The following is an 87,601-nucleotide window of genomic DNA, read 5'->3' as shown; positions in this document are numbered from 1 at the left end:
CTCCTCGGACCAGCGCAATTCCGTGCTGACCCAATGGCTGCACCACTACAACTGGCACCGCCCTCACATGGGGATCGGTGGCCAGCCACCTATTTCCAGAGTCCTGCTGAACAACGTGGTGGGTTTACACAGTTAGTCGACCGGCTTCATGGGCTTGGCCGGGCGGGTGGGCTGCGCGCGGGACGCTGCAAGTACGTCCCTGTAAGCTTGGCCGCCGCATCCATGCGGCGGACACCCCCGCGCAGCCCACCCGCCCGGCCCCTGGCAGTTTCCTGCGCGGCCCGCCACGGAATGGAAGAAGAAAAGCAAAAGCAACAGCGGGTCGCGCGCTGCGCTTGCTCGTGCCAAAACAAAAGAGGGACGCGGCGAAGCCGCGTCCCTCTTTCAAATTCCGTCCCGACAACCCCACGCTCTTCGATCCGTCACCGGAAATCTGTCAGAGGTGGGGCGGGAGGGGCCAGCGGGACCGTTGGCGCCATGGATGGCGCCATCGAGCCCCCATGGATGGGTTCACGGCGTGTCCCGCTGGCCCCTCCCGCCCCGCCCCGCCCGCAGCAACCCAGAGCCTGGATCGCTGTTGCTGTTGCTGTTGCCTGCCGCAGGCAGCGCCCGCGGCCGCCGCCGCAAAGGAAACCCCTTAAATCTTCTTCGCCAGCGACTCGGCCAGGCCGGTGTAGCTGCCCGGGGTCATCTCCAGCAGGCGCTGCTTCGCATCCGCCGGCAACTCGAGCCCCTGCACGAACGCACGCATCGACTCGGCCGTGATGCCCTGGCCGCGGGTCAGCGCCTTCAGCTGCTCATACGGGTTCGGCAGGCCGTGGCGGCGCATCACCGTCTGCACGGCCTCGGCCAGCACTTCCCAGGCCGCGTCCAGGTCGGCATCCAGGCGCTGCGGGTTCACTTCCAGCTTGCCCAGGCCCTTGGCCAGCGAATCCAGCGCCACCTGGCTGTGGCCGAACGCGGTGCCCAGTGCGCGCAGCACGGTGGAATCGGTCAGGTCACGCTGCCAGCGGCTGATCGGCAGCTTCGCGCTGAAGTGCTCGAACAGCGCGTTGGCGATACCGAAGTTGCCTTCCGCATTCTCGAAATCGATCGGATTGACCTTGTGCGGCATCGTCGACGAGCCGACTTCGCCTTCCTTCAGCCGCTGCTTGAAGTAGCCCAGCGAGATGTAGCCCCAGATGTCGCGGGCCAGGTCGATCAGGATGATGTTGGCGCGGCGCGCAGCATCGCCGATCTCGGCAACATTGTCGTGCGGCTCGATCTGCGTGGTGTACGGGTTGAACACCAGGCCCAGGCCGGTCACGAAGCGCTCGGCGAAGGCCGGCCAGTCCACGTCCGGGTAGCTGGCCACGTGGGCGTTGTAGTTGCCGACCGCGCCGTTGATCTTGCCGGTCAGCTCGACCGCAGCGATCTGCCGGCGCTGGCGCTCCAGGCGGGCGACCACATTGGCCAGTTCCTTGCCCAGGGTGGTCGGCGAGGCGGTCTGGCCGTGGGTGCGCGACAGCATCGGCTGGCCGGCCTGGGCGTGGGCGAGGTTGCGCAGCGTGGTGGCGATGCCGTCCAGGGTCGGCAGCAGCACCTCGCGGCGGGCCTGTTCCAGCATCAGGCCGTAGCTGAGGTTGTTGATGTCTTCGCTGGTGCAGGCGAAATGCACGAATTCCAGCGCCGGAGCCAGCTCGGCGTCGTCCTTCAGCTGTTCCTTGATGAAGTACTCCACCGCCTTGACGTCATGGTTGGTGGTGCGCTCGATCTCCTTCACGCGCGCGGCCTGGGCCGGGCTGAAGCGGGCGGCCAACCCGCGCAGGCGGGCGACGGCGGCGTCGGAGAACGGCGCCAGTTCGACGATGCCCGGTTCGGCGGCCAGCGCCAGCAGCCATTCCACCTCGACCACGATGCGGGCCTTGATCAGGCCGTATTCGGAGAAGATCGGGCGCAGGGCGTCGACCTTGCCGGCGTAGCGGCCATCGAGCGGGGACAGGGCGAGCAGGGCGGAATCGGACATGTCGGCAGGGCTGGGACGAGCGGCGGGGGCCATATTCTACGACGTGCCGGTCAGGTAGTGCCGGCCGCTGGCCGGCAACCACGCCCGGCCCTCGATTGCATGGATTGCCGGCCAGCGGCCGGCACTACCCTTGCGCGCGCAGAACGGCCGTGCAGGTGGAACGATCTGGCCCGCCCTCGTCATCCCACGCTGCGGGCAAGGGAGTATTGTGGCCGCAGCCGCCAGCCCGGGAAGCGACACCCTGCCAGCCGCCGCTTCCCTTTCCCCAACTGAAGTAGTGCGGAGTTGATGCAATGAGCAAAGCTGCAAGCAAGGGTTTCAGAATCGAACACGACAGCATGGGCGAGCTGCAGGTGCCTGCCGATGCCCTGTGGGGCGCGCAGACCCAGCGCGCCGTGCAGAATTTCCCGGTGTCGGGCCAGCGCATGCCGCGCGGTTTCATCCGCGCGCTGGGCCTGGTCAAGGGCGCGGCCGCCGGCGTCAACGCGGAGCTGGGCCACCTGCCGAAGACCGTGGCCAAGGCCATCCAGACCGCTGCCGCCGAAGTGGCCGCCGGCAACTGGGACGCGCAGTTCCCGATCGATGTCTACCAGACGGGTTCGGGCACGTCGTCGAACATGAATGCCAACGAGGTCATCGCCACCCTGGCCAACCGTGCCGGCAAGGCGGGCAAGACCACCGTGCATCCCAATGACCACGTCAACCAGGGGCAGAGCTCCAACGACGTGATTCCGACTGCGCTGCGGGTGTCGGCAGTGCTGGCGGCGCACGAGCAGCTGCTGCCGGCGCTGGTGCACCTGCGCAAGACCCTGGACAAGAAGGGCCGCAGCCTGCGCAAGGTGGTCAAGACCGGCCGTACCCACCTGATGGACGCGATGCCGCTCACCTTCGAGCAGGAATTCGGTGCGTGGTCGGCGCAGCTGGCCTCGGCGCAGGAGCGCATCGAAGACAGCCTCAAGCGCGTGCGCCGGTTGCCGCTGGGCGGCACCGCCATCGGTACCGGCATCAACGCCGACCCGCGCTTCGGCGCGCAGGTGGCCAAGGCGCTGAAGCAGCAGACCGGTTTCAAGTTCGACAGCGCCGAGAACAAGTTCGAAGGCCTGGCCGCGCAGGACGATGCGGTGGAACTGTCCGGCCAGCTCAATGCGCTGGCCGTGGCACTGATCAAGATCGCCAATGACCTGCGCTGGATGAATGCCGGTCCGCTGGCCGGGCTGGGCGAGATCGAACTGCCGGCACTGCAGCCGGGCAGCTCGATCATGCCGGGCAAGGTCAACCCGGTCATTCCGGAAGCCACGGTGATGGCCTGCGCGCAGGTGATCGGCCACCACACCGCGATCACCGTGGCCGGGCAGACCGGCAACTTCCAGCTCAACGTCACCCTGCCGTTGATCGCGGTGAACCTGCTCGATGGCATCGGCCTGCTGGCCAATGTGTCCAGGCTGCTGGCCGACAGCGCGATCGCCGGGCTGAAGGTGCGCGAGGACCGCGTGGCCGAGGCGCTGGCGCGCAACCCGATCCTGGTCACCGCGCTGAACCCGATCATCGGCTACGAGAAGGCAGCGGCGATTGCCAAGCGTGCCTACAAGGAACAGCGCCCGGTGCTGGACGTGGCGCTGGAAGACAGCGGGCTTGACGAGGCCGAGCTGCGTCGCCTGCTGGACCCGACTGCGCTGACTGCTGGTGGCATCCAGGCTGGCGGTGGTGGCGCCGGGGGGTGATCTGCCGGTTGCAGAGTCGAGCCACGCTCGACGGTTGTTCCGGAGTCGGGCATGGCTCGACTCTACGGAAACGAAGAACGCCGCCCTCGGGCGGCGTTTTTCTTCAGCGACGGTCGGCGACGATGTTGCCGAAGGTGTCGGTGTAATCCTTGAACTCGGGGATGCGCTGGATCAGGTCGGCCGGGATCACCTCCATGCCCTCCGGCGGCTGGATCTTCACCGGCTGCATGTTCGGATCGGCCGGTGCGGCCACCAGCGTGTTCTGGCGCAGCACCTGCAGCTTGCCGAACATCGTCTGCAGCATCTGCTTCTGCCCGTCGTCCAGCGGAATCTGGATCTCGTCCACCTTCATCGTGCCGTCGCCGAGGATGATGATGTTCGGTGCCGGCGGGCGGCGCACGGTCACCATGCCTTCGCTGACGGAAATCTTGGGCTTGCCGCGCTCGGCGCGGTGATTGCGGTAATCCTTGTCGCAGCCGACCAGACCCAGGCAGAGCAGGGTGGCCAGCAGCAGGAACAACTTCTTCATGGCGTTCGGTTCGGGGGCATCCGGGGCCCCCATTGTAAGCCCGCCGACAGTGCCCGACCGGCAACGGAAGGCCGCAGCCGGTCGGGTGCGTCGATTTGTCTCAGTTGGAGAACGTGACCGAGTTGTCCTTGCCGCAGTCGTCCACGTCGCTCTGGTCCATCGTCGCGTAGGGCTTGAACGCCGGCAGCTCGCGCGCCAGTGCCTGCTGGCTGGCCAGCATCGCCGGCAGGCGATCGCAGATGCGCTTGGCCTGGGCCTCGATCTTGGCGGCTTCGGCGTTGATGCGCTTCTCCACCCCTTCGCTGTCGCCGCTGAAGATGCCCTTCAGCGCTTCACCGGCGGCGTTGGCGCCGAGCTTGGCGCCGGCCAGCCCGACATCCATGCCCGCCATCGCAACGGCGACCACGTGACCGCGGTACTCCTGCAGGTGGCGGCGCTGGACGTCGTTGGCGGCGACCTCCTTGCCGGCGATCAGCAGGCGGCCATCCGGCGTGATCTCCGCACGCGGCTGCTTGTCGGCCGAGATCTTGATGTTGCCCTGGGCGATGTCCTTGCGGGCATCGTCCATGGCTTCCTTGACGGTCTGGCCGACGCCGCTGGTGGCTTCGGCGACGCTCTTGCCGACGCTCTTGTCGGGGGCGGAGGACGTGCCACCACAGGCGATCAGCGGCAGGCACAGCAGGGTGGCGGGCAGCAGGCGCAACAGGTTCATGATGTTCCCCTGGACGTGTGTGGAAGAGGATTACTTGCTGCGCGGCAGGGTGACCCGGCCGCTGACGTTGCGGTGTTCGATATCGCCGCTGCCGCTGTGATCGATGGTCAGGCTGCCGCGTACGCCGTCCACCTGGATGTCGCCCGAGCCGTGGCTGCGCACATGCACGTTGCCGCCGATATCGGCCAGATCGATGCCACCGGAGCCGACCACGCCGACTTCGACGCTGCCCTGCACGCGCTTGAACTCGATGTCGCCGGAGCCGACCGTATCCAGGCGTGTGTTGCCACGCACATCGGTGATCTTCAGGTCACCCGAACCGACAGTGCCGGTGATGGCATCGCCGCCGATGTTGCGGGCATTGACGTCGCCCGAACCCAGCGACAGCAGATTCAGCGAACTGCCGCCATCGATGTTGAGGTCGCCGGAACCCACTGCAGCGTGGATGCTGCCACGGGTACCGCGGGCCACCGCGTCACCGGAGCCGACGTCCACGCTGAGCGACTGTGCGTTTTCCACGCTGGCGTCACCCGAGCCGACCTTGAACTGCAGCGGCAGGTTGTCCGGCACGCTGCCACGGATATCCAGCCAGGCGTAGCTGTTGCCCAGGCTGATGCCGCTTTGGCGGCCGTCGCGGCGCAGGCTCACCACCAGCTTGTCGCCCACCTTGCGCTGGTCCAGTACCAGCTGGTCCAGCCATTCCTGGCTGGACGCGCAGGCGCGGCCGTCCAGCTGGCCGCCGCCAGCGCTGGCGACCACCTTCAGGTCATGCTGGTTGACCTCGAACACCACCGTCTTGGCACCGGCCACGTCCAGCTTCAGTGCCGGGCGGCAGTGAACTTGCAATTCGGAGCATCGGCGGCCAGCGCCGACAACGGCAACAGCAACAACGCAGAACAGGCGAGCAAAGAACGCATGGGTGGTGCCTCCGGGTGGATGGAATCAGATCTCGCCGGCGCGCTTGCGCAGGCGGATGGCGAGGAAGATGAACAGTGCCCCGACGGCCGCACCGATCCACAGCTCCGGCATCGCCAGCGACTTCAGCTGCGAGGCGGGGGACATCAGGCTGACCACCGAATCCAGGTCGCGGCGCGAACCTTCACCTGCGCCGAGGCGGTACAGCAGGTCCATGCCGGGCACGCCGCCCAGCAGCAGGCGGCCGACGATGTTCTGCCAGAACCAGCCGGTGGTCAGGCCGAACAGCGGCATGATCTTGGTGGTGCTGACGATGACGCCGGCAAACAGTGGCAGCATCACCGCCCACAGGAACGGCTTGCTCTTGGCCCAGGCCGAGCACAGCAGCAGCCACCCTGCAGTGGGCAGGGCCCAAAGCGCGTAGACCGGAATCCAGCTCAGGTGGCCAGCGGCCAGGGTCAACGGGCTGGCGGGCCCCCAGATCAGCGCCATCGGGCTGCCACCGTGCATCAGCGCGACGATGCTGATGATCAGCATGAAGCCGAACATGGTGATGATGCCGGCAATCACCGCGATCAGCGGTGCCACGATCAGTGCGCTGATGACCTTGGACAGCACGGTCTGGGTATCGGACAGCGGCAAAGACTTCCAGAACAGGATGCTGCGGTCGCGGCGGTCGTCGTACAGGGCGCCGAGGCAATAGAAGAACACCACGAAGGCCAGCACCAGGAACGGCCATGCCGAGCTGAGCACCAGAGTCAGGTCAAGGCCGTTACCGAGGTCGGCAAGGTCCTTGCCGTCGATGTTGCGGGTGAGCAGCGCCAGGTCCAGGCCATTGACGTTCACGCTCTCGCCATCGACATGCAGCGCACCGTTGCGCGCCGCGCGGTTCAGCGCGAACAGGCCGAAGGCGATGCCGACGGTGCTCATCACCAGCGAGATCAGGCCGGCGATCAGCGGGGCATACAGGAAACCGCCGCGGTTTTCCCAGTACTCGCGCTTGAGCAGCCAGCGCAGCGTGCCGAGGGGGCTGACGGGATGGTTGACGGCATTCATGCGTAGGTCCCCTTCATGACGGCGACGAACAGGTCGGCCAGGCCCGGGCTGCGGGTCTCGCCAAGGGTGGAAAGCTGGGCGCGCGGTACGCCGTCGAACAGCATCACGGTCTTGCCGAACGCCAGGCTGCGTTCGTCGATCGGCTTCAGGGCGCGCGCGGTCTCCAGCTGGTCGGCGTTGACCAGCAGTTCGGTGTAACGCTGGCCGACCTCGTCCATTTCCGCATCGAGCACGATGCGGCCATCACGGATGAACATGACGTCGCTGAGGATGTGCTCGATCTCTTCCACCTGGTGGGTGGTGACGATGATGGTCTTCTGCTCGTCGAAATAGTCTTCCAGCAGGCGCTGGTAGAACTCCTTGCGGTACAGGATGTCCAGGCCCAGGGTGGGCTCGTCCAGTACCAGGATGCGGGCATCGATGGCCATCACCAGTGCCAGGTGCAGCTGCACGATCATGCCCTTGGACAGCTCGCGCACGCGCTGCTTCGGCTGCAGCTTGGTGTTGGCCAGGAAGCGCTCGCAGCGGGCGCGGTCGAAGCGCGGATGCACGCCGGCGACGAAATCGATGGCTTCGCGCACCTTCAGCCAGCGCGGCAGCACGGCGACGTCGGCGATGAAGCAGATGTCGTTCATCAGTTCGTCGCGGTGCAGCCGCGGGTCGCGCCCGAGCACGCTCAACTCACCTTCCACCGAGGTGAGGCCAAGAATGGCCTTCAGCGCGGTGGTCTTGCCGGCGCCATTGGGACCGATCAGGCCGACGATGCGCCCGCTCGGAATGCTGAAGCTGGCACTGTCGAGGGCAACGGTGGACTTGTAGGCCTTGCGCAGGCCGCGGGCGGTGATGACCGGTTCGCTTGCGGTGCTATTCATCAGACTTTCCCCTGGGGCAGCAATTCGTCGAGGCTCAGGCCCAGGCGCTGGATGCGCTCCAGCACGGCCGGCCATTCTTCATTGAGGAAGCGCTCGCGCTCGCTGCTGCGCAGCTGCGTGGCGGCCTGCTCGGTCATGAACATGCCCAGCCCGCGGCGCTTTTCGACCAGACCTTCGTCGGCCAGTTCCTGGTAAGCGCGCGAAACGGTGATGGGGTTCAGTTGGTAATCGGCGGCCACCTGGCGCACCGAAGGCAGGGCATCGCCCGGCTTGAGGATTCCGTCGAGCATCATGGCGATCACGCGCTCCTTCAACTGACGGTAGATGGGAGCGCCGTCGCTCCACTGGATGTCGCTCATATTCAGCTCCGTGGGGTCAGCGGCTGGGCGAACGAGAAATACGGCATGGACAGGGAGCTGTGCAGCCGACGCGGGGGAGGGGGGGAGGAATCGGCGTTCCCGGCCGGTGTAGCGATTGCATCCTGCGCACTGTCGGACGAGGCGGGGGCGGTGGGCGTGGCCAGCCAGGCCAGCACGATCAGGGTCGAAACAGCAGCGGCCGCGGGTGCGGTGAGGTTGCGACGGATCCGGGCGTTCATGGCTTCCCCCTGTCTCAGGTGACTGGTGTTGTATGCAACTATAACACCGGCACGCCTACGTGCAACCCCTTGCCGTCCCCAACTGATGGCAGGGGTGGTCAAATCGCTGAAATATCCGTTTATCCGATTGATTCGGAAGGGAAATCCGGTTCTGGCGCGGGCCGACCCAGGCCCGCCTTCCATTCAGCGTTGTCCATGCTATGTCATTACTGCGCCGTTGCTGGCGGGTCGTGCAGGAAAGCGCCACGCCGCGCAAAGCCACAGGCGCCCCTTGCAGCAAGGGGGAAGGGGGCCCGGTGCTATAGTTCGGCCGACTCCGGCCGCTACCGGCCGGCCCTGTGAATGGCCACCGCGGACTGCTCTCGATGCCTTTGCCGACCGTTATGCCGCGCCGCCTGCGCGGCCTGTCCCTGCTGACCCTGCTGGTAGCCGGCCTGGCCGGTTCCACCCACGTGCTGGCGGCCGATCTTCTCGACCTCGACTACCGCCCGCTGGCCAGCAAGCAGCAGGTCAACCTGCAGCAGCGCTACCACGGACAGGTGCTGCTGGTGGTCAATACCGCAAGCAAGTGCGGCTATACCCCTCAGTACGAAGGCTTGGAGGCGCTGCAGAAGCGCTATGCCGGCCGAGGTTTTGCCGTGCTCGGCTTCCCGTCCAACGATTTCAAGGGCCAGGAGCCCGGTGACGAGAAGCAGATCCAGGATTTCTGCACGCTCACCTACGGGGTCAAGTTCCCGATGTTCGAGAAGGTGCACGTGGTCGGTGCGGAGGCGACGCCGCTCTATCAACGGTTGACCGCGGCCACCGGCGTGGCCCCGGGCTGGAATTTCCACAAGTACCTGGTCGGCCGCGATGGCAAGGTCATCGCCCAGTTCGCCAGCAAGGTGACGCCGGATGATCCGCAGCTGACTGCGGCCATCGACAAGGCGCTGGCCGCAGCGGCCGCACATTGATATCCGGCACGGATGCCTCGACATCGACGGCATGCGTGCGACAATGCTTCTTTTCGCGCCGACGTCGGCGCCCAGACACTTCCAGGAATGCAGCGAATGAAGATGGGAATGCGCGGCGCCGCGGCGTCGGTTCTGATTCTGGCGATGGGCACTTCAGGTGTCGCTCTGTCGCAACAATCGGCTGCCCCCGCAGCCGCCAAGGAGACCGCAACCTTGAATTCCCCCAAGCAGAAGCTCGGCTACGCCATCGGCCTGGACGTGGCCAAGTCGTTCACCCCGATCGCCGATGAGATCGACGTGGCCGCGCTGCGCACCGCCGTGGAGCGTTCGTTCGAAGGCCTGCAGCCGCAGATCACCCAGGAACAGGCCAAGGCCACCGACGCGGCCCTGCGCCAGGTCGTGATGGCCCGCAGCGGCCAGCAGGTGCCGGGCATGGCGCCGGGTTCGCAGCCGCCGAAGGTCGACCGCGTCAAGGTGTCGCAGATGATCGGTTCCTACTCTGTGGGCCCGTCGCTGGCGCAGCTGAAGGACGACATCGATGTTGCCTCGCTGTTTGACGCGATCAGCACCGGCCTGACCAAGGGCCAGCCGAAGATGACGGAAGCTGACGCGACCGCCACCATCCAGGCCTTCATGGGCAGCAAGCAGGCTGAAATGCAGGCCAAGGCTGCCGCTGCTGCGCAGACCAACCGCGAAGAAGGCAATGCCTTCCTGGCCAAGAACAAGACCCAGCCGGGCGTCGTGACGACGGCCTCGGGCCTGCAGTACCAGGTCATCCGCCCGGGTAGCGGCGAGCGCCCGCTGCCGAGCAGCAAGGTGCGCGTGAACTATGAAGGCAAGCTGCTCAACGGCACCGTGTTCGACAGCTCCTATGGTCGTCAGCCGGCCGAGTTCGGCCTGGACCAGGTGATCAAGGGCTGGACCGAGGGCGTTGCGCTGATGCCGGTCGGTTCGAAGTACCGCTTCTGGATCCCGGGCAATCTGGCTTATGGCGAGAACGGTACGCCGGGTGGCCCGATCGGCCCGAACGCGACTCTGACGTTCGACGTCGAGCTGCTGGGCGTCCTGCCGTAAGCCACCACGGAGCCTGCACGGACATGCGCGTTGCGATTTTCGGTACCGGTTATGTAGGTCTGGTGACCGGTACCTGCCTGGCCGATGTCGGTCATCAGGTGGTCTGCGTCGATATCGACCAGGCCAAGGTGGATGGCCTCAACCAGGGCATCATCCCGATCTATGAGCCCGGCCTGGAGCCGATGGTGAAGGCCAACCACGCCGCGTCGCGGCTGGCATTCACCACCGATGCCGCGTCCGCGATCGCGCATGGCCAGGTGGTGTTCATCGCCGTCGGCACGCCGCCGGACGAGGACGGCAGCGCTGACCTGCAGTACGTACTGGCCGTGGCCCGTACCATTGGCCGGCACATGAGCGTGCCGACCGTGGTGGTCAACAAGTCGACGGTGCCGGTCGGCACCGCCGACAAGGTGCGTGCGGCCATTGCTGAAGAACTTGCCGCGCGTGGCGCGGACATCACCTTTGACGTGGTGTCCAACCCGGAATTCCTGAAGGAAGGCGACGCGGTCGCCGACTGCATGCGCCCGGACCGCATCATCATTGGTGCGACCAGCGAGGAGTCGGTCGCGGTGATGCGTCGTCTGTATGCGCCGTTCAACCGCAACCACGACCGCGTGGTGGAAATGGACGTGCGCTCGGCCGAGCTGACCAAGTACGCGGCGAACGCGATGCTGGCGACCAAGATTTCGTTCATGAACGAAATCGCAAACATCGCCGAGCGCGTCGGTGCCGACGTCGAGCAGGTCCGCCAGGGTATCGGCTCGGACCCGCGCATCGGCTGGCACTTCATCTACCCGGGCGCCGGCTACGGTGGCTCCTGCTTCCCCAAGGACGTGCAGGCGCTGGCCCGCACCGCCCAGCAGCATGGTCTTGAGCCGAAGCTGCTGAACGCGGTGGAAGCGGTCAACGATGCGCAGAAGGGCCACCTGTTCGCCCTCATCCAGCGTCATTACGACAAGGGCGAGGACGAAGGCGTGCGTGGCAGGACCTTTGCCGTGTGGGGCCTGGCCTTCAAGCCGAATACCGACGACATGCGTGAAGCCTCCAGCCGTCGCCTGCTGGCGCAGCTGTGGGAAGGCGGTGCCACGGTGCGTGCCTATGATCCGGAAGCGATGCATGAATCGCAGCGCATCTTCGGCGAGCGCGATGACCTGGTGTTCTGCAGCAGTGCTGATGAGGCCCTCGAAGGGGCCGACGCGCTGGTGGTGGTCACCGAGTGGAAGCAGTTCCGCAGCCCCGACTTCCAGAAGCTGCGCGAGCAGCTGAAGGACGCGGCGGTGTTCGATGGGCGCAATCTGTACGATCCTGCCGAAGTGGAAGCTGCTGGCCTGGCGTACTACGGCATTGGCCGGGGGCGTTCGCTGCATGTCTGACCTGCTGCCGACCGAACGGGAGCAGGCGCTGGAAGCGCGCCTGGTCGAACTGGAAATGCGCGTGTCCTTCCAGGAACAGGCGCTTGCCGAATTGAGCGATGCGCTGGCCGATGCCCGCATGCAGGGCATGCGCAATGCCGACGTGTTGCGTGTGCTGCTGGAGGACCTGGGCAAGGTCCGCAACGCACTGAATTCTTCCGATCCGGCGAGCGAACCGCCGCCGCCGCACTACTGATCCGAATCCTATGAGCGATACCCTCCGCGACCAGCTGATGGGCCTGGGCTTCAAGCCCGCGCCCAAGCCCGAGCGCAAGAATGATGGCCCCCGCCGTGATGGCCGCCCGCAGGGCAAGGGTGGCAACGGCAATGGAAAGCCGCAGGGCGCTGGCAAGGGCGAGCACAAGCCCGGTGAGCGTCGCGGGCATGGCCACGGTGGCCCGGGCAGGCCCGGCCAGTCGCGTGGCCCGGGCCAGCAGGGCCCGCGCAAGCCGCGCAGCGCCGAAGAGATGGATCTAGCCAAGGCCTATGCCATCCGTGCGCAGCGTGAGAAGGAAGAGCGCATCGAGACCGAGCGCCTGAAGCAGGAAGAAGCACGCGTGCGCCGCGAGGCGAAGGCCAAGCTGGAAGAACTGCTGAAGGACAAGGGCCTGAACTCCGAGGCGGCTGATATCGCTCGCCACTTCCCGTATGGCGGCAAGATCAAGCGCATCTACGTGACCGCCGAACAGCTGACCGCGCTCAATGCCGGTGAGCTGGGCGTGGTCCAGCTCAATGGCCGTTACCTGCTGGTGACCGCCGAAGTGCTGGCACAGTCCGAAGCGGTGTTTGCCGCATCGGTGGCACTGAAGGTCGACCCGAACGCGCCGGCCGAGGAAGATCCCTACGCGGACCCGCAGTACCAGGTACCGGACGACCTGGTCTGGTAACTGCACCTGCTGCACGATGAAAACGCCGGGCATTGCCCGGCGTTTTCGTTACCGGACGCGCGCAGTGCTGTGGCGTGCACGGATCAACGGCAGGCTCAGCGCGAAGAAGCACAGCAGTGCGCCGACCAGAGCGAATCCGCTACCTGCGAGGAAGGCCGTGCGTCCCTCGTCGATCTTCCACAATTGGCCGGCGATGAGCGCGCCCAGCACGCCGCCGACACCGGACGAGAAACCGTACAGCAGGCCCTGGCCATGGCCATTGAGGCGTCCGGGGAAGTAGATCGCCAGCATCTGCATCGCCGCGGCGAAGAACGCGGCAAAGCCCAGCGCGTGCGCGGTCTGCGCCAGCAGCATCACCGGCAGGTTTTCCGGGAACAGCGCGGTCACCGCCCAGCGCAGGCAGGAGCTGACCAGGGCGATCAGCAGCATCCAGCTGGCGTCATAGCGGCGGAAGAAACGGCCGATGGTGAAGAACACGCCCACTTCGAACACCACGCCGATGGTCCAGAGCAGGCCGAGCGTGGATGTGCGATAGCCGTGGTGGTCCATGTAGACCGAGAAGAAGGTGTAGTACGGGCCGAACGAGAGCTGCTCCATGAAAGCGGCCAGGAAGAACGCCAGCACCGGCGGGCGGCGCACGATCTGCCAGAAGCCGCTGGCATCGCCGCCGGTCCTGCCGATGTCGCGTGCGTAGTGGTTGCTGAAGGCCGAGGCGACCAGCAGGACGAACAGCGGCAGCATCATCCAGGGCAGCAGCCCGGCGCGGCCGGCGGTGCCGTCACCTTCGATCAGCCAGCCGAACAGGGTGACGATGGCGATGAACCCAAGCGAACCCCAGACCCGGATCAGGCCGTAGCGGTGGCTGTCGCTGCCGAGATGGGTGAGGGTGATCGACTCGAACTGCGGCATCACCGCGTTGTAGAAGAAGCAGAACACGATCATCGCCGGATACATCCATGGCTGCGGCAGAGGCAGCAGGAATGCGGCGAAGCTGATCAGGGTCAGTACGCAGCCGATGCGCAACAGTCGGATCGGCCGCGGTGAGGTGGCTGCCAGCGAGGTCCAGGCACTGGGTGCAACCACGCGTGTGGCATACCACAGCCCCATCATCACGCTGATGGCGGTCACGCTCATCCCGCGTGCAGTGAGGAACAGGCTCCAGTACGGAGTGAACGCGCCCAGCGCCGCGTAATAGAACAGGTAGAAGCTGGAAAGACGGGCAACGGGAACGGTCATCGCGGAATGATGAAGCAAAAAGGGGACGGAGGGGATCAAGTCATTTGTGCCACAAGCGACTTGATCCCCTCCGTCCCCATTCTGTGTCATTCGGGATCGTAGTCGAGGTTGGAGGCCAGCCAGCGCTCGGCCTGGGCGCGCTCCACGCCCTTGCGCCGGGCGTAGTCGGTGACCTGCTCGCGGCTGAGGCGCCCGACCACGAAGTACTGGCTTTGCGGATGACTGAAGTAGTAGCCCGACACTGCGGCGGTCGGAAGCATCGCAAAGCTCTCGGTCAGTTCCATGCCGGCGTTGGCCTCGGCCCGCAGCAGATCGAACAGGCGCCGCTTCTCGCTGTGCTCGGGGCACGCCGGATAGCCGGGGGCGGGGCGGATGCCACGGTACTGCTCATCGATCAGGGCGTCGTTGTCCAGCGTCTCGGCCTGGTCATAACCCCAGAATTCCGTGCGTACGCGCTGATGCAGGCGCTCGGCCAGGGCTTCGGCGAAGCGGTCGGCCAGCGCCTTCAGCAGGATCGCGTTGTAGTCGTCATGCTCGGCTTCGAAGCGCGCCACGTGGGCATCGATGCCGATGCCGGCGGTGACCGCGAACGCGCCGATCCAGTCCTGCCTGCCGCTGTCGGTCGGGGCGATGAAATCGGCCAGGCAGAAATCCGGGCGCTCGGCCGGCTTGTCCACCTGCTGGCGCAGGAAGTGCAGGGTGGTCTCGCCCTGTGGGTGCTGCACGCGCACGTCGTCGCCGACGCTGTTGGCCGGCCACAGGCCGAACACGGCCTTGGCGGTCAGCCACTTCTCGCCGACGATGCGGTCGAGCATCGCGCGGGCATCGCGGTAAAGCTCGCTGGCCTGGCTGCCGACGATCTCGTCGGTGAGGATCGCCGGGAACTTGCCGGCAAGCTCCCAGGCCTGGAAGAACGGCGTCCAGTCGATGTACTCGACCAGCTCGGCCAGCGGATAGTCATCGAAGACGTGCAGGCCCGGCTGCTTCGGTGCGGGCGGCGTGTAGTTCCCCCAGTCGCCCTGGAACTTCTGCCCGCGTGCATGTTCCAGCGACACCAGGCGCTTGGCATCGCCACGATTGCGGTGCCGTGCCCGGATCTCGGCATAGTCGGCCTCGTTGGCGGCAACGAAGGCTTCGCGCAGGTCGCGCGAGATCAGCGACTGGGCCACGCCGACCGCGCGCGAGGCGTCCTTCACCCACACCGTAGGCGCTTTGTAGTGCGGGTCGATCTTCAACGCGGTGTGCGCGCGCGAGGTGGTGGCGCCGCCGATCAGCAGCGGCAGATTGAAACCCTGGCGCTCCATCTCGCGGGCGACGTGGCTCATCTCCTCCAGCGAGGGAGTGATCAGACCGGACAGGCCGATCAGGTCGGCGTTGTGCTCGCGCGCGGCATCGAGGATCTTCTGCGCCGGCACCATCACGCCAAGGTCGACCACCTCGAAGTTGTTGCAGGCCAGGACCACGCCGACGATGTTCTTGCCGATGTCATGCACATCGCCCTTCACCGTGGCCATGATGATCTTGCCGTTGCTCTTGGCAGTGTCGCCGCTGCGCGCCTTCTCCGCCTCGATGTACGGCAGCAGGTAGGCCACGGCCTTCTTCATCACACGCGCGGATTTCACCACCTGCGGCAGGAACATCTTGCCGGCGCCGAACAGGTCACCGACGATGTTCATGCCGTCCATCAGCGGGCCTTCGATCACGTCCAGCGGGCGGCTGGAGGCCTGCCGGGCCAGCTCGGTGTCTTCCTCGACAAAGGCATCCAGGCCGTGCACCAGTGCATGCGCCAGGCGCTGCGCCACCGGCTTGTCGCGCCAGGCCAGGTCTTCGGTCTTCGCCGCACCCTTCCTGCCCTTGTAGCGCTCGGCGATCTCCAGCAGGCGTTCGGTGGCATCGCTGCGGCGGTTGAGGATCACATCCTCCACGCGCTCACGCAGCTCCGGCTCCAGCTCATCGTAGATCGGCATGGCACCGGCATTGACGATGCCCATGTCCATGCCGGCGGCGATGGCGTGGTACAGGAACACCGAATGGATGGCCTGGCGCACCGTTTCGTTGCCGCGGAACGAGAACGAGACGTTGGAGACACCACCGGAGACGTGGCAGTGCGGCAGCGTCTGCTTGATGATGCGGGTGGCTTCGATGAAGTCCACCGCATAGTTGTCATGTTCTTCGATGCCGGTGGCGACGGCGAAGATGTTCGGATCGAAGATGATGTCCTGCGGCGGGAAGCCGATCTCGTCGACCAGGATGCGGTAGGCGCGGGTGCAGATCTCGACCTTGCGCGCGCAGGTATCGGCCTGCCCGCTTTCATCGAAGGCCATCACCACCGCGGCAGCACCGTAGCGCAGGACCTTGCGCGCGTGCTCGCGGAACAGTGCCTCGCCTTCCTTCAGCGAGATCGAGTTGACCACGCTCTTGCCCTGCAGGCACTTCAGGCCGGCCTCGATCACGCTCCACTTGGAGGAGTCGACCATCACCGGGATGCGGGCGATGTCCGGCTCGGACATGATCAGGTTGAGGTAGCGGGTCATCGCCGCTTCCGAATCGATCAGGCCCTCGTCCATGTTGACGTCGAGGATCTGCGCGCCGCTTGCCACCTGCTGGCGGGCCACGTCCACCGCTTCTTCGTAGCGGCCTTCCTTGATCAGCTTGCGGAACTGCGCGCTGCCGGTCACGTTGGCGCGTTCGCCGACGTTGATGAACAGCAGGTCCGGGGTGATGACCAGGGGTTCCAGGCCGGACAGGCGGGTAGGGCGGACAGGCGTCATGGCAGGCGTCGGCTCAGCAGCAATAGGGCGGGAAGTGCGGAACGGTGGCGGCGACATTCATGCGGCCTGCTCCCGGGTGCCGGGCAGTGCGCGCGGCGGCAGCCCGGTCACAGCCGCGGCAATGGCGCGGATATGGTCGGGCGTGGAGCCGCAGCAGCCGCCGACCAGGTTCAGCAGGCCATCTTCGGCGAAGCCTCGCAGGGTGCTGGCCATGTCCTCCGGCGTCTCGTCATACTCGCCGAAGGCATTGGGCAGACCGGCATTGGGGTGTGCGCTGACGTAGCAGTCGGCGACCTGCGCAAGGGTTTCCACGTGCGGTCGCATCGCATCGGCGCCCAGCGCGCAGTTCAGCCCGATCGACAGCGGCCGAGCATGCGCCAGCGAGGCATGGAAGGCTTCCGCAGTCTGCCCGGACAGGGTGCGTCCGGACGCGTCGGTGATGGTGCCGGAGATCATCACCGGCAAGCGCGCGCCACGCGCATCAAAAGCCTCTTCCAGCGCATACAGCGCCGCCTTGGCGTTGAGCGTGTCGAAGATGGTCTCGACCATGAGGGTGTCGGCACCGCCGTCGATCAGGCCCTCGATCGCTTCGCGGTAGGTGTCGCGCAGCTCGTCGAAGCTGGTGTTGCGGAAGCCCGGATCATTGACGTCGGGACTGATCGAGGCGGTGCGGCTGGTGGGGCCGATCACCCCGATCACGAAGCGGGGCTTGCCCGGCGTGGTCGCAGCCACTGCATCACAGCAGGTTCGCGCAACTGCGGCACCGGCCTTGTTCAATTCGTACACCAGGTGTTCGAGGTGGTAGTCGGCCTGGCTGACCGACGTGGCGTTGAAGGTGTTGGTCTCGACCAGATCCGCGCCCGCTTCCAGGTAGGCGGTGTGGATGTCGGCGATGATCTGCGGCCGGGTCAGCAGCAGCAGGTCGTTGTTGCCCTTCAGGTCATGGCCTTCCGGTGTTGCGTGATCGCAGCCGGGGCCATGCAGATGGTCGTAGCCATCGGCGAAGCGCTCGCCACGGTAATCGTCTTCCTGCAGGCCATGGCGCTGGATCATCGTACCCATCGCGCCGTCGATGATCAGGATCCGCTCGCGCAGGGCGTCGAGCAGGGCGTTGGCACGATCAGGATGCAACCAGGGCAGGGCAGGCATGGCGGTCTCGGCTCAGGGCTTGTGGGCGATCAGTGAAATCACTTCAAAGTGCGGCGGACGCTTTTCGCGGGTAACCGTCTCCAGGCTGGACACCTGCAGGCCGGCCTTGTCGACGAACCTGCGCAGTTCCTTGTCACTGAAACCGAGGTTGACGTGGCCGTAAGCCTCCACTGCTGCCTTGTGCTCGTGGCGGGCGAGGCTGCACAGCAGCAGGCGGCCACCGGGGCGCAGCACGCGCGCGCCTTCGGTCACCGCCTGCGCCGGCTTGCTGGCGTAGGTCAGCGCGTGCATCAGCACTACCAGATCGAAACTGTTGTCCTTGAAGGGCAGCGCATGCATGTCGCCCTCGCGCACTTCCACGTTGGGCAGACGGCGTAGGCGCTCGCTGGCGGCGGCGACCACGCGCGCGCTGGTGTCGATGCAGATGTAGCGCTTGGCATGCGGGGCCACCAGTTCGGCCAGCACGCCGTCACCAGAGGCGATGTCCAGCACGTCGCCGGTCTCCAGCAGCGGCAGCGCGGTGCGGGCGAGGGCTTCCCAGGTGCGCCCCGGGGAGTAGTGGCGTTCCATGTCGCCGGCCACGCTGTCGGCCCAGTTCTGGTCGGAGGCGCGATGGGCCAGCACGGCAGCGACGCGTTCAGCGTCCTGGCGCAGCAGCGGGTCATCGCTTCCGTTGCTCAAGGCATGCCACAATGCACGCTGCGCCGGGTCCAGCTGGGCCTCGTCGAAGCGGTAATAGGCCGATACGCCCGCACGGCGGTCGCGGACCAGGCCGGCTTCCTTCAGGCGCGCCAGGTGGGTGGACACGCGTGGCTGTGCCAGCCGGGTGATCGCCGACAGTTCGGCCACGGTCAGTTCCTCCTGCTCCAGCAGCGCCAGCAGGCGCACGCGGGTCGCATCGGCGAACACCTTCAGGCGGGTCGACCAGTCTTCAAGATCCATAAATATCTACCTATCGCGATATAGAGATATATTCGCTGAAAGGGCCCGTCGCGGTCAAGTCGCCAGCGTACGGAAACAGCCGGGCCCCGGTACAATCGGGGCACCTGGGCGCGCCGTATGTAGCCCATAACTTCATGTACCCGGGAGGGTGTTGTGGATTTCAGCTTTACCGAAGAGCAGTTGATGCTGCAGGACGTTGCGCGGCGCATCGCGCAGGAGAAGATCGCCCCGAGCGCGGAGCACCATGACCGTACCGGCGAGTTCCCGCTCGACAACATCCGCCTGCTGGGCGAGAACGGCCTGATGGGCATCGAAGTGCCGACCGAATACGGTGGCGCGGGCATGGACCCGGTTGCGTACGTGCTGGCGATGGTGGAGGTCGCCGCCGCCGACGCAGCCCATTCGACCATCATGTCGGTCAACAACTCGCTGTTCTGCAACGGCATCCTCACCCACGGTACCGAGCAGCAGAAGCAGACCTACGTGCGTGCCATCGCCGAGGGCGAGGCCATTGGCGCGTTCGCGCTGACCGAGCCGCAGTCCGGCTCCGATGCCACCGCCATGCGCTGCCGCGCGGTGAAGCAGGCCGACGGCACCTTCGTCATCAACGGCAAGAAGAGCTGGATCACCTCCGGCCCGGTGGCCAGGTACATCGTGCTGTTCGCGATGAGCGAGCCGGACAAGGGCGCGCGCGGCATCACCGCCTTCCTCATCGATACCGACAAGGCGGGCTTCGGTCGCGGCAAGACCGAGCCGAAGCTGGGCATCCGCGCTTCGGCCACCTGCGAGATCGAGTTCAGCGATTACGTGGCGCAGGCCGAAGACGTGCTGGGCCAGGAAGGCGAGGGCTTCAAGATCGCCATGAGCGTGCTCGATGCTGGCCGCATCGGCATCGCCTCGCAGGCCATCGGCATCGCCCGCGCCGCCTATGAGGCGACCCTGGAATACGTGAAGGAGCGCAAGGCCTTCGGCGCGGCCATCGGCACCTTCCAGATGACCCAGGCCAAGATCGCCGACATGAAGTGCAAGCTGGACGCAGCGCTGCTGCTGACCCTGCGTGCCGCGTGGGTGAAGGGTCAGGGCAAGCGTTTCAGCACCGAAGCAGCGGTGGCCAAACTGACCGCTTCGGAAGCAGCGATGTGGATCACGCACCAGGCGGTGCAGATCCACGGCGGCATGGGGTACTCGAAGGAGATGCCGCTGGAGCGTTACTTCCGTGATGCCAAGATCACCGAGATCTACGAGGGCACCTCGGAGATCCAGCGCCTGGTGATCGCGCGCAACGAGACCGGGTTGCGCTGATGGACGCGACGGGGCGGCGATTGCCGCCCCGTTTCCTTTGTGCGATCAACGTGGCAATCGGCAAACGATATCCGTTCCGTTCCATTCACAGACGATCTGCAGCGACTCAGGTGGAGCACCGGGGAACATGTTCACCCCATAGAGGCGACCGGAGTCGATCCATCGATCCAGATCGTCCCGGCTGTTGAAGTTGTAGGTGCCGGCGAAGTGTTGGGCCAGGCCGGGGCTGGTTGCCGCGCCGTCGGGAATCATGTTGCCATTGGCGTCCTTGCTCTGGCCTTGCACGTATCTGGCGGTGTCCACTGACGAAGAGACGATGGCCAGCGTAGTCTTCGAGCCATCGCGCCAGGTGATCCTGTAGATTGCACCGTCGATTCCGAGGGCCTTGCTGACGAAGCTCAGGCCGATCGAGGACAGGAATGTCGCCATGCTGTTCCAAGCCCTCGACGATGTCGTGGCGCCTGTGAATGCCTTGCCCATGGCGCTCTCCAGCCTGAATCGCTCGGTTGCCATCTGCACGACATCGTAGGCGTTGAGGTTCTTGTGCTCTTCCGGGAAGCCTATGCCGTTGGCGTATTGCGGGTCATCAGGATGAACCTCGTACTGGACTCCTCTTCCGGCCCACTGCCGCGGCGCGAACTGTACGGTTGGCACGTTGTTGTCGAGCATCCCCATGATCCGATTGAAGGATGCGTTGATTGGCTCGGGAATCTGCGCCCTGGTGGCGCGATACCGACGCAGCTCGCGATCGTATTCCACATCGAAGCCATGGAGCCGGCGCTGCTGGAAGTCGACGACGATGGTGGGCCCCGTGCCCGAGTAAAGCGCCAGTGCGCGTGGATCGCGACAGTTGTCGCAGACGAGGACGCCTGCCGCATGTGCGTCCTGGACGCTGCTGGCCGCGAAGAGCGCGCCAAGCAGAAGGGCGGGGCGGCTGAAGCGTCGTAGTGGTGCTCTTTCCATGAACTGTCTCCTGGGCGGCATCGGATCGATTGCCGTGGAGGCATCTGGATAGCAACGATCCGGGCGTGCCGCACTTCTGCGCGCCCAGGAATCCAAAGCGGGGGCCTTATGCGAAACCGGTAGACGCCTTGAGCGCCTCGTTGTCGGCGCAGCAGTGGAAGGGACTTTTCAGTACAGGCCGTATGCGACCGGTCTCCGGGCAGGCGACATGCCAACGATCCATTGGCATTCCCGCTCCTTGGTCGCAGAATGCTCCACCGTTCATGGACGCCACCACATGCTCATCTATCGAGGCGCAGGGCTGCTGACCCTGCTCACACCGATCGCTGCCGTGCTGCTCATCCTCATCCTGTTCCCGGATCCAGCGGTGGGTCGCGGCAATACTTCACTCAGCCAGGTCCTGCTGGCGTTCGGCCTTGGCTCGGCAATCAACACGGTGCTGGGTTTCGTGCTCAATCGAAAGCCGCGTGCACCTGGGCAGCATGCTCCGCATCACTTCTTCTTCCTGCCGATGCAATGGCCTGCGCTGGCGATTGTGGCGGCATGCGTGGTGATTGCAGTGTTGCGCTGAGACGCTGCCCGGACAGCGCCCACCAAGGTTGGCGACTACCGGGTATGCGTCGCTCCGGTAGATGCCGACCTGGGGCGGCATGGGTCCAGAAGCGGCAACAAAAAAGGCCCCGGATCGCACCGGGGCCTTTCTCGTTTCAGTTCACCGCTGGATCAACGATCCGGACGGTGTGCTGCATCCGCGTCGCGCTGGCGTTCCATGAACTCCTTGGACGGTTCATCCAGCTTGTCGCCCAGCATGCGGCGCACGACCACGAAGAACACCGGGATCATCAACAGGCCGAGCAGGGTGGCGAACAGCATGCCGCCGATCACGCCGGTACCGATGGCGTGGCGGGAATTGGCGCCCGCGCCGGTGGAGATCGCCATCGGGATCACGCCCATGATGAACGCGAACGAGGTCATCAGGATCGGGCGGAAACGCAGGCGGGCCGCTTCGATGGTGGCATCGCGCAGGTTCTTGCCGGCGGCGCGCTGCTCCACCGCGAACTCCACGATCAGGATCGCGTTCTTCGCCGCCAGGCCGATCACGGTGATCAGGCCGATCTTGAAGAACAGATCGTTGGGCAGGCCGCGCAGCATCGACAGGCCGAGGGCACCGAGCACACCCAGCGGCACCACCAGCAGCACCGCCACCGGGATCGACCAGCTCTCATACAGCGCGGCCAGGCACAGGAACACCACTACGATCGACAGCACCAGCAGCAGCGTCGCCGCGTTGCCAGCCAGGATTTCCTGGTAGGACATGCCCGACCAGTCGTAGCCGAAGCCGGCCGGCAGGTCGTCGTTGACGATGCTCTCCATGGTCTGCATCGCCTCGCCCGAGCTGGTACCCGGGGCCTGCGAGCCGACGATGTTGATCGCCGAGTAGCCGTTGTAGCGGCTCAGCGACGGCGGTGCCGACACCCACTCGGACTTGACCACCGTGTTCAGCGGGATCATCGAATTGGTGCCATCGGCGTTCTTGGTCAGGCTGGACGGGCTGTAGAAGCTCTTCAGCGACTCCTGGCCGGTGCGGTACGGACCATCGGCCTGCATGGTCACGCGCTTGATGCGGCCTTCGTAGAAGAAGTCGTTGACGTACACCGGGGCCAGCATCAGCTGGATGGTGCTGTACACGTCCGACACCGACATGCCCATCGACTGCGCCTGCACGCGGTCTACATGCAGCTGCAGCTGCGGCGCGTTTTCCAGGCCGTTCGGGCGCACGCCGACCAGGTGGTCCGGCTTCTGCGCGGCCTGGCCGAGCAGGATGTTGCGGGCCTGCGTCAGCTGCTCGTAACCGGCACCGCTGCGGTCCTGCAGCCACATGTCGAAGCCGCCGAACTGGCCAAGGCCCTGCACGGTGGGTAGGTTGACCACGAAGATCTGCGCTTCCTTGATGCCGTAGAACGCGCCGTTCATGTTCTGGATGAACTCGGGCGCGGTGAACTTGCGTTCCTCCCACGGCTTCAGGCGGATGAAGCCCATGCCGACGTTCTCGCCGGAACCGACGAAGCTGAAGCCGGCCACCTGCAGCATGCCTTCATAGCCATCCTGCTTTTCCAGGATGCCACGCATCTGCGCGAACACTTCGTTGGTCTGGCCCTTGGTCGAGCCCGGCGGCAGCTGCACGATCGCCAGCGCATAGCCCTGGTCTTCTTCCGGCAGGAAGCTGCCCGGCATGCGGGTGAACAGGAAGCCGCACAGTGCGGTGAGCACCACGAACAGGATCATCCAGCGCGGCGCATGGCGCACCGCCGAGGTGATGTGGCCGACATAGGTGTGGCTGATCTTGTCGTAGTACTTGTTGAAGGTGCGGTAGACGATGTTCGGATTGTCGTTGTGCGTCGGCTTCAGGAAGGTCGCGCACAGCGCCGGGGTGAAGCCCAGCGCCAGGAACGCCGAGAACGCCATCGAAATGGCGATGGTCAGGGCGAACTGCTTGTAGATCTCACCGGCGGCGCCGCCCTGCAGGGCGGACGGGATGAACACCGCAGCCAGCACGACGGTGATCGCCACCACCGCGCCGGTGATCTGGGTCATCGCCTTCTGCGTGGCCGGCTTCGGCGCCAGGCCTTCCTCGGTCATGATGCGTTCGACGTTCTCGATCACCACGATCGCGTCATCGACCACGATGCCGATTGCCAGCACCATCGCGAACAGGGTCAGCTGGTTGATCGTGAAGCCGATCATCCACATGCCCAGGAAGGTACCGAGCAGCGCCACCGGGATGACCAGGGTCGGGATCAGCGTGGCGCGGAAGTTCTGCAGGAAGATCAGCATCACCAGGAACACCAGGAACACTGCTTCAAACAGCGTCTTGACCACTTCCTGGATCGAGATCTTGACGAAGGTGGTGCTGTCGTACGGCGAGAACCAGGTCACCCCGGACGGGAAGCTGGGCTGCAGCTCGTCCATCTTGGCGCGCACCGCCTCGGCCACGTTCAGGGCGTTGGCGCCCGGCAGCAGCTGGATGGCGAAGGCACCGGTCGGCTTGCCGTTGTACTGGGTGTCGAAACCGTAGTTGTTGGCACCGAAGGCAACGCGGGCGATGTCCTTCAACAGCACCCGCGAGCCGTCAGCGTTGGCGCGCAGGATGATGTTCTCGAACTCCTGCGGCGAACTGAAGCGGCCTTCGGCCGAGACCGTGGCGGTGAAGTGCTGGCCTTCCGGCGACGGATCCGAGCCAAGCGCACCGGCGGCGAACTGCACGTTCTGCGCGCGCACCGCAGCCAGCACCTGGCTGGCCGACAGGCCATAACCCTGCATCTTTTCCGGGTTCAGCCAGATGTTCATCGCGTACTCGGAACCGAACTGCTGGGTGCTGCCGACGCCGGGGATACGCGAGACCTGGTCGAGCACGCGCGAACCAACGATGTCGTTCAGCGCATCACGGTTGATGGTCGGGGTATCGGACTGCAGCGCCACCACCATCAGGAAGCCGGCGTTGGCCTTGGCCACCACCACGCCCTGCTGGGTCACTTCCGAAGGCAGTCGTGGCGTGGCCAGCGAGACCTTGTTCTGCACCTGCACCTGGGCGATGTCCGGATCGGTACCCGTCTCGAAGGTCAGGGTGATCTGCGCACGGCCGTTGGACGACGAGGAAGAGCTGAAGTACAGCAGGTGATCGATACCGGTCAGCTGCTGCTCGATCACCTGGGTGACCGATTTTTCCGTGGTGTCGGCACTGGCGCCCGGGTAGGTGGCCGAGACGGTGACCTGCGGTGGGGCGATGTTGGGATAGGACTCCACGCCCAGGTTGAGGATCGCGATCACGCCGCTGAGCGAGATCAGGATCGCCACCACCCAGGCGAAGACTGGATGTTCGATGAAAAATTTAGGCATGACGGAAGGTTCCCGTTACTGCTTGTTCGAATCGGTGGCGGCCGGCTTGGCCGCATCGGCCTGCTCGGGCTTGGCCGCGTCGGCCGGTGCCTTGCCAGCAGCCGGTGCGGTGCCCGCCGGAGCGGCGCCGCCTGCGGCCGGCTTGCCGTTGGCGTCCTGCCCCGGGGTCCACGGCTTGGCCACCGCCGGTGCACCTTCCTTGACCTTCTGCACGCCGGCCACGATCACCTTGTCGCCGGCGGCCAGGCCGTCGCTGACCAGCCAGTTGCCGTTCTGCGCGCCATCGGTCTTCACGTTCTTGCGCGCGACCTTGCCGTCGGCGCCGACCACCATCACGTAGCCGCCCGTGGTGTCGCGCAGCAGGGCCTGCTGCGGTACCAGGAAGGCATTGTTGCGTTCGCCCAGGTTGGCCTGGAAGCTGACGAAGGCGCCCGGCAGCAGGATCTGCTGCGGGTTCGGCAGCAACGCACGCAACGACACCGCACCGGTGGCCGGGTCGACCGTGGTCGAGGAGAAGTCCAGGGTGCCCGGCTCGCTGTAGGTGCTGCCATCGGCCAGCTTGACGTTCACCGTGGCCTTGCCGTCGCCCGACAGCGCCAGCGCGCCCTTGGCCTGTTGCGCGCGCAGCTGGGTCAGCTCGTCCACGCTCAGCGAGAAGTTCACGTACAGCGGGTCGAGCTGGTCGACGGTGGTCAGCAGGGTCACATCGCCCTGGCCGACCAGCGCGCCTTCGGTGACCTGCTGCTTGTTGGCCACGCCGCTGATCGGTGCGGTTACTTCGGTGTAGCCCAGGCTGATGCGCGAGGAAGTCACCGCTGCTTCGGCCTGCTTGACCGCCGCCAGCGCGGTACGCTCGGCCGATTCAGCGTTGTCCAGGTCGGACTTGGAGACGAACTGCTGCGGCGCCAGCGAACGTGCACGGTCGGCGGCCACCTTGGCGTTGGCGTAGGTCGCGCGGGCCGAGGCCAGCTGTGCTTCGGAGGCGTTGAGCGAGGCACGCAGCGGCGCCGGGTCGATCAGGAACAGGGGCTGGCCCTGCTTGACCTGCGAGCCTTCCTGGTAGACGCGCTTGAGCAGCACGCCCGGCACGCGCGCACGCACGTCGGCGCTGCGGAACGGCGACAGGCGACCGACCAGCTCGCGCTGCAGCGGCAGGGTCTGCGGCTTGGCGTCGATCACGCCCACCTCCGGCGGCGGGGGCGTCTGCTGTTCCGGCTTCTTGCAGGCAGCCAGCGCGACAGCAACGGCGCACGTCAAGGCAAGGGTGCGGAGTGGGGCGGTCATCAGGAGGAACTCCGGGGTTGGTTTGAAGACGGGGCCGGCGACGGCTGAGGCGCGAAGGCGCGCAGGAAGCTGTCGACGGAGAACTCTGCCCAGCGCCGACGCAGCCGCGCGTCATCACGATGGGGGGTATGGAAACGCTGTTTGTCGAAATCCTGACCGGCAATCATGCTCAGCAGCAGTTCGGCCATGAAGTGCGGGTCGTCATGCCGGAGCTGGCCACGCATGCAAACGGTTTCAATCCATTCAGCAAGATGAAGCGTCAGTGCGCCGGCTCCGTGCCGGTACAGCGTACGCGCCTCTTCGGGAAACTGGGCCGCGTCGGCGGCGATCAGCCGGCAAGCCTGGCCCACGTGCGGTTGGTTGAAGTGCTCCAGGAAGTCGGTGGCGAACTGGAGCAGGCTGGCACGCAGGTCGTCAGTGCGGAGTGCACGAACCATGGCGCCGGTAGCGTGGCCGACGTGGCGCTGCATCACCCGGCGCAGCAGTTCCTGCTTGCTGCCGTAGCGCGAGTACAGGGTCTGCTTGGAGCAGCCGGCGTGCTGGGCCACCGCCTCCATGCTCATCTGCATGCCCTGCTGGGCCAGCAGTTCGCGTACGGCGTCGAACACACGCTCATCGCGTGCATCGAGGGCAACGGGGAGGTAGGCCGGGTTCACGCGGTGGACTATACCGTCCAGTTCAGGATTGTGGAATCGCATCGGCGTCGCCGCGTGTGTCTTCCCGTAACACGTTTTGCCGATCCTGTCGGCAGTGCTGAAACAGGCGCCAGCACCATACCGGTGCGAACTGAATAGGCGTTTGAACCGCAGCAAACCCGAATCTGCTTATTCCGTCCTGCAGCAAGGCCTTTTCGCGCGGTAGGGCTACAATTTCATTTTCCCAACTGAGCAAGCGCATCGCTCTGCCATGAAACCGCAAAAAACCGCAGCCAAGACCGTGAAGAACAAGACGAAACCAGCAGAGTCGGAGGTCGCAGTGACCGCTGGTTTCTCCCTGGAGCCGGTGTACACGGCCTTGCGCAAGCGCTACCCCGCGGCCGCACAGGCCGAAGCAGTGGCCTTTGCCACTGACTTCTACAAGCGCATGGAATCGGACGAGTTCCCGCACCACAGCGCTGAAGAGTGGGCCGCTCTCGCGGCTGAGACGCTGGAATTCGCGCGTGCCCGCAAGGCCGGCAAGGCCAACGTCCGCGTGTTCAATCCGACCGCGAAGGCCAACGGTTGGGAATCGCCGCACACCGTGCTGCAGATCGTCAACGATGACATGCCGTTCCTCGTCGATACGGTCACCATGTCGCTGGCCGAGCAGGGCGTGGGCGTCCACGTGCTGGGCCACCCGGTGCTGCGCTTCACCCGCGACAAGGCCGGCAAGCTGGTCAAGGTCGGCGAGGGTGATGCCGAGTCGGTGATGCTGCTGGAGATCGACCGCCAGCCGGCCGAAGCCATGGCCGCCATCGAACAGGCCATCAACAAGGCGCTGGACGAAGTACGCGCGATCGTGCGCGACTGGCAGCCGATGAAGGACAAGGCACTGGCACTGGCCGACGACCTGGGCAAGCGCCAGCTGCCGGTCGACGATGCATCGCGCAAGGAAGCACAGGAGTTCCTGCGCTGGGCCGCCGACAACCACTTCACCTTCTTCGGCTACCGCGAGTACCGCGTCGAGAAGCAGGGCAAGGAAGACGTACTGGCGCCGCTGAACGACACCGGCCTGGGCCTGATGCGCGGCAAGGACAAGTCCGCGGCCCGCCCGGTCAAGACCCTGGCCGCGCAGGGCCTGAACGCCACGTCCGGCCTGAAGGACGCGCTGATCCTGACCAAGACCAATGCCCGTTCGCGCGTGCACCGCGCCGGCTACATGGACTACATCGGCGTGCTGGAATTCGACGCCAAGGGCAAGATCATCGGCGAGCAGCGCTTCCTCGGCCTGTTCACCTCCAGCGCCTACAACCGCCGCCCATGGGAGATCCCGCTGGTGCGCCAGCGCCACGAGCACGTGATGAAGCAGTCCGGCCTGGCCCCGGCCAGCCACAGTGGCAAGGCCCTGCGCCACATCTTGGAAACCCTGCCGCGCGAAGAACTGTTCCAGTCCAGCGAGGACGAACTGTTCCGCACCGCGATGGGCGTGCTGGGCCTGCAGGAACGCGTGCGCAGCCGCCTGTTCCTGCGCCGCGACAAGTACAGCCGTTTCATTTCCGCGCTGGTCTACCTGCCGCGCGAGCGCTTCAACACCGACGTGCGCCTGCGCATCGAGGCGATGCTGAAGGACGCGCTGCACGGTGAGTACGTCGACAGCTCGGTGGTGCTGGGCGAATCGCCGCTGGCCCAGGTGCACCTGATCGTGCGCCCGAAGCCGGGTGAAATGCTCGACGTTGATACCGCCGAACTGGAGCAGAAGCTGGCCCAGGTGCTGCGCAACTGGCAGGACGACCTGCGCGAAGCGCTGGTGGCCCGCCACGGCGAGACCGAAGGCCTGCGCATCGCCGCGCGTATCGGCAAGGCGCTGCCGGCCGGCTACATCGAAGACAACAGCACCGCGGTTGCAGCCAACGATGTCAGCCAGCTTGATGCCCTGACCGGCCCGGACGACCTGCGCCTGAGCCTGCAGGCCGTGCCGCGCGAAAGCGGTGATGGCCTGCGCCTGAAGCTGTATCGCCAGCTGGACGACATCCCGCTGTCGGACGCGCTGCCGATGATGGAAAACATGGGCCTGCGCGTGATCGCCGAGCGTCCGTACCGCCTGTCGGTCGACAACGCCCCGGTGTACGTGCAGGACTTCGAGGTCGAATCGACCGCCGGCGCGATCGATGCCGCCAGCGTCGATGAAGCCTTCGGCGAGACCTTTGCCCGCGTCTGGCACGGCGATGCCGAGAACGACGGCTTCAACCGCCTGGTGCTGGCTGCCGGCCTGCACTGGCGCCAGGTCGCCATGCTGCGTGGCTACTGCAAGTACCTGCTGCAGACCGGCGTGCCGTTCTCGCAGGCCTACGTGGAAGGCACCTTCGCGCGCTACCCGCTGCTGGCCCGACTGCTGGTCGAGCTGTTCGAAGCGCGCTTCGATCCGGCTACCGGCCACGAGAGCAAGGATGACATCGCCGCCGGCCAGGCCCAGCTGAAGGCCCACTTCGATGTGCTGGCTGCTGGCGACGACGCCACCCTGAAGGTGCTCAAGACCGTGGTCGACGCCCGCAAGGGTGACCGCGACGCGCAGATGCAGGCCGCGCGCGATGCGCTGCTGAAGCTGATGGACCGTGTGTCCAGCCTGGACGAGGACCGCATCCTGCGCTCGTTCATGGGCGTGATCGACGCGACCCTGCGCACCAGCTACTACCAGACCGATGCCAACGGCCAGCACGGCCATGTCATCAGCTTCAAGTTTGATTCGGCGCTGGTGCCGGACCTGCCGAAGCCGCGCCCGTACCGCGAGATCTTCGTCTACGGCCCGCGCGTGGAAGGTACCCACCTGCGCTTCGGCGCGGTCGCCCGTGGCGGCCTGCGCTGGTCGGACCGTCGCGAAGACTTCCGTACCGAAGTGCTGGGCCTGGTCAAGGCACAGATGGTCAAGAACACCGTGATCGTGCCGGTCGGCGCGAAGGGCGGCTTCTTCGCCAAGACCCCGCCGGTGAACGGCGACCGCGACGCGATCTTCGCCAACGGCGTGGCCTGCTACAAGCTGTTCATCCAGGGCCTGCTGGACATCACCGACAACATCGTCAACAACAAGATCGTGCCGCCGGTGGATGTCGTGCGCCACGACATGGACGATCCGTACCTGGTGGTGGCCGCCGACAAGGGCACCGCGACCTTCTCCGACATCGCCAACGGCCTGGCCATCGCGCACGGCTTCTGGATGGGCGATGCGTTCGCCTCCGGTGGTTCGGTTGGCTATGACCACAAGGGCATGGGCATCACCGCACGCGGTGCGTGGGAATCGGTCAAGCGCCACTTCCGTGCTCTGGGCCGTGACAGCCAGACCCAGGACTTCACTGCGGTCGGCGTCGGCGACATGTCCGGCGACGTGTTCGGCAACGGCATGCTGCTGTCGCGCCACATCCGCCTGGTCGCTGCCTTCGACCACCGCCACATCTTCCTGGACCCGAACCCGGATGCGGCCACCACGTTCGTCGAACGTGAGCGCCTGTTTACCGTGCCGCGTTCGAGCTGGGCGGACTACGACGCCAAGCTGATCAGCAAGGGCGGCGGCGTGTACCCGCGCAGCCTGAAGTCGATCGAGATCACCCCGCAGGTGCGTGAAGCGCTGGGCCTGGATGACAACGTCAAGGCGCTGTCGCCGAACGATCTGATGAGCGCGATCCTGAAGGCACCGGTCGACCTGCTGTGGAACGGCGGCATCGGTACCTACGTGAAGGCTGCCAGCGAGCAGCACAGCGATGTCGGCGACCGCGCCAACAACGCCCTGCGCGTGAACGGTGGCGAGCTGCGCTGCAAGGTGGTGGGCGAGGGCGGCAACCTGGGCCTGACCCAGCTGGGCCGCATCGAAGCCGCCCAGGCCGGCGTGCTGCTCAACACCGACTTCATCGACAACTCGGCCGGTGTGGACACCTCCGACCACGAAGTCAACATCAAGATCCTGCTCAACGATGTGGTGCGGGCCAAGAAGCTGACCGTCGAGCAGCGCAACAAGCTGCTGGCCTCGATGACCGATGAAGTCGCCGAGCTGGTGCTCAATGACAACTACCGCCAGAACCAGGCGCTGAGCCTGATGGAGCGGATGGCGGTCAAGCGCCTGGGTTCCAAGCAGCACTTCATCCGTACCCTGGAACAGCAGGGCCTGCTGGATCGCCAGATCGAGTTCCTGCCGTCCGACGCCGAGCTGTCCCAGCGCAAGGCACGCGGCCAGGGCCTGACCCGCCCGGAACTGTCGGTGCTGCTGTCCTACTCGAAGCTGGTGGCGTTCGCCCAGCTACTGGAATCGGACATCCCGGAAGATCCGTACCTGTCCAAGGAACTGCAGCGTTACTTCCCGACCCCGCTGCAGAAGAAGTACGCCGACGCGATGGAGCGTCACCGCCTGAAGCGCGAAATCATCGCCACGGCCGTGACCAACCAGACCATCAACCGCATGGGCGCCACCTTCCTGATGCGCATGCAGGAAGACACCGGCCGTTCCATCGCCGAGGTCGCCAAGGCCTACACCATCAGCCGCGAAACGCTGGATGCGCGCGCGCTGTGGGCGCAGATCGATGCACTCGACGGCAAGGTGCCGGAGTCGGTGCAGATCGACGCACTGGAAGTGATCTGGAAGCTGCAGCGTTCGTTCGTGCGTTGGCTGCTGTCGCGCCCGGGCGCGATGCCGGGCATCACTGAAGCGGTCAACCGCTACCAGGGTCCGTTCAACGACATCCGCGTTGCCTCGGGTGTGCTGCCGGATTCGCAGCGTCCGACCTACGAAGCCCTGGTGGCCGAGTGGAAGGAAAAGGGCCTGCCGTCCGCGCTGGCGCAGCAGCTGGCCGAACTGCACTTCCTGGAGCCGGCGTTCGACATCATCGAACTGGCCCGCACCCGCAAGCTGAAGCCGGTGGACGTGTCCAAGGTCCACTTCCGCCTGGGCGATGCCCTGCAGCTGCCGTGGCTGTTCGAGCAGGTCGATGCGCTGGAGGTCAACGGTCGTTGGCACGCCGTGGCACGTGGCGTGCTGCGTGACGAGCTGGCCGCCAACCACCGCAACCTGGCCGGCCAGGTGCTGGGCACCAAGGGCAGCAGCGCGGAGGCCAAGGTCGCAGCCTGGATGGGCCGCGACGACAACAGCCTGCGCTTCACCCTGGCGATGCTGGCCGAACTGGCCGAGCAGAAGACCCTGGACTACCCGACCGTTTCGGTCGCGGTGCAGCGCCTGGGCCAGCTGGCGGCACACGGCGCGTAAGTGAAGTAGTGCCAGGCCATGCCTGGCATGCGTGAACCGGAACGGCCCCGCGAAAGCGGGGCCGTTTTGTTTCTGCCCTTGACCTTTGCGACCATCTGACCCGACGCCGGCCGTGAACCTGCCAGGTGGATGACCGGCCCGTCCGCCGGGACCGTGAGCGCCATGGATGGCGCGACCGAGCCCCCATGGATGGGTTTACGGCGTGTCCCGGCGGACGGGCCGGTCATCCGCCCAGCGGGGTCCAACCCCCGGCGCTCGGTTATGCTCTTCCTCATGCCTTCCCCCCGGATCCACCGATGAGCGACACCCCCCGCATCGCTTTCCTGGCCAGCACCGCCGAGCCCGCGCAGATGGCCCGCGCGGCGATGATCTCGCGTTATGGCGATCACGCGCCGGAGCAGGCCGACGTGCTGTGCCCGCTGGGGGGCGACGGCTTCATGCTGCAGACCCTGCATCGGCATGGGCACCTGGGCAAGCCGGTGTTCGGCATGAAGCTGGGCACGGTCGGCTTCCTGATGAACCAGTACCGTGGAGACGACGACGTGCAGGCCCGCATCGCACGCGCAGAACCGGCCAACCTGCGCCCGCTGGAAATGGTGGCGCTGACCGAGTCCGGCACCAGTACCGGCTCGCTGGCCTACAACGACGTTTCGCTCCTGCGCCAGACCCGGCAGGCCGCGCATATTGGCATCGACCTCAACGGCCAGGAGCGCGTGGCCGAACTGATCGGCGACGGCGTGCTGGTGGCCACCCCGGCCGGCAGTACCGCCTACAACTATTCCGCGCATGGTCCGGTGCTGCCGCTGGGCTCGCACACCATCGCGCTGACGCCGTTGGCCCCGTACCGGCCGCGGCGCTGGCGCGGCGCGATCCTGAAGGCCGATACCGAAGTGCGCTTCCGCGTGCTCGATCCGTACAAGCGCCCGGTCAGCGTGACTGCCGATTCGCACGAGACCCGCGACGTGGTCGAGGTGACCATCCGTGAGTCGAAGGACCGCCGCGTGACCCTGCTGTTCGACCCGGAGCACAACCTGGAAGACCGGATCCTGAGCGAACAGTTCGTTTTTTGAGGACAATGGGCAGCCGGCCGTGCCGACCGCTTGAAGGACCCCCACCGATGGGCGACAACTCCCCCCGTTTGCTGACCGTCGCGGTGACCTCGCGCGCGCTGTTCGACCTCGAGGAAAGCCACGCGCTGTTCGAGAGCGATGGCGTGGCGGCCTATGCCGAATTCCAGCGCCAGCACGAGGACGATATCCTCGGCCCCGGCGTGGCGTTTCCGGTGGTACGCAAGCTGCTGGCTTTGAACCAGGGGGCCAGCCCGGAGAATCCTCGCGTCGAGGTGATCCTGCTGTCGCGCAACTCGGCCGATACCGGCCTGCGCATCTTCAATTCGATCCAGCACTACGGCCTGGGCATCATCCGTGCAACGTTCACCGCCGGCGAGCCGACCTGGCCGTACGTGAAGCCGTTCGGCACCGACCTGTTCCTGTCGGCGAACCCGGAATCGGTGCGCAGCGCGCTGCGCCACGGCATCGCCGCGGCGACCATCCTGCCCAAGCCGCCCGGCGAAACCGCCGCCGCGGCGGCCGACCAGATCGATACCGGTCGCCCGGCCGGCCAGTTGCGCATCGCCTTCGACGGTGACGCGGTGATCTTCGGTGACGAGAGCGAGCGCATCTCACGCGAGCAGGGCGTGGAGGCGTTTGGCCGGCACGAGCGTGAACGGGCCCGCGAACCCCTCAGCGGCGGCCCGTTCCGCGGTTTCCTGTCGGCCCTGCATACGCTGCAGGAAGTGTTCCCGGCCGGCGAGAGCGCGCCGATCCGCACTGCGCTGGTGACCGCACGCTCGGCACCGGCGCATGAGCGCGTAATCCGCACCCTGCGCGAGTGGGGAGTGCGCCTCGACGAAGCGCTGTTCCTCGGCGGCCGCCACAAGGGGCCCTTCCTGCAGGCGTTCGGTGCCGACATCTTCTTCGATGATTCGCAGCACAACATCGACAGTGCGCGCGAACACGTGGCCGCCGGCCACGTACCGCACGGTGTCGCCAACGAGGGGTGAGACCATGCCGGGTGGGTGCCAACCGTTGGTTGGCACAGCCATGCATCGGCGCCCACCAAGCTGGGCATCTACCAGAGCGCTGTACCGCGGTAGTCGCCAACCTTGGTTGGCGCCATCCTGGGTCCATGCCCACCAAGGTGGGCACCTACCGAAAGCAGCACCGTCGAAGGGCATGACCCGTCACGGGGTGGCCGACATCCCCAACCGCAGATCCACCACCTTCCAGCACATGCCTTGCGGTTCCAGCACCACTTTCATCGGCGGCTGGTCGGGGCCGCGATCGACGTCGATCACGAAGCGGTCCAGCGCTTCGAAGTGATGCTCGGCGTTCTTCAATGGCCGTGCCGGCTCGGTCGCGCCGAAGGCATCACCGCCCTGCAGTTCATTGCGGCCGCGCTTCCACAGCACGTGGCCCTGCAGCATTGCGCCGATCCCGGTCGGGGTCACCATGGTCTCCACCGCTGCACCGCCGAGCTGGTCGCCGAGGCCGTAGAGCAGGGCGCCGAACGGGCTGGCCGCTACATCCGGGCCGGCCTGGCGTACCAGATAGTCGTTGAGCTGGGCGCGCAGGCTGCTGCGCACGCGAGGGAAATCGACATAGCGTTCCAGTCGCGCCGTGTCGCGTTCTTCGATGGCCTTGGACAGGCCATGCACGGCCATGTACGGGCCGCCGAACCACCACGCAGCCAAGGCCAGGACCAGCAGCACAGCCAGTGCAGTGAGCTTCTTCATGCTGTCCAGACTGCCGCAAGTGAGGCAGCCAGTGGTGAACGGCAGGTGATGCGGCTCAGAACTCCAGGTCCAGAGCCGCGCACAGGTAGTCAACGAACGGGCCGAGCCCAGCCAGGTCCTTGCCCAGCGTGGACAGCAGGCGCGGGCCGGTCATGGTGGCATCGTCCAGCGAGCGCCACATCACCCAGTTGCGGTGCTTGAGGTCGTCGATGAACTCGAAGTCGGCCGGGAAGCCACGCGGGGGCCGCACCAGCTTTTCGCTCTCCTCGAAATCGAAGCGTTTGCGCAGGGCCGGTGCATGCGCGGCGGCCTTCCAGCTGCCCGGATTGTCGAGGATGAAGTGGCGTACGCGGCGCTGGGTTTCCGGTTCCGGATGCCACAGGCCGGCGCCGACGAAGCTCTCGCCCGGCTGCAGGTGCACGTAGAACGAGGGCGCGGCCACTTCGCGGCGGCGCTCATGGAACAGGCGTGCACCCTGCCAGGTCTTGTACGGCGACTTGTCGTTGGAAAAACGCGCGTCACGATGGATGCGGAACAGCGAGCCACCGACGCCACGGGTATCGGCGCGGAAGTGCTCGCTGACCTCGGCCAGCGCCGGCTGCAGGTCGCCCAGCAGGCGCAGGAACGGCTGCCGCACGTGGTCTTCGTACTGCTGGCGGTGATCGTTGAACCAGGCCTTGTCGTTGTGCCGCGCAAGGCTGCGCAGGAACTTGAAGCTGGCGTCCGAGAAATAAGTGCTCACAGCGTCTCCTGCAGGTGCTGGCCCCAGTCGCGCAGCGATTGCAGCAGGGCCTGGCGCCGGGTGTCATCGGGCGCTTCGGCCGCCAGTGCATCCAGCTGCTGCTGGTACTGGGGCAGGTTGAGTTCGCCCAGGCCGCCGTCTCCGAGCAGGCGCTGGCGGCGGTAATCCTGCCAGCGCTGGCGTTCAGGCGGCGCGAGGCTGTCGGGATGATTGCGCGCGCGGTAGCGGAACAGCAGCTCCGGCAGGCGCGGGTCGCGGAAGCGACCTTCCAGCGCGGCCAGCTGCTCGGGCGCGGTGGTGCGTGCAAGCGCAAGCAGCGGCTTGTCACCGTTGCCGAGGAAGCCGTCGTACAGCGAGGCATCGACGTCGGCCACGGTGGCGGCGCGGGGCTGGTTGTAGACCTGCCGGGCCTTCTCGGCCAGCTGCGGGGCGAACGCGCGCAGGCGTTCCACCTTGGCTTCGATCGCAGCCACATCCAGGCCGAGGCGCGCGTGGTCATCGGCGCGCAGGTGGTTCCAGGCGATCAGCGCCGGCACCTTGTTCAGATGCACTTCCTTCAGCGGTACCCGTGCCGCGCCTTCGGGCAGCTCGCTGGCGCGCATGTACAGGCGCTGTGCGATCACCTCGGCCGGCAGTTCCAGCAGGTCGTCGATCTCGCCTTCCAGGTCGAACACGATCACCCGGTTGTTGATGGTCGGGTGCACGGCCAACGGCAGCACCGGTGCCGCGCACAGGCGGCTGGCCGGGTAGCGCATGGAAATGTGCAGCACCGGCTTCATCGCGGCCACGTCCAGCAGGCCGCCGACGAAGCGCTTGTCGCGCAGCTTCAGGGCGTAGTCCCACAGGCGTGGTTGCGACTGCTTGAACAGCCGCGCCATGCCGATGGTGGCGCGCACGTCGGACAGTGCTTCGTGTGCATCGCCTTCGCGCACGTGGTTGGCTTCGGCCAGATGTTCGAGCTTGAACGAGGTGGCGCCATCCTCGCGCAGCGGCCACTGTATGCCGTCCGGGCGCATCGCGCGCATCAGCCGCAGCATGTCCAGCAGGTCCCAGCGCGAATTACCGTTGCGCCACTCGCGTTCGTACGGATCGTGGAAGTTGCGGAACAGCCCGTAGCGGACGAACTCATCGTCGAAGCGCAGCGTGTTGTAGCCCAGCGCGCAGGTGCCGGGGCGCGACAGCTGCTCGTTGATGCGGTCGAAGGCCTCGGCCTCGCTGATGCCCTCGGCCAGTGCCTGCTGAGGGGTGATGCCGGTAACCAGGGTGGCCATCGGCGAGGGCAGCAGGTCATCGGCCGGGCGCACGAAGAAGCTGACCGGGGTGTCGATTTCGTTGAGATCGGCGTCGGTGCGGATGGCGGCGAACTGCGAGATGCGCGTGCGCCGCGGGTCCTGGCCGAAGGTTTCCAGATCGTAGAACAGGAAGCTGTCAGCCATCAGTGCGCGCCCTCCAGGACCGGCAGCTGCGCATGGATCTGCGCTTCCAGCGCGGCCCAGTCGATGTTGTCCAGTGAATCATGGCCGGTGGTGGCGGCCACCAGCATGTCGCGTTGCAGTTCGGTGCGGCGTAGCGCCTCGGCGTACGGCGTGTGCAGGAAGGTGACCATGGTGTAGTGCGGCACGAAGCGGGTCGGCCAGCGCCGCTGCAGTTCCTGTTCCAGTTCGCGCTGCAGCAGGAATGCAGGGTCGGCGACGCGATCGCGCATTTCCAGGTAGTTCTCCAGCGCCATCTGCTGGATGGCACGTGCATTCGGCTTGCGCTCGGCTTCGAACGCGGCGAACGCACCTTCCAGATCATCGGCCTCCATCAGGTGGCGGGCCAGCGCAACGCAGTCCTCGAACGCGCAGTTCATGCCCTGGCCGTGGAACGGCACCATCGCATGCGCGGCGTCGCCGATCAGCACGGCACGGCCCTGCTGGTGCCAGCGATCGAGCGTCAGCGTGCCAAGCAGGCCCGGCGGGTGCTGTTCCCAATCTGCGCGCAGGTTCGGGATCAGCGGCAGGGTGTCGGCGAACTCGCGCGCGAACAGCGCCTCGGCCTGCGCGCCGGTATTGATCGTGGCGAAGCTGGGATCGCCCTGGTTGGGCAGGAACAAAGTGACGGTGAAGGTGCCTTCGTGATTGGGCAGGGCGATGCACATGTAATGGCCGCGCGGCCAGATATGCAGCGCGTTGCGCTCGATGCGGAAGCTGCCATCGTCGGCCGGCGGAATTTCCAGCTCCTTGTAGGAGTGATCGAGGAACGCGATGTCCTCGCCCAGCGGCGCCCGCCGGTTCATCGCCGCGCGCAGGGCCGAGCCTGCACCATCGGCACCGATCAGGGTGTCGAAGCGGATGTCATGCGGGCTGTCGTCGCGGTCGTCGATGAAGCGTGCGTAGCCGGCGTCGAAATCGACGGTATGCAGGCGGCGATGGAAGTGCACGGTGGCGCCGGCCTGTTCGGCCAGTTCCAGCAGCGTGGTGTTGAGGTCGCTGCGATGGATCGACCAGATCACTTCGCTGTCGTCGCGGCCATAGCGCTGCAGCTGCGGTTCGCCTTCGCGCGGATGCACCATGCGTCCGCGCATCATCACCGCGCGCGCCATGACCTCGTCTTCCACACCGGCCTGGCGCAGCGCATTGCGCCCACGCTCGGCCAGCGCCAGGTTGATCGAGCGGCCGCTCTCATAGTCGGCCACGCGTGGATCGCCACGGCGTTCGTACAGGGTGATGCGCCAGCCCTGGCGTGACAGCAGGATGGCCAGCAGCGACCCGGCGAGGCCGGCACCGATAATGCTCAACGAGCGGGAAGCATGTGCGATCAACGAACTGTCCAGCAGTAGGGGAGGGACCGGCTCAGAGGCCGGCCCAGGCTTCCACTTCCTCGACGAAGTGGTGCACGTCCAGGTAGCGGTTGTAGAGCGGGGTGGGCGAGATGCGGATCACGTCCGGCTCGCGCCAGTCGCCGAGCACGCCGATGCCGCGCAGGTGCTCGAACAGCGCACGGCCGCGCTCGCGCCCACCGATCACGCGCAATGACAGCTGGCAGCCACGGCGCTGTGGCTCGGCCGGGGTGATGATGTCGAGCACGCCGGAAAGGCGTGCACGTACAAGCGCTTCGAGCATGCCGGTCAACGCCAGTGACTTGTTGCGCAGTGCCTCCATGCCGGCGCGCTCGAACAGGTCCAGCGACGCGCGCAGCGGCGCCAGGCCGAGGATCGGCGGATTGCTGAGCTGCCAGCCTTCGGCACCGATGGCGGGGGTGAACTGCGGTGCCATCTGGAAGCGGGTGGCTTCCTCATGGCCCCACCAGCCGGCAAAGCGCGGCAGCGTGGTGTCGCGGTGATGGCGCTCGTGCACGAACGCGCCGGCCACCGCACCCGGGCCGCTGTTGAGGTATTTGTAGTGGCACCACACGGCGAAATCGGGTGCGACGTCATGCAGGCGCAGCGGCAGGTTGCCGACCGAGTGCGCCAGGTCGAAGCCGATGCGCGCGCCCTGCAGGCGGGCAGCACGGGTGATTGCATCGAGGTCGAAGGCCTGGCCGGTGCGGTACTGCACGCCGGGCCACAGCACCAGTGCAAGGCGCGGACCGTGTTCGGCGATGGCGCGCTCGATCGCGGTGAGCGAGATCGTTCCGTTGGCTTCGTCCGGTTGCACTTCCACCAGGCACTCGGCCGGGTCGAACCCGTGGAAACGGATCTGCGCTTCGACCGCGTGTCGGTCGGTCGGGAACGCACCGGCTTCCATCAGGATCACCGGGCGCTGCGCGGTCGGTCGGTAGAAGCTGACCATCATCAGGTGCAGGTTCACGCTCAGCGTGTTCATCGCCACCACTTCGCTGGGCAGTGCACCGACCACGCGGGCCAGCTGCGCGCTCACCAGGCGGTGGTAGGACAGCCACTGCGTCGGGCCGGTGAAGTGGCCTTCCACCGCCAGCTCGCCCCATTGCTTCATCACTTCCTGCACCGCGGCCTGGGCGCCACGCGGCTGCAGGCCCAGCGAGTTGCCGACGAAGTAGGTCTGCTCGCCACCGCCATGGCGCGGAATCAGGAATTCGTTACGCAGCGGGCGCAGCGGATCGGCGGCGTCCAGGGCAATGGCGTGGGTGCGGCTGAGCAGGTCGGACATGGTCGGGCAACAGGCTGCAACGGGACCGCCAGTGTAGCGCCTGGGGCATGGCCCGGTAGACGCGGCCACGCTTCGAGCGCCGCGTTTTCTGGTAGTGGCCAACCTTGGCTGGCGCGCGTGGATCCATGCGCCCACCAGGGTGGGCGCCTACCGGTGTGGGCGTCAGCCCGCCGCCGGCACCGGCAGCGGATCCACGTGCCCGCACTGGCTGCAGGTACGCAGCTCCAGGCTGGCGTGATAGCGCGCAAACACCTTGGGCAGGTCGGTCTCGATGTTCTGCAGCGGGAAGAACTCTTCGTGCAGCTTGTGGTTGCAGCGTTCGCAGTGCCAGATCACGCCGTCCTTCTCGTGCGGCAGGCGCTTGCGCTCGACCACCAGGCCGATGCCGCCGGGCGGGCGCCGCGGCGAGTGCGGCACCCTGGCCGGCAGCAGGAAGATCTCGCCGGCGCGGATCGGGATGTCGCGCACCGCGCCGTCCTCCTGCACCTTCAGCACCATCTCGCCCTCGAGCTGGTAGAACCACTCCGGGCCTTCGTCGTAGTGATAGTCGGTGCGCGAATTCGGCCCGCCCACGACCATCACGATGAAGTCGCCGTTGTCGATCATCTTGTTGCCCACCGGCGGCTTCAGCAGGTGGCGGTTTTCTTCGATCCAGGCGTGCAGGTTGATCGGCGAGGCGAGCATGGTCGTGGTCCGTAGTGAGGTCAGTCGCGCCGGCCCTGGCGGGGCACGTAGGACAGTGCCTTTTCATAGGCTGGCTTCAGCTCTTCCGGTCCACCGACATCGATGCCCATTTCGCTGACCCGGCCGTTCTTCAGACTGTAGACCCAGCCGTGCACCATCAGCTTCTGCCCGCGCGCCCAGGCGTCCTCGACGATGGTCGAACGGCACAGGTTGGCGACCTGCTCGATCACGTTCAGTTCGCACAGGCGCGCGTGCTTCAGCTCGTCATCCTCGATCGCATCGAGGATGCCCTGGTGCTTCTGCACCACGTCGCCGACATGGCGCAGCCAGTTGTCGGCCAGGCCGACGCGGGTATTGTGCAGGCAGGCGTGCACGCCGCCGCAGCCGTAGTGGCCGACAATCAGGATGTGCTTCACCTTCAACTGGTCCACCGCGTACTGCACCACGCTCAGGCAGTTCAGGTCGGTGTGCGCGACCACGTTGGCGACGTTGCGGTGCACGAACACTTCACCCGGGGCCATGCCGATGATCTGGTTGGCCGGCACCCGCGAGTCGGAGCAGCCGATCCACAGGTATTCCGGATGCTGCTGCTTGGACAGCTGCTGGAAGAACTCAGGGTCTTCCTTGGCGATGCGGTCGGCCCAGTCGCGGTTGTTCTGCAGCAGGCGGTGGATGTCTTTCATGTGCGGTATCCCTGGCGTCGGGTGGGGGCAAGGCGCGGCCGTTCTGGTCGCGCCGTCGCGGGAAGCTGGGGTGATCAGCCGCTGGAGGCGGACTGTTCACGGTGCCAGCGCATCCACTGCGCCAGCTCATGGGAGGACGGGGAGGCGAGCGCTTCCAGTGCGGCGATCACGGCCTGCTGGTTGGCGTCGGGATGGTTCTGGCTGAGTTTCAGCTTCAGCTGCACGTGTTCCACCAGGAAGCGGAAGCCGACGATGGCGCGCAGCTCCGGGCCGTGTTCGGCGCGCGCGGGATCGAACTGCCAGGCCTGGCCGACACTGGCTTCGAAGCGGTCGCTGATCGCGCCGACCAGTTCGGCCAGGGCATCAGCCTCGTCGAAGGTCTGCAGCTGGCCACGCAGCTCGGCAGCGGCGTAGTTCCAAGTGGGTACCCGCGCGGCGGGCTCCTTGTCCGGATACCAGCTGGCCGAGACGTAGCCGTGTGGGCCATCGACCAGTACCTTGGCCGCGCCGCTGTGGCGCGACTGCGGGTTGGCGCGGGCCCAGTGGCCGCGCAGTTCGATCTGGTCGCCGTCACGCCGGTACAGCACCGGCATCCGGGTCAGCTCCGGCAGGCCATCGCTGCCGGGGGTGAGCACGGTGACGAACGGGTCGCGCGCCAGCAGGCGGTCCAGCCAGAGCAGGTCGGTCTCGGCGAAGGCGCGCGGGGTGAACATGCAGGGGTCAGGCGCGCCCGCCCAGCGACTGGACCATGCGGCCACGCAGACCCTCGTCGCTGTCGGCCTGCGGCGGCTGCACTTCGTGCAGGCTGAAGCCGCGCACCAGTGCGTCCTCCTCGTCCAGTCCGTCGTACTCGACGAACTCGGCGTCGAACAACTGCGAACGGGCGGTGTCTTCGCTGTCGTAGCTCAGCGTGTTGCCATCGCTGTCGAGCACTTCGGCGGTGCCGGCCGGGCGAACGCGCAGGCGCGCCCAGATCAGGGTGTTGCCGAGGCTGGCCAGCCACCAGCTGTCGCGCGAGGCGGTGATGTCATTCATGGGTGTGTTACCAGAGCGAGGCCAGCCAGAGCAGGGCGGCCATGCCCAGTCCGGCCAGCAGGGTCAGCAGCGATACCCAGGCCGGTGTCGCCAGCCCGGACAGCGAGCGGTCCGGTTGCTGCCGATAGTCGCGGCGCAGCAGCCAGGCCAGGGCATCGGGCTTGAGGAAGGCGCCGCTGCCGAAGCGCGCGGCGAGCGCCGGATGGCGGTCGCGCACGTGCACCAGGGTCAGCGGCCAGAAGATCACGAAGGCACTGAACCCGGCCACTGCAACGCCGACGAAACAGAGGGCGAAGAACAGGGTCATGGGGGCAGTACCTCCGTGGTCGTATGGGGCTTAGAAGTCCGCGCTGCCCGGGGCGCGCGGGTAGGGGATCGCATCGCGGATGTTGGACAGCCCGCAGACGTAAACCACCAGGCGCTCGAAGCCCAGGCCGAAGCCGGCGTGCGGCACCGAGCCATAGCGGCGGAAATCGCGGTACCAGCTGTAGTGTTCGCGATCCAGGCCGAACTGGGCCATGCGCGCGTCCAGCACGTCCAGGCGCTCTTCGCGCTGGCTGCCGCCGATGATCTCGCCGATGCCCGGGGCCAGCACGTCCATCGCGGCAACGGTCTTGCCGTCGTCGTTCAGGCGCATGTAGAAGGCCTTGATGTGCTCCGGATAGTTGGTCACCACCACCGGGCGGCCGACGTGTTCCTCGGTCAGCCAGCGCTCGTGCTCGGTCTGCAGGTCCAGGCCCCATTCGACCGGGAAGTCGAACTTCCTGCCGGACTTCTGCAGCAGGCTGACCGCGTCGGTGTAGTCGATGCGCTCGAACGGTGCGTTGATGAAGTCTTCCAGCTTGGTGATCGCGTTCTTGTCCACGCGCTCGGCGATGAAGGCCAGGTCGTCGCTGCGCTCGTTCAGCACCGCACGGAACAGGTACTTCAGGAACTCTTCGGCCAGGCGTGCGTCTTCGGCCAGGTCGGCGAAGGCGATTTCCGGCTCGATCATCCAGAACTCCGCCAGGTGGCGGGTGGTGTGGCTATTCTCGGCGCGGAAGGTCGGGCCGAAGGTGTAGACCTTGCTCAGCGCCAGGCAGTAGGCCTCGACGTTCAGCTGGCCGGACACGGTCAGGAAGGTTTCCTTGCCGAAGAAGTCGCGGCTGAAATCGATCGCGCCCTTCTCATCGCGCGGCAGGTTCACCATGTCCAGGGTGGACACGCGGAACATCTGGCCGGCGCCTTCGGCGTCGGAGGTGGTGATGATCGGGGTGCTGATCCAGTTGAAGCCGTTCTCGTGGAAGAAACGGTGCACGGCCTGGGCCAGGCAGTTGCGGATGCGGGTGACCGCGCCGAACAGGTTGGTGCGCGGGCGCAGGTGCGCCACTTCGCGCAGGAACTCCGGCGACATCGGCTTGGGCTGGATCGGGTAGGTGAGCGGGTCTTCGACCCAGCCGACCACTTCCACTGCACTGGCCTGGATCTCGAACGACTGGCCCTTGCCCTGCGACTTCACCAGGGTGCCGGTGGCGATGACCGAGCAGCCGCTGGTCAGACGCTTGATCTCGTCGAAGTTGGCCAGGCTGTCGCCGGCCACGACCTGGATCGGGGCGAAGCAGGAGCCGTCGCTCACATTCACGAAGGCCAGATTCGCTGAACCGCGCACCGTGCGCACCCATCCGCGTACCGTGACTTCGCCGCCTTCCGGGATCTTCCCGGCAAGCGCATGTTCAACGCTGACCACCGTCATGACTTGAATCCTCTGCTGATCGACTCGATCTGTGAACACGGGAGTTTACCGGTTGCAGCGTTCTGCTTGCGAGGCATTTTTCGCGGCAACGGCTCCTTATAATGTCCCCGTACCTCTGGAGTAGCCCCATGGCCGTCAGCCTGACCCCCATTGCCTTCGAGCGCGTGCAGCGCTTTGTCGCCCAGACCCCCGGTGCGCTGGGCCTGCGTTTCGGCGTGACCAAGACCGGTTGCTCCGGTTGGGGCCACATCACCGACCTGGCACGCGACGAGCGCGAGGGCGATACCGTGTTCGAGCAGGATGGCGTGAAGATCTATGTCGACGCCAAGAGCCTGGCGCTGGTGGACGGCACCGTGATCGACTTCGGCAAGCACGGCCTGAGCGAGACCTTCACGTTCAGCAACCCCAATGCCACCGCCGAGTGTGGCTGCGGCGAGAGCTTCACCACCGACGCCGACAAGGCCTGACGGCCCGGCGCGTCCCGGTAGCTGCCGACCTTGGTCGGCACGCGGGGCGCGGCAGGGACCCCACGGATGGAACGACCGGCTTTTACCTATCACCCCAACGCCTACGCCCTCTCCTTCGAAGAGGTCGACGGAATCTGTGACTGCTGCGGCCAGCCGCGCACACTGCGCTACCGCGGGCCGTTCTACACCCGTCTGCGTCCGGATTACCTTTGCCCCTGGTGTATCGCCGACGGCAGGGCGGTGGCCAGCTACGAGGGTGAATTCACCGGCTGGAGTGATATCGAAGGGGTCTCGCCAGACCCGGCCGACCCGCCGCCGAGCATCGCCCGTGAGCTGCTGCTGGAGATCTGCGAGCGCACCCCGGGCTACCCGTCCTGGCAGCAATCGGTCTGGCTGAGCCATTGTGAACGGCCCTGCGCCTTCCTCGGTTTCGCCGGCAGCGACGATCTGCTGCCCATCCTCGACCAGGTCCGGCCCGATGTGGCGGAGGTCAATCCACGCGACGCCGACTGGGTGCTGGCGCACCTGAGCCGGGACGGGATGATGGTCGGCTGCCTGTTCCAGTGCCTGGAATGCGGCCAGCATCGCCTTCACGTCGACCTGGGGTGAATCCAGGCGGATTCTTGGGCTGTGCGGGGCTCCGGTAGCGGCCAGCCTGGGTCGGCATGGGGGCTGCGCCCCCGGTTCAGGTTGCCCTGTGACCCGCCGGTTGCCCGGCACCCCCATCTGCGCCATAATGCGCGGCTTCCTGCCTCCCGGCGGGAATCCTTGCCCCACCGCGGTCTCAACGGCGGGGGGCTGTCCGGCCGCAAGGCCACATCCGAAAGGTAGAAAAAAACATGAGTCGTCATTACGAAATCGTGTTCATGGTCCACCCGGACCAGAGCGAGCAGGTCCCGGCCATGATCGAGCGCTACAAGTCGCTGGTCGAGAACGGCAACGGCACCATCCACCGTCTGGAAGACTGGGGCCGCCGCCAGCTGGCGTACCCGATCCAGAACCTGGTGAAGGCCCACTACGTGCTGATGAACATCGAAGCCGACCAGGCCGTTCTGAACGAACTGACCGAGAGCTTCCGCTTCAACGACGCCGTGCTGCGCAACCTGGTCATCAAGCGTGACGAGGCTGACACCGAGCAGTCGCTGATCATGAAGAGCAAGGACGAGAAGGGTGACAAGCCGGAGCGCGGTGAGCGCCGTCGTCGTGACGACGAAGAAGGCGAGTCCAACAACACCGCTGACAACGAAGCCGGCGACGACGCCGCTTCCGCCGCCTAAGGAGCCTTCCCATGTCCAAGTTCTTCCGTCGCCGCAAGTTCTGCAAGTTCACTGCTGAAGGTGTGAAGGAGATCGACTACAAGGATCTCAACACCCTGCGCCAGTACCTGACCGAGAACGGCAAGATCGTGCCGAGCCGCGTCACCGGTACCAAGTCGAAGTACCAGCGCCAGCTGGCGACCGCCGTCAAGCGCGCTCGCTTCCTGGCCCTGATCCCGTACACCGACAACCACGACGTCTGATGCCAGCGGGGCGGCCCGGCGCCGCCCCCGCTGTGCCAGCTATTCGGACAGCCTTTGTTGCGGGGCATCGCCTCGCTAACGAATAACTTATCTGGAGCAATACCATGCAGCTGATCCTCCTGCAGAAAGTCACCAACCTCGGCAACCTGGGCGACCTGGTCGACGTGAAGCCGGGCTACGGCCGTAACTTCCTCGTGCCGCAGGGCAAGGCCGTGCCGGCCACCGAGAGCAACAAGGCCGAGTTCGAAGCCAAGCGCGCCGAATACGAAGCCAAGGCCCAGGCCATCCACGCTGACGCCGAAGGCCGCAAGGCCAAGCTGGAAGGCGCGAGCGTGACCATCGCCGCCAACGCTTCGACCGAAGGCAAGCTGTACGGCTCGGTTGGCCCGCGCGACATCGCCGAGGCCTTCACCGCCGCCGGCCTGCCGCTGGAAAAGAGCGAAGTCATCCTGGGCGAAGGCGCCTTCCGCAACATCGGCGAATACGACGTGCTGGTTCACCTGCACGCCGACGTCGAGACCACCGTCAAGGTCGTCGTCGTCGCCGAAGCCTGATCCCACGCCGCAAGGCCTGGCATCACCGCAGAACGGGCGCCCGCAAGGGTGCCCGTTTTGTTTTGTGGGAACGTTGGACATGTGGAGTCGAGCCATGCTCGACTGGCTGCTCAGGTCGTCTGGATGACGAATCGACCGCAATCCATCGAAGGTGAGGAAATGTTGCGATCAAGCAACAGATAGCCCATTCCGCCGACCAGGATTCCTCGATGCGTCGGTGCGGCCCGGTTCAATCGGGAACCGTTGATCTGGAGGATGAATTCCCGTCCATCAGTGCAATCGTCCTGAAGCCAAGCGGGAATTCCGCCAATCTTGGCGATTCCGTTCTCGACGTCATCCGGGATGGAGGCTGTGGCAGTGGTGATCAGGCGTGGGTCAAAAGGGGGCGCTGCGCTGTCTGCGCCGGGTTCGTGGGGCGCGTAAGCGATGACACGTCCGCCAGTCAGTAGAGCGGTTTCGATGTAGGCATCATCAAGAACGTCATAAGGCGTGAAGATCGACACGCAGAGGTGAGCTCTGATTGCGATCTTCGGGTTGTGCGTTTGAATAAAGGGAGCAGGTAGGCTCGCAAGATGAAGCATTGGCTTCCCCTTGGCGTCGCAAGGCCAAGGAGTATCGGGGGGCAGGTATGGGGCGCCTCCCAAGAAAGCGCATCCCGGAGCTTGGCCATGATTTTCGAATACAAGTTCTCTATACATGGATGAGTCCGATGGCGTTGAGGGCCGAGCCAGCGATGACCTGTTCTTGTCCGGTCTGATGAGTCATGGCCGGCCGAGGTCGAGCAACTGACTTGGCCTGTCTCTCAAGTGGTTTGGATGACAAATCGACCGCAGTCCATCGAAGGTGAAGGAATGTTGCGATCAAGCAACAGATAGCCCATCCCACCGATCAGGATTCCTTGATGTGTCGGGGCTGCCCTATCAAGATCGAAGTCGTCGAACTGAAGAACGAACACCTGGTCTTCCGATTCGTCATCCTGCAGCCAGTAAGGCCGTCCACCAATTTTCGAAGTTCCGTGAGGTGTTTCGCCCTCACTCAGCGCCATCCCGGCACAAATGCGGAGTCGCCCAATCGGCGCGCAGGGAGAGTCTCTTGGTTCATGCCCAGACCAGTGAACGACCACGCGACCGCCCTGGTCCATGGCTTCTTCGAATCTCTGCTCGCCCGAGGTGATGTATGGCGTGAAGACCGAAATGCTCAGCCCAGGCGCGATGTACAGTCCGGCGACGTGGCTTCGAATGAATGCGGCTGGAAAACTGGCCAGGTGCAGCAGTGCGTGTCCATGGATGCTGGTTGGCCAAGGGGTACGGGCATCCAGCCAAGCGGTCCCGCCGAGCACGGGAGCGGTCATCGCGTCGTCGGCGGGGGTAAATAAAAGCGGTCGATGCATCCCCCCATCCTGCACGGCTTCTGATGTGCAGGGCTGTGACTCGGTCCAACAATCAATAAATATCAATGACTTGGGATTTGATCGGTGGCTTGGAAATCCGTCGCCCCAGGCGCAAAGCGACATCTGGACCCATTTCAAGCGCGCTCCGAGCCGGTCATCCCGCCCGTGGAACATTCGCGCCGTTATACTCATTCCATTGTGTCACCCTTGGCTTCATTGAATTCTTTTGAAATCAATGGCTTGAGGTGCTGGCTGACCTGACATCCACAATGCGGGCGCCCCCAGGGCGCCTGTTGGAACCCAATCACGCCATGCGTCTTTCCACGATCAAGCTCTCCGGCTTCAAGTCGTTCGTCGATCCGACCACCCTGCACCTGCCGACCAACATGACCGGCGTGGTGGGGCCCAATGGCTGCGGCAAGTCGAACATCATCGACGCCGTGCGCTGGGTCATGGGCGAGAGTTCGGCCAGCCGCCTGCGTGGCGACTCGCTGACCGACGTGATCTTCTCCGGGTCCAATGCCCGCAAGCCGGTGTCGCAGGCCACGGTCGAGCTGATCTTCGACAACTCCGACCACACGATTTCCGGCGAGTACGCCTCGTTCAACGAGATCTCGGTCAAGCGCACGGTCAGCCGCGACGGCACCAGCAACTATTACCTCAACGGCACCAAGTGCCGTCGCCGCGACATCACCGATCTGTTCCTCGGCACCGGTCTGGGCCCGCGCAGCTACTCGATCATCGAGCAGGGCATGATCAGCCAGATCATCGAGGCGCGCCCGGAAGACCTGCGCGTATACCTGGAAGAGGCAGCCGGCATCTCCAAGTACAAGGAGCGCCGCAAGGAGACCGAGACCCGCATCCGCCACACCCGTGAGAACCTGGACCGGCTGGGTGACCTGCGCGACGAGATCAGCAAGCAGCTCGAACACCTCAAGCGCCAGGCCAAGCAGGCCGAGCAGTACCAGGCCCTGCAGGAAGAGCGCCGGATCAAGGATGCCGAGTGGAAGGCGCTGGAATTCCGTGGCCTCGATGGGCGCCTGTCGAAGCTGCGCGAAGGCCTCTCGCAGGAAGAGACCAAGCTGCAGCAGCTGATCGCCGATCAGCGCGACGCAGAGGCCCGCATCGAAACCTCGCGAGTGCGTCGCGAAGAGGCCGCCGATGCGCTCAACACCGCGCAGGCGGCGGTCTATCAGGTCGGCAGCACCCTGGCCCGCCTGGAGCAGCAGATCCAGCACCAGCGCGAGCTGTCGCAGCGCCTGCACAAGGCGCGCGACGAAACCCAGCAGGCCCTGGCCGAACTGGGGCAGCACATCAGTGGCGACGAGGCCAAGCTGAGGGTGCTGCGGGAGGCGGTAGAGGCCGCCACCCCGCAGCTGGAAGAACTGCAGGAAGAAAACGAGATAAAGCAGGAAAGCCTGCGCGAGGCTGAAGACCGGCTGGCCAGCTGGCAGCAGCGTTGGGAACAGCACACCTCGCAGAGTTCGGAAGCCTCGCGCGCCGGCGACGTCGAGCGCACGCGCGTGGACTACCTGGACAAACAGATCCTCGATGCCGACCGGCGTCGTGAAGCCCTGGCCGCCGAGCGCGCCGGGCTGGACGTGGATGCGCTGGAAGAAGCCTTCGAGCAGCTGCACCTGCAGCACGACACGCAGAAGACCGCGCTGGATGAACTGAGCGAAGACGTCGAGCTGCGCAAGCAGGGCGTGGCGGCGGTGCAGGAACAGCAGCGCAATGGCCAGAACGAACTGGCCGAACTGCGCAAGCAGGCCAATGGCCTGCGCGGTCGCCTGGCTTCGCTGGAAACCCTGCAGCAGGCCGCGCTGGGCCAGGAGCAGGGTGCTGCCGTGGCCTGGCTGAAGGCGCGTGGGCTGGACTCGGCGGCGCGTGTCGGCGAACGCCTGGATGTCGATGCCGGTTGGGAAAACGCGGTGGAAAGCGCGCTCGGCCAGTTGATCGAAGGCGTGCTGGTCGATGACCCGGCCAGCTTGGTCGACGCGCTGGGCGAACTGGGCGAGGGCCACATTGCGCTGGTCGCCAACGATGGCGCGGACCTGAAGGTCGCGCCGACCTCGCTGGCTGCACGCGTGCGTGGCCCGGCAGCGATCCGGCGCCTGCTGGCGCACCTGCACGGTGCCAGGGATCTGTCCGAGGCCAAGGTGCTGCAGGCCAGCCTTCCGGAAGGCGATTCGATCATCACCCAGAGTGGCGAGCGCCTGGGCCAGGGCTGGCTGCGCGTATCGCGCTCCGGTGCCGCCGCGCAGGGCGCGCTGTTGCGCGAACGTGAGATCCAGGAACTGCGTGAGCAGATCGAGCAGCTGCAGGACCGCGAGGCCGAACTGGAAGAACAGCTGGCCGGCTTCCGAGAGCAGCTGCAGGCTGCCGAACAGCAGCGCGAAGACGCGCAGCGTGCGCTGTACCAGGCCCATCGCGCGGTGTCCGAACTGGCCGGCCAGCTGCAGGGCCAGCAGGGCAAGGTGGAGGCAGCGCGCACGCGCATCGATCGCATCGAAGGCGAGCTGAAGCAGCTGCAGGAAACCATTGAAGCCAACAACGAACAAGCGCGTGAAGCGCGCTCGCGGTTGGAGAACGCGGTCAGCAGCATGGGCGACCTGGAATCGACCCGGCAACGGCTGGAGGGCGAGCGCCGCCAGTTGACCGAGGCGCGCGACCTGGCTCGCGACGCCGCCCGTGCGGTACGCGAGCGCGCGCACTCGCTGGCCCTGACCCTGGAATCGCAGCGTGCGCAGCTGGCCTCGTTGAGCCAGGCGCTGGAGCGCATGGGCACCCAGCGCGGGCAGCTGGATTCGCGCCTGGGCGAACTGCATTCGCAGCTGGATGAAGGCGATTCGCCGGTCGAATCGCTGCAGGCCGAGCACCAGAACGCGCTGGAAGAGCGCGTGCGCGCCGATCGCGTGCTGACCGAGGCGCGCACGCTGCTGGACGGCATCGACGCCGAGCTGCGCAACTACGAACAGACCCGCCACCAGCGTGACGAGCAGGCGCTGGCCCAGCGCGAGCGCATTTCGCAGCGCAAGCTGGACCAGCAGGCGCTGGTGCTCAGCGCGGAGACCCTGCAGGCGGCGGTGGAGAAGGCCGGGTTCGTGCTGCAGGACGTACTCAACGCACTGCCCGAGGATGCCCGCCTGGGCGATTGGGAGCAGGCCGTGCACCAGATCGATGGCCGCATGCGCCGGCTGGAGCCGGTCAACCTGGCTGCGATTCACGAGTACGGCGAGGCCTCGCAGCGCTCGGACTACCTGGATTCGCAGCACGCCGACCTGACCACAGCGCTGGAAACCCTGGAAGATGCCATCCGCAAGATCGACCGCGAGACCCGCGGCCGCTTCAAGGACACTTTCGACCGTGTCAACGCCGGCGTGCAGGCGCTGTACCCGCGCCTGTTCGGTGGCGGCCACGCCTACCTGGAATTGACCGGTGAAGACCTGCTCGACACCGGCGTGACCATCATGGCGCGCCCGCCGGGCAAGCGCGTGTCCAGCATCTCGCTGCTGTCCGGCGGCGAAAAGGCGATGACCGCAGTAGCGCTGGTGTTCGCCATCTTCCAGTTGAATCCGGCACCGTTCTGCCTGCTGGACGAGGTGGACGCACCGCTGGATGAAGCCAACGTCGGTCGCCTGGCCAACATGGTCAAGGAAATGAGCGAGAAGGTGCAGTTCCTGTTCGTCAGCCACAACAAGGCGACGATGGAAGCTGCGCACCAGCTGTCGGGCGTGACCATGCGCGAACCGGGCGTCAGCCGCCTGGTCAGCGTGGACCTGGAAGAAGCCGCACGATTGGCGGGCGCGGCCTGACGTGCCATCCTAATTACCTGAATGAACTAGCCGGAGAACCTATCGAATGTCCGACACGGCACTGTTGCGCATCGGCATCCTGGCCGCCGGCCTGCTGTTGATCGCTGCGATCTTCCTGTTTGGCCGTCCGAAGAAGAAGCCCCAGGGGCGTCGCGTGGAAAGCGCGGAACCGACCGGCGGCGAGCGTCGCGAGCCGGTGCTGGGCGATGATGGCGTCACTGTGGCCGATGGCCGCGTAGAGCCGGGCATGGGCTCGGAAGGCGAGCAGGCCGAGCTTGGCCTGGCCGACACCGACGCCGGCGCGGCCAGCGACCTTGGCAAGCGCGCCACCCAGGACTTCGACAAGATCGTGTCGCTGTTCGTGGCCGCTCGCGCCGGCGAACAGCTGCGTGGCGAAGACATCGTGGTGGCGGCGGAGAAGACCGGCCTGGTGTTCGGCCACATGAACGTGTTCCACCGCCTGGTGGAAGGCCACCCCGAGCGCGGCCCGATCTTCTCGATGGCCAGCATCATGAAGCCGGGCAGCTTCGACATGGCCAACATCCGCGCCATGGAGACCCCGGCCATCGCCTTCTTCCTGACCCTGCCGGCGCCGCTGACCGCGCTGGATGCCTGGGAGAAGATGCTGCCCACCGTGCAGCGCATGGCCGAGCTGCTCGACGGCGTGGTGCTGGACGACAGCCGCAACGCTCTCGGCCGGCAGCGCATCGCGCACATCCGTGACGAACTGCGTGCCTATGATCGCCAGCACCAGGCGCCGCCGCTGACCAAGACCCCGCGCTGGTGAGCGCCCTGGTGTGCCGACCAGCGGTCGGCACCCACAACAGTAGATCCACGCCATGCGTGGATGGGGCGAACCAAGGTTCGCCCCCACCAACAGGGTCAGGCCGGTACGCCGGCGACCTTGGCAAATGCCCCGCGGAACGCGGCCATCTCGTCCTCGGTGCCGACGGTCACGCGCACGCGCTGCGGCCAGATCGGCCAGCTGCGGCCGATGATCACGCCGTTGTCTGCCATCGCCTTGGCAAAGGCGGCACCGTCGCGCTGCACATCCACCACGAAGCAGTTCGCTTCCGACGGCACGCAGCTGAAACCACGCTTGCCCAGCCACGCGATGGTGGCCTGCCGCACCTTGGCATTCTGCAGGCGCCGCTGCGCGATCAACTGAGGATCCTGCAGGCTGGCCAGTGCCGCGGCCAGTGCTGGCACGGGTAGCGGGTTGTCGCCCAGGCTGGCCAGTTCGCGCAGGCGGTCGGGATGCGCGGCCGCCACGCCCAGGCGCAGGCCGGCCATGCCATAAAGCTTGGAGAACGTGCGCAACACGATCAGGTCATCGCGCTGCGCCACCTGCGCGATCAGGCTCGGCTGCTCGCTGTACTGCAGGTAGGCCTCGTCGACCAGTACGCGGGTGGACGCAGGCTTGTGGGCCAGCAGCCAGGCGAGCTCATCCGGCGGGCTGATCGAGCCGGTCGGGTTGTTCGGGTTGCACACATACAGCAGGCCGGTCGAGCGCGCGTGTGCGGCGGCCACCATCGCGCGCAGGTCATGTGCGCCGTCGTCGTGCAATGGCACTTTCTGCACGTGCGCACCGTGTGCGGCCGCGACCTCGCCCAGCGTCTCGAAGGTCGGATCGGCGACTACCAGTCCCGCCTGCGGGCCGGTCCACAGCACGGCGGCACGGTTCAGCGGTTCGCTGGAACCCGGATAGAGCCGCACGTGATCGGCCGGAATGCGCGCCTGTTCGATGAAGGCGTCGCGCACCTGACCGGCCAGTGCGAAACGGTAGCGGCCGCAACCGGCGATGCTGTCGCGTGCCGCCTGCTGGGCTGCGGGCGAGGGGCCGTAGGGGCATTCGTTGAAATTCAGCAGCACCGCACCTTCGGCGGGGCCCGGGGCGACGGCTGTCGCGGGTTGGGCATGGCCGGGCCGCGGCAGCCCGCTGCCGGCGACGGCGAGGCCGGCTCCGGCCAGTTGCAGGAAGCGTCGACGGGAAGCGGGCAGGGTCACGGGCAGGATTCCGAAGGGCAGACCGTCGCACGCTAGCGCCGGCGAGGGTGGGCGGCAAGCTGCTTTTTGTGGCGTCGCGCCATGCAGATGTGCCAACCAAGGTTGGCACCTGCCGGAACGAGGGAGAAGGTTGGCACCTGCCGGAGCGGGGAGTGCCCGTCGAGCACGCTCGACGCTGCAAAGGCGGAGGCGTTACAGGGCCTGACGGCTGGGCGCGGTAGAATCCCCGGCCATCCCAGAACCACCGGATTCCGATGAGCCCCAGCCCCGCCGAACGCGCCGAAGACCTTCGCCGGCAGATCGCCCAGGCCAACCGCGCCTATCACGAGCTGGACGCGCCGGAGATCCCCGACGTCGACTACGACCGGATGGTGCGTGAGCTGGAAGCGCTGGAGCGCGAGCACCCGGAACTGGCCCGTGCCGACAGCCCGACCCAGCAGGTCGGTGCGCGCCCCTCTGGCCGCTTCCCGGAAGTGCGCCACGCGGTACCGATGTTGTCGCTGTCCAATGCCTTCAGCGACGAGGAAGTGGCCGATTTCGTGCGTCGCATCGATGAGCGCCTGGGGCGTCGCAGCCTGCGGTTCTCGGCCGAGCCGAAGATGGACGGCCTGGCGATCAGCCTGCGCTACGAGGATGGTCATTTCGTGCTTGGCGCGACCCGTGGCGATGGCAGTACCGGCGAGGACGTGACCGCCAACCTGCGCGAAATCGGTGACATTCCCAAGCGCCTGCACGGCAAGGACTGGCCGGATGTGCTGGAGGTGCGCGGCGAGGTCTACATGGCCCGCGCCGACTTCGAGGCCTACAACGAACGTGCGCGCCTGCAGGGCGGCAAGGTGCTGGCCAATCCGCGCAACGCGGCGGCCGGTTCGCTGCGCCAGCTCGACCCGAAGATCAGTGCGCAGCGCAGGCTGAGTTTCTTCGCCTACGGCACCGGCGAAGTGCAGGGCGGCGAGCTGCCGGACACCCATTCGGGCACCCTGGCCCAGCTCGGCGCCTGGGGCTTCCCGGTCAGTGAGCTGTGCAAAGTGGTGGAGGGCACCGACGGCCTGCTCGGTTACTACCGCACTATCGGTGAACGCCGCGACGGCCTGCCGTTTGATATCGATGGCGTGGTCTACAAGCTGGATGACCGTGCGGGTCAGCAGGCGATGGGCTTCGTCTCCCGTGCGCCGCGATGGGCCATCGCGCACAAGTTCCCCGCGCAGGAACAGAGCACCACGGTGGAGGCGATCGAGATCCAGATCGGCCGCACCGGTGCTGCCACGCCGGTCGCGCGACTGGCGCCGGTGGCTGTGGCTGGCGTGATCGTGTCCAACGCCACCCTGCACAACGCCGACCAGATCGCGCGCCTCGATGTGCGCGTCGGCGACAGCGTGATCGTGCGCCGCGCTGGCGACGTGATTCCCGAGGTGGTCAGCGTCATTCTCGACCGCCGCCCGCAGGGCACCACGCCGTGGCAGATGCCGACGCGCTGCCCGGTGTGCGGCTCGGAGATCGTGCGTGAGGAGGGGGCGGCGGCGTGGCGTTGTTCGGGCGAACTGTCCTGCCCGGCGCAGCGCAAGGAAGCCATTGCCCATTTCGCCTCGCGCCGCGCCATGGACATCGACGGTCTCGGCGACAAGTACATCGAAACCCTGGTGGACGCGGGCATCGTCAAGAGCGTGGCCGACCTGTACCGGCTCAGCCGCGATACGCTGCTGCACTTGAAGCTGGTGCTGGACGCCGAGGAGCCGTCGGCGCTGGCAGCGGCGCTGAAGCTGCACCTTCCCGCCGAGGGCAGTGGTGCGGTGCTCAATGCGGTGCTCAAGCTGGACGGCAACGATCCGGGCTGGCGCGCGCAGGCGCTGGCGCAGCCGGCCAGCTTCGAATGGAACACGAAGAAGATCGCCACCAAGTGGGCCGACAACCTGATCGCAGCGATCGACGCCAGTCGCGCGGCCACGCTGGAGCGCCTGCTGTTCGCGCTCGGCATCGAGCATGTGGGCGAGAGCACGGCCAAGGCGCTGGCGCAGTGGTTCGGTGACCTGGAGCTGATCCGCCACCTGCCGTGGCCGTTGTTCAAGCGTGTGCCGGACATCGGTGGCGAAGTGGCGCGTTCGCTTGGCCACTTCTTCGAGCAGCAGGGCAACCAGCAGGCCATCGATGACCTGCTGCAGGTCGGCCAGGTGCGCATCAGCGACGTGCATGCGCCCAGTGCCAAGCTGCGCGACGGGCTGGATCTGGCGCAGTTGCTGGTCGAGTCGGAGATCCCCGGCATCACCCGTCTGCGCGCCGAAAAGCTGGTGGCTGCGCTTCCCGGCGCACAGGCGGTGCTCGATGCCGAGCATGGCCAGTTCGTCAACGCCGGCCTGCCCGATGACACCGCGCGCGGTCTGGCCGAATGGCTGGACGCTGATGGCCACGGTGCGATGCTGTTGGCCGCCGAGAACGCGATGCGGGAGATCCTGGCCAAGGCGCCGGCGCTGGCCGAGATCGTGGCGGGTCCGCTGGATGGGCAGACCGTGGTGCTGACCGGCACCCTGGCCCAGCTCACCCGCGATGCCGCCAAGGAACGCCTGGAAGCGCTGGGTGCCAAGGTCTCCGGCAGTGTGTCGAAGAAGACCAGCTTCGTGGTGGCCGGTACCGAGGCCGGCTCCAAGCTGGACAAGGCACAGTCGCTGGGCGTGCCGGTGTGGGATGAGGACCGCCTGCTGGCCTATCTTGCCGAACACGAATGATGACGCCGCCGGGTGCCCGGCACCCGGCATGAAGCACAAAGGAATACCGATGCAGACTGCCCCACTGGATTTCCGCCTGGCCACCCGTGCCGACGAAGAACTGTTGATCGCGTTGATGCGCGAGTTCTATGCCGAAGACAGGATCGACTTCGACGACGCGCGCGTGCGTCGCGGCGTGGATGCGCTGCTGGCCGACCCACGCAACGGCGAAGTGCTGTTGTGGCTGGACGAGGCGGGCGAGGTGGTCGGTTACGCAGTGATCGCGATGGGCTTCAGCCTGGAACAGGGCGGCCACTTCATGCTGCTGGACGAGCTGTACCTGAGCCATCGTGCGCGTGGTCGCGGCCGCGGCAAGCAGGCGCTGGCCATCTGCGAACAGCGGGCACGGGGCCGCGGCGTAAGCCGCCTGCGCCTGGAAGTGAACCACCACAACGAGCTGGCCCGTCGCCTCTATCTGGCGAGCGGTTACATCGATGACACCCGCGATCTGCTGACCCTGCCGCTGGACCACCCGCGCCCGGAGGGCATCCTGTGAGCGAGGCCCTGCTGCGCGCGCTGCAGCAGCGCGCCGCGCTCAATGCGCTGGTCCGCCGCTTCTTCGCCGAACGCGATGTGCTGGAAGTGGAAACGCCGATCCTGTCGGTGGCCGGCAACACCGAGCCGAACATCGACAGCTTCCATACCGATTTCACCGGCCATGTCGATGCCGGCGGACGCCGCCGCTGGCTGCGCACCTCGCCGGAGTATCCGCTCAAGCGCCTGTTGGCGGCGGGCGTGGGTGACTGTTACGAACTGGGCCGGGTGTTCCGCAATGGCGAGGCGGGCGGCCGCCACAACCCGGAATTCACCATGCTGGAGTGGTACCGGGTTGGCTGGGATCATCATCGCCTGGTGCAGGAGACCGCCGAGCTGGTCGGCCAGGCGCTGGCGCTGGTCGGGCGTAGTGCGACCCTGCGCGTGCTGAGCTACCGCGAGCTGTTCCAGCAGCATGTGGGCGTTGACCCGTTCAAGGCCGATGAGGCTGCATTGCGGGCCGCGCTGGGTGATGTGCACATCGATCCGGTCGGTTTGACCCGCGATGACTGGCTGGACCTGTTGATGACCCATCGCATCCAGCCGCAGTTTGATGACACAGTGATGACCGTGGTCCATGACTGGCCGGCCAGCCAGGCGGCGCTTGCGCGCATCCGTGCCGGTACACCACCCCTGGCCGAGCGTTTCGAGTTGTACCTGGGCGCGGTGGAGCTGGCCAACGGCTATCACGAACTGAACGACGCCCACGAGCAGCGCGCGCGCTTCCAGCGTGACCTGCAGCGACGCCATGAACGTGGCCAGGTGCAGCCGGCGCTGGACGAGGCGCTGCTGGCCGCGCTGCCATCGATGCCGGCGTGCGCGGGCGTGGCGGTGGGGGTCGATCGCCTCCTGATGGCGATGAACCGCACGCCGCGCATCGCCGACGTGCTGGCCTACGACTTTGCCCACGCATGAGCGACCTGCGTTCCTGAACGTCAAAGACTGAACGGAATTCCGCGATTCCGCGCTTGCTTCGGTAAGCAGGATGATGCTCTTATCACGGCAGATGCCGGACACTGGCACGCAGTTCATCCATTCCTGCTGGGGAAGGCTTTGGTCAAGTGGTTTGCGGTTGTCGCTGCACCGGTTTACTCCATCGCGCTCTGGGGTGCCTGGTTGCCGTCATCGGCATCTGCGCAGCAGGCCGGCTACGACGGTGAAGTGGTGACCTGCGAATCACGCGACATGGGCTGGGTGCATTGCGATATCGATGTCAGCAACGGCGTCGACCTGGTGCGCCAGCTTTCCAACAGCAGCTGCATCCGTGGCAGCGAATGGGGCACCGACCGCAGTGGCGTGTGGGTCACGCTGGGCTGCCGCGCCGAGTTCCGCGCACGCCGCGCTGCGGGTGGCGCACCGGTAGCCAGCGAGGGCAAGCGCCTGGTCCGTCGCGTGGTGCGTTGTGAATCCAATGGTCGCCCGCAGAGCTGCCCGGTGCGCCTGGATGGCGCGCCAGTGCGCCTGCTGCGCCAGCTGTCGGCGCTGCCATGCCGCGAAGGGCAGGGCTGGGGCTACAAGCGCAATGAAGTCTGGACCAGCCGCGGTTGCCAGGGGGATTTCGAAGTGGCTGACGAGGACGGCCGATTCGTTGACGTACCACGCCGGCTGACCTGTGAATCGAAGTCGAAGAAGCGCCGTTTCTGCGGCGCGAGCATTTCGGTCGGCGCCGTCGTCACCGAACAGTTGTCCAGCACCCCGTGCGAGGAAGGCAACACCTGGGGCTGGAACCGCAACGGCATCTGGGTGGACGGTGGCTGCCGCGCCGAGTTCTCGGTGAATTGAGCCCGGGCGGGCTCCAACCCCGGGGGGCGTGGCCCTACAATGGGCCCATGAACACTGCCTCCGACATCGACTACGCCCGTTACGACCATATCCGCCCGATCCTGTGGACCGGCGATGCTCTGCAACTGCTGGACCAGCGCAAGCTGCCGTTCGTGGTCGAGCATGTGGTCTGCCATGACAGTGACGAAGTGGCTGCGGCCATCCACGCGTTGACCGTGCGCGGTGCGCCGGCCATCGGCATCGCCGCCGCCTGGGGCGTGGTGCTGGCCGCACGTGACGTGCAGGCCGCAGACGGTGCGCACGCGCTGCAGCAGCTGGAACCGGCGCTGCAGCGTCTGAACGCCTCGCGTCCGACCGCCGTCAACCTGGCCTGGGCGCTGGCGCGCATGCGCCGTTGCTTGAATGCCGCCGGTGCTGACTGGAAGGCGAAGCTGGAGGCCGAAGCGCAGGCCATCGCCGAGGAAGACCTGGCCGCCAATCGCCACATGGGCGCGCTGGGCGCAGGCCTGATCGAAGCCGGCAGCGGCGTGCTGACCCACTGCAACACCGGCTCGCTGGCCACCGCCGGCTTCGGCACCGCGCTGGGCGTGATCCGCGCCGGCATGGCCCAGCACCGCATTGCCCGCGTGTTCGCTGGCGAGACCCGTCCGTGGCTGCAGGGCGCGCGCCTGACCGTGTGGGAGCTGCAGCAGGATGGCATTGACGCCACGCTGATCGCCGATTCGGCCGCCTCGCACCTGATGAAGACCGGCGCTGTGCAGTGGGTGATCGTCGGTGCCGACCGCATCTGCGCCAACGGCGATACCGCCAACAAGATCGGGACCTACCAGCTGGCCATCGCCGCCCGCCATCACGGCGTGAAGTTCATGGTCGTGGCGCCGTCCTCGACGGTGGACATGGAGACCGTGGACGGCAGCCAGATCGAGATCGAGCAGCGCGATCCGGGCGAGCTGTACGGCGTGGGTGGCACCCGCACGGTGGCAGAGGGCATCGCTGCCTGGAACCCGGTGTTCGACGTCACCCCGGGCGAGCTGATCGACGCCATCGTGACCGAGCGCGGCGTGATCCTGAACCCGACCCCGGAGAACATGCGCGCCGCCTTCGGCGGCTGACGCGCGGGGGAGGGGCCGCGTGACCTCCGCCCCCGGTGGGGCCGGCCGCGGGCCGGCAACCCCCTAAGTTCCTGATTTGTGCAGGTAAAATACCCGTAAAGGGAGGCGGAAAACGGCCTGTTGTGGTAATATCCGCAGGTTGAATCGAGGTTCCGGCACGACCCCCTCCCGCAGGGTGCTGCGCCGGACTGGACCGCTACCAGACAACGGAACCCGAATGGCAGAAACCGCCAAGGAAATCATCCAGGTCAACCTGGAAGACGAGATGCGCAAGAGCTACCTCGATTACGCCATGAGCGTGATCGTGGGCCGCGCGCTCCCGGATGCGCGCGACGGCCTCAAGCCGGTGCATCGCCGCGTGCTGTTCGCGATGAATGAACTCAACGCGCACAGCAACAAGCCCTACTTCAAGTCGGCGCGTATCGTCGGTGACGTCATCGGTAAGTACCACCCGCATGGCGATCAGTCGGTGTACGACACGCTGGTGCGCCTGGCACAGCCGTTCTCGCTGCGTTACATGCTGGTCGATGGCCAGGGTAACTTCGGCTCCATCGATGGCGACTCCGCCGCGGCAATGCGATACACCGAAGCGCGCATGTCGCGCCTGGCGCATGAGCTGATGGCGGACATCGACAAGGAAACCGTCGATTTCCAGCCCAACTACGACGAAAAGGAACTGGAGCCGACGGTCATGCCGACCCGGTTCCCGAACCTGCTGGTCAACGGTTCGGCCGGTATCGCGGTGGGCATGGCGACCAACATCCCGCCGCACAACCTGAGCGAATCGATCAACGCCTGCATCGCGCTGATCGACAACCCGGAAATCGACGTCGACGGCCTGATGGAGTACATCCCGGGCCCGGATTTCCCGACCGCCGGCATCATCAACGGCACCGCCGGCATCGTCGCCGGCTACCGCACCGGCCGTGGCCGCGTGCGCATCCGTGCCAAGGCCGATATCGAAGTGGCCGACAACGGCCGCGAATCGATCATCGTCACTGAAATTCCTTACCAGGTGAACAAGGCGCGTCTGATCGAGAAGATCGCCGAGCTGGTCAAGGAAAAGAAGATCGAAGGCATCAGCGAGCTGCGCGATGAGTCCGACAAGGACGGCATGCGCATCTACATCGAGATCAAGCGCGGTGAATCTGCCGAGGTTGTGCTGAACAACCTGTACCAGCAGACGCAGATGGAATCGGTGTTCGGCATCAACATGGTGGCGCTGGTCGATGGCCGCCCGCAGTTGATGAACCTCAAGCAGATGCTGGAGGCGTTCGTCCGCCACCGTCGCGAAGTGGTCACCCGCCGTACCGTGTTCGAGCTGCGCAAGGCGCGCGCCCGTGCCCACGTGCTGGAAGGCCTGACCGTCGCGCTGGCCAACATCGACGAGATGATCGAACTGATCAAGACCTCGCCGAACCCGAACGAAGCACGCGAGCGCATGCTGGCCCGCGTGTGGGAGCCGGGCCTGGTCGGTGCGATGCTGGGTGCCGCCGGCGCCGAAGCCTCGCGCCCGGAAGACCTGCCCAAGGGCGTGGGCCTGATCGAGGGCGGCTACCAGCTGACCGAGATCCAGGCCACCCAGATCCTGGAAATGCGCCTGCACCGCCTGACCGGGCTGGAGCAGGACCGCCTGACCGATGAGTACAAGCAGCTGCTGGAAGTGATCGCCGGGCTGATCCACATCCTGGAAGATCCCGACCGCCTGCTGCAGGTGATCCGCGAAGAGCTGGTCAGTGTGAAGGCCGAATTCGGCGACGAGCGTCGTACCGAGATCCGTCACAGCGAAGAAGACCTGGACATCCTCGACCTGATCGCGCCGGAAGACGTGGTGGTCACCGTGTCGCATGCCGGTTACGTGAAGCGCCAGCCGGTGAGCGTGTACCGCGCGCAGCGCCGTGGTGGTCGTGGCCGTAGTGCGGCGGCGACCAAGGAAGAGGATTTCATCGAACAGCTGTGGCTGGTCAACACGCATGACACGCTGCTGACCTTCACCAGTTCGGGCAAGGTGTTCTGGCTGCCGGTCTACCAGCTGCCGGAAGCGGGCTCCAACGCCCGCGGCCGTCCGATCATCAACTGGATCCCGCTGGAACCGGGTGAACGCGTGCAGGCCGTACTGCCGGTGCGCGATTACGCCGATGGCCAGTTCGTGTTCTTCGCCACCAAGAACGGTACGGTCAAGAAGACCCCGCTGGGTGAGTTCGCCTTCCGTCTGGCGCGCGGCAAGATCGCGATCAATCTCGATGAGGGCGACGCGCTGGTCGGCGTCGGCCTGACCGACGGCCAGCGCGACATCCTGCTGTTCGCCTCCAACGGCAAGACCGTGCGCTTCGGCGAGGACAAGGTCCGCTCGATGGGCCGTACCGCCACCGGCGTGCGGGGCATCAAGATGCCGGCCGGCGAGGAAGTGGTCAGCCTGATCGTGGCCGAAAGTGCCGGTGGCATCGAGGACGAGAACGAGGACGACAGCGGTGTCGAGGAAGCCGCCGGCAATGGCGATGCGGTGATCGAAGGCGCCGACGACGCCAGCGTTCAGTACATCCTCACCGCAACCGAGAACGGCTATGGCAAGCGCACCCCGCTGCCGGATTATCCGCGCAAGGGCCGTGGCACCCAGGGCGTGATCGGCATCCAGACCACCGAGCGCAATGGCAAGCTGGTCGCCGCGGTGCTGATGGGCTCCAGCGACGAAGTCCTGCTGATCTCCGATGGTGGCACCCTGGTGCGTACCCGTGGCTCGGAAATCAGCCGCGTCGGCCGCAACACCCAGGGCGTGACCCTGATCCGCCTCTCCAAGGACGAGAAGCTGCAGGCGGTGGAGCGCATGGATGCCTCGATCGACGAGGACGAGGACGAGGTGGCTGCCGCCGCCCCGGCCACGACCGACGGCGCCCCGGCTGCTGCCAGCAGCGAGGACGCCGCGCAGGAGTGATCCTGCCGCGAGCCTGAGGTACCCGACGACGCCGGCCCTGTGCCGGCGTCGTCGTATCCGGGTGCCAGGCATACGCGCGCGCTTCACGCAGGCGGTGGGATAACGGCGCATGCTGCCCCCGGAGATCGACGATGTCCGCCACGCCGCAGTCCGCTCCTGCTCCCGTCCGCGCCTCCCGGCATCCCCTCGTCACCGTGCTGTCACTGCTGCTGGTCGTGCTCGGCCTGGTCATCGGCGGGCTCGGTGGGTGGCTGCTCCGCCTGGGTGGCTCGGCGTACTACGCCATCGCCGGGCTCGGCCTGCTGGCCAGCGGAACCCTGTTGTTCGGCAACCGCCGCAGCGGCGCGCTGCTGTATGCGCTGGTGTTCATCGGCACGCTGCTGTGGACCTGGTGGGAATCGGGCAGCGACTACTGGCGCTGGGTGCCGCGGCTCGGGCTGGTGACTGCGCTCGGCATCGTGCTGGCGCTGCTGGCGCCAACGCTTCGCGAGCCGGTTTCAAAACGCCTGTCGCGCAGCGTGGCGGGCGTGCTGATGCTGGTGTTCGTGGCCGCCTTCGGCCTGGCCTTTGCCCCGCATGGGGAAGTGGACGGGCACCTGCCGTTCCCGGAAGGCGCAGTCAGCGCCGGACTGGAACCTACGCGCGATACCACGGGCCTGCAGCCGGCTGACCAGCCCGCCGAGGGCGACTGGCCGGCGTGGGGCCGCAGCAATGCCGGCACCCGCTATTCGCCGCTGCAGCAGATCACCCCGGCCAATGTGGCCACGTTGCAACCGGCCTGGCAGTTCCGTACCGGGGATATGCCGAAGAAGCGCTGGGGTGCCGAAACCACGCCGCTGAAGATCGGCGACCGCCTGTACCTGTGCACCGCACGCAACCGCCTGATCGCGCTTGATGCTGCCAGCGGCAAGGAACTGTGGCGGTTCGATCCAAAGGTGAAGGATGCCTCGATTCCCTATACCGCTGCTTGTCGTGGTGTGAGCTATTACGAGCAGCCCAGCACGCCGACCCTTGCCGATGCAGCATTGGCCGATGTTGCCGCTGATCTGGCGTTGCCGGAACCTCCTCCCAGCGTCACCCGCAGCGCTGCACCGGGCAGTCGACCGGCGTGCTGGGCGCGCATCATTGAAGGCACGCTGGACGGTCGCATCATCGCGGTGGACGCGGACAGCGGCCGCCCCTGCGCGAATTTCGGCAACAACGGGCAGGTCGACATCACCCTGGGCATGGGCGAGGTGCCACCGGGTTACGTGTCGATCAACTCGCCGCCGGCCATCGTGCGCGGCGTGATCGTGACCGGCCACCAGGTGCTGGACGGGCAGCGCCGCGATGCGCCGTCGGGCGTGATCCAGGCGTACGACGCCATCACCGGCAAGCTGCGCTGGGCGTGGGACATGGACCAGCCCGAGCGCAGCGGCCTGCCGCCGCGCGAGCAGACCTACACGCGCGGCACGCCCAACATGTGGACCACCGCCACCGGTGATGAAGCGCTGGGCCTGGTCTACCTGCCGCTGGGCAATGCCGCGGGCGACTACTGGAGCGGCTCGCGCACGGAAAACCAGAACCGCTATTCCACCTCGCTGGTGGCGATCGACGTGGCCACCGGCAAGCCGGTCTGGCATTTCCAGGCGGTGCGCAAGGATGTGTGGGACTACGACCTGGGTTCGCAGGCCAGCCTGATCGACTACCCGACGGCGGCGGGCAAGGTGCCGGCGATCCTGCTGCCGACCAAGCAGGGTGACATGTACATCCTCGATCGCCGCAACGGCCAGCTCCTGACTGCCGCCGAAGAGCGCAAGGTGCCGGTCGGCGGCGTCGAACCCGAGCAGCGTTCTCCCACCCAGCTGTTTTCGCTGTACCACACGCTGCGCCGCGAACATGACCTGACCGAGCGTGACATGTGGGGCATCACCCCGATTGACCAGCTGGTCTGCCGCATCCAGTTCCGCAAGGCGTACTACGAAGGGTTCTACACGCCGCCGAGCAGCGAGCGACATTCCATCGAGTACCCCGGCTACAACGGCGGCTCGGACTGGGGCAGCGTGTCCATCGATACGCGCCGCGGCGTGATCGTGGCCAACTACAACGACATGCCCAACTACAACCGGCTGGTGCCACGCGCGGAGGCCGACCGGCTGGGCTGGCTGCCGCGCGAGAAGGTCCGGTTCGACAAGGGCGGTGCCGAAGGCGCGGGCGACCCGCAGGTGGGTACGCCCTACGCCATCCAGGTCAACGCCGGCTGGCGGCTGCCGTTCACCGGCCTGCTGTGCAAGCAGCCGCCCTATGGCGGTATCCGTGCCATCGACCTGCGCACCGGCAAGCTGCTGTGGGACCGACCGTTTGGCAGTGCGCGCGGCAACGGACCGTTCGGCATCCGTTCCGGCCTGCCGATCGAGATCGGGACGCCGAACAACGGCGGTTCGGTAGTGACCGCCAGCGGCCTGATCTTCATCGCCGCCGCCACCGATGATCTGCTGCGTGCCATCGATCTGAAGACCGGCAAGGAGCTTTGGCATGCCAAGCTGCCTGCCGGCGGCCAGGCCAACCCGATGGTGTACGAGCAGGGCGGGCGCCAGTACGTGGTGATCATGGCCGGCGGCCACCATTTCATGGAAACCCCGAACGGCGATTACGTGATGGCGTTTGCGTTGCCCAGGTAGGGCCGACGGGGTAGAACCGGCTGGGTAGAGCCGACTGGGTAGAGGTAGAGCCGACTGGGTAGAGTCGGCTGGGTAGAGTCGACTGTTAGTCGACTGCTCTTCTCCCCCATGCTGGAAAGCCCGCGCTTCGCGCGATAGTCGACTAACAGTCGACTCTACCCAGGCGACTCCACATCCCCGGACGCTGCATCGAGATGGTCCCTGATCCTGACGTTGGCAGTGAACCGATGTCGAGCATCCATCCTGGCGGGCATTCTCGAACTCATGCCCAGCCCTCAACTGCTTGCCGGCCGCCGATCCATAGTCGGCAACGTCTACGCCATCACCATGGTGTGCCGGAACCGCCATCGCGTTTTCGATAGCCCTGCCAATGCCGACCTTGCCATGCAGCTCCTCGGATCGATGGATCGGGAAGGCCTGACTGCATCGTTTGCCTGGGTGATCATGCCGGATCACATCCACTGGCTGGCTCAACTTCGTGGCCATTCGCTGGGCTACTGCGTGCAGCGCTTCAAGGCGCGCAGCAGCTTTCTAATCAACCGGCGGCGAAGGAGCCAGGGTGCAATCTGGCAGGCGGGTTATCACGATCATGCGATCCGCAGTGACGCGTCGCTGCACAGGCACGCTTGCTACATTCTGGCAAATCCCGTTCGAGCCGGTCTTGCCGCGCAGATCGGTGACCATCCGTACGGATGGTGCCGCTGGCCGTTGAGCGAGCTTGAGTCGGCAGGCGAACGCGCATGGTGATGGAACCGACCGGGCAGAGTCAGCCGGGCAGAGTCAGCCGGGCAGAGTCAGCCGGGCAGAGTCGACCGGGTAGAGTCGACCCGGTAGAGTCGACTGTTAGTCGACTGCCTTAATCAATGCCGCCGAAGAGCCCGCACTGCGTGCGTTAGTCGACTAACAGTCGACTCTACCAGTCGCCGCTACGCGTTAGGTGCCGGCACCCGCACCATCTTCGTCATCAAGTGTTCCACCACACCCGCCGGGTCGGTCGTGCGGCCCACATGCGTGCTCGACATCTGCACGACCGAACTGCGCTTGGCGGTAAGGAAGTGGAAGCGGGCACGCGCGGGCAGTTGCGCGATCGGCCCGGCGTTGGCGTCGCCACGGCAGATGGCCACGATCGCATCCAGCCACGGTTGCAGCGCCTCCTGGTCCAGCGCCGGCGCGAAGGCACGCAGGCGCGCAGGATCGATCTCGATGGCCGCTTCCAGATGGCGCGCGCCAGGGCAGGAGACGATCACCCCGACGTTGATGAACTCCTCGCGTTCCACCCGCGGTACCACGCGGATGACCGCATAGTCATACGTGTGCAGCGTGGGCACGGATGGCCTCCTGCACGAACACCGCACGCACTTTCAGGCGGTGCTTGAGATAATCGATGTAACCCTGGCGGTAGGCTTGGGGGCTGTCGAACGCCGGCTCGTTGACCAGCCAGCTGTCCGGCACCAGGCCGACGATGCGTTCGATCTCGGCATCGGTCAGGCGCGCGGCCAGCTCGGCATCCACCTCGGCGATGCGACTGGCGAACGACAGCAGCACATGGTCGCGGATCAACACGAACGGCTTTTCGCAGGCATCGCCGGCGTTGGCCCAGTCGTGATGGAAGTACATGGCCGCACCGTGATCGATCAGGTACAGCTTTCGATGCCACACCATCAGGTTCGGGTTGCGCGTGGTGCGATCGACATTGCTGGTGAACGCATCGAACCAGACGATGCGCGAGGCCAGGTCGGCATCCACCGGCATTGCCGCCGGATCGTAATTGATCGCACCGGGCAGGTAGTCCAGGCCCAGGTTCAGGCCTTCGCTGGCGCGGATCAGCTCCTGGATTTCCGGGTCGGGCTCGGTGCGGGCGAACTCGCGGTCCAGCTCGACGAACAGGATTTCCGGAATCGGCAGGCCCAGCGTGCGTGCCATCTCGCCGGCGATCAGCTCGGCGATCAACGCTTTCGGGCCCTGGCCGGCGCCACGGAACTTCAGCACGGCCATGCCGTCGTCGTCGGTCTCGACCACGGCCGGCAGGGAGCCACCTTCCCGCAAGGGCGTGATGTAGCGGAGGGCATGTACGGTGCGCATGCGTGCATTCTAGCGTGGGTGCAGGCGCAACCCTCTGACCGGCGAGGACCGATTTCGGCCTTCACCTGTCCCTTCCGCCTGCGATGGCAGCATCCTGCTACAGGAACCCTTGGGTTCATGGGCGTACTGGCACTCTCGATGCAGAGGCTCCAGGCTGGGTACCTGCTCGGCTGCCAGCGACGCGCACTGCGAAGCGGAAACCTCATCCACGATGTCCTGCAGGCTACGGAGGTGCACCGATGAGCGACGAATTCACTCCCATTCTGCCGACCTTGGACGATGCCAAGGCGGAAGAAATGATCGGCAAGGTCGTACTGGTCGGGGTTACCCGCTATGGCGGCGACGGTCAGGTAAAGGGGCTGGAGCAGTACGCCGGCACGGTGCTGCGCATCAGCGCCGACGAGGGCGTGGTGCTGGCCGACGAGAATGATGGCCACGAGCGCTACCTGCCACCGATGCTGGACCAGTACCAACCAGCCGAACCCGGCGAGTACCGCATGCGCACCAGCGGCATGATCGTGGTCGACCCCGACTACCTGGCCACCTGGGACCTGCACGCGCAGCAGTAGTGCCAGGCCATGCCTGGCAGGTGCCGGCAGTTCCCCGGCACCTCCCGGAGCCGCACTTTGCCCCATCCGGCCACTAGTCCTTCCGGCCCATTCACGACAACCCCTGCGGTGCTAGATTCGGGTCCATGCCCGATTCCGGGCGCCCATTCACACCCCAGGGGATAAGGATGCTCATCCGTCGAACCTCTCTGGCGGCGGCTGTTGCCGTTGCCACCGTCGGCCTGCTGGCCGCTGGACCGGCTTTCGCTGATTACGCGAAGCCGCCGGAACACCTGCTCAAGGTGCTGAAGGCGCCGCCGCCGCCGGCGCCGAACGTGGCCCCGGGCGGCCAGCGCCTGCTGCTGACCACCGCGCAGACCTACCCGTCGATCAGCCGCGTCGCCCAGCCGTACCTGAAGCTGGCCGGCGTGCGCCTGGAGCCGAAGAACCGCAGCCGCCATGACACGCCCGGTGGCTACGGCATTCCGGCCTGCGTGGCCGACTTCACCCTGGTCGACATCGGCAGCGGCAAGGAGACCAAGGTCAACCTGCCGCAGGGCTGTGCCACCGGTGCGCTGTGGTCGGCCGATGGCAGCCACTTCGCCTTCCAGAATGCGGTCGATACCAGCGTGCAGCTGTGGGTAGGCGATGCGGCCACCGGGCAGGTGAAGCAGGTGCCGAATGTGCAGCTGAACCCGATCTTCGGCTACACCGTGCAGTGGCTGGGCGGCAGCCAGAACCTGCTGGTGAAACTGGTACCGGCCAACCAGGGCCCGGCACCTTCCAACGGCGGCGTACCGACCGGCCCGGATGCACAGGAGTCGCTGGGCAGCAGTGGCGAGAGCAGCACCTACGAGGCCCGCGACACGCTGACCAGCGTGCACGACGAGAAGCTGTTCGCTTATTACGGTGCCTCGCAGCTGGCCGTGGTCGATACCGCCGCCAACAGCGTGCGTCCGGTCGGGCAGCCGGCGCTGTTCAACGAAGTCAGCGCCGCACCCGATGGCGTGCACGTGCTGACCGAATCGATCAAGGCGCCGTACTCGCATGCGGTGACCTACCAGCGCTTCGCCAACGACGTGGCCGTGCTGGACATCGCCAGCGGCAAATCCACGCCGATTGCCAGCCTGCCGCTGGCCGATCGCGTACCGGTGCATGGCGTGCCGGAAGGCCCGCGTGGCTTCGACTGGCGTGCCACCGATCCAGCCACCCTGGTCTATGCCGAGGCACTGGACAAGGGCGACTGGAAGGTCAACGTGCCGCACCGCGACCGCGTGCTGATGCTGAAGGCCCCGTTCAACGGCAAGCCGACCGAAATCACCCGTACCGCGCAGCGATTTGAGGGCTTCGCGTGGACCGCCGATCCGGCCGTGGCGTTCCAGTACGAGAACGACGAGAACCGCCACTGGATGCAGACCCGCATCGTCGATGTGGACCAGCCGAAGAAGGAAGGCCGCCTGCTGTGGGACATGTCCAGCGACGAGCTGTATGGCAACCCCGGCAACCTGGTCTTTACCCGCCTGCCGAATGGCGCGCAGGTGGTGCGCCGTGAGGGCAACCATGTGTTCCTCAGCGGCCGTGGCGCGTCGCCGCAGGGCGACCGTCCGTTCCTGGACCGCCTGGACCTGGGCACCCGGAAGAGCGAGCGCCTGTTCCGCAGCAGTGCCGACGCCTACGAACAGTTCCTCGGTTTCAGCAGCACGCCGGGGCGCTACCTGACCTGGCACCAGTCGGTGATCGATCCGCCGAATGCCTTCATCCGCCAGCAGGGTGAGGCAGTGGCTGATGCGAAGGCCGGCGAGGCGCAGTTCGCGTCCACCGCGACCGCGCTGACCAAGCTGGTCGACCCGACCCCGGAGGTGCGCCAGATCAAGAAGCAGCTGGTGACCTACAAGCGTGCCGATGGCGTGGACCTGTCGTTCACCCTGTACACGCCGCCGGGCTACAAGGAAGGCCAGCGCGTGCCGGCGATCCTGTATGCGTACCCGGCCGACTTCGCCAATGCCGCGCAGGCCGGCCAGGTGTCCGGTTCGCAGCAGACCTTCACCCGTCTGCAGCCGTACCGCCTGATGCTGCTGGCCGGCTACGCGATCATCGACAACGCCTCGTTCCCTATCGTCGGGGACCCGAAGAACGCGTACGACACTTATCTGGAGCAGTTGGAAGCCGATGCCAAGGCGGCGGTGGACAAGGCCGTGGACATGGGCGTGGTCGACCGCAACCGCATCGGCGTGACCGGTCACAGCCACGGTGGCCTGATGACCGCCAACCTGATCGCGCACACCAAGCTGTTCAAGGCCGGCGTGGCGACCAGTGGTTCGTACAACAAGACCTTCACCCCGTTCGGCTTCCAGAACGAACGCCGCTCGGTCTGGCAGGCGCAGGACGTGTACCTGAAGGCCTCGCCGTTCTTCTATGCCGACAAGATCAAGCTGCCGCTGCTGCTGGTCCACGGCGAGGACGACGCCAACCCGGGCACCGAGCCGTTCCAGTCGCGCAAGCTGTACCAGGCGATCCGCGGCAACGGTGGTACCACCCGCCTGGTGATGCTGCCGAACGAGCCGCACTGGTACACCGCGCTGGAGTCGAACGAGCAGCTGGTATCGGAAATGCTGAACTGGTTCGACACCTACGTGAAGAATGCCAAGTGAAGGAACAGGAAGGCCACCTCCGGGTGGCCTTCCTAGATCCTGCTGTAGCGCCAAGCCCACGCTCGGCTGTAACCAGCCGCACGTGCTCTGCAATCAACTGTGGAGACTCGGTAACGACGTGTTACCGGCACATTCGCATGCCACGCAGATGGGCTAGGCTGACCCTGTGAGTTCGTCCCGGGTCGGTGCAATGAAAGCCATCGTTCTTGCTGCAACGTTGTCGTTGGTCCTGGTTTCAAACGCCCATGCCCAGTCGCTGCCCACCGAGCTGGCGCAGCTGGGGATCATCGCCGGCATGCCCTACGCCAAGGCCAAGCGCCTGCTGGATGCTGCGGGATGGCAGGTGAAGCCGGCGCAGGGCGCGCCGGAATCGCTGGAGGGCTTTCCGGAAGTGGGGTGCCAGAAGGGCGGGAAGCAGTGCGCGACGACCTTCGAGAAGGGTGAACAGCAGATTGCGGTGCGGCTGGGCACTACCCTGGCAGGGCAGCCGTTCGTGCAGAGCGCTGATTGAGCACCCGAGCTCACGCCAGCGGCAGGCGGTCCTGCGCACGCGCCAACCGGTCATGCAGTTCGCGCACGTGCTCGGCCTTGGCATGGATGCGCGTGGTATCACCGAAACTGCGCAGGTAGGCGCACGCGGCGAAGCCGGCACTCTTCTTTTCGTACTCGGCAATCCAGGCCAGGCGATCCGGGTTGTTGGCCTGCTCGGCTGACCACGCGGCCACCGGCGGACGGATGCGGTACCTCAGGCCAACGCGCCACGGCTTTGGTGTCAGGCGCGCACGGAAGCAGTGCTGCAGCCGGCACATGCGCGCGTACAGGGTGTCGGCGCCCAGCGTTCTGAAGAACGCCTGAAGCTGCTCGTCTTCGGGCAGGAACGTGGCGTGCATGGCCAGCACGCGCAATCCAGCCGGCGTGCGGTACGTACGCAGATGCCAGTCCGGATGCTGTTCGCTGAAGGCCGCGACCCGCTGCAGGGCTACGCCTTCGGCGCCACCGGCCGCGGCCAGGCGCCGCTTGCGCTGCATCAGCATCGCCGTGTTGACCAGCAGCACCGCTGCCACCCCCAGCACCAGTCCCACCAGCCAGTGCCAGAGCAGAGTGCCGATGACGGCGCCAGCGAACAGCAGCACTGCGGCGATGATTGCAGGCATCACGCAACCGGCAGGTGGCTGCGCATGATCTATGTCGGCGAACAGCACGTCCGGGGTGTTCAGGCACAGCGCACCGTAGCTGTTGCGTGTAATGATGACATCGCCGTCGCGCTGCACGATCTGCTCGCGGATCGGCACGCCCTCCACGCCGTAGTTGCTGCGCACTTCGCGTCGCGGAAGCGCCTGCCCGGCGAGGATGGCATTGAGGGCTTCGTTGGCGCGGCGATCGGCGTGCACCTGCGCCTCGGCAGGGCCTTCGTCGGACCAGCCGAAGCGGCGCACGACCACCGGCCGGCCACGGAAACGGGCCTGCAGGCGGGCTTCGGCCCAGTACGCGGGAACGATCATCATCGTGCGGTGCTCCATCTTCCATGGCAGGTGCCGAAGCGAGTCTGGCACAGCGCCGGTGCGCCCGCATCCGCCTGCTGCAGTGGGCCGGGCGGAGTGATAGATTGCGCGCTTCGCATGCACTCCACCAAGGACGGAGCGATGTTCATGATCCTGCGCGGCCTGTTGGCCCTGGCCTGTGCCGGGGCGGTAGGCGTGGCCACCGCAGCGGTACCGGCAGGGCCGCAGATCCTCACCGAGGATGTCAGCCGTTTCTATGCACTTTATGACAGCGCTGGCGGCAAGCCCAGCGTTGCGCAGCTGCGTGGATACCTGGCCGAGGGGTCGGCCGGCCTGGCCGAACTGGCCAAGGCGCGCCGGGTCACTCCCGAAGGCATTGCCGAGTCCATCGCCAGCCAGCCCGAGCTGTATGCACAGGGACGAAACTGCCTGGCCGAACTGCCCGCGGTGAAGCAACGCCTGACGCAGGTGTTTTCCAACCTGCAGGCGATCTACCCGCAGACCCGGTTCCCGCCGGTGACCATCGCGGTGGGCCGCGGCCGGCCGGTCGGGCTGACCTCAAAAAGCGGTGTGATCATTGGTCTGGAAGCGCTGTGCGCGGCCGACTTCATGAGTGCCAATGTGCAGGATCGCTTCGTGCATGTGATCGCACACGAATACGTGCACATCCAGCAGACCGGCCTGATCGACTTCGAGCCGGGTGACCCGCGTGCCACGGTGCTGCGTGTGTCGTTGGGCGAAGGCATCGCCGAATTCATCACCGAGCTGATTTCCGGCAACGTCGGCAATGGGCGTCACGCGGCCTGGACCCGTGGCCGGGAAGTGCATATCGAAAGCGCGTTCGCGCTGGATCTGGACAGCACCGATCTGTCGCCGTGGCTGTACAACTACAAGCCGGGCTCGCAGGAACCCTACGACCTGGGGTACTGGGTGGGTTACCGCATCGCCAAGGCCTATTACCTGCAGGCCAAGGACAAGCGTGATGCGGTCCGTGCGCTGATCCAGCAGGACAACCCGAAGACGATCCTGGCCGCCAGCGGCTGGACGCCGGGCATGTGGATGCCGGCGAAAGTCACGGGTGTGGCGGCGCGTACGGCTGCACGCTGAGCACGGGGCAGGGCGTTAGACTGCGGAAGTTGATTTCAGGAGTACCCGCATGCGTGGACCTGTTGAGCTTGCCGCTGCAACCGTCGTGACGTTGGGCCTCGCGTTGGCTTCTCCGCCGGGTGCCGCCGAAGCCGTCGCAGTCAATCCGCTGCTGCAGACGCCCATCGACCAGTTGCGCCCCGACGAGGTTCGTTTCATGCAGCAGCGCCTGGCCGATTTTCCGGAGCTGCAGCGCTATCGTGATGCCAACGCGCAACTGCCTGCGGCCGTGCCGGGCCAGCCGCGCGTGGTGTTCTTCGGCGACTCGATCACCGAAGGCTGGGGTGCGGAAGGCAGCGCTGGATTCTTTCCCGGCAAGGGCTGGCTCAACCGTGGCATCAGTGGCCAGACCACGGCGCAGATGCTGGTGCGCTTCCCGCAGGACGTGCTGGCACTGAAGCCACAGGTTGTGGTGATCCTGGCCGGCACCAACGACATTGCCGGCAACACCGGCTCGTCCACGCAGGCGATGATCGAGGACAACCTGCACGCGATGGTGGACCTGGCGCGTGCACATGGCATCGCCGTGGTGCTGGCATCGGTGCTGCCGGTCAGCGATTACCCGTGGCTGCCGGGAACAGCGCCAGCGCCGAAGGTGCGTGCATTGAACACGGCATTGAAGCGCTATGCCGATGCGCAGCAGCTGGTCTATCTGGACTACTACACGCCGATGGCCAATGCCGCCGGAGGACTCGATCCGCAGCTGGCCGAGGATGGCGTGCATCCCACGGCGAAGGGCTATGCGGTGATGGCGCCGTTGGCCGAGGCGGCGGTCAAGCGCGCGCTGCAGCAGAAGTAGCTTCTGCGGGCAGACTCGCCAGCAACCACTCACAGAAACTGATCACCAGCGGATCGGCCGCGCTGTCCTCATGCACCAGCCAGCTCCAGCGCGGGCCGCGCACGCGTGCCTCATCCAGCGGCTGCAGCAGCCCCTGATCGCAGGCGCGGGCCGCCAGCAGCTCGCTGACCAGGGCGATACCCAGCCCTTGGCAGGCAGCATCCAGCAGCTGCCCGGGTTCGGAGAAGTTCATGCCTTCGCGGCGCTGGCCGACATCGGCGCCGCCCTGTACCTGCCACTGGCTCCAGTCCATTTCGCGCTCGCCATGCAGGGTGAGGCGTTCGTGCACCGGCGTGGCGAGCAGGGCCGGATGGCAGGCCGGAAAGAGGCGATCCTGCAGCAGCACGCGATGCTGGCACTGCGCCTGTGAGTCGAGGTCATCGCGTACCGCCACGTCCAGCGTCTGCGTGGTCATATCCGGTGCCTCCTCGCTGGTCAGCAGCCACAGGTCGGCGTCGGGATGCAGGCGGTGGAAGCTGGCCAGGCGCGGCACCAGCCAATGCCGGGCAAAGGCTGGACTGGTGTTGACGATCAGTTGATTCGGCTTGCGGTACTGATCGAGCCGGCGGATGCCGCTGGCCAGCTGCCGCAGCAGGGACTGGGTGGTTTCCAGCAGGTCGATGCCGGCGTCGGTGAGGGTGACGCTGCGGCCCTGCCGGAAGAACAACGGCTGCTGCAGCGAGGCTTCCAGGCCCCGGATCTGCTGGCTGATGGCCGACTGGGTCAGATGCAGTTCCTCGGCCGCCCTGTGGAAACTACCCAGGCGGGCGGCGGCCTCGAAACCACGCAGCGCGTTCAGCGGTGGCCAATGCTTCAGCATTTCAGATAAGTAAAACTGTTCAATTGGTGGCTGAATCTATCGTTTGTGCTTATCGATACGCAAGCGCAGCATAGGTCCATCCCACACCGGCCCTGGAGCCCGTCATGAGCAGCCGTCGTCACTTCCTCACCCAGCTGGCGGGCGCCGCTGGCCTTGGCGGCCTGGCCGCCCTCGGCCTGGCGGGGCTGCCCGCGCGCGTATCCGCAGCGGGGCCAGCAGCGGGCGTCTGGCGCATGCCGGACGAGCACGGCCCGCAGGAGCGCGTTTTCCTGGCCTTCGCCGCGCAGCCTCGGGTCTGGGGCGCGCAGGCCGATGCGGTGAACACCGCTGTGGCCCGGCTGGCCCGCACCATCGCCCGCCACCAGCCGGTCAGCGTGCTGTGCCGCCCGGCGCAGCGGAAGCTGGCGCAGGATCGCTGCGGCCGCGACAACATCGAGTTCCTCGAGGTGCCGCTGGATGACATCTGGGTGCGCGACTACGGCGGTTGTTTCGTCACCGATGGCAAGGGCGGGCTGGGCCTGGTTGATTTCAACTTCAACGGCTGGGGCGGCAAGCAGAGCGCACGGAACGATGGTGCGGTGGCGCCGTGGCTGGCGCAGGTGACCGGTGCCACGCTGCTGGAAAGCGATCTGGTGGGCGAGGGTGGCGGCATCGAAGTCGATGGCCATGGCACGGCCATCCTCACCGAAAGCTGCTGGGTGAACCGCAATCGCAATCCCGGCTGGTCGCGCGCGGATATCGAGGCCGAGCTGATGCACCACCTCGGCCTGCGCAAGGTGATCTGGCTGCCCGGCATCGCCGGCGAGGACATCACTGACGCACACGTGGATTTCTATGCGCGCTTCGTGCGTCCGGGCGTGGTGATCGCCAATCTGGACGACGATCCGGAGTCCTACGACTACGATCTGACCCGCGAGCACCTGGAGATTCTGCGCGGCGCCACCGATGCCGATGGCCGTCGTCTGCAGGTGCACACGCTGCCGCCGCCGCTGGACGGGCGCGACAACGTGCATACCCGCGACAACGATGATCTGGCGATGGGCTACATCAACTACCTGCCGATCAACGGCGCGGTGGTCGCGCCGCAGTTCGGTGACGACGCAGCCGATGGCTACTGCCGTGAACTACTGGAAGACATGTATCCCGGTCGTGTGATCGAACAGGTGGACATCGATGCGATCGCCGGTGGCGGTGGCGGCATCCATTGCTTGACCAAGAACATGCCGAAGGTAGGCTGAGGTGCCTCAGGCGTCGTCCTGCTTCAACGCCGCATCGGCCGCCAGCAGCGCCTCGGCGGCTGCACTGAGCGGCGGCGACGGCGGGGCAACCACACCGATCGCTTCCATCATCTTCGGCATGCCCAGGAACTGGCGCGCGCGACGGTCGTAGATGCCGGTGACCAGCAGCGCACGGGTGGCGATCTTCTGCTCGGGCCCGATCAGCACGCGCTGCTCCATGATGCCGCGCGAGCCGATCCAGCCGACCAGGCGTGTTTCCAGGGTGAAGCGCTGGAACGGCTTCAGTTCACGGCGGAACTGGATGGTGCCAGCGCCGACGATCGGTGCCCACTTCTCGCGCAGCGCCACCCGGCCCAGGCCCATCCGCAGTATCAGGTCCAGCCGGCCCAGATCGAAGATGTTCCAGTAGCGGCCGTTGGTCATGTGCAGGTTGCTGTCCAGGTCGTTGGGCAGTACCCGGAACTGCAGCCGCGAGACCCCGAACGGCGCCTCCAGCTTCGGCCGGAACAGGCTGCACAGCAGCAGGTGGAGCAGGCGGAACCAGAGATTCATGGTTATGACGACTGTTATAGAATCGCCGATACGCTAATTTATGACGACTGTCCTGGCAAGGAGCCTGCCGTGAGCCCGCGCCCCTCTGATGCGCCACAACGCGTGATTGATGCTGCGGCACAGATGCTGGCGCGCGTGGGTCTCAATGCCACCAGCATCCGTGAGGTGACCAAGCTGGCCGAGGCGCCGCTGGGTTCCACCTATCACCACTTTCCCGGCGGCAAGCAGGAGCTGCTGGCGCGCGCCACCCACATGGCTGGTGACAAGGTGGAGGCGCTCCTCGTTGAGTTGTTGAAGGGCGGGGCCGTGCAGGGCCTGCAGCAGTTCCTGGCGATGTGGCGCGAGCGCCTGCTGCGGTCCGGGTTCCGCGCGGGTTGTCCGGTGCTGGCCGTTGCCGTCGAAGAGCCGGTCGAGGCGGTTACCAGCCAACCGCGCGTGGCCGCCGCAGAGGTGTTCGTGCGCTGGCAGGGGCATCTGGCCGCAGCCTTCATTGCCGACGGCCACGAACCTGCGGCGGCGGATGGACTGGCCAGCCTGGTGATCGCCAGCGTGGAAGGCGCCGTGGCGATGTGCCGCGCACTGCAGGACATCGCTCCGTTTGATCGGGTAGCAGCGCAGTTGCTGAAGGCGGCCGCGCCTCCTTGATCCGGCTATACGTGTGCGGAAGACGCGCAGCAGGTCATCGGAAGATCATCAGGTAGCCCCAGCCGAGCACGATGGGCAGGAAGGCAGCGATGGCCGACGCGCCAAGCCAACGCAGGTAGCTGCGGGAGGCGGGGCATCCCTGCCGCTTGAGGGCCCAGGCATGCGTCGGGAGCACCAGCAACGCCTGCACCGCAAAGGTGGCCACGGCGGCAAGCCATGCCACCAGGACGCCGAGGCAGCCATCGCTGAAGCAGCGGCTACCAAACCACGAACCCCAACCGGCGAGGCCGATCATTGGAACGAACATCACGAGCGCGGTGGCGCGGGTGAACTGGGAGGCGTGCATGCCGTGGCGCATAGCTCTTCTGGTGGAAAATCATAATCCAGCCGCCGGCGCGCGGGTACAAGGCCGGCGCCAGTGCGGCCTGTGGGTGATGGACCCACGGCCCCATCGCGCTAGAATCCGTCCACCACCGCCTACGCGTGCCCGGCAAGGATGTCCGCATGCAGTATCAGGTTTCTGAGGTCCCTGGCCGCAATGCCACGCGCCCGCTGGCGGCGGCATGAAGAACTCGCGCCATTTTTCAATCAGTGCATTGAAGTTGCCCAGGAGCCGCGGCAGTGAAGTCGTGCGTGCGGCTGGCCGCGCACGCGGTGGCCATGATCGTCGCGTTGACCGGCGCCACCGTTTTCCATGCCTCGGGTCTGCAGTGGGCGGCCGCTGTCGATGCAATGCCGCTGCGCTACCCGATGGCGGTAGTGCTGGCCGGGTAGTACTGCAATTCCGGGCGATTTCCTCTGTGCTTCACTTTTTCCAGGATCTTCATGCGACAGCGCATTGCAAGGAAACGCGTCCTGGCCACAACGGTCGTTCTATTGATGGTTGCAGTCGTAGCGCTGATGGTCAGCGTGCGCCCGCAGTGGCGGCGGGAAGTCGGCCCGCCTCCGATCAATCTGGGAACGGCACGGATGCAGGCCGAAGTGATGGCAGAGCTCATCGACCTGCGACCGACACCGCCAGGAAAGCCGCCGGTTCCACCGATTCCAATGAGAGGAGTCTCCTCCCCGATGCTGGCCGGTAACAGTGGGTTCGCGACCGCAGCGGTGCGGTTGGAAGACGTCGCGCCAGCACACTTCGAGCCGCGCGGCTGGGAGCCCGACATTCCATTCGCTGTGATGGAATGGACTGCGCCTTCCTGCGGTGAAGGATATCCCGCCCCGGTCTGCCAGGTTCGTCACAGCGTCGTCGAGTGGCGCGATGATGACAGTGCGGCGTCCTTTCAACTGCAGCAGCATCTGGAGTCGATGCTGCAGGTTGCGAACCGCCGGGCTTCACGGGTACCCGGTCTCGCGTTCGAGCTTGCACACGTGCGGGCGCAACGGATGACGTGGGACGAGCTTCAGCAACGGCGCGCGCGCGGTATCGAGGGATGCACGGGTGGCCCGGGCAATCCGGATCTGGGCGTTGTCTATCTGCAGCGTCCTGTGTTCAGCCTGGATGGGAACTGGGCAATGGCATCGGTCGCCTCGGATCTGTGCAGTGGAGGAACGGCGATGCGTGTCCTCTACCTTCTGCATCGCAGGAAGGGCGGCTGGGAGCGTGTTCGAGTGGAGCCTGTCCGCCATATGAGCTTTGGACAGGGCCTGTGGCCCGCGTTGCCGGAGTCGTGATGATAGATACCTCGTTCAAGCCACACCGTGACTGCCAACAACGGATCGCCTGGCGACGCATTGCATCGCTGGCGGCGGCGCTGTCGGCCTTGGCGCTCATGGCCGGGATCTGCAGCCTGCGCCCGAGGTGGCAGCAGGAGATCGGTCGGCTACCGATCAACCTGGGAACAGCGCAGATGCAGGCGGAGGCGATGGCGCTGGCGATCCGGCAGAGCCCCCCATTCCCCCCTCCACCCCCGCCAGTGCCGCAGCCAACGCCAGTTCTGCCATCGTCGCTGAGCGAGGTGCCCAGCGCACCGCAGACACCGTCCACGCGCGTTGATCAATGGCGCCCGCAGGAACAGCCGCAGTTGACCGACCCGGTGGGGGAGGACATCTACGTGATGGAGCAGACCTTGCCCTATTGCTGGCCGGGCAGCAGTGCCTCCATCTGCCAGGAGGTGGACGACCTGGTCCTGCCGCTGGACGACCGGTGGCCGCCGGACATCCATGCGCTGCGGTTGCAGCTGCAGGCGGACCTGGTTCCCGTCAATCGCCGGTCCACGCCAGTGCCTGCGGCCGCATTGGCCGGTGCGCAGCGGATGGACGGCGCGGGGCTTCGAGCGCTGCGGGAGCAAGGGTGCGGGGCAACGGTGCATGGGCCGACTCGGACATACGACCACGTCGCCTATCTGACCCGGCCTGTTTTCAGCGTCGATGGGCAGTGGGCTATGATTGCGGTCGCCTGGGATTCGTGTTCCGACGATTTCGTCTACCGGGAGCTTGTCGTGCTGCATCGGGAACAAGAACGCTGGATGGCCGAACCCCCGGAACGGGGTCTGGGCGGCGTATGGGACGGCCGCATACTGCGGCCCTGGACGTACAACCACTGACGAGGAAGAGCGCATGGATGTCGCTGCACGCAGGAACAGGACGTTGTTTCGTTGGATCATGGTGACGCTGCTGGCAGTATTGATGCCGTTTGCGGCACTGGCGCAGCCCGCAGCCGGGGAGGCCGATGGCGCCGAAGCCGCCACTGCCGCGGAAGAGGCGCGATGCCGCGCCTGCACCTACGAGCGTATCGGGCACAAGGTCGATATCGGGCTGGTTGCACTGGTGTCGCTGCTGGTGGTGGGCCTGCTGGTAGCGGCGTCCCGCGAGTGGGGCACCACCTCGCAGCGCTGGACCTGCCGCACGCTGGCTCTGTTGCTGGTGGGTGTCGGTGTGGCATTGCTGTGGTGGGCTGGCAGCGTCGTCTACCTGGGCTACAACCCGTGGCAGGAAATGGCCGCCCCTGTCGATGGTTCGCTTACCTCGACACTGCTCAATACCTCACCGAAGTGGCTGGCGGCGCTGGCGTTGATTGGTTTCGCACCTTCCATCTGGAAGCGCAGCAAGCGCCTGCCGGCCTGGCGTATCGGCTGATCCTGGAACGACGGCGCCGGATCACACCCGGCGCCGCCTGCGGTCATCAGTCAAAGCGCCAGCGCACGCCCGCATAGACGCCACGCCCATCGCCCGGGGTCGAGCGCGCGACATCCTTGCCGGCGTCGTCGTAGCCCGGCGTGACCGTGGCGGCGTAGTGGCGGTTGCCGAGGTTGCGCATCTCCGCCCAGGCCTGCCAGCGGCCACCGGGTGCGTCGTAGCCGATGCGGCTGCCGAAGATCACATGGCTGTCAGCCCAGTAGCTGTTGGCGTAGTCGACGGCGATGCGCGAGGCGTATTCGGTATTGAGCGCGGCGTACAGGCCGGATGCATGATCGAAGCGCAGCTCGGCCTGGTAGGCGTGGCGCGGCAGGCCGGGCAGGCGGTTGCTGCCGAAACGCGCGTCGTGGCGATAGCGGAAATCGCTGAAGGTATACGCCTGGCGCAGCGACAGGCGGCCCGGTGCAGCCTGCCACAGCGTGCTGTCCAATCCGGCCTCGATGCCGCGGTGAACGGTGGGGCTGGCGTTGTTCTCGGCGATGAACAGGTTCGGCACCGGTTGCAGTTCGACGCTCAGCAGTTCGTGGTTCACGTGTGCGTAGTAGCCGGTCAGTTCCCAGCGGCCCAGCGCCGCGTCACCGCGCGCGCCCAGTTCCAGCGTGGTGGCGGTCTGGTTCTGCATCGGCACCGGCGCGCGCTGGCGGTCGCTGGACGGGCCATTGCCTGGACCGAAGTACTGGTTCGAGCCCCAGATCATCGACCAGGGGTGCGGCGCCTCCACCGAGCGGCTGAGGTTGCCGAACCACTGGGTCTGGGCGCTGTGCTGCCAGGTGAAGCCCAGTCGCGGCGCATAGTCCCAGTCGTGGTCGCGCAGGCGGCCACCGCTGCTTGGCCAGGTCACCTGCACATCGCGGCGGGTTTTGATCAGCGCCAGCCCGGTCTGCATGCGCAGGCGGTCATTGAAGGTGAGGGTATTGCTGACGTGCAGCGTGCTGTCGGTGCCGTGGTGCCGGAAGTCACGCGTGCGCGTACCCGCGGCATAGCCGTTGCTGGCAAAGCGCAGCGACTCGCGCACATCGGCGTCCAGATCGTGGGTGACGCGCAGGCCGACCGTGGTCTCGCTGTCCAGGCCGAACAGCCGGTGGCGGCGGCGGTAGTCCAGCGTGGCGTTGAGGTTGGCGTAGTCCAGCTGCTGCCGGTACAGGCTCTCGTTCAAGTCCATCGGGTACTTGTGATAGACCAGCCCGGCCTGGAACGAGGAGTCCTCATCGATCTGCAGCGTGGTGACGTTGCCCACCCAGGTGCTGCCCGGCTGCGGGCGACGCGCATCGATGGCCAGGTTGGCCGCATTCGCGGCACGCGGATCGTTGCGGATCTGATCGCGGGTCAGGCGGCCGGGCGTTTCATGATTGGTTTCGCGATAGCGCACAAAGAAGCGCGTCTGCAGGTCGGGCGTGATCTGCCATCCCACATTCGCCATCGCACCCTTGCCGTCGCCGCGCGCATGACGCTGGTAACCGTCGAATTCGGTATCGGTGTAGGCCAGGAAGTAGTCGACATCACCACTGACGCCGCCCCAGCTGATGCCGCGCTTCTGGTAGCCACGGCTGCCGGCTTCGTAGTGCAGCTGCACGCCCGCCGAATCACGACCGCTGCGGCTGACGTAGTCGATGGCACCGCCCAGCGCCAGCGCCCCGCGCTCGAAGCCGTTGGCGCCGCGCAGGACTTCCACGCGCGACAGCCACAGCGGTTCCAGCAGCTCGTAGGGCGTGCCGCCCGGGCCGGTCAGTGGCAGGCCGTCGATCGACACCGCAATACCCGAGGCGTGCGCGCCCGGACCCCGGTTGATGCCCGAGCCACGGATCGAGATCTTGGTGCCCTCATTACCCGGCGACTGCGCGCTGATACCCGGCTGGTAGGCCAGCACATCGGCGCTGGTGGACAGTCGGCTGTCGGCCTTGGCCATGTCGATCAGGTTGCTGGCGCCGGGCACGCGCTTCAGCGCCTCGCGCGCCTGCGCGCTGGCATCGGCGGCAGCGGTGACCTGTACGGCATCCAGCGTGGTGGCCTGTGGGGCGGCAGCGGCGGTGGAAGAGAGGCCGAGGGAAACGGCCAGGAACAGCAGCGAGGGGGTGGGGCGGTACGACGAGAGCGACATGCGGGAATGCTGTAAACCACCAAAGTGGCGCGCAAGTTAACAGGTCGGCGGCGTCACGTCACCCATCGCTCGCGTATGGCCGCCCGCAACATCCATGTAGAGCCGAGTCCATGCTCGGCTATCGCGCGCAGCGCGGGTCTCCTGAGATCGCAACGAAGAGCAGCCGAGCATGGGCTCGGCTCTGCAGCAGGGTTTAGGGCGAGGGCTTCGCCAGCGCCTTGGCCTTCGCGTACAGCGCCTTGGCAATCTCTGCATCGCCCAATGCCGCATGGAACTCGGCCAGGCTGTCCCACGCGTTGGCCGAATCCGGATACAGCTCGGCGTTGAGCGCGAACACTTTCAGTGCCTTGCTGGCACCCAGACTCTCGCGGATGGCATAGCCATCGGCATTGATCGCACGTTCCAGTTCATCGGTGGGAACGCCATTGCTGACGCGCAGCCAGCTACGCATTCGCGGTTTCGCATCGGTGCTGTCATCCACCGCATAGGCGATCAGCCGCTCGGACAGCACAGCGTGCGGAAACTCCCCGGGCGCAACCACCGCCATCGTGCTCTCCACCAGCGTGCTGGACCAGACATTGCGGGCGCTGCCGTTGGTCAGGTACACGAACACCCAGTAGCCGCTGGCCAGCGTGCCCTTGTAGGCCAATCGCGCACGTACACGGGTGCCACCATCGTGGCCGACCTGGGTGTAGCCGTTGCTTCGGGTGGTGTCCCAACCGGTGGAGAAGAAATTGCTGCCGCCACCGACCAGCTTCTGCGGCTGCCAGAGCTTTTCCAGGGTCGCCGTGCGCACCAGCTTGCCGGTGGCCAGTGCCTGCAGGAAGCGGTTCATGTCGCCCACGGTGGTCTGCAGGTCGGCATGGCCCCAGCCGTAGTCCGGCCAAGGGTCTTCATTGGCCGGCTGCAGTTGGCCGTCCTTGCCGATGTACGGCACCGCCGCGCGCCGGGCCGGCACGCTGGCACCGCCCCACGAGGTGCTGGCCATCTTCAATGGCTGCAGGATGCGTTCGCGCGCGATGGCCGGGTAGGGCTTGCGGTAGTGCGCTTGCAGCAACGCCGTCAGCACCAGGTAGTTGGCCTGGGTGTACTGCACGCGGCTGCCGGTGGCGAACTGCATCGGTGTCGCGCCGGCTACCTTCAGTGCAGCGCCAAGGACAGGGGCTACACCAGGGTAGCCCTTGCTGACCCAACGGTTGTCGACACGATCGTAGTACTCGCCGATACCCGAGCTGTGGTTGAGGAAATCGCGCACGTGGATTGCCTGCCATGCTGCAGGCAGGTCCGGCACATAGCGGCTGGCCGGTGCATCCAGATCCACCTTGCCCTGGTCGACCAATTGCATCACCAGCGTGCTGGTCAGCAGCTTGGCCATCGACTGGGCGGCGAAGATCGTATCGACAGTGGCAGGCGCATGGGCAGCGGGATCACGTTCACCGCTGGCGCCCTGGTACAGCACCTGGCCGTTGTGGGCGACCAGTACCGCCTGGCCGGCGATGCCGTAGCGCTCGCGGTTGGTCTGCAGCTGGGTGCTGAGCTGCTTGGAAAGATCGCCGGCAGTTTCAAGCGCCGAAACGGGTGGGATCGCAAACAGCGTGCAGAGCAATGCAACGGCCAGGGTGCGGTACATCGCGGTGATCCATCAGCGGTGATGGCGCATGTTGGTCACGTCGGAAGAGCGGGTCAAGGGCACCGATTCCCGCATCAGGGAGAGCCGGCCAGCGGCCGGCACTACCATACGTTTCCGGTAGTGCCGGCCGCTGGCCGGCACCCCTGCGATCAGCCGAGGATGCCCGGCAGATCCAGCCCCTTTTCCTTCGCGCAGTCGATCGCGATGTCATACCCCGCATCGGCATGGCGCATCACGCCGGTGGCCGGGTCGTTCCACAGCACGCGGCCAATCCGCTTGGCCGCTGCCTCGGTGCCGTCGCAGACGATCACCATGCCGGCGTGCTGCGAGAAGCCCATGCCGACGCCACCACCGTGATGCAGCGACACCCAGGTCGCGCCGCTGGCGGTGTTGAGCAGGGCGTTCAGCAGCGGCCAGTCGGACACCGCATCGGAGCCGTCGGCCATCGCTTCGGTTTCGCGGTTCGGCGAGGCGACGCTGCCACTGTCCAGGTGGTCGCGACCGATCACCACCGGCGCCTTCAGTTCGCCGTTGGCGACCATCTCGTTGAACGCCAGGCCGAGTCGATCGCGATCACCCAGGCCGACCCAGCAGATGCGCGCCGGCAGGCCCTGGAACTTGATCTTCTCGGCCGCCATGTCCAGCCAGCGGTGCAGGTGCGGGTTGTCCGGAATCAGTTCCTTCACCTTGGCATCGGTCTTGGCGATGTCTTCCGGGTCGCCGCTCAGTGCGGCCCAGCGGAACGGGCCGATGCCGCGGCAGAACAACGGGCGGATGTAGGCCGGCACGAAACCCGGGAAATCGAAGGCATTGGCCACGCCTTCTTCCAGCGCCATCTGCCGCAGGTTGTTGCCGTAATCCACGGTGGGCACGCCCAGCGCATGGAAGCCGAGCATGGCGCGGATGTGGTTGGCCATCGATGCACGCGCGGCCTTCTCCACTTCCTTGGGGGCGGAAGCGCGCTTCTCATCCCACTGTTCGACCGTCCAGCCCTGCGGCAGGTAGCCGTTCACCGGGTCGTGCGCGGAGGTCTGGTCGGTCAGCAGGTCCGGCTTCACGCCGCGCTTGAGCAGTTCGGCCAGCACATCGGCAACGTTGCCGAGCAGGCCCACCGACTTCGGCGTACCGGCCTTGCACGATTCATCGATCAGGCGCAGCGCTTCGTCCAGATTGTCGGTCCAGGTGTCGAGGTAGCCGGTGCGCAGGCGCATGTCGATGCTGCTCTTGCGGCACTCGACGGCCAGGCAGGAGGCACCGGCCATCACGGCAGCCAGCGGCTGTGCACCACCCATGCCGCCGAGGCCACCGGTGAACAGCCACTTCCCGGTCAGGTCGCCGCCGAAATGCTGGCGCCCCATTTCCACGAAGGTCTCGTAGGTGCCCTGCACGATGCCCTGCGCACCGATGTAGATCCAGCTGCCGGCGGTCATCTGGCCGTACATGGCCAGGCCCTTCTTATCCAGCTCGTTGAAGTGGTCCCAGTTGGCCCAGCGCGGCACCAGGTTGGAATTGGCGATCAGCACGCGCGGTGCATCGGCGTGGGTGCGGAACACGCCCACCGGCTTGCCCGATTGCACCAGCAGGGTCTGGTCATCGTCCAGGCGCTTGAGCGTTTCGACGATGGCGTCGAAGCTTTCCCAGTCGCGTGCGGCGCGGCCGATGCCGCCATACACCACCAGTTCCTGCGGGCGCTCGGCCACGTCCGGGTGCAGGTTGTTCATCAGCATGCGCAGCGGTGCTTCGGTCAGCCAGCTCTTGGCATTGAGCGTGGTGCCGGTCGGCGCGGCGATGGTGCGGGACGGGTCGTTGCGGGTCATGCGGCGCTCCGGTTCGTAGCGAATTCAAGGCAGGCGTTGAGCACCTGCGCCAGGGTGTGGCGCAGTGGTGCGGCGTGGTCGGGGTCGAGCGGGGTGGGCCAGCTGTGTTCGTCCACCTGGTCCGGCAGGGGTTCGTGCATGTAGCCGCGGCAGGCCAGTTCCATCTGCAGGCTGTGCACGCCGCCGGCGATGTTGCTGTAGTGGCGGGTGATCCAGCCGCCCTTGAAGCGGCCGTTGCGCACCTGGCTCATGCCGCTGATCTTCAGCAGGTTTTCCACCACGTCGCTCAGGGCGTTGTCGCAGGAGGTGTCCGGTGCGCCGGACGGACCGGCAGTCCCCAGGTTGAACTGCGGCAGTTCGCCCTCGAACAGGTGCGGGATATGCGAGCGGATCGAGTGCGCGTCGTACACCACCACGGTGCCGTGGCGTGCACGCAGGCGCGTGATCTGCGAAGCCAGCGCATCGTGGTAAGGCAGGAAATACGTGTCGCGACGACGGGCGATTTCTGCTTCGTCCGGTTCGCGCCCGGCGTGGTACAGCGGCTGGTTGTCGAAGGTGGTCAGCGGACACAGGCCGGTGGTGTTCTGGCCCGGGTACAGCGACACGCCGCTGGGATCGCGGTTGAGGTCGATCACCGAACGCGAGATCGCCGAGCGCACCGTGGTCGCGCCCATGCCGCGCACGAAGTCGTACAGCTCGTGCACCCACCAGTCGGCATCGCGGCGGGCCAGCCACGGCGAGTGGTAGTCGCCGATCAGGTCGTGCGGCAGCTCGCTGCCGGTATGCGGGAAGCTGACGATGAGGGGGGCATCGCCCTCGTGCACCGTCAACCATTCAGGAAGGGTCGTCATGCCTGCGGTTCCACAGTCGGCAACAGATCGCCCAGGCCCTGCGCCAGCGCGCCACTGCGCACAAGATTCGTGGCGGTCACCATGTCGGGGTGGAAATAGCGGTCTTCTTCCAGCGTCGGCACCTGCGCACGCAGGGTGGCGCGCACCGTTTCCAGCGCGGCGCTGGAGCGCAGCGGCGCATGGAAATCACAGCCCTGCGCGGCGGCCAGCAGCTCGATGCCGATCACGTTGGCGGCGTTCTCGGCCATCTGCATCAGCCGGCGCGCGCCATGCGCGGCCATCGACACATGGTCTTCCTGGTTGGCCGAGGTCGGAATCGAATCAACGCTGGCCGGGTAGGCGCGCTGCTTGTTTTCCGAGACCAGCGCGGCGGCGGTCACCTGCGGAATCATGAAGCCGGAATTCAGGCCCGGGCGCGGGGTCAGGAACGCCGGCAGGCCGGACAGGGCCGGGTCCACCAGCATCGCCAGGCGGCGCTCGCTGATCGAACCGATCTCGCACACCGCCATCGCCAGCATGTCGGCGGCGAAGGCCACCGGCTCGGCGTGGAAGTTGCCACCGGACAGCGCTTCGCCGG

General features: G+C 66.3%; 78 protein-coding genes and 1 pseudogene (1 of these 79 running past the window's edge). 38 read left to right on the top strand and 41 right to left on the bottom strand.

What is annotated here, in order from left to right; all coding sequences use genetic code 11:
* The coding region (locus AC5P5X_RS05565) for an integrase core domain-containing protein (protein ID WP_224481892.1) at positions 1 to 136 on the top strand (136 nt) is incomplete at its 5' end.
* A gap of 501 nt (positions 137 to 637) precedes the next feature.
* On the opposite strand, the gene purB is transcribed toward AC5P5X_RS05565, so the two are convergent.
* Positions 638 to 2,005 carry an adenylosuccinate lyase gene (gene purB / locus AC5P5X_RS05560; protein WP_049403132.1) on the bottom strand — a complete coding sequence of 456 codons (1,368 nt, stop codon included), beginning with the start codon at positions 2,003 to 2,005 and terminating at the stop codon, positions 638 to 640.
* A gap of 293 nt (positions 2,006 to 2,298) precedes the next feature.
* On the opposite strand from purB, the gene AC5P5X_RS05555 reads away from it, so the two are divergent.
* A complete protein-coding gene (locus tag AC5P5X_RS05555; protein ID WP_099473788.1) occupies positions 2,299 to 3,726 on the top strand; it encodes a class II fumarate hydratase in 1,428 nt (475 codons plus the stop codon).
* Between the two features lie 103 nt (positions 3,727 to 3,829).
* Here the strand turns inward: AC5P5X_RS05555 and AC5P5X_RS05550 are convergent, their stop codons facing one another.
* The 7 genes and pseudogenes from AC5P5X_RS05550 to AC5P5X_RS05520 form a co-directional block, all read right to left on the bottom strand.
* Entirely contained in the window at positions 3,830 to 4,255 is a 426-nt protein-coding gene (locus tag AC5P5X_RS05550; protein ID WP_005413932.1) for a hypothetical protein, read from the bottom strand.
* 100 nt (positions 4,256 to 4,355) lie between these two features.
* Positions 4,356 to 4,967 (bottom strand): YggN family protein, encoded by a 612-nt coding sequence (locus tag AC5P5X_RS05545; protein WP_005413931.1) that lies wholly within the window; start codon positions 4,965 to 4,967, stop codon positions 4,356 to 4,358.
* 30 nt (positions 4,968 to 4,997) lie between these two features.
* Positions 4,998 to 5,884: pseudogene (locus AC5P5X_RS05540) on the bottom strand (GIN domain-containing protein).
* 25 nt (positions 5,885 to 5,909) lie between these two features.
* Positions 5,910 to 6,938 carry an ABC-2 transporter permease gene (locus AC5P5X_RS05535; RefSeq protein ID WP_049459368.1) on the bottom strand — a complete coding sequence of 343 codons (1,029 nt, stop codon included), beginning with the start codon at positions 6,936 to 6,938 and terminating at the stop codon, positions 5,910 to 5,912.
* Complete coding sequence (locus AC5P5X_RS05530; RefSeq protein WP_005410262.1) at positions 6,935 to 7,810, bottom strand: ABC transporter ATP-binding protein; 876 nt, start codon at positions 7,808 to 7,810, stop codon at positions 6,935 to 6,937. Before AC5P5X_RS05530 ends, AC5P5X_RS05535 begins: the two co-directional genes overlap by 4 nt.
* Entirely contained in the window at positions 7,810 to 8,169 is a 360-nt protein-coding gene (locus AC5P5X_RS05525) for a GntR family transcriptional regulator (RefSeq protein ID WP_005410261.1), read from the bottom strand. The genes AC5P5X_RS05530 and AC5P5X_RS05525 overlap by 1 nt, the downstream gene beginning before the upstream one ends.
* A 2-nt stretch (positions 8,170 to 8,171) precedes the next feature.
* On the bottom strand, positions 8,172 to 8,408 hold the full coding sequence (locus tag AC5P5X_RS05520) for a hypothetical protein (RefSeq protein ID WP_062607391.1): 237 nt from the start codon (positions 8,406 to 8,408) through the stop codon (positions 8,172 to 8,174).
* Between the two features lie 365 nt (positions 8,409 to 8,773).
* On the opposite strand from AC5P5X_RS05520, the gene AC5P5X_RS05515 reads away from it, so the two are divergent.
* The 5 genes from AC5P5X_RS05515 to AC5P5X_RS05495 all read left to right on the top strand — a co-directional run bounded on the left by AC5P5X_RS05515 (position 8,774) and on the right by AC5P5X_RS05495 (position 12,734).
* A complete protein-coding gene (locus tag AC5P5X_RS05515; protein ID WP_032966917.1) occupies positions 8,774 to 9,361 on the top strand; it encodes a glutathione peroxidase in 588 nt (195 codons plus the stop codon).
* A 96-nt stretch (positions 9,362 to 9,457) separates the two neighbouring features.
* On the top strand, positions 9,458 to 10,435 hold the full coding sequence (locus AC5P5X_RS05510) for an FKBP-type peptidyl-prolyl cis-trans isomerase (protein WP_005413927.1): 978 nt from the start codon (positions 9,458 to 9,460) through the stop codon (positions 10,433 to 10,435).
* Between the two features lie 23 nt (positions 10,436 to 10,458).
* Entirely contained in the window at positions 10,459 to 11,808 is a 1,350-nt protein-coding gene (locus tag AC5P5X_RS05505) for a UDP-glucose dehydrogenase family protein (RefSeq protein ID WP_005410257.1), read from the top strand.
* A complete protein-coding gene (locus tag AC5P5X_RS05500; RefSeq protein WP_005410256.1) occupies positions 11,801 to 12,043 on the top strand; it encodes a SlyX family protein in 243 nt (80 codons plus the stop codon). Before AC5P5X_RS05505 ends, AC5P5X_RS05500 begins: the two co-directional genes overlap by 8 nt.
* Before the next feature lie 10 nt (positions 12,044 to 12,053).
* Entirely contained in the window at positions 12,054 to 12,734 is a 681-nt protein-coding gene (locus AC5P5X_RS05495) for a DUF2058 domain-containing protein (RefSeq protein ID WP_005410255.1), read from the top strand.
* 48 nt (positions 12,735 to 12,782) lie between these two features.
* Here AC5P5X_RS05495 and AC5P5X_RS05490 read toward each other — a convergent pair whose 3' ends face one another.
* The 4 genes from AC5P5X_RS05490 to AC5P5X_RS05475 all read right to left on the bottom strand — a co-directional run bounded on the left by AC5P5X_RS05490 (position 12,783) and on the right by AC5P5X_RS05475 (position 18,832).
* Positions 12,783 to 13,970, bottom strand: a complete 1,188-nt coding sequence (locus tag AC5P5X_RS05490; protein ID WP_062607387.1) for an MFS transporter — start codon at positions 13,968 to 13,970, stop codon at positions 12,783 to 12,785.
* Positions 13,971 to 14,056: 86 nt separating this feature from the next.
* Complete coding sequence (gene metH / locus AC5P5X_RS05485; protein WP_495215919.1) at positions 14,057 to 16,741, bottom strand: methionine synthase; 2,685 nt, start codon at positions 16,739 to 16,741, stop codon at positions 14,057 to 14,059.
* A gap of 57 nt (positions 16,742 to 16,798) precedes the next feature.
* On the bottom strand, positions 16,799 to 17,890 hold the full coding sequence (locus AC5P5X_RS05480) for a homocysteine S-methyltransferase family protein (protein WP_220084294.1): 1,092 nt from the start codon (positions 17,888 to 17,890) through the stop codon (positions 16,799 to 16,801).
* 12 nt (positions 17,891 to 17,902) lie between these two features.
* Positions 17,903 to 18,832: an ArsR/SmtB family transcription factor gene (locus AC5P5X_RS05475; RefSeq protein ID WP_005410251.1), complete on the bottom strand. Its 930-nt coding sequence runs from the start codon at positions 18,830 to 18,832 to the stop codon at positions 17,903 to 17,905.
* Positions 18,833 to 18,985: 153 nt separating this feature from the next.
* On the opposite strand from AC5P5X_RS05475, the gene AC5P5X_RS05470 reads away from it, so the two are divergent.
* Complete coding sequence (locus tag AC5P5X_RS05470) at positions 18,986 to 20,134, top strand: acyl-CoA dehydrogenase family protein (RefSeq protein ID WP_043034707.1); 1,149 nt, start codon at positions 18,986 to 18,988, stop codon at positions 20,132 to 20,134.
* A gap of 45 nt (positions 20,135 to 20,179) precedes the next feature.
* On the opposite strand, the gene AC5P5X_RS05465 is transcribed toward AC5P5X_RS05470, so the two are convergent.
* Entirely contained in the window at positions 20,180 to 21,097 is a 918-nt protein-coding gene (locus AC5P5X_RS05465; protein WP_005413923.1) for a hypothetical protein, read from the bottom strand.
* Between the two features lie 208 nt (positions 21,098 to 21,305).
* Here AC5P5X_RS05465 and AC5P5X_RS05460 point away from each other — a divergent pair, with 208 nt between their 5' ends.
* Positions 21,306 to 21,668, top strand: a complete 363-nt coding sequence (locus AC5P5X_RS05460) for a hypothetical protein (RefSeq protein WP_224119239.1) — start codon at positions 21,306 to 21,308, stop codon at positions 21,666 to 21,668.
* Positions 21,669 to 21,820: 152 nt separating this feature from the next.
* On the opposite strand, the gene AC5P5X_RS05455 is transcribed toward AC5P5X_RS05460, so the two are convergent.
* The 3 genes from AC5P5X_RS05455 to AC5P5X_RS05445 are packed head-to-tail and all read right to left on the bottom strand — an operon-like array spanning position 21,821 to position 26,934.
* Positions 21,821 to 24,994, bottom strand: a complete 3,174-nt coding sequence (locus AC5P5X_RS05455) for a multidrug efflux RND transporter permease subunit (RefSeq protein ID WP_099481432.1) — start codon at positions 24,992 to 24,994, stop codon at positions 21,821 to 21,823.
* 15 nt (positions 24,995 to 25,009) lie between these two features.
* Positions 25,010 to 26,278, bottom strand: a complete 1,269-nt coding sequence (locus tag AC5P5X_RS05450) for an efflux RND transporter periplasmic adaptor subunit (protein ID WP_111117869.1) — start codon at positions 26,276 to 26,278, stop codon at positions 25,010 to 25,012.
* A complete protein-coding gene (locus AC5P5X_RS05445) occupies positions 26,278 to 26,934 on the bottom strand; it encodes a TetR/AcrR family transcriptional regulator (RefSeq protein ID WP_005410245.1) in 657 nt (218 codons plus the stop codon). The genes AC5P5X_RS05450 and AC5P5X_RS05445 overlap by 1 nt, the downstream gene beginning before the upstream one ends.
* A 250-nt stretch (positions 26,935 to 27,184) precedes the next feature.
* Between AC5P5X_RS05445 and AC5P5X_RS05440 the strand changes: the two genes are divergently transcribed.
* The 3 genes from AC5P5X_RS05440 (at position 27,185) to AC5P5X_RS05430 (ending at position 34,223) form a co-directional block, all read left to right on the top strand.
* Positions 27,185 to 32,161 (top strand): NAD-glutamate dehydrogenase, encoded by a 4,977-nt coding sequence (locus tag AC5P5X_RS05440; protein ID WP_111189474.1) that lies wholly within the window; start codon positions 27,185 to 27,187, stop codon positions 32,159 to 32,161.
* A 296-nt stretch (positions 32,162 to 32,457) separates the two neighbouring features.
* Positions 32,458 to 33,231 (top strand): NAD kinase, encoded by a 774-nt coding sequence (locus tag AC5P5X_RS05435; protein WP_005410243.1) that lies wholly within the window; start codon positions 32,458 to 32,460, stop codon positions 33,229 to 33,231.
* A 47-nt stretch (positions 33,232 to 33,278) separates the two neighbouring features.
* Positions 33,279 to 34,223 carry a 5'-nucleotidase gene (locus AC5P5X_RS05430; RefSeq protein WP_005410242.1) on the top strand — a complete coding sequence of 315 codons (945 nt, stop codon included), beginning with the start codon at positions 33,279 to 33,281 and terminating at the stop codon, positions 34,221 to 34,223.
* Between the two features lie 180 nt (positions 34,224 to 34,403).
* On the opposite strand, the gene AC5P5X_RS05425 is transcribed toward AC5P5X_RS05430, so the two are convergent.
* The 11 genes from AC5P5X_RS05425 to asnS form a co-directional block, all read right to left on the bottom strand.
* Positions 34,404 to 34,955: a DUF2939 domain-containing protein gene (locus AC5P5X_RS05425; RefSeq protein WP_043034705.1), complete on the bottom strand. Its 552-nt coding sequence runs from the start codon at positions 34,953 to 34,955 to the stop codon at positions 34,404 to 34,406.
* Positions 34,956 to 35,010: 55 nt separating this feature from the next.
* Positions 35,011 to 35,697, bottom strand: a complete 687-nt coding sequence (locus tag AC5P5X_RS05420) for a DUF2461 domain-containing protein (protein WP_005410240.1) — start codon at positions 35,695 to 35,697, stop codon at positions 35,011 to 35,013.
* Positions 35,694 to 37,133: an exodeoxyribonuclease I gene (gene sbcB, locus AC5P5X_RS05415; protein WP_049403118.1), complete on the bottom strand. Its 1,440-nt coding sequence runs from the start codon at positions 37,131 to 37,133 to the stop codon at positions 35,694 to 35,696. The genes AC5P5X_RS05420 and sbcB overlap by 4 nt, the downstream gene beginning before the upstream one ends.
* Positions 37,133 to 38,500, bottom strand: coding sequence for an FAD-dependent oxidoreductase (locus AC5P5X_RS05410; RefSeq protein ID WP_012480765.1), 1,368 nt, complete (start codon positions 38,498 to 38,500; stop codon positions 37,133 to 37,135). Before AC5P5X_RS05410 ends, sbcB begins: the two co-directional genes overlap by 1 nt.
* 31 nt (positions 38,501 to 38,531) lie before the next feature.
* Complete coding sequence (kynU, locus tag AC5P5X_RS05405; protein WP_005410237.1) at positions 38,532 to 39,806, bottom strand: kynureninase; 1,275 nt, start codon at positions 39,804 to 39,806, stop codon at positions 38,532 to 38,534.
* Positions 39,807 to 39,968: 162 nt separating this feature from the next.
* Positions 39,969 to 40,490, bottom strand: coding sequence for a 3-hydroxyanthranilate 3,4-dioxygenase (locus AC5P5X_RS05400; RefSeq protein ID WP_005413911.1), 522 nt, complete (start codon positions 40,488 to 40,490; stop codon positions 39,969 to 39,971).
* Positions 40,491 to 40,510: 20 nt separating this feature from the next.
* Positions 40,511 to 41,173, bottom strand: a complete 663-nt coding sequence (can, locus tag AC5P5X_RS05395; protein ID WP_005413910.1) for a carbonate dehydratase — start codon at positions 41,171 to 41,173, stop codon at positions 40,511 to 40,513.
* A 74-nt stretch (positions 41,174 to 41,247) separates the two neighbouring features.
* Positions 41,248 to 41,886 carry an FMN-binding negative transcriptional regulator gene (locus tag AC5P5X_RS05390; RefSeq protein ID WP_111189475.1) on the bottom strand — a complete coding sequence of 213 codons (639 nt, stop codon included), beginning with the start codon at positions 41,884 to 41,886 and terminating at the stop codon, positions 41,248 to 41,250.
* 7 nt (positions 41,887 to 41,893) lie between these two features.
* Positions 41,894 to 42,208: a hypothetical protein gene (locus AC5P5X_RS05385; RefSeq protein ID WP_005410233.1), complete on the bottom strand. Its 315-nt coding sequence runs from the start codon at positions 42,206 to 42,208 to the stop codon at positions 41,894 to 41,896.
* A gap of 7 nt (positions 42,209 to 42,215) precedes the next feature.
* Complete coding sequence (locus AC5P5X_RS05380; protein WP_005410232.1) at positions 42,216 to 42,515, bottom strand: hypothetical protein; 300 nt, start codon at positions 42,513 to 42,515, stop codon at positions 42,216 to 42,218.
* 30 nt (positions 42,516 to 42,545) lie between these two features.
* Positions 42,546 to 43,940, bottom strand: coding sequence for an asparagine--tRNA ligase (gene asnS, locus AC5P5X_RS05375; RefSeq protein WP_005410231.1), 1,395 nt, complete (start codon positions 43,938 to 43,940; stop codon positions 42,546 to 42,548).
* Positions 43,941 to 44,068: 128 nt separating this feature from the next.
* On the opposite strand from asnS, the gene AC5P5X_RS05370 reads away from it, so the two are divergent.
* The 5 genes from AC5P5X_RS05370 to rplI all read left to right on the top strand — a co-directional run bounded on the left by AC5P5X_RS05370 (position 44,069) and on the right by rplI (position 46,480).
* Entirely contained in the window at positions 44,069 to 44,407 is a 339-nt protein-coding gene (locus tag AC5P5X_RS05370; RefSeq protein WP_005410230.1) for a HesB/IscA family protein, read from the top strand.
* Positions 44,408 to 44,473: 66 nt separating this feature from the next.
* On the top strand, positions 44,474 to 45,016 hold the full coding sequence (locus AC5P5X_RS05365; RefSeq protein WP_012480761.1) for a CbrC family protein: 543 nt from the start codon (positions 44,474 to 44,476) through the stop codon (positions 45,014 to 45,016).
* Positions 45,017 to 45,246: 230 nt separating this feature from the next.
* Positions 45,247 to 45,684, top strand: coding sequence for a 30S ribosomal protein S6 (rpsF, locus tag AC5P5X_RS05360; protein ID WP_005410228.1), 438 nt, complete (start codon positions 45,247 to 45,249; stop codon positions 45,682 to 45,684).
* Positions 45,685 to 45,695: 11 nt separating this feature from the next.
* Entirely contained in the window at positions 45,696 to 45,926 is a 231-nt protein-coding gene (rpsR, locus tag AC5P5X_RS05355) for a 30S ribosomal protein S18 (RefSeq protein WP_002804494.1), read from the top strand.
* A 104-nt stretch (positions 45,927 to 46,030) separates the two neighbouring features.
* Positions 46,031 to 46,480, top strand: a complete 450-nt coding sequence (gene rplI, locus AC5P5X_RS05350; RefSeq protein ID WP_005410227.1) for a 50S ribosomal protein L9 — start codon at positions 46,031 to 46,033, stop codon at positions 46,478 to 46,480.
* 110 nt (positions 46,481 to 46,590) lie between these two features.
* Here the strand turns inward: rplI and AC5P5X_RS05345 are convergent, their stop codons facing one another.
* Together AC5P5X_RS05345 and AC5P5X_RS05340 are read right to left on the bottom strand one after the other, a co-directional pair.
* Positions 46,591 to 47,061 (bottom strand): DUF1963 domain-containing protein, encoded by a 471-nt coding sequence (locus tag AC5P5X_RS05345; protein WP_232503895.1) that lies wholly within the window; start codon positions 47,059 to 47,061, stop codon positions 46,591 to 46,593.
* A 221-nt stretch (positions 47,062 to 47,282) separates the two neighbouring features.
* Positions 47,283 to 47,870, bottom strand: a complete 588-nt coding sequence (locus AC5P5X_RS05340; protein WP_012480758.1) for a hypothetical protein — start codon at positions 47,868 to 47,870, stop codon at positions 47,283 to 47,285.
* A gap of 311 nt (positions 47,871 to 48,181) precedes the next feature.
* On the opposite strand from AC5P5X_RS05340, the gene smc reads away from it, so the two are divergent.
* Positions 48,182 to 51,685: a chromosome segregation protein SMC gene (gene smc / locus AC5P5X_RS05335; RefSeq protein ID WP_111189476.1), complete on the top strand. Its 3,504-nt coding sequence runs from the start codon at positions 48,182 to 48,184 to the stop codon at positions 51,683 to 51,685.
* A gap of 46 nt (positions 51,686 to 51,731) precedes the next feature.
* A complete protein-coding gene (zipA, locus tag AC5P5X_RS05330; protein WP_005410225.1) occupies positions 51,732 to 52,472 on the top strand; it encodes a cell division protein ZipA in 741 nt (246 codons plus the stop codon).
* Positions 52,473 to 52,567: 95 nt separating this feature from the next.
* On the opposite strand, the gene AC5P5X_RS05325 is transcribed toward zipA, so the two are convergent.
* Entirely contained in the window at positions 52,568 to 53,692 is a 1,125-nt protein-coding gene (locus AC5P5X_RS05325; protein WP_012480756.1) for a pyridoxal phosphate-dependent aminotransferase, read from the bottom strand.
* 248 nt (positions 53,693 to 53,940) lie between these two features.
* Between AC5P5X_RS05325 and ligA the strand changes: the two genes are divergently transcribed.
* From ligA to AC5P5X_RS05285, 8 genes are all read left to right on the top strand, one after another.
* Positions 53,941 to 56,412: an NAD-dependent DNA ligase LigA gene (gene ligA, locus AC5P5X_RS05320; protein ID WP_181453870.1), complete on the top strand. Its 2,472-nt coding sequence runs from the start codon at positions 53,941 to 53,943 to the stop codon at positions 56,410 to 56,412.
* A gap of 49 nt (positions 56,413 to 56,461) precedes the next feature.
* Positions 56,462 to 56,947: a GNAT family N-acetyltransferase gene (locus tag AC5P5X_RS05315; RefSeq protein ID WP_010480482.1), complete on the top strand. Its 486-nt coding sequence runs from the start codon at positions 56,462 to 56,464 to the stop codon at positions 56,945 to 56,947.
* Positions 56,944 to 57,900, top strand: a complete 957-nt coding sequence (gene epmA / locus AC5P5X_RS05310) for an EF-P lysine aminoacylase EpmA (protein WP_099481443.1) — start codon at positions 56,944 to 56,946, stop codon at positions 57,898 to 57,900. Before AC5P5X_RS05315 ends, epmA begins: the two co-directional genes overlap by 4 nt.
* A gap of 138 nt (positions 57,901 to 58,038) precedes the next feature.
* On the top strand, positions 58,039 to 58,767 hold the full coding sequence (locus AC5P5X_RS05305; RefSeq protein WP_099523256.1) for a DUF3011 domain-containing protein: 729 nt from the start codon (positions 58,039 to 58,041) through the stop codon (positions 58,765 to 58,767).
* 47 nt (positions 58,768 to 58,814) lie between these two features.
* Entirely contained in the window at positions 58,815 to 59,879 is a 1,065-nt protein-coding gene (gene mtnA / locus AC5P5X_RS05300; protein ID WP_005413901.1) for an S-methyl-5-thioribose-1-phosphate isomerase, read from the top strand.
* Positions 59,880 to 60,096: 217 nt separating this feature from the next.
* Positions 60,097 to 62,811, top strand: a complete 2,715-nt coding sequence (gyrA, locus tag AC5P5X_RS05295; RefSeq protein ID WP_088431503.1) for a DNA gyrase subunit A — start codon at positions 60,097 to 60,099, stop codon at positions 62,809 to 62,811.
* A 131-nt stretch (positions 62,812 to 62,942) separates the two neighbouring features.
* Positions 62,943 to 65,471, top strand: a complete 2,529-nt coding sequence (locus AC5P5X_RS05290) for a membrane-bound PQQ-dependent dehydrogenase, glucose/quinate/shikimate family (RefSeq protein WP_111189477.1) — start codon at positions 62,943 to 62,945, stop codon at positions 65,469 to 65,471.
* Between the two features lie 264 nt (positions 65,472 to 65,735).
* Positions 65,736 to 66,218: an REP-associated tyrosine transposase gene (locus AC5P5X_RS05285; protein ID WP_043034605.1), complete on the top strand. Its 483-nt coding sequence runs from the start codon at positions 65,736 to 65,738 to the stop codon at positions 66,216 to 66,218.
* 179 nt (positions 66,219 to 66,397) lie between these two features.
* On the opposite strand, the gene AC5P5X_RS05280 is transcribed toward AC5P5X_RS05285, so the two are convergent.
* Both AC5P5X_RS05280 and AC5P5X_RS05275 read right to left on the bottom strand, forming a co-directional pair.
* Entirely contained in the window at positions 66,398 to 66,799 is a 402-nt protein-coding gene (locus tag AC5P5X_RS05280; RefSeq protein ID WP_043034606.1) for a DUF3037 domain-containing protein, read from the bottom strand.
* Entirely contained in the window at positions 66,777 to 67,553 is a 777-nt protein-coding gene (locus AC5P5X_RS05275) for a HipA family kinase (RefSeq protein ID WP_021202746.1), read from the bottom strand. The genes AC5P5X_RS05280 and AC5P5X_RS05275 overlap by 23 nt, the downstream gene beginning before the upstream one ends.
* A gap of 239 nt (positions 67,554 to 67,792) precedes the next feature.
* Between AC5P5X_RS05275 and AC5P5X_RS05270 the strand changes: the two genes are divergently transcribed.
* The 3 genes from AC5P5X_RS05270 to AC5P5X_RS05260 all read left to right on the top strand — a co-directional run bounded on the left by AC5P5X_RS05270 (position 67,793) and on the right by AC5P5X_RS05260 (position 71,263).
* A complete protein-coding gene (locus AC5P5X_RS05270) occupies positions 67,793 to 68,122 on the top strand; it encodes a hypothetical protein (RefSeq protein WP_005413891.1) in 330 nt (109 codons plus the stop codon).
* Positions 68,123 to 68,289: 167 nt separating this feature from the next.
* Positions 68,290 to 70,752, top strand: coding sequence for a S9 family peptidase (locus tag AC5P5X_RS05265; protein WP_111189478.1), 2,463 nt, complete (start codon positions 68,290 to 68,292; stop codon positions 70,750 to 70,752).
* A 190-nt stretch (positions 70,753 to 70,942) separates the two neighbouring features.
* A complete protein-coding gene (locus AC5P5X_RS05260) occupies positions 70,943 to 71,263 on the top strand; it encodes a hypothetical protein (protein WP_005410210.1) in 321 nt (106 codons plus the stop codon).
* 10 nt (positions 71,264 to 71,273) lie between these two features.
* Here AC5P5X_RS05260 and AC5P5X_RS05255 read toward each other — a convergent pair whose 3' ends face one another.
* The gene (locus tag AC5P5X_RS05255) at positions 71,274 to 72,257 is read right to left on the bottom strand and encodes a hypothetical protein (RefSeq protein ID WP_099490508.1); all 984 of its coding nucleotides are present in this window, start codon (positions 72,255 to 72,257) and stop codon (positions 71,274 to 71,276) included.
* 138 nt (positions 72,258 to 72,395) lie between these two features.
* Between AC5P5X_RS05255 and AC5P5X_RS05250 the strand changes: the two genes are divergently transcribed.
* Positions 72,396 to 73,361, top strand: a complete 966-nt coding sequence (locus tag AC5P5X_RS05250) for a DUF2268 domain-containing putative Zn-dependent protease (RefSeq protein ID WP_111189479.1) — start codon at positions 72,396 to 72,398, stop codon at positions 73,359 to 73,361.
* A 49-nt stretch (positions 73,362 to 73,410) separates the two neighbouring features.
* Complete coding sequence (locus AC5P5X_RS05245; RefSeq protein ID WP_111189480.1) at positions 73,411 to 74,199, top strand: SGNH/GDSL hydrolase family protein; 789 nt, start codon at positions 73,411 to 73,413, stop codon at positions 74,197 to 74,199.
* Here the strand turns inward: AC5P5X_RS05245 and AC5P5X_RS05240 are convergent.
* Positions 74,174 to 75,058 carry a LysR family transcriptional regulator gene (locus AC5P5X_RS05240; protein ID WP_005413886.1) on the bottom strand — a complete coding sequence of 295 codons (885 nt, stop codon included), beginning with the start codon at positions 75,056 to 75,058 and terminating at the stop codon, positions 74,174 to 74,176. The two genes, AC5P5X_RS05245 and AC5P5X_RS05240, sit on opposite strands and share 26 nt — an antisense overlap.
* 104 nt (positions 75,059 to 75,162) lie before the next feature.
* Between AC5P5X_RS05240 and AC5P5X_RS05235 the strand changes: the two genes are divergently transcribed.
* Positions 75,163 to 76,296 (top strand): agmatine deiminase family protein, encoded by a 1,134-nt coding sequence (locus AC5P5X_RS05235; protein ID WP_099473756.1) that lies wholly within the window; start codon positions 75,163 to 75,165, stop codon positions 76,294 to 76,296.
* A gap of 6 nt (positions 76,297 to 76,302) precedes the next feature.
* Here the strand turns inward: AC5P5X_RS05235 and AC5P5X_RS05230 are convergent, their stop codons facing one another.
* On the bottom strand, positions 76,303 to 76,848 hold the full coding sequence (locus AC5P5X_RS05230) for a thioesterase family protein (RefSeq protein WP_005410204.1): 546 nt from the start codon (positions 76,846 to 76,848) through the stop codon (positions 76,303 to 76,305).
* A gap of 69 nt (positions 76,849 to 76,917) precedes the next feature.
* On the opposite strand from AC5P5X_RS05230, the gene AC5P5X_RS05225 reads away from it, so the two are divergent.
* Positions 76,918 to 77,493 (top strand): TetR/AcrR family transcriptional regulator, encoded by a 576-nt coding sequence (locus AC5P5X_RS05225; RefSeq protein ID WP_024957212.1) that lies wholly within the window; start codon positions 76,918 to 76,920, stop codon positions 77,491 to 77,493.
* Between the two features lie 34 nt (positions 77,494 to 77,527).
* On the opposite strand, the gene AC5P5X_RS05220 is transcribed toward AC5P5X_RS05225, so the two are convergent.
* Entirely contained in the window at positions 77,528 to 77,839 is a 312-nt protein-coding gene (locus tag AC5P5X_RS05220; RefSeq protein ID WP_225792049.1) for a hypothetical protein, read from the bottom strand.
* 275 nt (positions 77,840 to 78,114) lie between these two features.
* On the opposite strand from AC5P5X_RS05220, the gene AC5P5X_RS05215 reads away from it, so the two are divergent.
* The 4 genes from AC5P5X_RS05215 to AC5P5X_RS05200 are packed head-to-tail and all read left to right on the top strand — an operon-like array spanning position 78,115 to position 80,568.
* On the top strand, positions 78,115 to 78,267 hold the full coding sequence (locus AC5P5X_RS05215; RefSeq protein ID WP_005410201.1) for a hypothetical protein: 153 nt from the start codon (positions 78,115 to 78,117) through the stop codon (positions 78,265 to 78,267).
* A gap of 51 nt (positions 78,268 to 78,318) precedes the next feature.
* The gene (locus AC5P5X_RS05210; protein WP_111189481.1) at positions 78,319 to 79,164 is read left to right on the top strand and encodes an energy transducer TonB; all 846 of its coding nucleotides are present in this window, start codon (positions 78,319 to 78,321) and stop codon (positions 79,162 to 79,164) included.
* The gene (locus AC5P5X_RS05205) at positions 79,164 to 80,036 is read left to right on the top strand and encodes a hypothetical protein (protein ID WP_099523305.1); all 873 of its coding nucleotides are present in this window, start codon (positions 79,164 to 79,166) and stop codon (positions 80,034 to 80,036) included. Before AC5P5X_RS05210 ends, AC5P5X_RS05205 begins: the two co-directional genes overlap by 1 nt.
* Before the next feature lie 13 nt (positions 80,037 to 80,049).
* Positions 80,050 to 80,568 (top strand): hypothetical protein, encoded by a 519-nt coding sequence (locus AC5P5X_RS05200; protein WP_111189482.1) that lies wholly within the window; start codon positions 80,050 to 80,052, stop codon positions 80,566 to 80,568.
* Between the two features lie 46 nt (positions 80,569 to 80,614).
* Here the strand turns inward: AC5P5X_RS05200 and AC5P5X_RS05195 are convergent, their stop codons facing one another.
* The 5 genes from AC5P5X_RS05195 to hutH all read right to left on the bottom strand — a co-directional run.
* Positions 80,615 to 82,726, bottom strand: a complete 2,112-nt coding sequence (locus AC5P5X_RS05195; protein WP_279703132.1) for a TonB-dependent receptor family protein — start codon at positions 82,724 to 82,726, stop codon at positions 80,615 to 80,617.
* 193 nt (positions 82,727 to 82,919) lie between these two features.
* Positions 82,920 to 84,356 carry a serine hydrolase domain-containing protein gene (locus AC5P5X_RS05190; RefSeq protein ID WP_111189484.1) on the bottom strand — a complete coding sequence of 479 codons (1,437 nt, stop codon included), beginning with the start codon at positions 84,354 to 84,356 and terminating at the stop codon, positions 82,920 to 82,922.
* A 149-nt stretch (positions 84,357 to 84,505) separates the two neighbouring features.
* The gene (hutU, locus tag AC5P5X_RS05185) at positions 84,506 to 86,173 is read right to left on the bottom strand and encodes a urocanate hydratase (RefSeq protein ID WP_043034618.1); all 1,668 of its coding nucleotides are present in this window, start codon (positions 86,171 to 86,173) and stop codon (positions 84,506 to 84,508) included.
* Positions 86,170 to 87,024 carry an N-formylglutamate deformylase gene (gene hutG / locus AC5P5X_RS05180; RefSeq protein WP_012480727.1) on the bottom strand — a complete coding sequence of 285 codons (855 nt, stop codon included), beginning with the start codon at positions 87,022 to 87,024 and terminating at the stop codon, positions 86,170 to 86,172. Before hutG ends, hutU begins: the two co-directional genes overlap by 4 nt.
* Positions 87,021 to 87,601: the 3' end of a histidine ammonia-lyase gene (hutH, locus tag AC5P5X_RS05175; protein ID WP_012480726.1), read on the bottom strand. 961 nt of this gene lie beyond the right edge of the window; 581 of the gene's 1,542 nt are visible here — the last part of the coding sequence; the start codon falls outside the window, past its right edge; it ends in the stop codon at positions 87,021 to 87,023. Before hutH ends, hutG begins: the two co-directional genes overlap by 4 nt.

Source organism: Stenotrophomonas sp. YJH_SMC_91 (assembly GCF_059368495.1).
Note: the sequence above shows the minus strand (reverse complement) of the source record. Positions and strands in the feature narration are given on the sequence as shown.

What these genes read in the sequence shown, in the direction of transcription:
- purB (WP_049403132.1), bottom strand. Translation starts at nt 2,005, where the DNA reads ATGTCCGATTCCGCCCTGCTCGCCCTGTCCCCGCTCGATGGCCGCTAC.
- AC5P5X_RS05555 (WP_099473788.1), top strand. Translation starts at nt 2,299, where the DNA reads ATGAGCAAAGCTGCAAGCAAGGGTTTCAGAATCGAACACGACAGCATG.
- AC5P5X_RS05550 (WP_005413932.1), bottom strand. Translation starts at nt 4,255, where the DNA reads ATGAAGAAGTTGTTCCTGCTGCTGGCCACCCTGCTCTGCCTGGGTCTG.
- AC5P5X_RS05545 (WP_005413931.1), bottom strand. Translation starts at nt 4,967, where the DNA reads ATGAACCTGTTGCGCCTGCTGCCCGCCACCCTGCTGTGCCTGCCGCTG.
- AC5P5X_RS05535 (WP_049459368.1), bottom strand. Translation starts at nt 6,938, where the DNA reads ATGAATGCCGTCAACCATCCCGTCAGCCCCCTCGGCACGCTGCGCTGG.
- AC5P5X_RS05530 (WP_005410262.1), bottom strand. Translation starts at nt 7,810, where the DNA reads ATGAATAGCACCGCAAGCGAACCGGTCATCACCGCCCGCGGCCTGCGC.
- AC5P5X_RS05525 (WP_005410261.1), bottom strand. Translation starts at nt 8,169, where the DNA reads ATGAGCGACATCCAGTGGAGCGACGGCGCTCCCATCTACCGTCAGTTG.
- AC5P5X_RS05520 (WP_062607391.1), bottom strand. Translation starts at nt 8,408, where the DNA reads ATGAACGCCCGGATCCGTCGCAACCTCACCGCACCCGCGGCCGCTGCT.
- AC5P5X_RS05515 (WP_032966917.1), top strand. Translation starts at nt 8,774, where the DNA reads ATGCCTTTGCCGACCGTTATGCCGCGCCGCCTGCGCGGCCTGTCCCTG.
- AC5P5X_RS05510 (WP_005413927.1), top strand. Translation starts at nt 9,458, where the DNA reads ATGAAGATGGGAATGCGCGGCGCCGCGGCGTCGGTTCTGATTCTGGCG.
- AC5P5X_RS05505 (WP_005410257.1), top strand. Translation starts at nt 10,459, where the DNA reads ATGCGCGTTGCGATTTTCGGTACCGGTTATGTAGGTCTGGTGACCGGT.
- AC5P5X_RS05500 (WP_005410256.1), top strand. Translation starts at nt 11,801, where the DNA reads ATGTCTGACCTGCTGCCGACCGAACGGGAGCAGGCGCTGGAAGCGCGC.
- AC5P5X_RS05495 (WP_005410255.1), top strand. Translation starts at nt 12,054, where the DNA reads ATGAGCGATACCCTCCGCGACCAGCTGATGGGCCTGGGCTTCAAGCCC.
- AC5P5X_RS05490 (WP_062607387.1), bottom strand. Translation starts at nt 13,970, where the DNA reads ATGACCGTTCCCGTTGCCCGTCTTTCCAGCTTCTACCTGTTCTATTAC.
- metH (WP_495215919.1), bottom strand. Translation starts at nt 16,741, where the DNA reads ATGACGCCTGTCCGCCCTACCCGCCTGTCCGGCCTGGAACCCCTGGTC.
- AC5P5X_RS05480 (WP_220084294.1), bottom strand. Translation starts at nt 17,890, where the DNA reads ATGCCTGCCCTGCCCTGGTTGCATCCTGATCGTGCCAACGCCCTGCTC.
- AC5P5X_RS05475 (WP_005410251.1), bottom strand. Translation starts at nt 18,832, where the DNA reads ATGGATCTTGAAGACTGGTCGACCCGCCTGAAGGTGTTCGCCGATGCG.
- AC5P5X_RS05465 (WP_005413923.1), bottom strand. Translation starts at nt 21,097, where the DNA reads ATGGAAAGAGCACCACTACGACGCTTCAGCCGCCCCGCCCTTCTGCTT.
- AC5P5X_RS05460 (WP_224119239.1), top strand. Translation starts at nt 21,306, where the DNA reads ATGCCAACGATCCATTGGCATTCCCGCTCCTTGGTCGCAGAATGCTCC.
- AC5P5X_RS05455 (WP_099481432.1), bottom strand. Translation starts at nt 24,994, where the DNA reads ATGCCTAAATTTTTCATCGAACATCCAGTCTTCGCCTGGGTGGTGGCG.
- AC5P5X_RS05450 (WP_111117869.1), bottom strand. Translation starts at nt 26,278, where the DNA reads ATGACCGCCCCACTCCGCACCCTTGCCTTGACGTGCGCCGTTGCTGTC.
- AC5P5X_RS05440 (WP_111189474.1), top strand. Translation starts at nt 27,185, where the DNA reads ATGAAACCGCAAAAAACCGCAGCCAAGACCGTGAAGAACAAGACGAAA.
- AC5P5X_RS05435 (WP_005410243.1), top strand. Translation starts at nt 32,458, where the DNA reads ATGAGCGACACCCCCCGCATCGCTTTCCTGGCCAGCACCGCCGAGCCC.
- AC5P5X_RS05430 (WP_005410242.1), top strand. Translation starts at nt 33,279, where the DNA reads ATGGGCGACAACTCCCCCCGTTTGCTGACCGTCGCGGTGACCTCGCGC.
- AC5P5X_RS05425 (WP_043034705.1), bottom strand. Translation starts at nt 34,955, where the DNA reads ATGAAGAAGCTCACTGCACTGGCTGTGCTGCTGGTCCTGGCCTTGGCT.
- sbcB (WP_049403118.1), bottom strand. Translation starts at nt 37,133, where the DNA reads ATGGCTGACAGCTTCCTGTTCTACGATCTGGAAACCTTCGGCCAGGAC.
- kynU (WP_005410237.1), bottom strand. Translation starts at nt 39,806, where the DNA reads ATGTCCGACCTGCTCAGCCGCACCCACGCCATTGCCCTGGACGCCGCC.
- AC5P5X_RS05400 (WP_005413911.1), bottom strand. Translation starts at nt 40,490, where the DNA reads ATGCTCGCCTCGCCGATCAACCTGCACGCCTGGATCGAAGAAAACCGC.
- can (WP_005413910.1), bottom strand. Translation starts at nt 41,173, where the DNA reads ATGAAAGACATCCACCGCCTGCTGCAGAACAACCGCGACTGGGCCGAC.
- AC5P5X_RS05390 (WP_111189475.1), bottom strand. Translation starts at nt 41,886, where the DNA reads ATGTTCACCCCGCGCGCCTTCGCCGAGACCGACCTGCTCTGGCTGGAC.
- AC5P5X_RS05385 (WP_005410233.1), bottom strand. Translation starts at nt 42,208, where the DNA reads ATGAATGACATCACCGCCTCGCGCGACAGCTGGTGGCTGGCCAGCCTC.
- AC5P5X_RS05380 (WP_005410232.1), bottom strand. Translation starts at nt 42,515, where the DNA reads ATGACCCTGTTCTTCGCCCTCTGTTTCGTCGGCGTTGCAGTGGCCGGG.
- asnS (WP_005410231.1), bottom strand. Translation starts at nt 43,940, where the DNA reads ATGACGGTGGTCAGCGTTGAACATGCGCTTGCCGGGAAGATCCCGGAA.
- AC5P5X_RS05370 (WP_005410230.1), top strand. Translation starts at nt 44,069, where the DNA reads ATGGCCGTCAGCCTGACCCCCATTGCCTTCGAGCGCGTGCAGCGCTTT.
- AC5P5X_RS05365 (WP_012480761.1), top strand. Translation starts at nt 44,474, where the DNA reads ATGGAACGACCGGCTTTTACCTATCACCCCAACGCCTACGCCCTCTCC.
- rpsF (WP_005410228.1), top strand. Translation starts at nt 45,247, where the DNA reads ATGAGTCGTCATTACGAAATCGTGTTCATGGTCCACCCGGACCAGAGC.
- rpsR (WP_002804494.1), top strand. Translation starts at nt 45,696, where the DNA reads ATGTCCAAGTTCTTCCGTCGCCGCAAGTTCTGCAAGTTCACTGCTGAA.
- rplI (WP_005410227.1), top strand. Translation starts at nt 46,031, where the DNA reads ATGCAGCTGATCCTCCTGCAGAAAGTCACCAACCTCGGCAACCTGGGC.
- AC5P5X_RS05345 (WP_232503895.1), bottom strand. Translation starts at nt 47,061, where the DNA reads ATGCTTCATCTTGCGAGCCTACCTGCTCCCTTTATTCAAACGCACAAC.
- AC5P5X_RS05340 (WP_012480758.1), bottom strand. Translation starts at nt 47,870, where the DNA reads ATGCATCGACCGCTTTTATTTACCCCCGCCGACGACGCGATGACCGCT.
- smc (WP_111189476.1), top strand. Translation starts at nt 48,182, where the DNA reads ATGCGTCTTTCCACGATCAAGCTCTCCGGCTTCAAGTCGTTCGTCGAT.
- zipA (WP_005410225.1), top strand. Translation starts at nt 51,732, where the DNA reads ATGTCCGACACGGCACTGTTGCGCATCGGCATCCTGGCCGCCGGCCTG.
- AC5P5X_RS05315 (WP_010480482.1), top strand. Translation starts at nt 56,462, where the DNA reads ATGCAGACTGCCCCACTGGATTTCCGCCTGGCCACCCGTGCCGACGAA.
- mtnA (WP_005413901.1), top strand. Translation starts at nt 58,815, where the DNA reads ATGAACACTGCCTCCGACATCGACTACGCCCGTTACGACCATATCCGC.
- gyrA (WP_088431503.1), top strand. Translation starts at nt 60,097, where the DNA reads ATGGCAGAAACCGCCAAGGAAATCATCCAGGTCAACCTGGAAGACGAG.
- AC5P5X_RS05290 (WP_111189477.1), top strand. Translation starts at nt 62,943, where the DNA reads ATGTCCGCCACGCCGCAGTCCGCTCCTGCTCCCGTCCGCGCCTCCCGG.
- AC5P5X_RS05285 (WP_043034605.1), top strand. Translation starts at nt 65,736, where the DNA reads ATGCCCAGCCCTCAACTGCTTGCCGGCCGCCGATCCATAGTCGGCAAC.
- AC5P5X_RS05275 (WP_021202746.1), bottom strand. Translation starts at nt 67,553, where the DNA reads ATGCGCACCGTACATGCCCTCCGCTACATCACGCCCTTGCGGGAAGGT.
- AC5P5X_RS05270 (WP_005413891.1), top strand. Translation starts at nt 67,793, where the DNA reads ATGAGCGACGAATTCACTCCCATTCTGCCGACCTTGGACGATGCCAAG.
- AC5P5X_RS05265 (WP_111189478.1), top strand. Translation starts at nt 68,290, where the DNA reads ATGCTCATCCGTCGAACCTCTCTGGCGGCGGCTGTTGCCGTTGCCACC.
- AC5P5X_RS05260 (WP_005410210.1), top strand. Translation starts at nt 70,943, where the DNA reads ATGAAAGCCATCGTTCTTGCTGCAACGTTGTCGTTGGTCCTGGTTTCA.
- AC5P5X_RS05255 (WP_099490508.1), bottom strand. Translation starts at nt 72,257, where the DNA reads ATGATGATCGTTCCCGCGTACTGGGCCGAAGCCCGCCTGCAGGCCCGT.
- AC5P5X_RS05250 (WP_111189479.1), top strand. Translation starts at nt 72,396, where the DNA reads ATGTTCATGATCCTGCGCGGCCTGTTGGCCCTGGCCTGTGCCGGGGCG.
- AC5P5X_RS05245 (WP_111189480.1), top strand. Translation starts at nt 73,411, where the DNA reads ATGCGTGGACCTGTTGAGCTTGCCGCTGCAACCGTCGTGACGTTGGGC.
- AC5P5X_RS05240 (WP_005413886.1), bottom strand. Translation starts at nt 75,058, where the DNA reads ATGCTGAAGCATTGGCCACCGCTGAACGCGCTGCGTGGTTTCGAGGCC.
- AC5P5X_RS05235 (WP_099473756.1), top strand. Translation starts at nt 75,163, where the DNA reads ATGAGCAGCCGTCGTCACTTCCTCACCCAGCTGGCGGGCGCCGCTGGC.
- AC5P5X_RS05230 (WP_005410204.1), bottom strand. Translation starts at nt 76,848, where the DNA reads ATGAATCTCTGGTTCCGCCTGCTCCACCTGCTGCTGTGCAGCCTGTTC.
- AC5P5X_RS05220 (WP_225792049.1), bottom strand. Translation starts at nt 77,839, where the DNA reads ATGCACGCCTCCCAGTTCACCCGCGCCACCGCGCTCGTGATGTTCGTT.
- AC5P5X_RS05210 (WP_111189481.1), top strand. Translation starts at nt 78,319, where the DNA reads ATGCGACAGCGCATTGCAAGGAAACGCGTCCTGGCCACAACGGTCGTT.
- AC5P5X_RS05205 (WP_099523305.1), top strand. Translation starts at nt 79,164, where the DNA reads ATGATAGATACCTCGTTCAAGCCACACCGTGACTGCCAACAACGGATC.
- AC5P5X_RS05200 (WP_111189482.1), top strand. Translation starts at nt 80,050, where the DNA reads ATGGATGTCGCTGCACGCAGGAACAGGACGTTGTTTCGTTGGATCATG.
- AC5P5X_RS05195 (WP_279703132.1), bottom strand. Translation starts at nt 82,726, where the DNA reads ATGTCGCTCTCGTCGTACCGCCCCACCCCCTCGCTGCTGTTCCTGGCC.
- AC5P5X_RS05190 (WP_111189484.1), bottom strand. Translation starts at nt 84,356, where the DNA reads ATGTACCGCACCCTGGCCGTTGCATTGCTCTGCACGCTGTTTGCGATC.
- hutU (WP_043034618.1), bottom strand. Translation starts at nt 86,173, where the DNA reads ATGACCCGCAACGACCCGTCCCGCACCATCGCCGCGCCGACCGGCACC.
- hutG (WP_012480727.1), bottom strand. Translation starts at nt 87,024, where the DNA reads ATGACGACCCTTCCTGAATGGTTGACGGTGCACGAGGGCGATGCCCCC.